Origin of the sequence: Pseudomonas germanica, from assembly GCF_019614655.1 — a bacterium.
GTDB classification, from domain to species: domain Bacteria; phylum Pseudomonadota; class Gammaproteobacteria; order Pseudomonadales; family Pseudomonadaceae; genus Aquipseudomonas; species Aquipseudomonas neuropathica.
Genome location: NZ_CP071586.1, coordinates 4388957 through 4504299, shown reverse-complemented (window position 1 = coordinate 4504299; position 115343 = coordinate 4388957). Strand labels below are relative to the sequence as shown.

Genomic DNA, 115343 nt, shown 5'->3' with positions numbered 1-115343 from the left:
ATCGCCCACGCCAGGATGCCAATGAAGTTGGCGTTCATCAGTGCGCTGACCGGATTATCGACCACGCTCAACAACAGGCTTTGCAGCACTTCGCCGATACCGCCCGGCGCCGTCACCGAAACGTTGTCGGTCGACAGCACAAGGTGCGATGGGAACGCCATGCTCGCAACCACGGCCACGACCGCCGCCGCAAAAGTGCCCAGCAAATAGAGGAACAGGATCGGGCGGATATGGGTTTCCTGGCCGTGCTTGTGGTTGGCAATCGAGGCCATCACCAGCACGAACACCAGAATCGGTGCGACGGCTTTCAACGCTGAAACAAACACTTTGCCGATGAACGCCGTGCCTTTCGCCGCTTCCGGGGCAAACAGCGCCAGGGCAATACCGGCGATCAGGCCGATGAGGATCTGCGTGACCAGGCTGAGGTTCTTGAGGCGTTGCAGTAGAGAAGGGGATGAAGCGGTCATAGCGGCATCTCTGATTTTTTATAGGGTGCAAGGTTGCGTAAAGCGATGGCAAAACAGGGGCAGACCACCGCCACGAACCGAAAGTGTTGACGCGACATCAACGCCAATAAACCGGTCGTTGAGCAGGTTGTACGTTTTTCAGGGCGCGGACTTTATCACAGCGTAGGCCTTATCCTTCAGGCATGTGACGATCTGCCACCGGATCAGGCAACAAAGTCGGCAGGTTTGTGCAAGTCAGCCCGGACACACTCTGTTAAGATTGCACATCCTTATTTTCAAATTTCGCCAGCGGGCCTTCGGGTCAACGCTGGTGTCGTCGTTTTGCTGGAGTTGCGCATGCTGTTGCCCATTCTTCTGTTGTCTGCCGCCGGGTTCACGGTGCTGACCACGGAATTCGTCATCGTCGGCCTGTTGCCGGCGATTGCCCGAGACCTCGAAGTCACCATCCCGCAGGCCGGGTTGCTGGTGACTTTATTCGCTTTTACCGTGGCGATGTTCGGGCCTTTCCTGACCGCGTATTTCGCCCGTTTCGAGCGGCGCAAGCTGTTTATCAGCATCTTGATCATGTTTGGCCTGGCCAATACCGTGGCGGCGCTGGCGCCGAACATCTGGGTGATGGCGATTGCCCGGTTGATCCCGGCGCTCGGTCTGCCGGTGTTCTGGGCCTTGGCCAGTGAGACCGCAGTGGACATCGTCGGCCCGGATTTCGCCGGTCGCGCGATCGCCAAGATCGGTTTCGGCATTGTCTGCGCCACGGTGTTCGGCATCCCGGTTGGCACGTTGATTTCCGATGCGTTCGGCTGGCGCAGTGCCTTTGGCATTCTGGCGGTGATCGCTTTTGCCAAAGCCTTGTTGCTGTTTGTTTATCTGCCGAAAACCAGCCTGCACCAACATCAGGTCAGCTTCCGCTCGCAGTTCAAGATTCTGCGCAGCCCGTTGATGATCGGCCACATCGTGCTGTCGATCCTGGTGTTCAGCGGCATGTTTACCGCTTACACGTATCTGGCCGACATTCTTGAGCGCCTCGCCGGGTTCAACGGCACCGTGGTCGGTTGGTGCCTGATGGCTTTCGGTGCGGTCGGTCTGATCGGCAACTCCCTGGGCGGTCGTGCGGTGGATCGCCATCCGCTGGGGGCGTCGGTGTTGTTCTGTGCGTTCATGATTGCCGGCATGGTCTCGCTGGTACCGAACATTCATTCGCCGCTGGGGCTGGCGGTGGCGATGGGGATCTGGGGCGTGACTCAGGCTGCGTTGTTCCTGGTCAGCCATGTGCGCCTGATGAAAGCCGCGCCGGAAGCGCCAGCGTTTGCTGCTTCGTTGAATATCGCCGGGGCCAATCTGGGGATCGGCCTGGGCGCCATCGTCGGTGGCCGGGTGATCGACAGCGCGGGTCTGGGCTTCCTCGGGTTTGCCGCCGCCGGGTTCATTTTGCTGTCGGTGTTCCTCGCCATGGTGCTGATGACGCTCAAGCCGCGCGAAATGTGCGCCGAGGCTTCATAACGCAGTAAATAGCTCGCGTCGGGCACCTTCGGTAATCGCAACGATGCCGGGGTGCTTGACCTTGCGCTCTACCGAGATGGCATAGAACGACTCGGTCACTGCGTCGGTCTGGCCAATCAGCTCGACGCCGCACTGGCGCTTCACTTCATCGGCAATCACGCTTGGACCGATAAAAATCCCGCTGCCGGATTGGCCGAACGCCTGCATCAACGCACTGTCATCAAACTCGCCGACGATTTGCGGCTGGATCTGCTGCTCGGCAAACCAGCGCTGCAAGCGGCTGCGCACCACGGTTTCCGGTCCGGGAATCAACAGAGGCGCACCGTGCAGGCTGCGCGGGAAATCCTGACCGTATCTGGCTGCCAGTTCCGGGGTGGCGAAGAAACTGATTCCGCACTCACCGAGCTTCTGGCTGTAGCCCTTGATGTCGAGGTGCGAGGGCATCGGGCTGTCTGAAATCACCAGATCCAGGCGCTGGATCGCCAGATCGGCGAGCAAACGTTCGAGTTTGTCTTCGCGGCAGGTAATGCGCAGGGGCTCGTTCAGCTCCATGGTTGGCGCGATCAGGCGATAGACAATTGATTTAGGCACCACGTCAGCCACGCCGACGCGGAATAGGATCTGCTGCTCGTTGGGCTGGGCACGCAGCATCAGTTCCAGTTCGCCGCCGAGCTGGAACATCTGCTCGGCGTAGGGCAGGGCTTGTCGCCCGGCTTCGGTCAATTCGAGTTGCCGGCCGACGCGTCTGAATAACTCGATGCCATACGTCTGTTCGAGCAGTGATATCTGCCCGCTGATGGTCTGTGGCGTCAGGTTCAGTTGCTCGCAGGCGCGCACGATGCTGCCGGTCTTGGCCACAACCCAGAAGTAATGCAGTTGGCGGTAGTTGAGCATGAGTGTCATCACTTCGTGAAAACCGAAGTATAGCCGCTAAAAATACGAATTTTCCTGAAGTGTTTGTCTCCCTAGAATGCCCAGCCATCGACGGCCGGTCTGTGAGCCTGTCTGTTCATTCGAAGGAAACCTTATGAAATACACAATCCCAGCATTGATGTTTACGTCTTTACTGCTTATGGCCGGTTGCGATCAGGCCGAGAAAAGCGCCCAGCAACTGATGGGCAAAGCGGCCGAAAGCGCCAAGCAAGCGATTGACGACACCCATAAAGCCGCTGAGCAGGCACTCAGTGATGCCACCGGCGGGTTGATCGAGAAAAAAGAAACACCGGAAAAAGACGCGGAAAACTCCGAATCTTCCTCCAAGACCATCTAATTCGTCTTACACAGAGTCAGGACTGACCCATGGAATATCTGTTACAGCTCGCCGCCAGCCCCACCGCTTGGGTTGCTTTGGCCACATTGGTGGTGATGGAAATCGTGCTCGGCATCGATAACTTGATCTTTATCTCGATCCTGACCAACAAATTGCCCAAGCAGTACCAGCAGAAAGCACGCCGTATCGGTATCGGCATGGCGTTGATCCTGCGTCTGGCACTGTTGAGCACCATCGCCTTCATCGTGCAGTTGACCGCACCTGTGATCGAGATCCTGGGCCAGGCCTTCTCCTGGAAGGACATGATCCTGATTGCCGGTGGTCTGTTTCTGGTCTGGAAGGCTACGACCGAGATCCATCACAGCATGGACCCGGCGCCGGAAGATCCGAAGTCGGCGACCTCGACAGTCACTTTGGGTTTTGCCGCGGCTATCGGCCAGATCCTGATGCTCGACATGGTGTTCTCGATCGACAGCATCATTACTGCGGTCGGTATGACCGAACACTTGCCGATCATGATCATCGCGGTGGTGGTGTCGGTGCTGGTGATGCTGTTTGCTGCTGAACCGCTAGCCAAGTTCATCAACGACAACCCGACGGTGGTGATGCTGGCTCTGGGCTTCCTGATCATGATCGGCATGACGCTGATCGCCGAAGGCTTCGGCGCCCACGTACCGAAAGGTTACGTGTATGCAGCGATGGCGTTCTCGGCAGCGATTGAAGTGCTGAACATGATGTCGCGCAGGGCTAGGCAGAAGAAGCTGGCTGAGCAGGCGTAACCGCTGAAAGTGAAAAGCCGCCTGAACTCTTTGGGGTCAGGCGGCTTTTTTTCGATTCGAGATTTTCAGTGTGGAATAGAGCCAGCCCCTCACCCCAGCCCTCTCCCGAGGGAGAGGGAGCCGATTTGTGGAGTGTTTTAGTCTTTAGTTCGGCTCGATATTTCAGGTCGGTGTAACTCGAGAAAACAACTCGATCAGTCCCCTCTCCCTCGGGGAGTGTATGTACCGGAGACATGGTGGACACATGTTCGGAGACATGGTGGACGGTTTTAGATCTTCTTACCTGCCGTCACGATCTGCAAGTTCAAGTCGATTCGGGCGATACGATGTCTACTCCAGTAGACATCGTGGATGCCGTCCTCCGTCGTTTCCCTGATAGCCACTGACCTCCCGTAAAATGCCTTTCCAACTGTGTATTCACGATTGCCCCAGTAGATCTCGCCCTTCACCTGAACCTTCCTGACCACATCCCCATCATCGTACTCAGGCGCCGCCGGTTGCTCCTGATATTCCCGCGGGCTACTGCTGTAGCGAGTAGCAGGAACCTGCATGCCCAGTGCTTGATGCGGGCGCTTCTGGTTGTAAATCTCACGCCAGATATCAAACGCCCGTTGCGCATCGTCCAGATCGATGAAGAGCTGGCCTTGCAGGACTTCCCTTTTCAGGCTGCGGTGGAAGCGCTCCAGCTTTCCCTGGGTTTGCGGGTGATAAGGTCGGGAGTGGCCGACCTTGATGCCCTGGCTCATCAGCCAGACCTCCAGTGCGGTATAAACACCTGTCTGATCACCCCATGGCGAACCGTTGTCCATCGTCATGCGTAAAGGCAGGCCGAAACGCCGAAAGGTCCTGATTAGATGCTCCTGAACGGTTTGGCGCTGCTCATTAATGCATGCCGCGATGCACAGCGAAAACCGTGAATGATCGTCCAATATCGTCAACGGATGGCAACGCCCCTGAGCCAGGCTGATATGTCCCTTGAAGTCCATCTGCCAAAGATCGTTGGGCGCTTCATGCTCGAACCGGATAAACGGTTTGATCTCAGCGGCCTTTGGATCAACGCGCGAATGACGCTGTAAAACCGCATGCACGGTACTGACCGAAGGCATCACTTTGCCGTCGTCTTCCAGCACACGCTTGAGCTTGCGAGCGCCCCAAGCGGCGTACTCCTGACTCACGGTCAGAATCTGCTGCTCAACATCGTCAGCGCAACGTTTGGGTGATGTCTTTGGTTGTCGAGACTGATCGATCAATCCCTCTGCACCTGAGGTCTCAAACCTGTTGAGCCATTTGTAGGCAGTGCTTGGGCTGATATTGAATCGACGGCAAAGCTGCCGAACATTGGCCCCTTCTTGCCGAGCCAACAGCACGAATTCTGAACGAAGCTGCACGGTGGACACCTCTTCCCAAGACACAGGCCATCTCCTTCGCGATGAGCAATGTGTCTATTAAAATGTGTCCACCATGTCTCCGAACACCTGTCCACCATGTCTCCGGTACATACAGGGAGAGGGCTAGGGTGAGGGGCTTTTGCCTTTGCTGTTCAATTTCAATGTGCGGCCGCGTGACGTACCCGCTGCTTCTCGGCTTTCTCAACCGCAGCAGGCTGAACCGGATGGTGATGATGGCGCCGCGAAACCCGCAGCACCCCCCACAACATGGCAGCGGCCACGGCCAGCCAGCCGGCAATCAACATTACGATGGTCATGGTCAGGCTCATCAGTGCCTCCTCTTCGCCCTGCATCGGGCCCACACTTTTTCAATTCGCTCTGTTTCAGTGACAGTCTAGACAATGGGGTGTTTCAGACTATTGACCAAAGGTCGATTGCGACCAATCAGTTTGCTCTATGCAATCGATGGGTCTGCCGCTTAAGGCTATACCGCAGCCGGGCGCGGCCCTATGATCGCAGGCGTTGCCGGAACACGATGACCGGCGTCTGAACAGAGAGTGATGATGGTGCAGGTATTTTCTCGAATTCGTGCGGCGCTAGTGGTGGCGGGTTGTGCGGCCGTGTTGGCCGGATGTGCAGGTACTGTGGCGCCTGAGGTCAAGCGTCTGCCGGAGCGGGTCGAACTCAGTGGCACGTTCTATCGCGGCGAAGCCAATCAGAGCGGCCCGCAAGTGTTGGCCAGCCTGTTGTCGCAGCAGGGCATCGTGATCACTCCGGGGTTGCTCGAGAAACCTCTGCACTTGCCGGGTGCCGAAGACAAATTGCAACGGAACCTGCAAAACCTCGCCCGCGAGTACGGCATGGTGGTTTACCCGCTGGACAGCAACCTGCCCGCACTGTTGACCCAAGTGGCGGCAGGCTATCCGGTGATGGTGCGCTTCAGCGAGGGGGCGGCATTCTGGGCCGAGCCGCGTTACGCAATCCTGTCCGGTTACGACCGCAACAAACAGAAGGTCTTGCTGCGTGCCGGCATGAACCGTCGCGAACTGATGAGTTTCAGCTCCTTTGAGTCGGCACTGGAAAAATCCGGTGGCTGGGCCGTGCTGATCCAGAAACCGTCGCAGATCCCGGCAGCCGTTGACCGTCAGCGCTGGCTCAAAGCAGCCGATGAACTGGCCCAGGCCGGTCAGGAAAACGAAGCGGCGCAGGCGCGCAAGGCGCTGGCAGCCCACTGAGTTCCCGTTCGTCATTTGCCGGGCACGACTGCGCCCGGCAAGCCTCCTACGAATAGAACCCGTTTTCTGCGGGTGAATCAGGAGGCGAACATGGCAGATTCCCCATCCCCGAAAGGGCCGCATTCGACCGAGCACTCGTCGGGTCATGATCTGGGTTTCGACCCGGACTCGCCGGACGTCGACGATCCGCAAGTCGATCCGGTTGGCCCGGCCAAGGCGCCGAAAGACGTGAAACCCGGTGAAGACCACAAGACACCGGCCAAACCTTATGACCCGTTAGCCAATCTGAAACCTTGATGAGAGGTGCGTATGAGTACTGACTCAAGCTTCGATGACCAAAAACCGGACAGCGTGCCCACGACGCCGGAGCCGGAGATTGATCCGGTGCTGGATCCGGACAGCCCGCTGCGCGATCCGATGGCCCGACCTAATGTCATGAAGCCGGAACATTCGCGGGATCCAAGTGCAGGCGATGGCATTCCTGATGACGACAAGATGCCGCTGCCCAATGACTGAAATGCAGGCGAAAAAAAGCCCCGAGGATTCGGGGCTTTTTCTTGCGCGCTCGGGTTACTTGGACGCTTCAACCACACCGCTCTGGCGTGACTTAAGGTTTTTCTCGGCCTTGTATTGTTGCGCCACCGCAGGAACGTTGGCGCTCTTACCGGTTTCCACCCAACTGCGAATACGGCTGGCATCGGCGAAGTGGGTGTATTTGCCGAAGGCGTCGAGAATGACCAGCGCGACCGGACGGTTACCCATCTTCGTCACCAGCACCAGGCAGTGACCGGCAGGATTGGTGAAACCGGTTTTGGTGATCTTGATGTCCCAGTCGGCCTTGTTCACCAGGTGGTCGGTATTGCGGAAACCCAGGGTGTAGTTAGGTTTGCGGAAAGACACGGTCTTTTCCTTGGTGGTGGTGAGTTCGCTGAGGAGCGGGTACTTATGCGCGGCCACCAGCAGCTTGCTCAGGTCGCGGGCGGTGGAAACGTTACGCTCCGACAGGCCTGTCGGTTCGACAAAGTGCGTACTGGTCATGCCCAGTGCCTTGGCTTTCGCGTTCATGGCCGCGATAAAGGCCGCGTAACCTCCCGGATAGTGGTGAGCGAGGCTGGCGGCCGCGCGGTTCTCCGAAGACATCAAGGCGATCAGCAGCATCTCGCGACGCGGCAGCTCACTCTTGAGTTTGACTCGAGAGAACACACCCCTCATTTCCGGTGTGTTGCTGATATCGACATTGATCCATTCGTCCATGTTCTGCCGGGCTTCAACCACTACCAATCCAGTCATGAGCTTGCTGACAGAAGCGATCGGCACGATCACGTCAGGGTTGCTGGAGTAGATGACTTTGTTGGTCTGCATATCCATGAGCAGTGCGCTGCCGGAGGCGATCTTCAGGCTCGAAGCGTCACGTGGGGCAGCGGTGGTTTCCGCAGCGTTGATCGTTGGCGTGATGAATGTGCCTGTAAAAGCAAAAAACAGGCTCAGAATCGAAAGACGAATTTTCACGCGGGCGAACTCATAAAGGTTGGATATTCCGTTAGTTTGTAACGGGTTATTTCTTCAAAGCGTCGCATTCTAGGAGTATGGCTGAAGATCTGTCGATGGTTGTTTGAATGACCTGAAAAACTCGTGAAAAGGCCTGTAAAAAGAGGGGTTTCCGGCGAACGGTTACAGTTTTTTCTCAGGCATGAAAAAACCCGCACGAGGCGGGTTTTTCTTAGTGCTGAAAGTACCACTCAGGCGTGCAGGGTTTCTGCCGCGTAGAGCGTGTTTTCCAGCAGGCAGGCGCGGGTCATCGGACCTACGCCACCCGGCACTGGAGTGATCCAGCCAGCGCGGGGCAGGGCGGTTTCGTAGACGACGTCGCCGACCAGTTTGCCGTCGTCCTGACGGTTGATGCCGACGTCGATCACGATCGCGCCTTCTTTGATCCACTCGCCTTTGACCAGGCCCGGCTTGCCGGCGGCCACCACCACCAGATCGGCACGACCAACGTGGCCGGCCAGATCCTTGGTGAAACGGTGAGTCACGGTCACGGTGCAGCCGGCCAACAACAACTCCATCGCCATCGGGCGACCGACGATGTTGGAGGCGCCGACGACCACTGCGTCCATGCCATAAAGGTCAGCGCCAGTGCTTTCCAGCAGCGTCATGATGCCTTTAGGTGTGCAGGGACGCAGCAGCGGAATGCGCTGGGCCAGGCGGCCGACGTTATAAGGATGGAAGCCGTCGACGTCTTTGTCCGGGCGAATGCGCTCCAGCAATTTGGAGGCATCCAGGTGCTCGGGCAGCGGCAGCTGAAGCAGGATGCCGTCGATTGCAGGGTCGTCGTTGAGGCGATCGATCAGATCGGTCAGCGCGTCTTGCGTGGTGTCGGAGGGCAGGTCGTAGGCTTGAGAGAGGAAGCCAACCTCTTCACAGTCTTTACGCTTGTGCGAGACATAAACCTGAGAGGCAGGATCGCTGCCGACCAGGATCACCGCGAGGCCGGGAGTGCGCAGGCCTTGCTGGCGACGCTCGGCAACTCGTTGGGCGATCTGCTGGCGCAGGCTGGCGGCGATCGATTTGCCGTCGATTAGTTGTGCAGTCATTGCGCGTGATTAACCATCGAGAGGGGAAAAAATGAGAACGCATTCTCGCATGTCGAGCGGTGAGGGCAAAGGCGCTTGGTCAGCAAATTCCTCTAACTCCTTTAATTAAATGAATTTTTTTCAAAAAGGATTTGACGACCTTCGGAGCGCTCTATACTATTCGTCGCACTTGTCGGGCACAGCCTAGCACTGGTTAAGAAGGTGAAGCGGAATCAAGGTTCTGCAACACTGGAAAGCACTTAGTTTGTAGTCCTTTAAGAGTACAGATTAATAAGGCGCCCGTAGCTCAGCTGGATAGAGCATCCGCCTTCTAAGCGGATGGTCGCAGGTTCGAGTCCTGCCGGGTGCGCCATTAGGCAGCTTTGGCACAAGTAACGCGATATGGTGGGCGTAGCTCAGTTGGTAGAGCACGGGATTGTGACTCCCGTTGTCGTGGGTTCGATCCCCATCGTCCACCCCATATTTCGAAAGGCGCCAGATGTAACAGTCTGGCGCCTTTGCTTTAAAAGCTTCATCGCGGATGTGGTGGAATTGGTAGACACACTGGATTTAGGTTCCAGCGCCGCGAGGCGTAAGAGTTCGAGTCTCTTCATCCGCACCAATTAAAGCTTCATTCATGTCTTCGGGCTGGTGAGGTTTCAACAAAGAAGTTGTTTGGCTTTTTTGTTACGCAATATGGTGGGCGTAGCTCAGTTGGTAGAGCACGGGATTGTGACTCCCGTTGTCGTGGGTTCGATCCCCATCGTCCACCCCATATTTCGAAAGGCGCCAGATTTAACAGTCTGGCGCCTTTTTTGTTTTAGCGGTTCTGAAAAGCGGCGATTGCCGGTTTCGGGGCGCAGGGGCAGGGCGCTTCGTCGTATTTATGTTGCTCGATGATGCTGTGCTGCTCGCCGGACTTGCTTGCAGGTTCGGCCGTCAGGGACTGATTGGCAGCCTCTTCTATATATAGAAGCGGTTGGCGCAGAGCCCTGGCGTGATTGGTTGTATTCGCCTGTGGGACGCGCTGCATCCGTGCATCGATCCCTATAAATTGCCTGCTGTTTTTTTACCCGTTTTCAGTAGGGTGACTTCTTGAGTTTGACCCACTAGAATGCATGCCCTTGATTCTGGGGTCGGAAACGGCCGGCTAACGTCTGTGCAACGAGGAATATCCATGCAAGTTTCTGTTGAAAATACTACTGCTCTTGAGCGCCGCATGAGCGTCACCGTGCCGGCTGAGCGCATTGAGAGCCAGGTCAACAAGCGTCTGCAGCAGACTGCCCAAAAGGCCAAGATTGCTGGCTTCCGTCCAGGCAAAGTGCCAATGAGCGAAATCAAGCGCCGTTTCGGTGCTGATGCTCGTCAGGAAGCCGTAGGCGACGTGATCCAGTCCTCCTTCTACGAAGCTGTGGTTGAGCAGAAGCTGAACCCGGCAGGTTCGCCATCGATCGAGCCTAAGTCGCTCGAAGCGGGCAAAGACCTGGAATACGTTGCTGTATTCGAAGTGTTCCCTGAGTTCACCGTTGCCGGTTTCGACGGCATCACCGTTGAGCGCCTGAGCGCTGACGTAGCTGACGCTGACCTGGACAAGATGCTCGACATCCTGCGCAAGCAGAACACCCGTTTTGAAGTGGCCGATCGCGCTGCCCAGAACGAAGACCAGCTGAACATCGATTTCGTTGGCAAGGTTGACGGCGAAGTGTTCGCTGGCGGTTCCGCCAAAGGCACTCAGCTGGTGCTGGGTTCCGGCCGCATGATCCCGGGCTTCGAAGAAGGTCTGGTTGGCGCTAAAGCTGGCGAAGAGCGCGTTCTGAACCTGACCTTCCCAGAGGACTATCAGAACCTGGACCTGGCTGGCAAAACCGCCGAGTTCACCGTTACTGTCAACACTGTTTCCGAGCCTAAGCTGCCAGAGCTGAACGAAGAGTTCTTCGCTCAATTCGGCATCAAGGAAAGCGGCATCGACGGTTTCCGCACCGAGGTTCGCAAGAACATGGAGCGTGAACTGCGTCAGGCGATCAAATCCAAGGTCAAGAATCAGGTAATGGACGGTCTGCTGGCCACCAACCCGATCGAAGTGCCTAAGGCGCTGCTGTCCAACGAAGTTGACCGTCTGCGTGTGCAGGCTGTTCAGCAGTTCGGTGGCAACATCAAGCCTGATCAACTGCCGGCCGAGCTGTTCGAAGAGCAAGCCAAGCGCCGCGTCGTGCTGGGTCTGATCGTTGCTGAAGTGGTCAAGCAATTCGACCTGAAGCCTGACGAAGCTCGCGTTCGCGAAATGATTCAGGAAATGGCTTCCGCTTACCAGGAGCCTGAGCAGGTTGTGTCGTGGTACTACAAAAACGAGCAGCAGCTGAACGAAGTGCGTTCGGTTGTGCTGGAAGAGCAAGTTGTGGATACTGTTCTGCAGAAAGCTAGTGTGACCGACAAAGCGGTCTCTTACGAAGAAGCAGTCAAGCCGGTAGAAGCTCCAAAAGCCGACTGATTGATTCCGCGTTAAGAAGTACACACCATAAGCCAGCTCTCGAGCTGGCTTATGCGTATTCAAGACATAACTATTTGGGAGCGACTGCAGAGCATGTTCCGTAATTCTTATATTCAGCAGAACTCTGATATCCAGGCCGCCGGCGGCCTGGTCCCGATGGTTGTCGAGCAATCTGCTCGTGGCGAACGCGCCTATGACATCTATTCGCGCCTGCTCAAGGAGCGAGTGATCTTTCTGGTTGGTCCGGTAGAGGACTACATGGCCAACCTGATCTGTGCGCAACTGCTGTTCCTTGAAGCCGAAAACCCGGACAAGGACATCCATCTCTACATCAACTCCCCGGGCGGTTCGGTGACTGCAGGCATGTCGATCTACGACACCATGCAGTTCATCAAACCGAACGTGTCGACCACCTGCATCGGCCAGGCCTGCAGCATGGGCGCATTCCTGCTGACCGCAGGTGCCCCGGGCAAGCGTTTCTGCCTGCCGAACTCGCGCGTGATGATTCACCAGCCACTGGGCGGTTTCCAGGGCCAGGCGTCGGACATCGAAATCCACGCCAAGGAAATCCTCTTCATTCGCGAGCGTCTGAACACGCTGATGGCCAAACACAGCGGGCGTACTCTGGAAGAAATCGAGCGTGATACCAATCGCGACAACTTCATGAGTGCAGAAGCTGCGAAGGAATATGGCCTGATCGACGAAGTGATCAACCAGCGCCCAGCTTAAAATAAGCAGCTCAAAATAGGCTTGGTCGGCTTGTCTGATCAGCGGCGGGCTTGAAAAAGCCCGCAATAGCCTTCATCTTGTGTTGCAAGCCTATCGGATTTGGATCGAACGAATGACTGACACCCGCAACGGCGAGGACAACGGCAAGCTGCTCTATTGCTCCTTCTGTGGCAAAAGCCAGCATGAAGTGCGCAAATTGATTGCCGGCCCCTCGGTCTTTATCTGCGACGAGTGCGTCGACCTGTGCAATGACATCATCCGCGAGGAGGTGCAGGAAGCCCAGGCCGAGAGCAGCGCGCATAAATTGCCTTCGCCTAAAGAAATCAGCGGCATCCTTGATCAGTACGTCATTGGTCAGGAGCGTGCGAAAAAGGTTTTGGCCGTAGCGGTGTACAACCACTACAAGCGCCTGAACCAGCGTGACAAGAAGGCTGATGACGTCGAACTCGGCAAGAGCAACATCCTGCTGATCGGCCCGACAGGCTCCGGTAAAACCCTGCTGGCCGAAACACTGGCCCGCTTGCTGAACGTTCCGTTCACCATTGCCGACGCAACCACCCTCACCGAGGCGGGTTACGTGGGTGAAGATGTCGAGAACATCATTCAGAAGCTGCTGCAGAAGTGCGATTACGACGTAGAGAAAGCCCAGATGGGTATTGTCTACATCGACGAAATCGACAAGATTTCCCGCAAGTCCGACAACCCGTCGATCACCCGGGACGTTTCCGGTGAAGGCGTGCAACAGGCCTTGCTGAAGTTGATCGAAGGCACGGTCGCTTCCGTACCGCCGCAAGGTGGTCGCAAGCACCCGCAGCAGGAATTCCTGCAGGTCGACACCCGTAACATCCTGTTCATCTGCGGTGGTGCGTTCTCTGGTCTGGAGAAGGTTATTCAAAACCGTTCCACCAAGGGCGGCATCGGCTTCAACGCAGAAGTACGCAGCAAGGAAGAAGGCAAGAAAGTCGGTGAATCCCTGCGTGAAGTCGAGCCTGACGATCTGGTCAAGTTCGGTCTGATCCCGGAATTCGTCGGTCGTCTGCCGGTCCTCGCGACGCTGGACGAGCTGGATGAGGCTGCGCTGATGCAGATCCTCACCGAGCCGAAAAATGCTCTGACCAAACAGTATGCCAAGCTGTTCGAGATGGAAGGCGTGGATCTGGAATTCCGGACCGACGCACTGAAATCGGTCGCCAAGCGTGCCCTGGAACGTAAAACCGGTGCTCGTGGTCTGCGCTCGATTCTCGAAGGTGTACTGCTCGACACGATGTATGAAATCCCCTCGCAGTCCGAGGTGAGCAAAGTCGTGATCGATGAAAGCGTGATCGAAGGCAAGTCCAAGCCACTGTATATCTACGAAAACAGTGAGCCGACGGCCAAGGCAGCGCCGGACGCTTAAGCGTCCAGTCTGCTGGAATAAAGAAGGGGCCTTCGGGCCTCTTTTTTTTTATGTCATTTTTTACATCCGCTTTGTGCTTGTTTTTTTTCAAGGCAGCCCCCATCTTGGTTTCAAGCTCAATTCCATCTGATTACGGCCATATGGCCGCCGTAGAGGCGAAATCATGAAGACAACCATCGAATTGCCTCTCCTGCCATTGCGTGATGTCGTGGTTTATCCGCACATGGTTATCCCGCTGTTCGTGGGGCGCGAGAAATCCATCGAAGCCCTCGAGGCCGCGATGACGGGCGACAAGCAGATCCTGCTGCTGGCCCAGAGAAACCCGGCTGACGACGATCCCGGTGAAGACGCTCTCTATCGCGTAGGTACCATCGCCACTGTTCTACAGCTTCTCAAGCTGCCTGACGGCACCGTCAAGGTTCTGGTCGAGGGTGAGCAGCGTGGCACCGTCGAACGCTTCAGCGAAGTCGACGGCCATTGCCGTGCCGAAGTCTCGCTGATCGAAGAAGTCGACGCTGCCGAGCGCGAATCCGAAGTGTTCGTGCGCACACTGCTGTCGCAGTTCGAACAATATGTACAGTTGGGCAAGAAGGTCCCGGCTGAAGTCCTGTCGTCGCTCAACAGCATCGATGAGCCGGGTCGCCTGGTCGACACCATGGCGGCGCACATGGCGCTGAAAATCGAGCAGAAGCAGGAAATCCTCGAAATCATCGATTTGTCGGCCCGGGTCGAGCACGTTCTGGCGTTGCTGGATGCCGAGATCGATCTGCTGCAAGTCGAAAAACGCATTCGTGGCCGCGTCAAAAAGCAAATGGAGCGCAGTCAGCGCGAGTACTACCTGAATGAGCAGATGAAGGCCATTCAGAAAGAGCTCGGCGACAGCGACGAAGGCCACAACGAAATCGAAGACCTCAAGAAGCGTATCGACGCTGCCGGTCTGCCGAAAGACGCGTTAGCCAAAGCCACTGCCGAGCTCAACAAGCTCAAGCAAATGTCGCCGATGTCCGCTGAGGCCACCGTGGTGCGCTCGTACATCGACTGGCTGGTGCAAGTGCCGTGGAAGGCGCAGAGCAAGGTACGCCTGGACCTGGCGCGCGCAGAAGACATTCTCGATGCCGATCACTACGGCCTCGAAGAGGTCAAGGAACGTATCCTTGAATACCTCGCCGTGCAAAAGCGCGTGAAGAAAATCCGTGGCCCGGTGTTGTGCCTGGTCGGTCCTCCGGGCGTGGGTAAAACCTCGCTGGCGGAGTCGATTGCCCATGCCACCAACCGCAAATTCGTGCGCATGGCCCTCGGTGGCGTGCGTGATGAAGCGGAAATCCGTGGTCACCGTCGGACTTACATCGGTTCGATGCCAGGAAGATTGATTCAAAAGATGACAAAAGTGGGTGTGCGCAACCCGCTGTTCTTGCTCGATGAAATCGACAAAATGGGCAGCGACATGCGTGGCGACCCGGCGTCGGCGTTGCTGGAAGTGCTCGATCCGGAGCAGAACCACAACTTCAACGACCATTATCTGGAAGTCGATTACGACCTCTCGGATGTGATGTTCCTGTGCACCTCGAACTCGATGAACATCCCGCCGGCGCTGCTCGACCGGATGGAAGTGATCCGTCTGCCGGGCTACACCGAAGACGAAAAGATCAACATCGCCGTCAAATACCTCTCGCCAAAGCAGATCGCCGCTAACGGTCTGAAAAAGGGCGAGCTGGAATTCGACGCTGAAGCGATCCGCGACATCATCCGTTACTACACCCGTGAAGCCGGTGTGCGTGGCCTCGAACGTCAGATCGCCAAGGTCTGCCGCAAGGCCGTTAAAGAGCACGCACTGGAAAAACGCTTCTCGGTGAAAGTGACAGCTGACTTGCTGGAACACTTCTTGGGTGTACGCAAATTCCGCTACGGTCTGGCCGAGCAACAGGATCAGATCGGTCAGGTCACCGGCCTTGCCTGGACTCAGGTTGGCGGTGAATTGCTGACCATCGAAGCCGCGGTTGTGCCGGGTAAGGGTCAGTTGATCAAAACCGGTTCGCTGGGCGATGTGATGGTCGAATCGATCACTGCCGCGCTCACTGTAGTGCGTAGCCGGGCCAAGAGCCTGGGCATTCCTCTGGACTTCCACGAGAAGCGCGACACGCACATCCACATGCCGGAAGGGGCGACGCCGAAAGACGGCCCTAGCGCTGGCGTAGGCATGTGTACGGCGCTGGTGTCGGCATTGACCGGCATTCCGGTGCGCGCTGATGTCGCCATGACCGGTGAAATCACGCTGCGTGGTCAAGTGCTGGCGATTGGCGGTCTGAAGGAAAAACTGCTGGCGGCTCACCGCGGCGGAATCAAGATCGTGATTATTCCGGAAGAGAACGTACGTGATCTGAAGGAGATTCCTGACAATATCAAGCAGGATCTGCAGATTAAACCGGTTAAATGGATTGACGAGGTCCTGCAAATTGCGCTGCAATACGCGCCGGAGCCCTTGCCGGATGTGGCTCCCGAGATAGTTGCCAAGGACGAAAAACGTGAGTCTGACTCTAAGGAAAGAATTAGCACGCATTAATACGCTTTTGCCTGGGGGGCTTCCTTGACAGTTTTTTAGAGCCCTTGTTATAAAGCGGCTCTTAAGTGTCTGTAGGCCATTCAGCACTCGTTTTTGCTTTCACCAAAAAACTTAGAATCATCTCAAAATAGATATAAGGGGACTTAGAGTGAACAAGTCGGAACTGATTGATGCTATCGCTGCATCCGCTGATATCCCGAAAGCTGCTGCTGGCCGTGCGCTGGACGCTGTAATCGAATCCGTCACTGGCGCTCTGAAGGCTGGCGACTCCGTTGTTCTGGTTGGTTTCGGTACTTTCTCCGTGACGGACCGTCCGGCTCGTACCGGTCGTAACCCTCAAACCGGCAAGACTCTGGAAATCCCGGCTGCCAAGAAGCCAGGTTTCAAAGCCGGTAAAGCACTGAAAGAAGCTGTTAACTAAGTTTTCAGGTTTTTACCCATCCGGGTCGGGGTCATGCCTGACTTGGCAGCGGAGCGGTAGAACAGGTAGCTGAAACAGTTGTCTGTAACGCCGGGATCGAGGGTTCGAGCCCTGTCCGCTCCGCCAGTTACGAGAAGGCGCATCCTCGGATGCGCCTTTCTTCTATCCGGATTCTACCCACGCTCCACGGTTGCCTAATTTTGAAGTTCAACCGTTTCTGGGGGACGCATGCTGCAGAATATCAGGGACAATTCACAAGGCTGGATTGCCAAGACCATTATCGGGGTCATCGTTGCACTGATGGCTCTGACCGGTTTCGACGCCATTTTCCAGGCCACGACTCACAAGAATGAGGCGGCCAAGGTCAACGGTGATGAAATCAGCCAGAACGAGCTGAGCCAGGCCGTTGATATGCAACGCCGTCAGCTGATGCAACAGCTGGGCAAGGACTTCGATGCTTCCTTGCTCGACGAAAAAATGCTGCGCGAATCGGCCCTCAAGGGTCTGATCGATCGCAAGCTGCTGCTGCAAGGTGCAGAGCAAGCGAAATTCGCTTTCTCCGAAGGCGCACTGGACCAAGTGATCCTGCAGACACCTGAATTCCAGGTGGACGGCAAGTTCAGCTCCGAGCGTTTCGACCAGGTGATCCGTCAACTGGGTTACAGCCGTATGCAATTCCGCCAGATGCTGGCTCAGGAAATGCTGATCGGCCAACTGCGCGCCGGTGTGGCGGGCAGTGGTTTCGTCACTGACGCCGAAGTGCTGGCATTTGCCCGTCTGGAAAAACAGACCCGCGATTTCGCGACCCTGAACGTCAAGGCTGACCCGGCGGCGGTCAAACTGACCGACGACGAGGTCAAGGCTTACTACGACGAGCACGCCAAGGAGTTCATGACTCCGGATCAAGTGATCATCGATTACGTAGAACTGAAGAAGTCTTCGTTCTTCGATCAGGTTGCCGTCAAGGACGAAGACCTGCAGGCGGCGTATCAGAAAGAGATCGCCAACCTGTCGGAACAGCGTCGTGCCGCGCACATTCTGATCGAAGTGAACGACAAGACCACCGAGGCTCAGGCCAAAGCGAAGATTGAAGACGTCCAGGCGCGTCTGGCCAAGGGCGAGAAGTTTGAAGCGCTGGCCAAAGAGTTCTCGCAGGATCCGGGTTCGGCCAACAATGGCGGCGACCTCGGTTATGCAGGCCCTGGCGTTTACGATCCGGCGTTTGAAAAAGCCTTGTACTCCTTGTCGAAAGACCAGGTGTCCGAGCCGATTCGTACCGACTTCGGTTATCACTTGATCAAGCTGTTGGGTGTGGAAGCGCCTGAAGTGCCGACCCTGGCCAGCCTGAAAGACAAGCTCACCCGCGAGCTGAAAGCCGCTCAGGTCGAGCAGCGTTTTGTCGAGGCGACCAAGCAACTGGAAGACTCCGCATTCGAAGCGTCTGACCTGGCTCAGCCAGCGGCAGATCTGAAGCTGACCGTGCACACCTCCAAGCCATTCGGCCGTGAAGGTGGCGAAAGTGTTGCGGCGAACCGCGCCGTGGTTACTGCTGCGTTCAGCACCGAAGTGATCGACGAAGGTGCCAATAGCACCGCCATCGAGCTGGATCCGGAAACCGTGATCGTGCTGCGTTCCAAGGAACACCTCAAGCCTGCGCAACTGCCGCTGGAAAACGTGAGTGCGGCGATCCGCACCCAGTTGACCAAAGAACACGCCAGCGCGGCTGCCAAGACCAAGGCCGAGAAGCTGATCGCGGATCTGCGCGATGGCAAGGCGCCGTTGGACAAGGCGGTTGATGGTCAGAACTGGAAAGCCACTGAAGCGGCCACCCGTGGTCAGGAAGGTGTTGATCCGGCGGTGCTGCAAGCGTTGTTCCGTATGCCGAAGCCGGCTGCGAAGGACAAGCCGACGTTCACCAGCGTGACGTTGCCGGATGGCAGTCTGATGATCGTGCGTCTGAATGGTGTTAACGAAGCGGCTGCGCCGACGGATGAAGAGAAGGTTCAGTACCGTCGTTTCCTTGCTTCGCGTGAGGGGCAGCAGGACTTTGCTGCTTATCGCAAGCAGTTGGAAGCTCAGGCTGACATCAAGCGGTTTTGATGGTTGACTGAGATGTGATGAGAGCCCCGGCCTGAATAGGTCGGGGCTTTTTTTTGGGCTTTGGGTAGTGGCGGCCTTTGGGCCGGCCATGTTCTTGGGGTTTTGGGTGAATATCCGTTGCTGCGGGTGTTGCCGCTGGCGGTTTCGCCCTTACGGCGAGTCCCTTTGGCAAACGCCCCAAAGGAACCAAAGGTCTTTGCCCTGACGTTCGGCCCACTCGCTAAAGCTCGGGGTTCCTTCGCTGCAGGATTGATCCGGGCGCAGCGTCTCCGGTTTGCTTCGCTGCACCTACTCCCGCTGTGTTTGGCTTCGCCAAACGGTCGCTGCGCTCCCACGCCCGGATCAAGCCCTCCACTCAGCCTGCCGACGGGCCTTCAGATCAGGATCAAAAGCTGCAGCCGAGCTAACGCTCATCCTGTGAGTGGTGAGGAGCAAAAGCCGCATGCGTTCTGCTGTTGCTCTTCTGTGTGCGAGCCTGCTCGCGAAGGCGGCCTGACAGCCGACCTGTTTTTTGCGGATGTACTCATTCCAATTGTAGGAGCGAGCCTGCTCGCGAAGGCGGCCTGACAGCCGACCTGTTTTTTGCGGATGTACTCATTCCAATTGTAGGAGTGAGCCTGCTCGCGAAGGCGGCCTGACAGCCGACCTGTTTTTTGCGGATGTACTCATTCCAATTGTAGGAGTGAGCCTGCTCGCGAAGGCGGCCTGACAGCCGACCTGTTTTTTGCGGATGTACTCATTCCAATTGTAGGAGTGAGCCTGCTCGCGAAGGCGGCCTGACAGCCGCCTGTTTTTTGCGGATGTACTCATTCCAATTGTAGGAGCGAGCCTGCTCGCGAAGGCGGCCTGACAGCCGACCTGTTTTTTGCGGATGTACTCATTCCAATTGTAGGAGCGAGCCTGCTCGCGAAGGCGGCCTGACAGCCGACCTGTTTTTTGCGGATGTACTCATTCCAATTGTAGGAGCGAGCCTGCTCGCGAAGGCGGCCTGACAGCCGACCTGTTTTTTGCGGATGTACTCATTCCAATTGTAGGAGCGAGCCTGCTCGCGAAGGCGGCCTGACAGCCGACCTGTTTTTTGCGGATGTACTCATTCCAATTGTAGGAGCGAGCCTGCTCGCGATAGCGGCCTGACAGCCGACCTGTTTTTTGCGGATGTACTCATTCCAATTGTAGGAGTGAGCCTGCTCGCGAAGGCGGCCTGACAGCCGACCTGTTTTTTGCGGATGTACTCATTCCAATTGTAGGAGCGAGCCTGCTCGCGAAGGCGGCCTGACAGCCGACCTGTTTTTTGCGGATGTACTCATTCCAATTGTAGGAGTGAGCCTGCTCGCGAAGGCGGCCTGACAGCCGACCTGTTTTTTGCGGATGTACTCATTCCAATTGTAGGAGCGAGCCTGCTCGCGAAGGCGGCCTGACAGCCGACCTGTTTTTTGCGGATGTACTCATTCCAATTGTAGGAGCGAGCCTGCTCGCGAAGGTGGCCTGAAAGCCGACCTGTTTTTTGCGGATGTACTCATTCCAATTGTAGGAGCGAGCCTGCTCGCGAAGGCGGCCTGCCAATCGACCCATTTCCCGCAGACCGGAGCTAATTCAGCCGGGCATCCGATCTCATCCGGCTCTTGGAAAACCATGATCCCGAGCTTTGACCGCCACATACAAAGTCAACACCAACAATCCAGCAACAATCCACGGGAATACCCCCACCCCGGGGTTTCCCAGCAACAAACCACCCACCAAGCCCCCACCAGCAATCCCGACATTCCACAGGGTAACCAGCATCGATTGCGCCGTATCGGCAGCCTCTTTCGCCGTTTTCGCCGAGGCGGTTTGCAGCAGCGATGGCATGGCGCCAAACGCCAGTCCCCAGATGGCGGTGGCTATGTAAATGACGTTGGGCGAGTCGCGCCACAGGCCCAGTGCTATCGCGGACAGCATGAACAACCCGGCACTGATCAACACCAGTTCGCGCAGCCAGCGGTCAATCAGGCTGCCGACGATCCATAAGCTCAACACTGAAGCGAGGCCGAATGCCAGCAGCACGCGGTCGACATTGGCGTCCAGCCCGGACGGTTGCAGGAACGGCGCGATGTAGGTGTACAACAAGTTGTGCGCGACGACGTAGGTGAGGGTGACCAATAACACGGATCGCACGCCAGGCAAGGTCAATACCTGACGCAGTGGCAGGCGGTTTCCCACGCGTTCGCCGGCGAAATCCGGTACTTGCCAGCGTACCCAGATCACCAGCACAACGGTCAGCGCGGTCATGATGGCGAAGCTCAGACGCCAGCCGACCAGGGTGCCGAGCAGGGTGCCTGCGGGTATTCCCAGCGACAGCGCAAGCGGCGCGCCGAGCATGGCCACGGTAATGGCGCGACCTTGCAGGTGTGGGGCGACCATGCGGCTCGCGTATCCCGCCAGCAGTGCCCAAAGCAAACCGGCAAATACCCCGGCGATAAAGCGTGCGATAAGGGTCAGCCAGTACCACTCCGACAGGGCGGTGATGCTGTTGGCGATGGCAAAGCCGCCGATAGCGGACAGCAAAAGTGGTCTGCGGCGCCAGCCGCGGGTGGCGATCGTCAGGGGAATTGCAGCGAGTATCGAACCGATCGCGTACAGCGTGACCAATTGGCCGATCAGCGCCTGGGAAACGTTCAGGCTGCTGCTCATCTGCGGCAACAGGCCGGCAGGCATGGCTTCAGTCATGACCGTGATGAATCCGGCGGTGGCCAGTGCCAGTAGCGCGCCGAGGGGGAGTCGCTCGCGGCGGTCGACGGGGCGTTCAAGTGTGGGGCAATCGAGTTGTGTGTCGTTCATGAGCCGGCATCCATGTGCAGAGTTGACGAGGAGCACAGGGTAGGGCGCTGCACATCGGCGAAAAACGGGTTAAGGTTCCGAACATATCGGACACGGATGTCAGCAATGGGAGATTGGTATGGATAGCCTGGGCGGTATTTCGGTGTTTGTTCAGGTCGCCGAGACTCGCAGTTTTACCGAAGCTGGTCGGCTGCAAGGGGTGTCATCGTCGGCGGTGGGCAAAAGTATTGCGCGACTGGAAGCGCGACTGGGTGTGCGGCTGTTTCAACGCACCACCCGCAGCGTCACGCTGACCAGTGAAGGTGCGCTGTTTCTTGAGCGGTGTCGCAAGATTCTCGCGGAAGTCGAGGCGGCGGAGTTTGAGTTGTGTGACGCCGCTGCCAAACCCCACGGCAAGTTACGCATCAGCCTGCCGCAGGTGCATGGCCTAGTGATGCCGGTGATGAACGAGTTCATGGCGTTGTACCCGCAGATTGAACTGGATCTGGACTTGACTGATCGCATGGTCGATGTGGTTGAAGAAGGCTTCGACGCGGTGATCCGCACCGGCAAACCACGAGACTCCCGACTGATGGCGCGAGCGTTGGGCGAGTTTCATATGGTGCTAGTGGCCAGTCCGGCGTATCTGGAGCAGCGCGGGGAGCCGCAAAAGCCCGGCGATCTAGCGGCTCACGCGTGCCTTCGGCATACGTTTCATGCCACTGGCAAACTGGAAACCTGGCCGCTGATCCGCGTGGAAGGCGCCGCAGAGGCGACGTTGCCGACACGGTTGGTCAGCACGTCGATTGAGGCGGTGAGCCACGCGGCGCTGGCCGGCATGGGCATTGCCTGTCTGCCGGATTTCATGACCCGGGAGGCCGAGGCTCAAGGCCGTTTGCGTCGCGTGCTTGATACGCATCTGGAACACACCGGACAGTTCTGGGTCCTATGGCCATCCAGTCGCCACGCCACGGCAAAGTTGCGCGTGTTCATCGATCATCTGGCATTGCGACTTTTTCCCGCAACTGAAGGTCGATAGAGTTGTAACTGCTTTAAGACACTAATCCATGCGCCGCCGGGGCGTGATCTGTTGCACAATACGCCCCGGACTGTTTTCTCTCAGGATGTTCAATGTTGATTTCCACTCCCATGCGTGTTGTCGGGTTGGCGCTGTTGTTGACCGCTGTTGCCGGCTGTTCGAAAGACAAGCCGATGTATGAGCATGAGAACTTCGATGACTCCGGTACGTTTTCGCGCAATTACCCGGTGACCGACGCGGTCAGCTGCGAAGCGGCGCGCCGTGCATTGCTCAGCCAGGGCTACATCATCACCAGCAGTGACCCGAAACTGGTCAGTGGCCACAAGAGCTTCCAGCAAACCGGCGACACCCACATGGAGATCAGCTTCAACGTGGTCTGCGCCGATGACGGCAGTGCCGGGCACCATGCGACGATGTTCGCCAACGCCCTGCAGGATCGCTACGCGCTGAAGAAGACCAACAACTCGGCCAGCCTCGGCGTGGGGGTGTTGGGCTCGGTGTCGATGCCGATCGGCTCGTCCGACGATTCGATGGTCAAGGTTGCCAGCGAGACGGTGACGTCGCAGAAGTTCTATGAGCGCTTCTTCACGTTGGTGGAGTTGTTCCTGCCGGCGGAAGCAAAAAAAGCCGCGCATATCGAAGAGAAGCCGAAGGCTGACCTCGGCGTGCCTGAGGCGAAGGCGGCTCCGGCAGCGTTGGTACCAACGCCAACGCCAACGCCTGCGCCCGCCGCAACCCCTGCTCCTGCAGTGGAGCCCGCTCCCGCACCTGCCGAGGTCGCGCCAGTGACGTCTGAACCGGTTGCGCCACCAGCAGAGGCCGCGCCGATCACTCCGGCCCCGAGCGCGGAACCGGCGCCAGCATCGACGACCGAAACCATCACGCCACCGGCCAACCCGGACATCCCGCCGCCCTCCGAGCCGATTCCGGCGATGCCAGCGTCCGGCCAATAAACCAGCCTCACCCCAAATCCCTGTGGGAGCGAGCCTGCTCGCGAAGACGGACCTTCAGTCACCTATGTGCTGAAGGGGCCGAGGCCTTCGCGAGCAGGCTCGCTCCCACAGTGGTTTTTGGTGCACTTAAAATCTAGTTACATTCCCCTGACAAAAATCCTGCGATAAATTCCTGACCACCTGCTACGTTTTATTCATGAAGGCCGGGTTTCACTTTTCCTTCATACGAGCACGTTAAGCTCGAGGCACTGGGCATTTGCTCAGGCCCATTCAAGAGAGCAGCAGGGGGATTACACGATGGATGAATATCAAGAAGAGCTGCTCGAATACCAGGCCTTTGAACTGGACCCACCCGAGCCAGCCGAAGACGCCACCGAGCTTTAACTTGCAGCTTGCAGCTGCGTTTATGCCGTCTTGCGGTGACTGCGGCGGAATTCGCCGGGCGTCTGACTGCTCCAGCGTTTGAAGGCGCGCTGGAACGCCTCGGCTGAAGCAAAACCCAGCAGGTAGGCGATTTCACCGAATGCCAGTTCGGTATCGCGGATGTAAGTCATCGCCAGGTCCCGGCGAGTGTCATTGAGGATTGCGCGAAACTGCGTGCCTTCCTCGGCCAGTTTGCGCCGCAACGTCCAGGTCGGCAGCTTCAGGCGTGCCGCCACTTCTTCCAGGTCGGGTTCCCGGCCACCATTGAGCAATGGCCCCAACAGTTGAGTGATGCGTTCGCGCAGGCTGCGGGTGCGAGTCAATTGCTCCAGCTCACGTTCACACAATTGCAGCAGATGCCGCCAGGTACTCGGGCAATGCTCGGGATTGCGCTGTGCGAGGCTGTTCAGGCTCAGGCGCAGTTGATTGCCCTCGGCACCGAACTGGATCGGGCAATCCCCCAGCAAGTCGTACGCCTCGCGGTAGTCCGGCTCATCGAATTCGATTTCAATGCGTTCGGCGCGCAGCGGTTCGCGGCTGACACTGGAGAGCTGATGCAGCCATCCGGCAATGATCGAGTCCACGACAAAACGGTTATAGGCGTTGTACGGGCTGATCGAATAGAAACGCAGCCACGCGCCATGGGCATCTTCGTGGAAACTGGACTGACCGCGATAGTTGGAACCGTACAACGCCTCGAAACGGATCAGACAGCGCGCGGCTTCGCGCACGGTTGGCGCCTGTGCGGCGGTAACGCCGGCCAGTCCGGCCTGGCTCAGGCGACTGAGCTGACCCATGCGCAAGCCCAGCGCCGGGTCACCGGTCAACTGAATCGCCGCGTGGCCCAGGCGCATATAGCGCGGAATCGACAAACGCGCCCCGGCCTCGGCCAGTCGCGCGGCGTCCAGACCATATTGCTCCAGCAACGGCTGCGGATCCGCCCCATGACTGCGCACGGCGTCGGCGAGGCTGTGAACGAAGCCCACCGACAGGTCCCCGAGGCGCATCGGCAGGGGCTTCATGGCTTACAACCAGATGTTCAACAAACGCGCGCCACGGGCATCGCCATCGGCGAACTGCTGACCGTTGCTGCTGAGGAAACTCTGACCGGCACTGGCCTTGTCCCAGAACTGCCCGCGCAGGAACACACTGATGCCGGCAATCGCTCGACTGCTCGGTGGTTGCGCGGTCAGTGTCAGCCGATGCCAGGCTTGTCCTTCGGTGACTTCACCGGGTTTGAGGCTGACCGACCCCGGTGTGCTTGAACCTTTGTAACCGCGCCATGGCTGATTCCACGCACCTTGACCGAATACCTGCGCCGGTACCGCGATCAATTGTGCGTTTTGCTCGTCGAGTTTGCGGTAATTGTCGGGGTACCAACTGTCGCTGCCAATCAATACGCCAAGGCGTCCGGCCGGGGTGTCGACCACGTTGAGCGCGTGTTTGTCTGCGCTTTCGAGCACTTCGCGCTGATCGAATACCGGGTGCATCTGCCGTTGCGGCTGGCCCAGCGGCACGCCATCGCGGCCGAACACCACGCTGCTGTTGAACAGGGCACCGCTACCGGGTTTGAGCTGGCCATCGCGAACGCTGGGTTCCGGTAATACGATCGAGCCGGCCACCAGGGTCACGTGAAATTCTTTGGCCAGACCACCGAACAGCGCCTGGTAATCCTTGGCCATCGCCTTGGCTTTCATCCGCAGGTACGCGTCGTTGAGGCGGTCGCTGCCGTTGGCGCTGAGCCAGGCGCGGGCGAACAGCAAGGGATTGCTCGCCGCCAGCCAGTTCATCGCCTCGGCGAGGGTCGGGGCCTGATACAGCTCGTCTTTCTCGCCGCTGAGCAGCAGCCAGGTGCCGACGTTCTCCGGCAACACCACGACGGTTTTGTCGTTCAGCAGGCCTTGATCCTGGGCTTGCTGCAGATAGGCTGCGAGTTTGCGGTGCAAGCGTTCGGTGCTTTGATAATCGGTGGGAAACAGCTCGGGCTGGATGCCCAGCAGATTGCCACGATCGGCGGGGATGCCCTGATCGATCGCCACTTTAATGCGTAAGTCCGACAGGTAATGGCCCGCCGGCCGGTCCGCCGCCCACATGGCGTAGGTGGTCAGGGCGGCGACGAGGGCCATGGAGAAGAACAGGTACAAAAGTTTGCGCATGAAAACCAACAGCTACCGGGTACAGGGTATGGCGACTAGGGTAGGGCCCATGGACCTGATTGCCAAGGGGTGCTGCGCATTTGGATCAATAAGTTGTCAGTTACGGTCATTGAGTGACAGCGATGCGCCTCTTAGTCTGTCGAACATGACTGACGGGAGCCGCAGAGCGCCCGCAACTTTTCCGTGATCGCTCGTTGTGGAGTTACCGATGACCGCCGCTCATTACCCGCACCTGTTGGCCCCGCTGGACCTGGGATTCACCACGCTGCGCAACCGCACCTTGATGGGTTCGATGCACACCGGTTTGGAAGAAAAACCGGGCGGTTTCGAGCGCATGGCGGCGTACTTCGCCGAACGTGCCCGTGGCGGCGTTGGCCTGATGGTCACTGGCGGTATCGGCCCGAACGACGAGGGCGGCGTGTACTCCGGGGCGGCCAAGCTGACCACCGAGGAAGAAGCGCTCAAGCACCGCATCGTCACCCGCGCAGTGCACGACGCGGGCGGCAAGATCTGCATGCAGATCCTCCACGCCGGGCGTTATGCCTACAGCCCGAAACAAGTCGCGCCGAGCGCGATTCAGGCACCAATCAACCCGTTCAAGCCCAAAGAGCTGGACGAGGAAGGCATCGAGAAGCAGATCAGCGATTTCGTCACCTGTTCGGTATTGGCGCAGACCGCCGAATACGACGGCGTCGAGATCATGGGCTCGGAAGGTTATTTCATTAACCAGTTCCTCGCCGCGCACACCAACCACCGCACCGACCGCTGGGGCGGCAGCTACGAAAACCGTATGCGCCTGCCGGTGGAAATCGTTCGTCGTGTGCGCGAGGCGGTAGGGCCGAACTTCATCATCATTTTCCGTCTTTCGATGCTCGATCTGGTCGAGGGCGGCAGCACCTGGGACGAGATCGTCACCCTGGCCAAAGCCATCGAGCAGGCCGGCGCAACCATCATCAACACCGGCATCGGCTGGCACGAAGCGCGGATCCCGACCATCGCCACCAAAGTGCCGCGTGCGGCATTCAGCAAGGTCACGGCCAAGCTGCGCGGTTCGGTGAAGATTCCGCTGATCACCACCAACCGCATCAACACCCCGGAAATCGCCGAGCAGATTCTGGCTGAAGGCGATGCCGATATGGTCTCGATGGCGCGGCCGTTCCTCGCCGATCCGGACTTCGTCAACAAGGCCGCTGAAGGCCGCGCTGACGAAATCAACACCTGCATCGGTTGCAATCAGGCGTGCCTCGATCACACCTTCGGCGGCAAGCTGACCAGTTGCCTGGTCAACCCGCGTGCCTGCCACGAAACCGAACTCAATTATCTGCCGGTGCAGCAGATCAAGAAAATCGCTGTGGTTGGCGCCGGCCCTGCCGGTTTGTCCGCCGCGACCGTGGCGGCTGAGCGTGGCCATCAGGTGACGTTGTTCGATTCGGCCAGCGAAATCGGCGGTCAGTTCAACATCGCCAAACGCGTGCCGGGCAAGGAAGAATTCTTCGAAACCCTGCGCTACTTCAAACGCAAGTTGCAGACCACGAATGTCGAGGTGTGCCTGAACACCCGCGTCGATGTCGCGAAACTGGTGGAAGGCGGTTACGACGAGATCATCCTCGCCACTGGCATTGCACCGCGCGTGCCGGCAATTCCGGGTGTCGAGAATGCCAAGGTGCTGAGCTACCTGGACGTGATCCTTGAGCGCAAGCCGGTCGGTAAACGCGTAGCGGTGATTGGCGCCGGTGGTATCGGTTTCGACGTCTCGGAATTCCTCGTTCACCAAGGCGTGGCCACCAGCCAGGATCGCGCCGCGTTCTGGAAAGAGTGGGGCATCGATACGCAACTGGAGGCCCGTGGGGGTGTGGCCGGGATCAAAGCCGCACCGCACGCGCCGGCCCGCGAAGTGTTTCTGTTGCAGCGCAAGAAAACCAAGGTCGGTGATGGTCTGGGTAAAACCACTGGCTGGATTCACCGTACCGGTCTGAAGAACAAGCAGGTGCAAATGCTCAACAGCGTTGAATACCTGAGCATCGATGACCAAGGCCTGCATATCCGCATCGGTGAAACCGGCGAGCCGCAAGTGCTGGCGGTGGACAACATCGTGATTTGCGCGGGGCAGGATCCGCTGCGTGAATTGCATGACGGTCTGGTGGAAGCGGGGCAGAACGTGCACCTGATCGGCGGTGCGGATGTCGCGGCTGAGCTGGATGCCAAACGCGCGATCAACCAAGGCTCGCGCCTCGCTGCTGAACTTTAAGCTCCACCGCTGAACCTGTGGGAGCGAGCCTGCTCGCGAAAACGGTGTGTCAACCGATGCAAATGTCGATTGATACGACGCCTTCGCGAGCAGGCTCGCTCCCACAGGTTTTGTGTCATTTACACATACAGTGAGCCTGCTCGCGATGGCGGCTTGTGAGCGACTAGAATGCCGGCTCTGTCCAGATCGAATCGTCGCCCATGCTTTTGCCTCCCACCGATTGGCTACCCCAAGCCCCTCTCGAACACCTTCACCTCGACTGGCTCGCAACCGCCGGCATTGAAATGGCCATCCTGCGCCTCGACCAGATCGACCCGCTGATCAGCGGCAACAAATGGTTCAAACTCGTCGAACACCTCAAAGCCGCCGACCGTATGGGTGCCGAGGGCATCATCAGTCTCGGTGGTGCGCATTCCAATCATCTGCACGCGTTGGCAGCGGCGGGGCAACGGCTCGGGTTCAAAACCGTGGGGCTGTTGCGCGGGCATGCGCAGGAAACTCCCACGGTGCTGGATCTGCAGGCGTGCGGCATGCAATCGCATTGGTTGGGTTATGACGGTTATCGCGCGCGCAACGAGCCGGGATTCTGGCAACCCTGGCACGAGCAATACCCCAATCTGCAAGCGGTTCCCGAGGGTGGAGGTGGACTTGCAGGGGCGCTCGGTTGTGCAGCTATCAAGGAACAGGCGCAAGCGCAATTGCCTACGCTGGGCTGGAGCGACTATCACGGTTGGTGGCTGGCCTGCGGCACCGGGACGACACTCGCCGGACTGGTTCTCGCCGAGGCGGGTGCGCACCGAGTCTATGGCGCGTTGGCAGTCCCTGAGGATCACGGCGTGGCGCCGCAGGTCGAGTCGATTATGCGGTCAGCTGGACTGGCCACTGCCGACTATGAGTTGATCGATGCCAGCCGTGGCGGTTTTGCCAAGGTTGATCCGCTGCTGCTCGCGTTCATTGACCAGACCGAGCAGGCCAGCGGCGTCCCACTGGAGCCGTTGTACACCGGCAAGGCGTTGCTGGCGCTCAAGCAACAGGTCGAGGCAGGCAGGTTCGCGCCCGGCACGCGGCTGATCTTCATCCACACCGGAGGCTTGCAGGGCCGGCGTGGGTTTAGCGCCAGCCGCTGATATTCAGCCGCGCTTGGGCATCATCCGCAGCAGCGTGTTATCGCCCACCACATAGTGGTGATAAATCCCCGCCAGTGCATGCAGGCCGATCAACCAGTAGCCGATCGTGGCAATCAGCACATGCCAGCCCTCAACCTGCTTGGCGAAATTTTTGTTTTCCGCGACCAACAGCGGCAGGTCAAAACCATAGAACATCACCTGATGTCCTTCGGCGCTGGTGATCAGCCAGCCCAGGATCGGCATGCTGATCATGAACAGGTACAACGCCCAGTGCATCAGCCGCGCCAGCACGGTTTGCCATTGCGGTGAGGCGGGGAAGATTTTTGGCGCCGGACCAATGCTGCGCGCGAGCAGGCGAAACCACACCAGCACAAACACGGTCAGGCCGAGCATGTAATGCACTTCGCGGATCAGCGTGCGCCCGCCACTGCCTTTGGGAAACAGACCGCGCAACTCCATGCTGGCGTACACCAGCACCAACAGGACCAGCATCAGCCAGTGCAACAGGACCGAGACGGTGCTGTAGCGGGATTCGGAACTTGTCCACGGCATACGGTGTTTCCTCACAGATCAGGGTTCAAACCTGCCGTTCTTGGCCGACGGCATGCTTTAACTGTAATCCGCTTTGGCGGATTTGCCTGAGGCTGATCGGACTTTCAATGCTCTGAGTCAGGGCTTGCCAATAAAAAACGCCAGCGTCGTGCAGACACTGGCGTTTTTCTTTGCAGCAAGCGGCAGGGATCAGCTCGATTGCGGCATTTCACCGTTGGCCAGACGCTTGTTGATGTCGGCGATGACTTCCGGCAAATCGGTAATGGTGTCGATCATGTAATGCGGGCGCGAGCCTTCGAACAGCGCGTGAATGCGTTTGCGCTCGCTGGCCAGTTCATCGCTGCCCAAGGCACGGAACCCTTCGTAGTCCAGACCCAACGCGTTGCCTGAGCAGATCAGCGCCACGGTCCACATTCCGGCGCGGCGGCCTTCGAGAATGCCCGGCACGGTGTCGTCGATCTTCACGCACGCTGCGACATCGTCGATGCCCAGCGCGATCACGTTGGCCAGCGCCTGAGCCGGCCACGGACGGCCATTTGGCACTTCGTCGGTGGCAACCACGTGGTCGGCGACGTAGCCGTTGGTGGCGGCCAGCTCGACGACCTTGTCCATCACCTGCTTCGGGTAGCCGGAACAGGAGCCGATCTTGATGCCTTGCTGACGCAGATTGGCGATGGTTTCCAGTGCGCCGGGAATCAGCGCCGAGTGTTCGGCGATCTTCTCGATCTGCAGCGGCATGAAGCGGTTGTAGATGGCGGTGACGTCATCGTCGGTCGGCGTGCGGCCGAACGCCTTGCGATAACGCTCGGCCACTTGCGGCTGATCGCAGAGGGTGCGGATGTGGTCCCACTTGCCCATGCCCATCGGGCCACGCGCTTCTTCGATGGAGACCTGCACGTCGAACTCGGCGAAGGCTTCGACGAAGATCTGCGTCGGCGCGAACGAGCCGAAATCGACCACGGTGCCGGCCCAGTCGAGGATCGCGGCTTGCAGCTTGTTTGGGTTGACGTAGTTCATGGCAATCAAATTCCTGAGTTGGCAATGCAATTCAAATGTAGGAGTGAGCCTGCTCGCGATAGCGGTTGATCATTCAACATCTTCGTCGACTGGCACGGCCTCATCGCGAGCAGGCTCACTCCTACAGGGGGATTTTTGGTGTGGCTTAGATTTCTAACACTTCCATCTCGCGCAGCACTTCGCCGATCGCTGCAACGGCCTGGCGCATTTCGCCCGGACTGACGTGACCGATGCAGCCGACGCGGAAGGTCTCGACCTGAGTCAATTTGCCCGGATAAAGGATGTAACCCTTGGCTTTCACGCGTTCGTAGAAATCCTTGAACTGGTAGCGCGGATCTTGCGGCGCATGGAACGTAGCAATGATCGGCGCCTGAATTGCCGCCGGCAGGAAGCTGCGCAAACCGAGTTTGCCCATCTCGTCCATCAGCGCCTGGCAGTTGGCGGCATAACGCGCATGGCGTGCCGCCAGGCCACCTTCTTCGTTGTATTGCAGCAGCGCTTCATGCAGCGCCGCGACCACGTGGGTCGGCGGGGTGAAGCGCCATTGACCGGTTTTCATCATGTAAGCGTGCTGGTCGTACAGGTCCATCGCCAGCGAGTGCGAATTGCCAGCGGCTGCGGCCAAAGACTCTTTGCGAGCGAAGACAAAACCCATCCCCGGCACGCCTTCCAGGCATTTGCCGGAAGCGGCGATCAGCGCGTCGAACGGCACTTTCTGCGCGTCCACCGGCAGAGCGCCAAAGGAACTCATGGCGTCGATGATCAGGCGTTTGCCGTGTTGCTCAACGACCTGGGCAATCTCCGGCAGCGGATTGAGAATCCCGGTGCTGGTTTCGCAGTGGATCAGGGCGACGTGGGTAATATTGCTGTCGGCGCGCAGCAAGCGGTCGACGTCGGCGGCGGTGGTCGGTTCATCTTCAGCGGTTTCGAAGGTGCTGAACGAGCGGCCGAGCACTTCGCAAATCTTCGCCAGACGCTTGCCGTAGGCGCCGTTGATCAGCACCAGGACTTTGCCGTCACGCGGCACCAATGTGCCGATTGCCGCTTCAACAGCGAAGGTGCCGCTGCCCTGTAAGGGTACGCAGTGGTGAGTGGCGGCGCCGTTGAGGATCGCCAGCAGTTGTTCGCAAAGGCTGGCAGTCAGTTGATTGAAGCGGTCATCCCATGACCCCCAGTCGACCATCATCGCCTGGCGGGTGCGGGCCGAAGTGGTCAACGGGCCGGGAGTGAGCAGGATGGGTTCGGCAATACTCATTCGTGTGTCCTCGGATAGCGCTGTGGGATGAAGCTACGGGGCATACGTTGCAATTCGCCGTTGCATCAATCAAATTGTTTGTTGTTATGCCAGCCATCAGTGAGAGTTATCCATGAACCTGTTCCAGCTCCGCGCCTTCGACGCCGTGGCCCGTGAAGGCAGCTTCACCCGTGCCGCCGCGCGCTTGTTCATCAGTCAGCCGGCGGTTACCGGGCACATCAAGGCGCTGGAAGAGCACTACCAGATCACCCTGTTGCGGCGCACCGCGCGACGGGTGGAACTGACCGAGGAGGGCACCAAACTCGCGGCGATCACCCGCGCGATGTTCGGCCTGGCGGAAGAGGCGCAGACGATGCTCGAGGCCAACCGGCAATTACTCACCGGGCGACTGGAAGTGGCGGCGGACGGGCCGCATATGGTCATGCCAATGTTGGCGAGCCTGCGCGCGCGGTATCCGGGAATTACGGTGAACCTGCGCTTGGGCAATGCCCAGGAAACCCTCGCTGCATTGTTGTCGGAACACGCCGATGTGGCGGTGTTGACCGAAGTGGAGCCGCGCAAAGGCCTGCACCTGCAGGCATTGAGCGAATCACGGATTTGCGCGTTGGTGCCGGCAGGGCACCCGTGGGCGATGCGCGCCGGGGAAGTGAAACTCAAGGATCTGGATCAGGTGATCATGGTGCTGCGCGAACCGAGTTCGATCACCCGGCGTACATTTGATGAGGCCTGTGCGCAGGCGTCGATCCATCCTCGCGTGTTGCTGGAACTGGACAGCCGTGAGGCGGTGACCGAAGCGGTGGCGGCCGAGTTGGGCGTTGGCGTGGTGTCATCGGTGGAGGTCAGCCATGATCCGCGGGTGGTGGCGATTCCGATTGTCGGGGACGGGCTGGTCAATCGGCACATGATCGGCTGCATGGAGCGGCGACGGGAGTTGCGCTTGATTCAGGCGTTCTTTGGCCTGGCGCCAACCGCCCCGTGATCGTTCCCACGCTCTGCGTGGGAATGCAGCCTGGGACGCTCTGCGTCCCATCCAAAGCCGAACGCGGAGCGTCCGTTGAGGCGTTTCCACGCAGAGCGTGGGAACGATCAGGAACCGGGGAGGCTGTCGCGGACCATATCGAGGAAGGTCGCCACCACCCGTCGATTGCTTTGCTCGCGCAAACACACCAGCGTCTCCGTCAACCGTCGGGTGCAGTCGACAATCGGCAACGCACACACCCGCGAGTCCGCACCAAACTCCGCGGCCGACACCACGCCAACGCCAATCCCGACCACCACCGCCTCACGCGCCGCTTCCCGGCCCTCGACCTGAATCGCCGGACGAATGCGAAATCCGGCCCGGGCCATTTCCTCTTCCAGCGTCTGCCGCGTTACCGAACCGTGTTCACGCAACACCAGCGGCGTGTCATCCAGGTCTGCCAGGCAGATCGATTCACGCTCGGCCCACGGATGATGGCGCGACACGAACGCGACCATCGGATCATTGCGCAGCGGCACACACAGCAAGCGTTCATCACTGACATCGCGGCCAAGCAACGCCAGATCGGCCTGATAGTTGAACAGGCGAAATAACGATTCATCGGTGTTGCCGGTCTCGATCTTCACGCTGATTCCCGGATAGCGCTCACAGAAGCGCGCGATCTGCGGCAGCACGTGGACCGGCGCATCCACTGCCAGAATCAGGCTGCCGGTCTGCAAGGCCTGGGATTCCTGCAACAGTTCCTGTGCTTCGGCTTCAATCACAAACAGGCGCTGGGTGATCGCCAGCAAGCGTTCGCCCAAGTCAGTCAGGCGTACGGAACGTTTATTGCGGTGAAACAGCAAAACGCCGAAACGCTCTTCGAGTTTGCGCACTTGGTCGGATATCGCCGGTTGCGTGAGAAAAAGGCGCTCGGCGGCTTTGGTGAAGCTTCCATGCACGGCCACGGCGTGGAAGGCTTTGAGTTGGGCGTGGGACACCGACATGAAGTCACCTGATCGCTTAGTCAGTAACAAGCTGAGCTTATGTGTGAAATACGATAAATCGATTTTATTTATTAAACAGTAATTGCTTTGATCGGCTCACGCCATCGCTGACTGCCCGCTCGGGCCGCACGGTAGCCATGAGCCTGTGCGTGCAACAACAGGACTCATCTGACCGATATCGCCACAGGGACGGGGTGATATCGCAGTGCTCAACAATAAAAACACAGGCGTTTTTCTTAACGATTCTGCCGGCACACTCACACCCTGAGGTCAGAACCACCATGAACAAGCACATCGGCACCATTGCGCGTTGGCGCGTGCAGATTTTCGCGATTACCTGGCTTGCGTACGCCGCTTTCTATTTCACCCGCAAAGCGTTTTCGGTGGCCAAACTGGGCATCGCCGAAGACCCTACCTTCATGCTCGACAAGATGGCCATGGCCAACCTCGATGCGATTTATCTGGCGGCTTATGCCCTCGGCCAGTTCACTTGGGGCATGCTCGCTGACCGCTTTGGCCCACGGGTCGTGGTGCTCGGCGGCTTGCTGATTTCCGCCGCAGCGGCGCTGGTGATGGGCAGTTACGCGACGTTGCCGATCTTCGCCACCTGCATGTTGATACAGGGGTTGGCGCAGTCCACTGGATGGTCGGGGCTGTGCAAAAACCTCGGCAGTTTTTTCCCTTCCCAACAACGCGGGCGAGTGCTCGGGTTATGGAGTTCCTGCTACGCGTTTGGTGGTCTGGTAGCGTCGCCGTTCGCCGGCTGGTGGGCGTATACGTTGATGGGCACCTGGCACGCGGCGTTCATTTCCAGTGCGGTGGTGGTTGCCGTCGTGGCGGTGTTGTTCTTTATCTTCCAGCGCAACAAGCCGGAAGACGTCGGCTTGCCGGCGGTCGAGCCGGAGCCTGAACTGACGGCGGAAGAAACCGAAGCCAACAGCAAACTCAGCGTCTGGGAGCCCTTGAAGGAAATCCTGCGTAACCGCACGGTGCTGGTATTGGGCCTGGCGTATTTCATGTTGAAACCGGCGCGTTACGCGATTCTGTTGTGGGGGCCGGTGATTGTCTTTGAACAGATGCCCAGTGTCGGCAAGGTCGGCGCGGCGATCATTCCCACCTCATTCGAACTGGCCGGGTTGCTCGGGCCGATCCTCATCGGTCTGGCTTCGGACAAACTCTTCGGCGCCCGTCGGATGCCGGCCTGCGTGTTGAGCCTGTTGGCGTTGACCGTGACGCTGGCGCTGTTTATGGCCGCGTTGCATACCGGCAGTGTGTTGCTGGTGGTCGCGCTGCTGTTCGTCATGGGCCTGACTTTGTATGGGCCGGACTCGATGATCAGCGGTGCCGCCGCGATCGACTTCGGCAAAGCCAAGGCCGGCGCCACGGCGGCCGGTTTCGTCAACGGCTGCGGCTCGGTTGGCGCGGTACTTGGCGGTTTGCTGCCGGGTTACTTCGACTCGGTGACGGTGTTTATCGTCTTCGCCGGTTGCGCGCTGTTCTCGGCGCTGGTGCTGATTCCGCACTGGAACAGCCGCCCGGTTGGCGTGATGGAACCGCGCGCCTCTATCCCCAATTGCCCGCTGACGATCAAACCCCTGCGTTCCTGAAACCCTTGCCTCGTGGCCTGCTGCGACGCTCGCGGCAGGCTGGGTCGTGGCCATCTGACTTGGAGAAACCCCATGAGACCGTTTTGGCTGGAGCAGGCCTTGCAGGCCGACACCTCGCAAACCTGCCCGCCGTTGCAAGGCGAAGTCCGCGCCGATGTGTGCATCGTCGGCGGCGGGTATACCGGGTTGTGGACGGCGATCATGCTCAAGCAACAAAACCCCGAACTCGATGTCTTGCTGATCGAAGCGGACATCTGCGGCGCCGGTGCCAGTGGGCGCAATGGCGGGTGTGCACTGTCGTGGTCGGCGAAGTATTTCACCCTTGAACGCTTGTTTGGCGTCGAGGAAGCGGTGCGCCTGGTCAAGGAATCGGAGCGCAGTATCCACGCGATCGGCGAGTTCTGTGAGCAGTACGGCGTCGATGCAGATTACCGTCTCGACGGCACGCTATATACCGCGACCAACCGCGCGCAGGTCGGTTCGACCGATGCAGTGATTGCCGCACTCGAGCGCAACGGTATCAACTCGTTCACCCAGAGTCCGCTGGCCGATGTGCAGCGCATGGCCGGTTCGAGCAAGCATCTGGAAGGCTGGTTCTCGCCGGCGGCGGCCAGTGTGCAACCGGGCAAACTGGTGCGTGGCTTGCGTCGCGTGGCGTTGCAGTTGGGTGTGAATATTTACGAAAGCACGGCGATGACCGGGCTGGAAGAAGGGCGCCCGGCGCGCCTGCAAACACCGAACGGCAGTATTGTTGCCGATCGCGTAGTGCTGGCGATGAATGCGTGGATGGCCCGTGCCTTTCCACAGTTCGAACGCAGCGTGGCGATTGTTTCCAGCGACATGCTGATCACCGAGCCGCGCCCGGATCTGTTACAGCAGATCGGCCTGACCAGCGGGGTCACTGTGCTCGATTCGCGGATTTTCGTGCACTACTACCACAACACCCCGGACGGCCGAATCATGCTCGGCAAGGGCGGTAACACCTTCGCGTTTGGCGGACGAATGCTGCCGGTCTTCGATCAGCCATCGCCTTATGCCGGCCTGCTGAAAAATAGCCTCGCCGACTTCTTCCCGGCGTTTGCCGATGTCAAAGTCGATGCCACCTGGAACGGCCCGTCGGATCGCTCGGTCACCGGTTTGCCGTTCTTCGGCCAGATGAGCAGCGCCGGCAATGTGTTTTACGGCTTCGGCTATTCCGGCAGCGGCGTCGGCCCGTGCCACATGGGCGGGCAGATTCTTGCTTCGTTGGTGCAGGGCCTGGACAACCCGTGGACCCGTTCGCCGCTGGTCAACGGGCCGCTGGGTTATTTCCCGCCGGAGCCAATCCGCTACCTCGGTTCGTTGATGGTGCGCAACGCCATCCGCCGCAAGGAGCGCGCCGAGGATCACGGGCGGCGTCCTCGGCATTTGGATGTGCGCCTGGCGAAATTCGCTGCGGCGGCAGGCAAGGCTGACAAAGCCTGAAGCACGGCGTGTTGATGTAGGAGCTGCCGCAGGCTGCGATCTTTCGATCTTGTTTTTAAGATCAAAATCAAAAGATCGCAGCCTGCGGCAACTCTTACAAAGGGATCAGCGTGCGCCGCTGTCGAGTAGCCAGTCGAGTAATAGGCTGTCACGTGCGGGTGGTTCGCGAGGTGTGGGCTTACGTGAGTTGCCCAGACACAGAATCGGCCGGTCGGGGTCGCTGTCAAGGAAACTCACCCACACTTCGCTGCCGGCGCAGGGCAGTTCCTCCCGTGCCACTCGGCCATTGGCGCGAGTCATGGCGATGGGCAGCCAGATCGCCTCGTCATCAAGGGTTTGCAGATGTTCAGAGGGCCACAGCCTGACGGCGACCCGACCCTGTTCATCGAGCTGCGCCGGTTGCCCGGCAGGTCCCAGCACCAGCGCCAGGTGATAACCGGCAATGCCTGGACGCGGTTGGTTGAGCGCCGGGCGAAAATCGCTTGACCAGGGCTGGGCGGTAAAATCGTTTTCGTAGCGGTACAGGGGTGGGGTCGGGTCAAGAATCGACGGATGTTGCCCGTGATGACGTATCGAGGTGAGCCGCCATTGTTCGTTGAAGTGGCTGATCGGATGCGCCGACACTTGCAGCAGTTGTCCACTGAGCAAGCCGATCCGGTCGCTGCGGCCATTGATCGTGCGATGCTGGCAGCGTTGCCGTTCCAGATGTCGACGGCTGCGTTGTTCGTGGTGTCGTTGTTCGAGGGAAGATGCCTGCGGCAAGGGATTTGCCGTGATGTGGTTGGCGGCCTCGTCGCTGATCGCCCGCTGCCCTCGGTTACGCACGGCATGCAGCGTGGCGACGGGCGCGGCGTGATGATGCTGGTACAGCGAAGCGATGCAGGGTGAAGGCGTTTGCTCACAGGCCTTGAACGGAACCAGTACCGGCGTTTGCGGCAGACTGAGGCTGTCATCGGCAAACACGACAACGTGTCCGTCCATCCGGTGTTCGAAGTGGTAGTGAATGCCTTCCTCCTCGCAAAGCCTGTGCAGCAGCGCCAGATCGCTTTCTTCGTACTGGATGCAAAAAGGCCGGATCGGGTAGCGGCCGACAGTCATTTCAATCCGGTAGCCGTCGGCGGGCAGGGCGTTTTCCGTGAGCAACTGCTGGAGAATCTGCGGCACACTCTGTTGCACGAACACTCGCCGTTTGCTCGGCTGAGCCAGCCTGTGCAAGCGCGGCACGACCGTCACGCGATAGCCGATCCGGTGCGTACCGCGATGTTCGCAACTGGCACTGTCGATCACGCCGTGGATTCCATGATGGTCGTCCAGACGCAGAAAGGCCCGTTGGTGCAGGAATGTGCCCGGCGCCACGGCGGGGGCCAAACCGATCAGTTCGATATCGAAACGGTAGGGCTGGTTGAGCGCTTCCTCGCCGTGAAAGCGCACCACTGGCAGGCACAGACCGCTGTCGTTCAGGGTCAGGGTAAAAGGACTTTCCTTGTCATTGAGCATTCGAACGGGCTCTGTCAGGCAATACGGGCCTGAGAGGGTACGAAACCGCAGCGTTGAATGGTCATGTCAAAGGCGTTTTTCAGAATTCCCCTACAAGCTCTGGTGAAGATGTCGATTCCACATTGCGTTTTTTTGGTCGATTGCCGACTTTAGGCCGTATAAACTTGGCGCCACGCGTCGGCCAATAGATGTCTCGGCGCCACAGATCAAGAGAGTGAGTAATGGGCGCACAGTGGAAGGTTAAACACAAAGAAGCGGCATCCAACGCCAAGGGCAAGATCTTCGGCAAACTGGTGAAGGAAATCACCATCGCTGCCCGCAACGGTGCCGATACCGCCACCAACGCACACCTGCGTCTGGTGGTCGAACAGGCCAAGAAAGCCTCGATGCCAAAAGAAACCCTCGATCGCGCGATCAAGAAAGGCGCCGGTCTGCTGGGTGAAACCGTGCAATACCATCGTGTGACCTACGAAGGGTTCGCCCCGCACCAGGTGCCGCTGATCGTCGAGTGCGTGACCGACAACATCAACCGTACCGTCGCCGAAATCCGCGTGGCGTTCCGTAAAGGCCAACTGGGGGCTTCCGGCTCCGTGGCCTGGGACTTCAACCACGTCGGCATGATCGAAGCCTCGCCGGACACCCCGGACGCCGATCCGGAAATGGCCGCGATCGAAGCCGGTGCTCAGGATTTCGAGCCGGGCGAAGACGGCGCAACGCTGTTCCTGACCGACCCTACCGACCTGGATTCGGTGCAGAAAGCGTTGCCAGAGCAGGGTTTCACCGTGCTGTCGGCCAAGCTCGGCTACCAGCCGAAGAACCCGGTCAGCGGCTTGAGTGACGAGCAGATGGCTGAAGTTGAAGCGTTCCTCGAAGGCCTCGACAACCATGATGACGTGCAGGACATGTTTGTTGGCCTGGCGGGCTGATCTGTTTCGTCAGTGATGGCCTCATCGCGGGCAAGCCCGCTCCCACAGGTTCAGAGGTGTCCACACATTTTGTGAACGACCCGGACACTGTGGGAGCGGGCTTGCCCGCGATTGACTGCGCAGCAGTCAGCTTTCCTGCAACACCGTAATAACTTCAGCAAACCCCGGCCGCGCCAGCACATCCGCCTGACAGCAACGCCGCTCCAGCTCTTCAAGCACCGCACGCTGCTCATCACTCAACCCCGAGTCGATGCGCGCCAGCAATTCCCCCAGCAAAACCCCGAACGCACGCACTTCGATGCGTTGCAACGCGCGCGTTTCCGCCGTATCGGCAATAGCATGGAACGACGCCCCGCCAAAATCCCCGAGCAGGCAATCGCCGCGCTCGTTCAACAGAATGTTGTGCCCGTACAGATCGCCGTGGGTGATGCCTTGCCGGTGCAAGTGTTCGGCTGCCGAAGCGATGCCTTTGGCAATGTTCAGCGCGACCTCGGCACTGAACCGGCAGTCATCGGCGTACACATCCCGCGAGCAGGACGCCAGGCTCGGCAGATCAGCGAGGTTGCGGAAAGACGGATCGATCAACTGCATCACCAATCCTTGCTGGCCGTCGGGATGGCCACTGATGCGTCCCTCGACGCGGATCAGATTGGGATGCAGGCCAGCAGTGATGCAGGCATTCATTTCGTGCAGTGGCGAACCGTCGCTGGTCATTTCACCTTTGTACAGTTTCACCGCGACCGGCGTCACTGCGCCATCGGCGCGTTGCCAGTTCGCCCGGGAAATCACCCCCGAGGCGCCTTCACCCAGCCGTTGTTCCAGACGCAGCGCCGACCAAGGGATTTGCGGCGTTGCCTCGAGTGCGGCGGCGTCGGCCTCGGTTTCCAGCGGGTTACCGGCATAAGCCAGCCAGGTCAGGCTCGGCAGGCTGAGCAGCCATTGCGGCAGTTCGCTCAGGCGGTTGGCGGAGACGCGCAGCAACTCCAGTCGATGGCAGTTGCTCAGCGAGGGGGGCAGCGTTTGCAGACGGTTGCCCGAGAGCATGAGTTTTTGCAGGGCAGGGCGCTCGCCAAGTTCGCTCGGCAGGCTTTCGATGCAGTTGTCGGTCAGGATCAGCCAGCGCAGCTGAGGCGGCAGGGCGGCACCGGGTACGTTGACGATGCGATTGGCCCTGAAGCCGACCATCGTCAGGGCCGCGCACTGGCCGAGGCAGGCGGGCAGTTCGGTGAAGGTGTTATCGGAGCAGAACAACACGCGCAGGCGAGTCAGGCGATGCAAGTCGTCCGGCAGGCTGCTCAATTGGTTGCCGCTGAGGTTGAGGATTTCCAGGGTGTCGGCCAGATCGAAAATCTCGCGCGGGAATTCGGTCAGGCCACAAGACAGATCCAGTCGAGTGATGCCCGACAACTCGCCGGCGCGCAATTGAGCAAGGGTGTGCATGTTTGGTGTTCGCTATTGATCAGGGGCGCGCCGCTGGGGCGCCGGGAATGGCCGACATGATAACGGCAATACCCTGATTTGAAATTGGCTAGGTGGCGAAACTTCAGATGCCCTTGGTGGGAGCGAGCCTGCTCGCGAAGGCGGAGTGTCAGAAGCTGATGTTTTGACTGATAGGGCGCTTTCGCGAGCAGGCTCGCTCCCACAGGGGAGTGGCGTGCTCAGATCGTCCCGTGCACTTCCTGCAACTGCCCCAACCGACTGCGTGTGCGCGCCAGGTCAATGGCATTGCCATCCAGGCTAGCGCACAAGGGCAAACGACCGAGTAGCGTCAGGTGCTTGTCCTGGTCGTACAGCACGTCGATCAGGTTGATGAAGCGTTGTTGCGCGGCGATCGAGCACTCCGCCAGTTCCGGCAGATCATCGATGATCCAGCGGTCGAAACGGCGACACAGTTCCAGGTAATCCATCACCGCCGTTGGCTGTTCGCACAGATCGTTGAAGGTAAAACCGACCCGCCGCTTCTCAAAAAACCGCGCCTGAAACTGCCGGGTGCCGACCGTTAGCGCAACGGCCGGTGCCTCTGCAGGCGGGAGATCCAGGGCCGTGCGTTGTGCTGGCGTGGCCGGCCACACGTAATGTCCCTGGGTGAATATCTGGTGTGCAGAGTGACGCGTCTGGCTGCGGTAATCGTGCGGGCCGCCGACTTCCATCACCTGCATGTGCGTATTGATCAGTTCGATCACCGGTTTGAAGCGGGCGTGATAAAGCGGATTGGGCAGCAAACCTTCAGGCGCATAGTTGGAGGTCACCAGCAGCAGAATCCGTCGTTTGAACAACGCCTTGAACAGCCGGGTGATAAGCATGGCATCGCCGATGTCATGCACATGAAACTCGTCGAAACACAGCACCCGACAATCTTGCAGCAGTTCGTCGAGAGTCACTTCGAGGGCATCGTCCTGCAGGCGATGGCTGAACATGCCCTGATGCAATTGCGCGAAAAACTGATGGAAATGCAGGCGTCGTTTCTGGGTGATCGGCAGCGCCTGAAAGAAGCCGTCGAGCAGCCAGCTCTTGCCACGCCCGACGGCGCCGAACAGATACAGGCTTGGCGCGGTTCGGCCACTGGCGGCCAACAGCAGACTGGCCTGCTGCGCCATGCACTCGATGACGCGCTGCTGGCTGTGGCTGAGGGTGTAGCCCTGACCGCTGGCCTTGTGTCGGAAGTAATCGCGGATCGACTGGGCACTGGCGTCATGCCCGGCGCCGGCCGGCAAACCCTTGCCGAACCAGCGGTGCAACGCCGGCCAGCGCTGGATCAGTCGCGATCGTTTCGGCGGGTGGGCAGGCACTGTCGGCGTCTCCGTGTTCGTCAAAACCGGCTCCCGGGAGCGCGGCGATGTAGTGTAACCAGACGCCGAGATGACCAGCCACCGCGACGTGTCGACAGTGGGCGGTTATTGAACAAATTTGTGCGGCACGTACAGCCTTTTTTAGCGACATGGCTCGCCCCGTTGCCAATCTTTCGAAACATATCCCGGCCGATCCATGGATCCAATCGACTGGCGGAATCGTCGACCGTTGCTAACCTCAATCACAGAAACGACGTCGCAAGCGATCACTGACAAGGAATGGCGCAGTGAATGTACATGGGGTTATGGGGCTGTTGGGTGTGCTCGCTGCACCTGTCTATTCGGCGGATCTTCAGGTTGAAGTGCGCGTCGATGTGCAACGCGGCTGCCAGTTGATCGGCCAGCAGCGCAACGCTGGCATTGAGCAACTGGGCGTGCTTGATTTCGGCAGCACTGCACGTCTCGATGACCCGGCCGGGCCTTTGGCAGCGGCGCTGACCAATCAACGCCTGCCACGGCTGGAGTGCAATCCGGACACGCCGTACCAGATGCGTGTCGACGGCGGCTTGCATGGTGGTGTCGGGGAAGTTCGCTATATGGTCGGTTCAACAGGCAGTAAACCGATTCCGTACCGCTTGTATCAGGACGCGGCGCGCCGGGTGCCGCTGGTGGTGGATGTTCCGGTCAGTGGGCGGGTGCCGGACAGCGGCACGGTGGAGTTGCCACTTTACGCGCGGATCGAGCGCCTGGCTGAGGTGCCGCAGGTCAGCCGTTATTCGGATCTGGTCAAGGTGACGGTCACCTGGTGAGTGTGGTTTCAAGGCAGCCGCTGGACGCGGGTGCGCAAGGAAGGCGTTCGATGATGAGCGCGGTGATCGAGTCAGCGTAAAGGAGCAGGGACGGGCGCAATGACAGGCAAACACTGGATGGTGGTGGCGGCAGGTACGCTGGCATTGCTCGCAGACGAGGCGCAAGCGGCGGTCAGCGGGCAGATCAATGCGCGGCTGATCCTGATTGCCGGCTGCGAAGTCACCAATACCAGCACACCCGACAGTCCGCTCAGCGCCCTCGGCACCCTCGACTTCGGCCTTCAGGGGCCCACCTGGAACGCGCCGATCAAGGCCAGTCTGGACGGCGACAGCAGCGGCAAACTCAACGTCGCCTGCAACCCCTCGGTCACCGGTTTCACCGTCACCATCGACGGCGGCACCCACGGTGACGGCAATACCCGGCGCCTGAGCAACGGTCGCCAGACCCTTCCTTATCAGCTGTTTGTCGATCCCTCCGGCGTCCGGAGTTACAGCATCGGCCAGCAACACAATTTCGCTGTCACCAGCGGTGCGCAGATACCCATTCCGGTATTTGGCACGGTGGTGGCGAATACCCGTGCGGTACCGGCAGGGGTCTATACCGACACCCTGACGGTGACGCTCGACTGGTAACCCCGTAGAGGACGGACACCATGCGTATGTTTGCATCAAGGATAGGTTTGTCGTTGCTTGGCCTGGCGCTGGCTTCCGGTGCCAACGCCGCCACCACGGTCACTGGCCAGATCACCTCCAGCCTGATTCTGATTAGCAGCTGTCAGGTCAACGGCGCTGGCGGTTCCACCGGGCTGAACTTCGGTGCGTTGAACTTCGGCACTGCCAACAGCCTGTTCACTACCGCCACCGGGCAGGTGTTGGGCGGCGGCGGCGGGGCGTTGTCGATTCTCTGCTCCAGCGGCACCACGCCGACGGTCAAGGTACGCGCGGGCTCCCACGACGGAATGTCACCGGGTGGCACGCGGGCGCTGTACGACGGCGTTGCCAATTACGTGCCGTACGACTTGTACACCGATGCCGGGCACTCGCAACTGCTGGCGATTGACGGGACGATCAACCTCGCCGCCAGTACCGGTGTCGCGCAGACAGTGAACATCTACGGTCAGGCAGTGGGCAAGGCCGGTTTGCCGGCGGGGACGTACACCGACACTGTCGCCGTAGAACTGACGTTCTGATGCCATGCGCCGCCATGGCTGTGCCGCGCTGCTCCTGCTCTGCGCAGGCAGTGCGCCGCTGCCGCTGACCGCAGCAACGAGCCAAAGCTTTCAGGTCAGTGCCACGGTCACTGCCGGGTGTCTGGTGGTGGGCGGGGTGTCGAACTATGGCGGGCTGAATTTCGGTTCGCGTTCGGCACTGGCCACCGGCACCGTGCAGGTCGCGCTGACGGGTGGGGTGCAATTGCAATGCACGCCGGGCGTGACGCTGAACATGAGCGTTGATGGCGGCCAGTACAACAACAGCGGCCGGCACATGCAGGTCAACAGCGGCACTGCGCGGGTGGCGTATGCGCTGTTTAGCGATGCGGCATACAGCCAGAGCCTGGGCATCGGCCAGAGTGTGGCGGTGGCCTACAGCGATGCGAACAACATCAGCCTGCCGATTTACGGTCAGGTGCAATTGCCGGGCAATCAGCCTGGGGGGACGTACAGCGACGTGTTGCAGGTGCAACTGTCGTGGTAAGGCGAAGTTGAATGGCCGACAAGGAGCAGGTTTATGGGGTCAGTTACGTCACTGCATTCGTTCGTGCGCTGTGCGATGTGGACGCTGGTTATGCTTGGGGCAAGTCAGGCACACGCGGCGAGTTCGGTGCTGATCTGGCCGATCGATCCGGTGCTGGAGGCTGATCAGCAGGCCAGTGCGCTGTGGCTGGAGAATCGCGGTAGCGAAACCGCCAATCTGCAGATCCGCGTGTTCGGCTGGAGCCAGAGTGGTTTCGCCGAGCAATACCAGAACCAGCGCGACGTGATCGGCAGCCCGCCGGTGGCGAAAATCGAGCCGGGACAGAAACAATTGGTGCGTCTGACCCGAACCAAGGAAGTGCCACCGGGGCAGGAACTGGCCTATCGGATCATCATTGACGAAATTCCTTCCGCACAACCCGCGACCGCTGATGGAGGCAAAACCGCCGCAGCGATCCGCTTCCAGATGCGTTATTCGGTGCCGCTGTTTGCCTATGGCGCCGGGCTGTGGAGCAAGGAAGACAGCAGCCGCGCGCGTGATCCCAAGGGTGTCGGCCTGCCGCAATTGAGCTGGCGCACGGTGGCCGTGGACGGCCGGCCCTATGTGGAAGTGCGTAATCAGGGCGCGGTGCATGCGCGACTGACTGACGTGGCAATCAAACAGGCGGGGCAGAGCAGACCGCTTGCCGAAGGGCTGCTGGGGTACGTGCTGCCGGGGGCGGTAATGCGGTGGCCGGCACCGGGGCCGTTGGCCGGTGATTCGGCGTTGCAGGTGCGGGTGAACGGCGCGCCGCAGGTGCAGAGCATTACACCTGCCAAGTGAGTGAGTCGTAGCGCAGTTATCTGACGTCGGCTAAAGCGGTATCAGGGAGGATTCAGTCCATTGACGGACGTAAAACGGGTATGAGCCCAGGACGGGTTCGTCGTATTCAGCGTCCGTTGTGGCTCATCACTGGCGCGTGTTGCCTGATGTTTGTTCAACCATCCGGGGCCGGCGATCTGCCGCCGCCACCGAGCGGCATGGAGGCCGTGAGTGATGCACAGTTGTTTCTGGAACTGGTGGTCAACCAGATGAATACCGGTCGCGTGGTGGCGGTGCAGCAGCGCGACGGGCGCCTGTTCGTGCCAGTGACGGCGTTGCGTGAGACCGGCATGAAACTGCCCGACAGCCTTGGCGCCGAGGTCGATCTCGACAGCCTGGCGGGGCTGCACAGCGATTACGACAGTGTCGGTCAGCGCCTGCTGCTGGACGTGCCGCCGGACTGGTTGCCGGAACAGTTCATCGGCAATCGCCAGGCTTACCCGCGCACCCCGGCGCTGAGCAGTTTCGGCGCACTGTTCAACTACGATCTGTACCTCAACGACACCGACGATGCCGGCACTTACCTGGCGGCGTGGAACGAAGTGCGGCTGTTCGACAGCTGGGGCACGCTGTCCAACACCGGGCAATACCGGCGTACGTTGTCTGGTGACTCGCTTAACACGCTGGACAACGGTTACCTGCGTTACGACACCACGTGGCGTTACTCCGATGACGAGCGAATGCTCACCTACGAGGCCGGTGACGTGATTAGCGGTGCGTTGCCGTGGAGCAGTTCGGTGCGTCTGGGCGGCGTGCAGTTCTCGCGGGACTTTGCCGTACGCCCGGATCTGGTGACTTATCCGTTGCCGCAATTTGCCGGTGAAGCAGCAGTGCCGTCCTCGGTGGACCTGTTCATCAATGGCTACAAGTCGAGCAGCGCAGATTTGCAACCTGGGCCTTATACGCTGACCAATATTCCATTCATCAACGGCGCTGGCGAAGCGGTGGTGGTGACCACCGATGCACTGGGTCGGCAGGTGTCGACCACGGTGCCGTTCTATGTCACCAGCACGTTGTTGCAAAAAGGCTTAAGCGATTTTTCCGTGGCGGCCGGTACGTTGCGCCGCGACTACGGCTTGAAGGACTTCAGTTACGGCTCGGGTGTCACCTCTGGCAGCCTGCGTTACGGCGTCAGCGACAGTTTTACCCTGGAAAGCCATGCCGAAGCGGCCGATTCGCTGACACTGGGCGGCCTCGGCGGCAACCTGCGGCTGGGTAATTTCGGTGTACTCAATAGTGCCCTGAGTCAAAGCCGCTTCGACGGCGAGGGCGGTCAGCAATTGAGCCTGGGCTACCAGTACAGCAATCAGCGCTTCAGCTTTTCCTACCAGCGCCTGCAACGTCACGATCAATATGCCGACCTGACCGTGGTCGACAGCTCCTACATCAGCCTGAGTCGACGCAGCGAACAGGCGACCTTAAGCCTTAACCTTGAGCGTTGGGGCAGCCTCGGGGCCGGTTATTTCGATGTTCGTGCGGCGGACGACTCGCGCACGCGGCTGCTCAACCTCAGCTGGAGCAAACCGCTGTGGCGCAACAGCAGTTTTTACCTGTCGGCCAACCGCGAAATCGGCGACAGCAACTGGGCAGTGCAGGCGCAACTGGTGATTCCGTTCGATCTGCGTGGCAGCCTGGCGATCAGCAGCGATCGCAGTAAAACCGGGCAGAGCCAGCAACGGGTCAACTACAGTCGTGCGGTGCCGACTGAGGGCGGCGTGGGTTTCAACCTCGGCTACGCCAAGGGTGATGGCGCCGATTATCGCCAGGCCGACGTCACCTGGCGGCTGCAATCGGTGCAGTTGCAGGCTGGTGTCTACGGCACTTCCGAGGCTGAAACCCGTTGGGCCGATGCCAGTGGTTCGTTGGTGTGGATGGACCGTCAGGTGTTCGCCGCCAACCGCATCGACGATGCGTTTGTAGTGGTCAGCACCGATGGTTTCGCCGACATTCCGGTGCGCTACGAAAACCAGCAGGTCGGTCAGACCGACAAGAACGGTCATCTGCTGGTGCCGTGGAGCAGCGCCTATTACCGGGGCAAGTATGAAATCGACCCACTGAATCTGCCGGCCAATGTGCGCAGTCCCAATGTCGAACAACGCATCGCTGTAAGGCGCGGCAGCGGTTATCTGCTGGAGTTTCCGCTGGCCCGAGTGATTGCCGCGAGCATCGTGCTGGTCGACGCGCAACAGCGCGAACTGCCGCTGGGCGCGGGTGTGTTGCATGAGCAGAGCGGCACACGGACGGTGGTCGGTTGGGACGGGCTGGTCTATCTGGAAAACCTGCAGGCGCAGAACTCGCTGCAGGTCACGCTGGCCGACGGCAAGACCTGTCAGGCGCAGTTCAGCGTCGATATGAATCAGGACCAGGTGCCGCTGATTGGCCCGTTGGTGTGCCAATGATCTACGCACGCTTGCTTTTGTTGCTGGCGCTGATGCTGCCGGGCGCGGCGCAGGCCGCGTGCTCGGTGGTCAGCACCACGCCGGCAGCGTTCGGTACGCTCAGTTCGATCGCCGTGCGCACCACTTCACAACCCAGTTCAACACTGAATGCAGGTTTGAGCTGTACCGGTTCGCTGCTGTCCCTGCTGACCAGCAACGACCACTTCTGGGGCACCGTTTCTTCGACTCAAAGTGGTCTGGTCGGGCCGACCGGCGATGTCATCAACTACACGGTCTACGCCAACAACAGCACCAGCTACCCGCTGACTCGTGGCACGGCCTACGACTTTGCGCGCAACGGCATCATCGATGCCTTGGGCCTGCTCAACGGTACAACGCCGAAAACCGTGCCGCTGTATCTCGGCACAACCATTGGCAGCAACGTCGCCGCCGGGGTGTACACCGAGACCCTGAGTATTTTCTGGAACTGGAATTACTGCTCGGGGATTGGTATTGGTTCTATCTGTCTTGGGCGCGACATCGCCAGTGGCACGACCTCGTTGACGGTGAATATGACGGTGTCCAACGACTGCACGATTACTGCGCCGAACATTGCGTTCGGCAGCGCTCCGGTGATCAGCGCGTTCACCCCGGTGACCGGGCAAACCATCAATCTGGCCTGCACCAAGGGCAGTGCCTATACCGTGGGGCTGAGCGACGGGCAGAACGCGGTGAGTGTCGGCGGCCGGCGACGGATGATTTCCGGGAGCAATTATCTGGCCTACGACATTTTCAAAAGTGCCGGCACCACGCGCTGGGGCAGCGTCGGCGCGGCGCGGCGGGCGAGTACCGATGCCGAGGTCAATCCGGGTAACGGCTTGGGCACGGGCAGCCAGATCTTCAACTACAACGCGAAGATCTACACCGACCAGACCACGCCGCCGGCGGGCACTTATCTGGATAATGTGGTTTTGGACGTAGGTTTCTGAGCTGACACGATCCTTTGTAGGAGCTGTCGAGTGAAACGAGGCTGCGATCTTTTGATCTTGCCCTTAAGAACAAGGTCAAAAGATCGCAGCGTGCCGCAGCTCCTACATAGAACAGCGGTGTTTTCAGAATTGCAGTGATTGCTTGAGCTGTTGCGCCGCCGGTGTATCGACCGGGCTGACCATCGCGTAGTTGTACCCGCCGCCCGACCAGTACTCGGCCTGCAAGTCGCCATCACTGCGGCTGCCACGGGGCAAAAAGGTGTTCTTCGGCCCCGGCGGGCGCACGTAGAAACTCACTTTGTGGCCGCTGCCATCCTCATACACCACCATCGCCGCCGGACCTTCATCAGTGCTGAGCAAGCGTCCGCTGACCGGTTCAAACCCGGCCGCCTTCAGGTCGGGCAAGCGACTGGCCCGGGTGAAATAGCGGTCGAGCCAGCGCTGCATGTCGTCGGCACTCTCGACCTGGTAATCGGCGGGCAACATGCCTTGCTGGGCAATCAAGCGATAGGCCTGCAAGGCGTCGGTCATCGGCAACATGGCCGGGCGCACGAGGGTCATTTCCCGGGCCTGCCAGCCACTGAAACCGCCGAGGCTGACCGCGATCAGCAACACCGCAGCACTGGCCAGATGACGACGCGACTGGCGCTGACGGCGCTGGCGAATCATCGCTGGGTCAAGCGCTGGGTTGGCCGGTTGCTGCAACGCGCCGCTGAGTGCCGCGCGTAGTTGCTGGGCATCCTGTTGCCAGGCGCGAACCTGCGCCGCTTCGTCCGGGTGACTGGCCAGCCAGGTTTCCAGCACACGCCGGTCGGTGTCGCTGAGTTGGTGGTCGACATAGGCGTGCAGGTCACGCTCGTTGGGAGGCAGGCTGATCATTTAAGTATCCGCAAAGAAGGGCTGCTGATTTCGCCGTCGCTGAGTTGGCGCAAGGCCTGGCGGGCGCGGGACAGGCGCGACATCACGGTGCCGATCGGGGCGCCGAGAATCTCGGCGACCTCTTTATAGGAAAGGCCTTCCACTGAAACCATGAGCAACAGCGCGCGCTGTTCGCTGGGCAGTCGGTCGAAGGCTTGCAGGGTCGACTGAGCAATAACGGTACGCTCCACCGACGGTTCGGCATCGTCGCGACCGGTGAAGAATTCGAGCATTCGCGCATAACGCCGGGAGCGCCGGTGGGCGTCGAGAAACTGCCGATAGAGGATCGCGAACAGCCAGGCACGCAAGTCGCCGTCGGCGCGTTTGTCGCCCCAACTCGACAGGGCACGCTCCAGACAGGCCTGCACCAGATCGTCAGCACTACTGCTGTTGCGCGTCAACGACACGGCAAAGCGGCGCAATCTGGGAATGATTTCTCTCAACTGTTCGTCGAATTCGCTCATGAAATTCTGCTAGTCACTACGCTGTGGACTAGGGAGACGCCCGCCGTTGGAGGTTATTCCACGTTCGGAAAAATAAATACCGTTGTGTGGAATAAACCCGGACGAGGCGCGTCTTGCTGATTCTTCCTACTTGTGGCCATTGGCCCTGGAGTCCTTCATGGTTGATCGCACCTCACCCAACGCTTCACCGCCCGGCGGGCCGCAGCGCCCGCCACTGAGTGCCGCGAGCCTGATATTGCGTCTGGGCGGCATTGCCGTGGTAGTCGCCGCGGTGGCCGGGGTGTTTGCCTACGTTCACGGTAACTTCGACCCACAACGCCTGACGCCAAAGGCGCTGGTCGATGTGCTGGAGAAGAACAATGGCGTGCATCCTGGGTTTCGTCGTAATCACGCCAAAGGCGTGTGCGTGATCGGGCATTTCGAAAGCAGTGGTGAGGCACGGGTATTCTCCACCGCGCAGGTGTTCAACGAGCCGCAGACTCCAGTGGTCGGGCGTTTTGCGCTGCCGGCGGGCAATCCCTATGCACCGGACAGCAGCGTGCCGATTCGCAGTCTGGCGTTGCGGTTCACCCAGGCTAACGGGCAGCAGTGGCGCACCGGGATGAACAGCATGCCGGTGTTCCCGGTCGGTACGCCTGAGGCGTTTTATCAATTGCAACAGGCGCAATCGCCAGATCCGGCCACCGGTAAACCTGATCCGGCGAAGGTTCCGGCGTTCTTCGCCGCGCACCCGGAAACCGTGCCGTTTTTGACCTGGGTGAAGACGGCCAAACCGTCGGCCAGTTATGCCACCGAAACCTATAACAGCGTCAACGCGTTTTATCTGGTCGACGCCAGCGGTAAAAAACAGGCCGTGCGCTGGAGCATGACACCGTTGGCGCGCGATGCTGCGGGCGCCAGTGCGCCTGAGGGCGGCGATTTTCTCGAGAAAGATCTGGTGCAACGGTTGTCGTCTGCACCGCTGCGTTTTCAGTTGAATATCACTCTGGCCAATCCCGAGGATCCGGTGAACGACGCCAGCAAGACTTGGCCGGCCGGGCGCAAAGTATTGAACGCGGGCACACTGGTGCTGGAAAAGACCCAGCCGCAATTGAGCGGCGAATGCCGGGACATCAACTATGACCCGCTGGTGCTGCCGGCCGGGATTCAAGGTTCCGACGACCCGTTGCTCGCCGCCCGTTCCGCCGGTTACGCCAATTCCTACTTGCGTCGCACCAGCGAAGTCAGTCAGTTGCCCGCCGCCAAACAGGAGGCTCGTCCATGAGCACTCAACCGACGCATTTCGCCCTGTTGGCGCGGCTGCTGCACTGGCTGATGGCGCTGATGATCATCGCCATGCTGTTCATCGGCGCCGGCATGGTCACCTCGGTGTCCGAGCGGCATGAATGGCTGATCCATCTGCACAAACCGTTGGGCATTGCGATTCTGGCGCTGGTGATCGTGCGTTTGCTGGTACGGCTCACCACGCGCCAGCCACCGTTGCCCGCCGATCTGCCGGGCTGGCAAGTACTGGCGGCCAAGGCGTCCCATCTGCTGCTTTACGCGTTGATGCTGGTGTTGCCGTTGCTCGGTTGGGCGATGATCAGCGCTTCTGGTGAACCGGTGATGCTCAGCACAACGTTGCAGTTGCCAGCGATCGTTCCGGCCGACGCGCAGTTGTTCGCGTTTCTGCGCAAGGCTCACGGGTATCTGGCCTATCTGCTGTTCCTGACGGTGCTGCTGCACCTGGCGGCGGCGCTGTTTCATGGCTGGGTCCGCCGCGACGAGGTGCTCGACAGCATGTTGCGTGGTCGCGATCGCAGCTAACCCGTTTGTCTGGCGCATCGTAGCGATGCGCCACGTTTCAGGGTCAGCCACCAGTACGCCAGCTCCACGGCGTTGATGCCGGCGCCGAGCAGGCACACGCCGATCCAGCCGGCCCACGCGTACATCGCGGTCGAGCCGATGGAACCGAGCGCGCTGCCGATCGAGTAGAACAGCATGTAACCGGCAGTGAGACGGCTTTGCGCTTCGGGGCGCACGCTGTAGATCATGCTCTGGCTGGTGACGTGCACGGCTTGCAGAGCCAAATCGAGGGTGATCACACCCAGCAGTAATGCCCACAACGAGGATTGGGTGAGGGCGATCGGCAGCCAGGAGGCGAGCATCAGCAACAGCGAAAGTCCGCTGACCCATTGGCCGAGGCCGCGATCAGCCAAGTGTCCGGCCCGTGCGGCGGCCAGCGCACCTGCTGCGCCGGCCAGACCGAACAGACCGATTTCACTGTGCGACAGGGACAGTGGCGGCGCGGCCAGTGGCAACACCATCGGCGTCCACAGCACCATTGCGCTGGCGAAGGTCAGCAGTGCGAGGATCGCGCGTTGGCGCAGTACCGGTTCTTCTTTGAACAGACTGAAAACCGAAGCGATCAGTGCAATGTAGCCAGTCGCCGGTTGTGGGGATTCATGCTTGGGTAGAACTCGAAACAGCAGCAACGCCATCAATAGTGTCAGCCCTGCCGACAGAAAGTAGATTGCACGCCAGCCGGCCAGATCGGCCATGCCGCCGGCGACCGTGCGTGCCAGCAAGATGCCCACGACGATGCCGCTGGTCACCACACCGACCACGCGCCCGCGTTGTGTCGGGATCGCCAGTGTGGCGGCGTAAGCCACCAGCACCTGCGTCACCACGGCGAGCAGCCCCGTCAACGTCATGCCGAGCAGCAGCCAGACACTGCTGGGCGCCAGCGCGATCATCAACAACGCCGCTGCCGACAGCAGGGTTTGAGTGACGATCAATCGGCGTCGATTGAGCAGATCGCCGAGGGGCACCACTAGCACCAGACCGATGCCGTAACCGATTTGCGTCAGGGTGATGACGATGCCGATAGTCGCCGGCGACATCGCAAACGCTTCAGCCATGGCGTCCAGCAATGGCTGGGCGTAATACACGTTGCCCACGGCCAGACCGCAGGCCACAGAGAAAAGCAAAACGGCGCTGCTGTTGAGAGGTTTCATATCCCGCATCCTTTTAGGTTTCAAAATAAAACCTTGGTCACGGTATTGATTCAGGTTTTATTTTGCAACCTGTTTGCACGAAAGTACGAATGGCAGAAAGCAAAAGATCGCAGACAAGCTGCGATCTTTTGAGGGACGGAGGAGGGGATCAGCGCAAGGTATCAACCATGTCGGCGATGGTGGTCAGCACGTCTTTGCCCAACTGTTTGGAGCGTTTGCCCGACCAGCCGGTTACCTTGTCGGGATGGTCGTCGTGATCCTTGAACGGCATTTCCAGGGTCAGTGACAGGCAGTCGTATTTCTGTCCGACGCTGTTGCACGCCAGGGTCATGTTGGCTTGGCCCGGTTCGTCGCGGGTGTAGCCGTACTTGGTCTGGAAGTCTTTGGTGGTGTGTTTCAGGTGGCTGCGGAAGTGTTCTTCGAGCTTCTCGATGCGCGGCGTGAAGCCCGGATTGCCTTCGCAACCGGCAGTGAATACGTGGGGAATTTCTTCGTCGCCATGTACGTCGAGGAACAGATCGACGCCATACTTTTCCATTTGCTGCTGTACGAAAAGTACCTCGGGGCTGACGTCCTGACTGGCGTTCTGCCAAGCGCGGTTCAAGTCCTGGCCCATCGCATTGGTGCGCAGGTGACCGTGGAAGGCACCGTCCGGATTCATGTTCGGCACCAGGTACAAATCAGCGCTGGCCAGCAGTTTGTTCAGCACGGGATCGTCGTGTCTTTCCAGGCGTTCGATGACGCCTTCCATGAACCACTCGGCCATGTGCTCACCCGGATGCTGTTGAGCAATGATCCAGATTTTGCGCTGGCCTTCGGCGCCGGTGCCTTTGCGCAGCAGTTGAATATCGCGACCTTCGACGCTCTTGCCGGTGGCCAGCAGTTCGGTGCCGGCCTTGCTCAGGGCCTGATCGATCAGCCAGTCGTGACGGCCACGGCTGTAGGGTTCGAAATACGCAAACCATGCATGGGTTTGCTCCGCCTCAAGGCAAAAACGCAGGCTGTCACCTTCAAAACTGGTTGGAATGCGGAACCAGTTGACGTGGTCGTAGGAGGCGACTGCCTGATAGCCGGTCCAGGCTTTGTTATAGGAGGACTGGCTGGCGTTGACCAGGCGAAACCAGTGTTCCTGATGAACATGCAGGCCGCTGGCCTTGAAGTGAAACCACTGGAAATGCGCGCTGCGAGTATCCGGACGAATGGCCAGAACCGGATTGAGCGGATTGCTGATGTCGATGACTTGGATGTTGCCGCTGTCGAAGTTGGCACTGATGTCGAACGAAGATTTGGCCACGGTCATAATCGATTCCTGAATATGATTTTTATGGCCGTTACTGTACACGCAGGCAGGGCTGAAACCGAGGGGAATTGCGGTGTGTGGCGGGGGGCGTCCTCCATGACGCGCAAGCAGCTTAGAGACTGTGCGATTGATTCTCAAGTGCTAATTGGCATTAGTTTGCCCCAATGTGGCCGGGCTTCGCTTGCCAACCAATATTCTTTTGATATTATCCGCGCCATCGAATTTGCAGCACCTAAAGACTTCATTAGCCTGAAGCCATAAGCCTGAAAAACGGGCAAAAAAAAGACCCGGCAAAAAGCCGGGTCAAAAACCGTGATTAGCCTGATGAGGAGATAGTCCAGAAGACCGACCTAAGGTCTCTGGTCCATCGACTGATCTCGCGACCAGCTGCTTGCAATAATAATCATTATCATTTGCAAGTCAAATGTTTTTACCTGCGCGATTGGAAAATTCTTTCCCGTCCGCCTGCACTTCCGTTTCTCAGGCTTCATCGCCATCGAGTGAATGGTCGACCATCGCCCGCGCCATATCCACCATATGCACCACTGAAAATGCCAGATCGCGACTCGCGCCTTGCAGGTTTTCGGCTGCCTTGAACGCCGTGGCTGCTGCGCAGCGCAACAGGTCCGAGGCATGCACCAGGGCTTCCTCGCCACTGAGATGGCGCCTGACATCGAAAAAACGCTCGTCGACCTCAGGTTCTGACACAGCTGGTTTCAAGTAATAGTCCAGCGCGCGTTGCGCCGCCGCATTGCTTTGGGGCGAGGTGAAGGTGGTGTCCATTTGCAGATCGGGCAAGTCTTTGCTGCTGATATTCATGATGAGGGGGCACTCCTTGGTCGATTGAAAATCCGTGCCTTCAGAATAGTACTCTGTGTAGTTGTGACGAGAATTTAAATACTACAATATGTGTTTTGCTGGCCGAAGGCGTCCACGTAAGGTGCTGCACATGGATAAATGGATTGAGTTGGTCAAGGCCAAGATGAGTGAACTCAAAATCACTCAAACAGAGCTCGGAGAGCGCGTCGGCATGTCCCAAGGCGGGATCGGCCATTGGCTGAACAAGCGTCGCGAACCCGGTATCACTGAAATGAACCGGGTGCTGCAAGCGCTGGGCATGGATTTCCTCGAAGTGGTGCTGGTGATCCGTGAACCGCAACCCACGTCCGAAGACGAGATGCCGCTGGCGCAGAAGTACAACCCGTACTTCCGTTACCCGGTCAGCGATTGGCAGACGACGTGCGAAGTGCGTGAAAGCGATCCGGCGTCCTACGGCAAGGCGTCCGGCAAACAGCGCTTCGAGCTGACGGATTACCACGCGCGCGGCCCGGCGTTCTGGTTGACGGTGACGGGAGATTCAATGACCGCACCGAGTGGCCAGAGCATTGCCGAAGGCATGCTGATTCTGGTCGACCCGGCCGCCGAAGCGCTGCCCGGTAAACTGGTGATCGCCCAGTGGCCCGACAGTACGGAGGCGATTTTTCGCAAACTCGACGAAGAGGGCGGCCAGCGTTACCTGGTGCCGCTCAATCCGACGTGGCCGAAAGCCCTGCTGACCGATGAGTGTCGAATCATCGGTGTTGTGGTGCAGGCAACGGCGCGTTACTAGTCAGATCGATCCTCGCCAGGCGTAGGATCGATCCTCCCGTTCATACTTCTTCCAGCTCAACCAAAGCGCTGCCTTCGCCAACCATTTCACCTTCCTGGCAATACAGCGCTTTGATCACCCCGGCATGCGGCGCACGGATGCTGTGTTCCATCTTCATCGCTTCCAGCACCACCAGTTGCGCACCGGCCTCAACCGATTGCCCGGCCTCGACCAGCACACGGACAATGCTGCCGTTCATCGGCGCGGTCAGGCCGCCCTGATGGCTGTGGCGGGCTTCGACGGCGCTGATCGGATCGTACGTCTCGATACGGCGCAACTCGCCTTCCCATTGCAGGTACAACGCATCGTCCTGGCGAATCGCACGCAACGTACGACGAACGCCCTCGTGCTCGACGATAAGTGCTTCGCCGAACAGTCTGGCGTGGTCGGCAGCATTCAGCGTCAAGGCGCGATCCTGCCCCTCGCAACTCAAATGCAGGGTGATTTCCGGCGGCAGCCCCGCACGCAAACCGCTATTGAGTGACCAAGGCGAAGCAGGGTCATCCTGGCGTGCGAGTTGTGGCAGGCTCTGCGCCACCGCTTGAGCCGCCGCCGCCCAGAACGCATCGCTCAGCGTGCCCGGTGCAGGCAGCAATTGCTCCTGGTAACGCGGAATAAACCCGGTATCCAGTTCCGCCGCCGCGAACGCCGGGTGCGCAATGATCCGCCGCAAGAAGTTGATGTTGGTTTTCAAACCGCCAATCGCAAACTCGTCGAGCATGCTCAACAAGCGCAACCGAGCCTGTTCGCGATCCTCGCCCCAGGCAATCAGCTTGCCGAGCATCGGGTCGTAGAACGGCGAAATTTCATCACCTTCTTCAACCCCGCTATCCACCCGGCGCCCTGGCCCTTCGGCCGATTCGCGATACAACGCCAGACGTCCGGTCGCCGGCAGGAAGTCATTTGCAGGATCCTCGGCGTACAAGCGAACTTCAATCGCATGGCCGTTCAACGGCACTTGTTCCTGAGTGATCGGCAGTGCTTCACCACGGGCAACGCGGATTTGCCAGGCGACCAGATCAAGACCGGTAATCGCTTCCGTCACCGGGTGCTCGACCTGCAACCGCGTGTTCATCTCCATAAAGAAGAATTCACCGCGCGCATCCAGCAGGAACTCCACCGTACCGGCGCCGACGTAACCGATCGCCTGTGCCGAACGCACCGCTGCTTCACCCATCGCCCGCCGCAGTTGCGTGGACAGACCGGGTGCCGGCGCTTCTTCGACGACTTTCTGATGGCGGCGTTGAATCGAGCAATCCCGTTCATTGAGGTACAGGCAGTTGCCATGCTGATCGGCGAACACCTGGATTTCCACATGACGTGGCTTGAGCAGGTATTTCTCCACCAGCATGCGCGAATCGCCGAACGACGACTGCGCTTCACGCTGAGCCGAGGCGAGGGCTTCGGCCAACTGGCTGACGTCCTCGACCACTTTCATGCCTTTGCCACCACCGCCGGCCGTGGCTTTGAGCAGCACTGGATAACCGATGCGTTCGCAGGCATCGCGGAAGGTGTCGAGATCCTGCGCTTCGCCGTGATAACCCGGCACCAGTGGCACACCGGCGGTTTCCATCAGTGCTTTGGCGGCGGATTTGCTGCCCATGGCATCGATGGCCGAGGCGGGCGGGCCGAGGAAAATCAGCCCGGCCGCTTCGATGGCACGAGCGAACCCGGCGTTTTCCGAGAGAAACCCGTAACCCGGATGAATCGCCTGCGCGCCACTGGCCTTGGCCGCTGCGATCAGCTTGTCGATCTGCAGATAACTGTCGGCGGCTTTGCTGCCGCCCAGGTCCACGCGAATATCCGCTTTCCGGCTGTGCCTCGCCTCACGGTCGGTGGCGCTGTGCACGGCAACCGTGGTCAGGCCCAAGGCTTTGGCAGTGCGCATCACGCGGCAGGCGATTTCGCCACGGTTGGCCACCAGCAGGGTGGTGAGAACAGGTACGCTCATCAACGCGGCTCCTTGGTGGTGGTTGCGGCTTGCCAGCTCGGCGGACGTTTTTGCAGAAAGGCGCGCAAGCCTTCCTGACCTTCAGGGCTGACGCGGATACGGGCGATGGCATTTTCGGTGTAGCGGCGCAGCGCCGGGGTCAGCGCGCCGTTACCGACTTCACGCAACAGATCCTTGCTGGCGCGCATGGCGGCGGGGCTGTTGAGCAGTAAATTGTTGATCCACTGTTCGACTTGCTGATCAAGTTCGGCAGCAGGATAGCTCTCGGACAACAAACCGATTTCCCGTGCACGTTGTCCGCCGAAACGCTCGGCGGTCAGGGCATATCGACGCGCAGCGCGTTCGCCGATGGCCTGCACCACGAACGGACTGATCACCGCCGGCGCCAGACCGATGCGCACTTCCGACAGGCAGAACTGCGCGTCATCGGCGCCAATCGCCATGTCACAGCAACTGATCAGCCCCAGCGCGCCACCGAACGCCGCGCCTTGCACCACGGCCACTGTGGGGATCTTCAGCTTGGCGAGGTTGTACATCAGCTCCGCCAATTCGCGAGCGTCGTCGAGATTGGTGTGGTAATCGAGCTCGGCCGATTGCTGCATCCACGCCAGATCAGCGCCGGCACTGAAGTGCTTGCCACGACCACGCACCAGCAGGAAACGCAGGCTGGCGTCGCTGGCGACTTTGTCCAGCGCGAGGATCAGCTCGCGGATCATCTCGGCATTGAAGGCGTTGTTCTTTTCCGCGCGGTTAAGCCACAGCGTCGCGAAACCCCGTGGGTCGCTTTGCAGTTCGAGGGTGTTGAAATCGCTCATGTTCATCCGTCTCCACGGTTCCTGTGGGAGCGAGCTTGCTCGCGAACGCGTTGTATCAGTCGACATTTCCACTACCTGACAAAGCGTATTCGCGAGCAGGCTCGCTCCCACAAAAAATCACATCCGGAACACGCCGAAGCGGCTCGGTTCGATTGGCGCGTTCAGCGACGCGGACAAGGCCAGGGCCAGCACATCGCGGGTCTGCGCCGGGTCGATGACGCCGTCGTCCCACAGCCGGGCACTGGAATAGTAGGGGTGACCCTGTTCTTCGTACTGGTCGAGGATCGGTTGCTTGATCTCGGCTTCCTGCTCGGCACTGAAGGCCTGGCCGCTGCGCTCGGCCTGTTCGCGCTTGACCTGCACCAGTACGCCGGCGGCCTGTTCGGCGCCCATTACGCCAATGCGCGCGTTCGGCCACATCCACAAGAAGCGCGGGTCGTAAGCGCGACCGCACATGCCGTAGTTACCGGCGCCGAAGCTGCCACCGATGATCACAGTAAATTTCGGCACCTTGGCGCACGCCACCGCTGTCACCAGTTTTGCGCCGTGCTTGGCGATGCCGCCGGCCTCGTATTTCTGGCCGACCATGAAGCCGGTGATGTTCTGCAAAAAAAGCAGCGGAATGCCGCGCTGGCAGGCCAGTTCGATGAAGTGCGCGCCTTTCTGCGCGGCTTCGGCGAAAAGGATGCCGTTGTTCGCCAGAATCGCGATCGGGTAACCGTGCAGATGCGCAAAGCCACACACCAGCGTGGTGCCGAACAAAGCCTTGAATTCATCGAACACCGAACCGTCGACCAGTCGCGCAATCACTTCGCGCACGTCGAACGGCTGCTTGGCGTCAGCCGAGACCACGCCGTACAACTCATCGCTGGCGTACAGCGGCGCAATCGGCGCGCGTTGCTGCACGTCACCGAGTTTGCGCCAGTTAAGGTTGGCAACGCTGCGGCGGGCGAGGGCGAGGGCGTGTTCGTCGCTCTCGGCGTAATGGTCGGCGACCCCGGAAATCTTGCAGTGCACATCGGCACCGCCCAAGTCTTCGGCGCTGACCACTTCACCGGTCGCGGCCTTCACCAGTGGCGGGCCGGCGAGGAAAATCGTCGCCTGATTGCGCACCATGATCGCTTCGTCCGCCATCGCCGGCACATAGGCGCCGCCGGCAGTGCACGAGCCCATGACCACGGCGATCTGCGGAATGCCCATCGCGCTCATGTTGGCCTGGTTGAAGAAGATCCGCCCGAAGTGCTCACGATCCGGAAACACTTCGTCCTGACGCGGCAGATTGGCGCCGCCCGAATCGACCAGATAGATACACGGCAGACGATTCTGTTGCGCGATGGTTTGTGCGCGTAGATGTTTTTTCACGGTCAGCGGGTAGTACGAACCGCCCTTCACCGTCGCATCGTTGGCGACGATCATGCATTCGACGCCTTCAACCCGGCCGATCCCGGCAATCACACCAGCGGCCGGCACGTCTTCGCCATACACAGCGTGGGCGGCCAGTTGGCTGATCTCCAGAAATGGCGAACCCGGATCAAGCAAGCGGTTGATGCGCTCACGCGGCAGCAGTTTGCCGCGTGAGGTGTGGCGTTCCTGGGCTTTCGCGCCGCCGCCCTGCGCCACTTGGGCGAGCAGGGTGTGCAGGGCGTCGACCTGTTTGAGCATCGCCGCGCTGTTGGCGGCGAACTCCGGCGAGCGGGGGTTGAGCTGAGTGTGCAGGGTAGCCATGGTCAGCTCCGTTAGCGGGTTTCGTTGAACAGTTCGCGGCCGATCAGCATGCGACGGATCTCACTGGTGCCGGCGCCGATTTCGTACAGCTTGGCGTCACGCAGCAAGCGGCCCGCCGGGAATTCGTTGATGTAACCGTTACCGCCGAGAATCTGGATCGCGTCGAGGGCCATTTGCGTGGCGCGTTCGGCGGTGTAGAGGATCACGCCAGCGGCGTCCTTGCGGGTGGTCTCGCCACGTTCGCAGGCCTGAGCGACTGCATAGAGATAGGCGCGGCTGGCGTTAAGTTGGGTGTACATGTCGGCGACTTTGCCCTGGATCAGCTGGAATTCGCCGATGCTCTGGCCGAACTGCTTGCGGTCGTGGATGTACGGCACGATCAGGTCCATGCACGACTGCATGATCCCGGTCGGGCCGCCGGACAGCACGACGCGCTCGTAATCGAGGCCGCTCATCAACACTTTCACGCCGCCGTTGAGTACGCCGAGAATGTTTTCTTCCGGCACTTCGACGTCATCGAAGAACAGCTCGCAGGTGTTGGAGCCGCGCATGCCGAGCTTGTCGAATTTATTGCTGCGGCTGAAGCCTTTCCAGTCGCGTTCGACGATGAACGCGGTGATGCCGTGTGGGCCTTTTTCCAGATCGGTCTTGGCGTAGATCACGTAGGTGTTGGCGTCAGGGCCGTTGGTGATCCAGGTTTTGCTGCCGTTGAGGACGAAGCGGTCGCCGCGTTTGTCGGCGCGCAGTTTCATCGAGACCACGTCGGAACCGGCATTCGGCTCGCTCATGGCGAGGGCGCCGACGTGTTCGCCGCTGATCAGCTTCGGCAGGTATTGGGTTTTTTGTTCGTGGTTGCCGTTGCGGTTGATCTGGTTGACGCAAAGGTTGGAGTGCGCACCGTAGGACAGCGCTACAGAGGCCGAACCACGGCTGATTTCTTCCATCGCCACCACATGCGCCAGGTAACCCAGGCCAGCGCCGCCGTACTCTTCCGGCACGGTGATGCCGAGCAGGCCCATGTCACCGAATTTGCGCCACATGTCGGCGGGGAACAGGTTGTCGCTGTCGATCTGCGCCGCGCGCGGGGCGATCTCTTTAGCGACAAAGGACTGAACCTGATCGCGCAACATGTCGATGGTTTCACCGAGGGCGAAGTTCAGGGATGGATAGCTCATGGGTCACCTTTTGGCTTTTTTGTAGGGTGGGGAGGGCGGTCACTCAGCTCTCACCTTTACGTTAACGTAAGCCTGCGATGGATGGCTGTCAATCACCCTTTACGTTAACGTCAACTTGAGCGAGAGTAAGGGCAGTTCAAGATTGAAAGCTGATTGGTTTTTGTAGGAGTGAGCCTGCTCGCGATGGCGTCGTGTCAGTCGACGTAAATGTTGACAGTAGGATCGAGATCGCGAGCAGGCTCACTCCTACAAGTGACCGTCGGCAACCCATAAATAAAGACAATAGGGGTCGTCATGGATCAACCCAGTGCAAACCCGCAGCGCAGCTATACCCGTGGATCTCAGGACAAAGCCTTGCTGGCGATGACCATCGGGCAGAAGTTCGATCACACCGCCGCGCAATACCCTGACGGCGAAGCGCTCGTCGTGCGCCATCAGCAGCTGCGTTACTCCTGGCGACAACTGGCCGATGCGGTGGACCTGCACGCCAGAGCGCTGCTCGCCCTGGGTTTGCAGGCCGGCGATCGCCTCGGTATCTGGGCGCCGAACTGCGCGCAGTGGTGCGTCACCCAAGTTGCTACGGCAAAAATCGGCGTGATCCTGGTCAACATCAACCCGGCCTATCGCAGCTCCGAACTCGAATACGTGCTCAAGCAATCCGGCTGCCAATGGCTGGTCTGCGCCGGGGCGTTCAAGTCCTCCAACTACCACGCCATGTTGCAAGGGTTGGTGCCGGAACTGGCCGAGCAACCCATCGGCCAATGGCGCAGCGAACGCCTCCCCGCACTGCGTGGGGTAATCAGCCTTGACGCGCAACCACCGTCAGGTTTTCTGCCGTGGTCGCAACTGGCCGATCTGGCCACCAGCATCTCTCCCGATCAACTGCGCGAACGCAGCGACAGCCTGCACTTTGATCAACCGGTGAACATCCAGTACACCTCCGGCACTACCGGTTTCCCCAAAGGCGCAACCCTCAGCCACTACAACATCCTCAATAACGGCTACATGGTCGGTGAAAGCATCGGCCTGACCCCGCGCGATCGTCTGGTGATCCCGGTGCCGCTCTACCACTGCTTCGGCATGGTCATGGGCAATCTTGGCTGCATCACCCACGGCAGCACGATGATTTACCCCAGCGATGCCTTCGATCCGTTGCTGACCCTGCAAACCGTCGCCGAAGAAAAAGCCACCGGTCTTTATGGCGTACCGACCATGTTCATCGCCATGCTCGACCAGCCGCAACGCGGCGAATTCGATCTGTCGAGCCTGCGCACCGGAATCATGGCGGGCGCGACGTGCCCGATCGAAGTGATGCGTCGGGTGATCAGCGAGATGCACATGAGCGAAGTGCAGATCGCTTACGGCATGACCGAAACCAGCCCGGTGTCGCTGCAAACCGGCCCGACCGATGAGCTGGAATTGCGCGTGACCACCGTCGGCCGCACCCAGCCACAGCTGGAGAGCAAGATCATCGACGAAGCCGGCAACCTCGTGACGCGCGGCACCATCGGCGAACTGTGCACCCGTGGCTACAGCGTGATGCTCGGTTACTGGAACAATCCGCAAGCCACCGCCGAAGCCATCGATGACGCGGGCTGGATGCACACCGGCGACCTGGCGAGCATGAACGAGGAGGGCTACGTCAACATTGCCGGGCGCAACAAGGACATGATCATTCGTGGCGGCGAGAATATTTACCCGCGTGAGCTTGAGGAGTTTTTCTTCACCCATCCGGCCGTGGCGGATGTGCAGGTGATCGGCATTCCGTGCTCGCGTTACGGTGAGGAGATTGTTGCCTGGATCAAATTCCACCCCGGCCACAGCGCCTCGGAGCTGGAGCTGCAAACCTGGTGCAAGGAGCGTATCGCGCATTTCAAGACGCCACGGCATTTCAAGTTCGTTGAAGAGTTTCCGATGACGGTGACGGGCAAGATCCAGAAATTCAGGATGCGTGAGATCAGTATCGAAGAACTGAAAACAATCGAGCGTTAACCACCACCCCTGTGGGAGCTGGCTTGCCAGCGATTGCGGTGGATCATTCAATATTGATGCTGGCTGACCTGACGCCATCGCTGGCAAGCCAGCTCCCACATGGATTTGCGGTGAAAACACAAATCACAGAAAGCACAAAGGGGAGCCGAAGCTCCCCTTTAATTTTGTCGTCGCGTGCTCTTTTTTATTATTGAGGGTCGGTCTGTTGTTGTTTTTGGCAACCGTGGCCCTTTACCGCTGTTTTTGGCGACCCCCATCCGGGGTCAAGAGCAAACGTATTTTTTTGAGCGCTGATCTACTTTCTCGCTAAGCGATCCAACCGATTCGGGAGCTACCTGAAGGTAGTTTTATTGTTCTCTGCCCGGTTGCGGGTCACTCCTGAGAGCACCCTGAAAAGCACACCTTCTCCAAAAAAATCTGTTAGCTGCGTCTCTGCCGTGTTGTTTTTGTTATGTCAGAGTCGGTACGTCTTATTTTTATTGGTTTGCTGCTTTTTATTCTTGTTATGCCATAGAGATAGCAGAAGCCGTGCCAACTTTTAAAAATCCTTATAAATCAATAGTTTGAAAATTTCAGAGATTTTTCACTCCGACGAAACCAGACAATTTGTTTCCGTGTTACTCGCTTGAACCCACATTCCGGACACAGCGGTAACACCTTCCCCCTCACTGCGCGCTACGAGCCTTGGCCACGCGCGAACCGCTCGGGCGGCCGAGCACCGCGCTGATCTGCTGACCCGCAGCAATCAAGGCGTCCAGGTCGATACCGGTCTCGATACCCAAGCCGTTGAGCAGGTACACCACGTCTTCGGTAGCAACGTTACCGCTCGCGCCTTTGGCGTACGGGCAGCCGCCGAGGCCCGCGATAGAGCTGTCGAACACCGAGATGCCCTCGAGCAGGCTGGCATAGATATTGGCCATGGCCTGGCCGTAGGTGTCGTGGAAATGCCCGGCCAGTTTTTCTCGTGGCACTTGCGCTGAAACCACTTCGAACAGACGGCGAGTCGCGCCAGCGGTGCCGGTGCCAATGGTGTCGCCCAGCGAAACTTCGTAGCAGCCCATCGCATACAGCTCGCGCGCGACCATCGCCACTTGTTCCGGCGCGACCGTGCCTTCGTACGGGCAACCGAGCACGCAGGACACGTAACCGCGCACGGTAACGCCGTGCTGTTGCGCCGCTTCCATGATCGGTGCGAAGCGCGCCAGGCTTTCGCTGATCGAGCAGTTGATGTTGCGCTGCGAGAACGCCTCAGACGCGGCCGCGAACACGGCGACTTCCTTGACCCCTGCGGCGATGGCATCTTCGAAGCCACGCAGGTTCGGCGCCAGTGCGCCGTAGGTCACGCCCGGCTTGCGCTGGATCTGTGCAAACACTTCGGCCGAACCCGCCATCTGCGGGACCCATTTCGGTGAAACGAAACTTCCGACTTCTATATAGCCAAGGCCGGCAGCGCTGAGTGCATCGACCAGTTGCACCTTGTCGGCCACGCTGATCGGTTGGGCTTCATTCTGTAGGCCATCGCGCGGGCCGACTTCGATCAGGCGTACTTGGGAGGGGAGGGACATGACGGTTGACCTGTTGTAGTTATCTGAAGTCTGCGGATATCCCCCTGTGGGAGCGAGCCTGCTCGCGAATGCGCCGGGTCAATCACCATAGATGTCGAATGACAAATTGCATTCGCGAGCAGGCTCGCTCCCACAGGGAATGGGGTTGTTACTGAATGGCCTGCTGGCTCTTCAGCGTCTGCTCCAGTGCCTGCACGCAGCGCTCTTCGGCGGTATCGAGCTCCAGCTTCATCTGCTCAATGTCGAGCAACTGCTGCTCCAATTGTTCCCGGCGCTCGCTGATTTTCGCCAGCATGCTGTTGAGTTGTTTGGTGTTACCGCTGGAAGGGTCGTAAAGCTCTATCAGTTCACGGCATTCGGCCAGCGAGAAACCGATGCGCTTGCCGCGCAGGATCAGCTTCAGGCTGACCTTGTCGCGTGGCGAATAGATACGTTCTTGGCCACGGCGCTCAGGGCTGAGCAGGCCTTGCTCTTCGTAAAAGCGGATCGCCCGGGTGGTGATGTCCAGCTCGCGGGCGAGGTCGGAGATGCTGTAAGTCTGGCTGCTCATGGAAGCGCTCGGAAAAAGGTCTTGGCGCTAAGCTAATGGCAGGTTGACGTTTACGTCAAGAAGGATGATCTGTGGTGTTCATGCTGGCCTCATCGCGAGCAGGCTCACTCCTACAGTTGACCGTGTTTCATCTGAAGAGATGCAACCAATTGTAGGAGTGAGCCTGCTCGCGATGGCAGCGCCGCGGTAAAAAGCCCTACACCTTATCCAGCTTCTTCTCCTGCGCCGTCACCTGCTGGCACAACTCGATCATCTGCTCGCGCATCCAGCGATTCGCCGGATCCTGGTCAGTGCTTTCATGCCAATACAGATGCGTCTCCACTGGCGGCACATCATTCACCGGCAGATTAAACGCCTGCAGTTCATGCCGACGGGCAAAGCGCTCCGGCACCGTCATGACCATGTCGGTCTGCTGCATCACTTGCGACGCCATCAGATAGTGCTGCGAGCGCAGGGCAATTTTGCGCTGAATGCCCATTTTGCCCAGCGCCAGATCGACATAACCCAGACCACTGCGACGGCTGGAAATATGGATATGGGTCAGCGACAGGTAATCATCCAGCGAGAGCTTTTCCTTGCCTGCCATCGGATGCCCCTTGCGCATCGCACAGACGTAACGGTCTTCCATCAGCTTGACGTGGCGCACCTGCGGGTCGGTGTTGAGCGGCGCATCCACGGCGAAATCCAGACGCCCGGCGGCCAGTTCCTTGGTGGTCTCGCGGCGCTTGGACAGAAAGCTTTCGATAATCACGGTCGGCGCCAGACGGCGCAGGCGCTGGAACAGCGGCGGCAGAATTACCGCTTCGGTGAGGTCGGTCATGCTGATGCGGTAGGTCTTGACCGCCTGCGCCGGGTTGAAAATGCGGCTTTCCTGAACCGACACACGCAGCAGCGACAAAGCGTTGCGCACCGGGCCGATGATGTTCTGCGCCATCGGCGTCGGCACCATGCCCTGAGCCGTGCGCACGAACAGCGGATCGTTGAAGGTTTCGCGCAACCGCGCCAAGGCGTTGGACACCGCCGGCTGGGTGATACCGACAATCTGCCCGGCGCGGGTCAGGTTGGCTTCGGTATAGATCGCGTCGAAGACGATGAAAAGGTTGAGGTCGACCTTACTCAGATTCATAACGCGGCTTCTCTTGTTATTAAGGGCGGTGATTTAGGGGCTGGTAATCAGCCGATCATATATCGGTGATGAATGTTTATACACGCCGAGAATAGGCTAGGTAAATTATCAGCGCTGTTCTAGCATCGATTGCATGACTTAAACAACCTCTGCCCAAGAAGGTAATTGATCATGGATTTCGCTTATTCGCCCAAGGTGCAAGAACTGCGTGAGCGCGTGACCGCGTTCATGGACACTTACGTTTACCCGGCCGAGGCGGTGTTCGAACGCCAGGTTGCCGAAGGCGATCGCTGGCAGCCGACGGCGATCATGGAAGAGCTCAAAGCCAAGGCCAAGGCCGAGGGTCTGTGGAATTTGTTTCTGCCTGAGTCGGAACTCGGTGCCGGCCTGACCAACCTCGAATACGCACCATTGGCGGAAATCATGGGCCGTTCGCTGCTCGGGCCGGAACCGTTCAACTGCTCGGCACCGGACACCGGCAACATGGAAGTGCTGGTGCGCTACGCCAACGAAGAACAGAAACAGCGCTGGCTCGAACCGCTGTTGCGCGGTGAAATCCGCTCGGCATTCGCCATGACCGAACCGGACGTTGCCTCTTCGGACGCGACCAACATGGCTGCCCGCGCCGTGCGTGATGGTGACGAGTGGGTGATCAACGGCAAAAAATGGTGGACCTCCGGCGCCTGCGACCCGCGCTGCAAGATCCTGATCTTCATGGGCCTGAGCAATCCCGATGCGCCGCGCCATGCGCAGCACTCGATGATCCTCGTGCCGGTCGACACCCCCGGGGTGAAAATCGTCCGTCCGTTGCCGGTGTTTGGCTACGACGACGCTCCGCACGGCCACGCCGAAGTGCTGTTCGACAACGTGCGTGTGCCGTTCGAAAACGTTTTGCTCGGTGAAGGCCGCGGCTTTGAAATTGCGCAAGGTCGCCTTGGCCCAGGCCGGATTCACCACTGCATGCGCTCGATCGGCATGGCTGAACGGGCTCTGGAATTGATGTGCAAACGTGCGGTAAGCCGCACTGCATTCGGCAAACCGCTGGCGCGTCTGGGCGGTAACGTCGACAAGATCGCCGACTCGCGAATGGAAATCGACATGGCACGTCTGCTGACGCTGAAGGCGGCGTACATGATGGACACCGTCGGTAACAAAGTGGCGAAAAGCGAGATCGCGCAGATCAAAGTCGTTGCGCCGAACGTTGCACTGCGGGTGATCGACCGAGCGATTCAGATGCATGGTGGGGCCGGGGTATCGAACGATTTCCCGCTGGCCTACATGTACGCCATGCAACGCACCCTGCGCCTGGCCGACGGCCCGGACGAAGTGCACCGTGCGGCGATCGGCAAGTTCGAGATCGGCAAGTATGTGCCGAAGGAAATGTTGCGTAGCGAACGCTGATCCACCTGATCATTCCCACGCTCTGCGTGGGAATGCATCCCGTGACGCTCTGCGTCACAGTGGACGCGGAGCGTCCATGGTGGCGTTACCACGCGGAGCGTGGGAACGATCTGGTGATATCAATACACCCAAACCTCAACCCGCCGATTCTTGATCCTTCCCTCATCCGCATTGTTCGCCGCCACCGGCATCAACGCGCCAAACCCGCGAACCTCGCGCAACACCACGCCGTTCTTCACCAATTCCCGCCGCACCGCCATTGCCCGTAGCTTCGAAAGCAAATCGGCCCGCGCCGGATCATCCTTGGCATCACCAAAGCCGACCAAGGTCACCGCGCGTTCGGTTTTGTCACGCCGCTTTATATAGTCGATCACCCGCGCCAGATCCTGCCGCGCCTTGTTATCCAGACTCGCGCTGCCTTCTTCAAAACGGAAATTCACCGTCAGACGCTGGGCGTGACGGCTGAGGGATTGATAACCCTCGGGCATCAACGCGTTCGGTGCGACGCTCATGGCGTGCACGGTCTGGCTGATAAAACCGTTTGCCGCGACAATCGCCTGGCCCTGACGGCTCTGCGCAAACGTCACCAAGGCTTTCGCCCAAGGATTGTTGCTTTCGGGCGGTAGATAGAAGAACAACCGCCGCGACAGTGGATAGTCTTCGGTAGCGATCAGGCTGTTGAGCGGCAGCATCGACTGCGATGCGCCATCAGCAATGGCCACGGCTTTGGCCTGACGCACGTAGGGCAAACCGATGAAACCGATGCCTTGCGGATCGCTACTCACCGCGTCGGACAACTGTTCGCTGGACTCAAACCTTTTCGCCGCGTTGCTCAGACTTTTCCCACGACGACTCAGGACCAACTCCTTAAACGTGTCGTAAGTGCCGGACTGATCATCGCGCGCATATAAATGAATAGCACCACCACGCCCGCCGAGGTCTTCCCATGTTTTCACATCGCCGGCGAAGATCCGCGCCAGTTGCTCAGTGTCCAGTTGTTGGAGGGGATTGTCGGGATGAAGGATGATCGCCAGGCCGTCGATGGCGATGACTTGTTCAGCGGCGGGGCTTTTCAGGTCGCCCAGTGATTGCAGGGTCTGTAACTCACTGTCCTTGATCTCGCGGGAAGACGCGGCGAGGTCGGCGCTGGCATTTTTCAACGCGGTGAAACCGGTGCTGGAACCGTGGGCGGCGACTTCAACGACCACGCGTTTACCTTCGCTGGTCTGGCCGACGATGCGTAGTTCGTTGGCGGTGTCCGGGGTTTCGCGGTGGATTTTCAGCAGGCCTTGCTCTTGCAGCAGGCCCTCAACGAGTGCGGGGCCGAGTTCGGCGCCGATGGTGTTGGAACCTTGAATGCGCAGCGCGGGGCCGTTTTCAGGAAGGGGCAGGGCGGCGGCAGAAACCGTCAGCCACGCACTCAAGAGAAACACGCACAGAACACGCAGGGTCATGCCGGCACCGAATCAAGCCAAGGGGATTGCCGGGGAGATTAAGTCAGGCGCATGACCAAAAGATGACAGATCAAAAGATCGCAGCCTTCGGCAGCTCCTACAGGGGGAACGCATTCCAAATGTAGGAGCTGCCGAAGGCTGCGATCTTTTGATCTTGGCTGAGATCAGCTGAGTTCAAGCCAGATCGGCGCATGATCGGACGGTTTTTCCATCCCGCGCAATTCATAGTCGACACCTGCTGCCTTCACCCGCGGCAACAAACCATGGGACGCCAGAATCACATCGATGCGCAGCCCGCGCTTCGGCTCATCCTCAAATCCACGGCTGCGGTAGTCGAACCAACTGAACATGTCGGTCACATCCGGGTTCAAGTGGCGATAGCTGTCGGTTAAACCCCAATTTTTCAGGCGTGCCATCCACTCGCGCTCTTCCGGCAGGAAGCTGCATTTACCGGTTTTCAGCCAGCGCTTCATGTTGTCCGGGCCGATGCCGATGTCGCAGTCTTCCGGGGAAATATTCACATCGCCCATCACCACCAGCGGCTGCTCGTTGTGGAACTGGCTTTCCAGTAGCGCTTGCAGATCGCTGTAGAAACGCTGCTTGGCGGGGAATTTGGTTGGGTGGTCGCGGCTTTCACCCTGAGGGAAATAGCCGTTCATGATGGTCACCGGTACGCCATTGGCGTCGGCGAACGTGCCCCAGATAAAGCGACGCTGAGCGTCTTCTTCGTCGGTGGCGAAACCTTTGTGGATGGCGATCGGCTCCTTGCGCGAGAGCATCGCCACACCGTAATGGCCTTTCTGGCCGTGGAAATACACGTGGTAGCCGAGGGCGCGGACTTCTTCGAGCGGGAACTGGTCGTCGTGGACCTTGGTTTCCTGCAGGCCGATCACGTCCGGCTGGTGTTTTTCGATCAGCGCTGCCAGCTGATGCGGACGGGCACGCAGTCCGTTGATGTTGAAGGAAACGATCTTCATGGTCGGCAGTCCTGGCAAAAGGGCGATGCTAGCTGACATGGGGGAGATGGGCCAGTGTGGGAGAAATCATTTTGGCCTGTGGGACATGTGTTGTCCCGGAGGGCCCCATCGCTGGCAAGCCAGCTCCCACAATGTCGGCGTCGTTCATAACATTCATGTACACCAGAGAAACCTGTGGGAGCTGGCTTGCCAGCGATGAGGCCCCACCGGTCGATGAAGATCCCGAGTTGGTCTATACCTGTGGGGAACTGTGTCACCACCACAAGGTTCGTACCAACAAGAGCGCCGCCATTTGCACGCGCCCCGGGGAGATTCACCGTCATGCCTGAAACCCAGACCGCCATCGCCGACATACATATGCTCGACCGCGGTTATTCCCGCGAAGCCCGCTCGCTGCTTTATCAGGCCTATCGCCACGAACCGACCTTCGGCTACCTGTTCGAAGCCGAGCGCCCCGGCTACGAGCAACGGGTGCGGGCGACGGTGCGTGAACTGGTCAAACAACACTTTCTGCAGGACCTGCCCGCCATCGGCCTGTTGGTCAACGACCGCCTGATCGGCATCGCCCTGATCGCGCCACCGCAACGGCGTTTGGGCATCACCGAGAGTTGGGCGTGGCGCCTGCGCATGGTGCTCAGCACCGGTTTTCGTTGCACCCGACGCTATCTGGAATACCACGACGCCGTCGCCGCGTGTGTGCCCAGCGATTCCGTGCACATGCTTCCCTTGTTGGGCATTCACCCGCAGTTCCAGGGCAAACACTTCGGCGAACAATTGCTGACCGCCGTACACAACTGGTGCGCCGTTGACGAAACCTCGCAAGGCGTAGTGCTCGACACTGGCAACCCACGATATCTGGAATTCTATAAAAGGCAGGGTTACGAAGAGATCGGCGAAGTTGCCGTCGGCCCGGTGCGCGAACACGTATTTTTCCACGCCAATCCGCAGGTGTTACAAACTGCAACAGCATGACAATCGAACTTCTTGGGAAATTTCCTGTTCTATCACGCTCCCAAGCCCGTGATAGCATCCGCGCCTATGAAGTTTCCAGGAAGATTTACCAGTGGCGTGCTCCTGCTGTTAACCAGCTGCACGGCGCTGGCGCAAAGTGAATTGGATGTGCGGATCAAACCGTCCAACGATGAACTCAAGGCCAATATAGAAGGCTATATCGGCAGCCTCGGCGATCGTGACGAAGAAGCCCTGCAGCGCTTCAGTCGCGGTGCCGAAGAGCAGGCGCGCAAAGCGGCTCAGGCGTTGGGCTACTACCAGCCGCAGATTGAAAGTGACGTCAAGGGCGGCGACAAGCCGCGCCTGGTGTTGAACATCGATCCCGGCGAGCCTATTCACCTGCGCAACGTCACCATTCGTGTCGACGGCCCGGCTGCCTCCCTCAAATCCTTTCGTGTACCGAAAAGCGACGCGCTCAAGTCCGGTGCGGTGCTCAACCATGGGCGTTATGAAGACGCCAAAAGACTTATTCAGAATCAGGCCTCGCGCTTCGGTTTTTTCAGTGGCCATTTCACCCGTCAAAAACTTATGGTCGACCCGCGCGCCGGGGTGGCCGACATCGAACTGATCTACGACAGCGGCCCGCGTTATGCGCTGGGCAAGGTCAAATTCGAAGGCGACACGCCGTTCGACGAAGACCTGCTGCAACGCATGGTGCCGTTCAAGGAGGGTGAGCCGTACGACTCCGAGCTGATCGCCGAACTCAATCGCGACCTGCAATCGAGCGGCTATTTCGAAGGCGTGCGCGTCGATGCCGCACCGACGACCGCGAAAAATGACGTGATCCCGGTCGACGTCAAACTCGACACGCGCAAGCCACGGACCATGGGCCTGGGCCTCGGTTATTCGACCGACGTCGGCCCGCGCATCAAAGCCAACTGGACGCGCCATTGGGTCAACCCGCAAGGCGACAGCTATGGCTGGGAAGCCGAGCTGTCGGCGCCACGGCAAAACGTCGGGCTGTTCTACGACATCCCGCTTGACCCGCCGCTGACCGACAAACTGCGTTGGGCCGGCGGTTATCAGTTCGAAGACATCGACGGTTCCGACACGCTCAGCAAGCTGCTGACCTTCGGCCCGGAATGGCACAGCAAATTGCCGAGCGGCTGGCAGCGGGTGATCTCGCTGAAATGGCAGCGTGAAGAATATGAACTCGGCGATGACTCCGGCCTGAGCACCTTGCTGATGCCCGGCATCAGTTACTCGTATCTGAAAAGCGACAACCGCATCGACCCGCACAACGGCTATCGCCTGAGCTTCGAAAGCAAAGTGGCGAAGGAAGGCCTCGGCTCGGACAACAACCTTCTGTATGGCACCGCGCTGGTCAAAGGCCTGACCACGGTGTTCGACAAACATCGCTTGCTCGGTCGCGTGCAGGTCGGCGGTAGCGCCACCAACGGCTACAACTCGGTGCCGCCGTCGCTGCGCTTCTTTGCCGGTGGCGATCAGAGCGTGCGCGGTTACGACTATCAGAGTCTGTCGCCGAAAAACTCCGATGGCGACCGAATCGGCGGCCGTTACATGGTCGCTGGCAGCGTCGAGTATCAATACTCGATCGCCGAAAAATGGCGCGTGGCGACCTTCGTCGACCAAGGCAACTCCTTCAATAAACTCGAACTGCCGAACCTCAAGACCGGGGTCGGCATTGGTGTGCGCTGGGTCTCGCCGGTGGGGCCGATCCGCCTCGACCTGGCCCACGCACTCGACGACGATGGCGGCATCCGGCTGCACTTTTCCATGGGGCCTGAGCTGTGAAGCGTGGTTTGAAAATTACGGCGCTGACGCTGCTGGCGCTGGTGTTGTTGATTGTATTGAGCGTCACCGCCGTACTCGGCACGGCGGCTGGCAGCCGTTGGGTACTGGGCCTTGTGCCGGGGCTCAGCGTCGAGAATTTCCAGGGGCGCCTTGGCGGGCAATGGAGCGCCGATCATCTGTTGTGGCAGCAGGACAGCAGTCGCGTCGAACTGAACCAGGCAATCTTCGCCTGGTCGCCGCTGTGCCTGACGCGCATGACTCTGTGCATCGAACAGCTCAAGGCAGATCAGGTCATTCTGCAATTCCCGCCGAGCGAAGAAACTACCGAAAGCGGCCCGATCAAACTGCCGGATCTGCAATTGCCGGTGGCCATCGAACTGGGCGACGTGCAGGTTGGCAGCCTGTTATTCAACGGCAGCGAGCAGCTCAAGGGTTTGCAACTGGCGGCGCACTGGACCGCCCAGGGCATGCAGATCGACAGCGTGAAATTGCAGCGCGACGAGCTCAGCCTCAACCTGTCCGGCACACTCACGCCGACCGGCAACTGGCCGCTGAACATCGCCGGTGACCTGACATTGCCGTCGCCGGGCACGGGGCCTTGGACGCTGGCGTTGAAGATCGACGGCGACCTGTTGAAAACCCTCAATCTGCACGCCGACAGCCGTGGTTACCTTGATGGCCAGTTGAGCGGCGAGTTGCAACCGCTGGCGGAAAATCTGCCAGCCAAAGTGCGCATCACCAGCGACGCGTTCAAACCGAGCGCTGACCTGCCCGACACCCTGCAACTCAATCAATTGCTGTTGACGGGTGAAGGCGACCTGAAAAACGGCTACCAGCTCAACGGCAACGCCACGCTACCCGCCGATAAAGGCCCGGTGGCGCTGCTGCTTCAAGGCAAGGTCGACGCCAGCGGCGCGCAGATCGCCGGCCTTGATCTGACAGCCAACGACAAACAAAGCCTGAAACTCACCGGTAGCGTCGACTGGAGTAAAGGCCTCAGCGCCCAAGCCAAAATCAACTGGCAGGACTTTCCGTGGCATCGGCTCTACAACGAAATCGACGAACCTGAGGTCGCTTTGCGCACCTTCACGGGCGAAGTCTCCTACACCGATGGTCAATACCTCGGCAACTTCGCCGCCGCTCTGGATGGTCCGGCCGGCGCGTTTACCCTGAGCAGTCCGTTCAGCGGCAGCCTGAAACAGGTCGCCTTGCCGCAACTGAAAATGGAAGCCGGGCAGGGCAAGGCTGAAGGCCATGTGAATGTGCAGTTCGCCGACGGTATCGCCTGGGACACCGCGCTGGAACTGTCGGCGCTCAACCCGGCGTACTGGGTCGCCGAATTGCCGGGCACGTTAGCTGGACCGCTGAAAAGCCAAGGCGAAATGAAAAACGAACGCCTGAGCCTCACCGCCGACCTCGACTTGAAAGGCAAATTGCGTGGGCAACCGGCGATCCTCCAGGCCAAGGCTGATGGCGCTGGCGAACAGTGGAATCTGAATGCCCTGCAAATCCGTCTCGGCGACAACAGCATCAGCGGCAAGGGCAGTCTGCAACAGAAACTCACCGGGCAGATTGATATCAAGCTGTCGCGTCTGGCTCAGCTCTGGCCGCAACTGCGCGGGCAGGTCAACGGGCAGGTCAATGTCGCCGGCACGTTGAAAGCACCGCAGGGCAAACTCGACCTGCAAGGTTCGCAACTGGCCTTCCAGGACAATCGCCTGCAAAGCATCAACCTCGACGCCACCCTCGACAGTGCGCAGCGGGCAAAGATCGATCTGAAGGGCAGCGGCATTCAGGCCGGCGACACCAATCTGGGTGTGTTGACCGCCAGCGCCCAAGGCGACATCAAGAACCAGAAACTCAACCTCGACCTGATCGGGCCGAAGCTGAAACTAGCCCTCGGTCTGGATGGCAATCTGGACAAGGGCAACTGGCGTGGTCGTCTGGCCAGTGGCGATATTCAGGCGGGTGGCCAGGACTGGAAACTGCAAAGCCCGGCCAAGCTCGAACGTCTGGCAGACGGTAAAATCAACTTTGGCGCTCATTGCTGGATGTCCGGCGACGCCAGCCTGTGCGGTGAAGATCAACGCCTGATGCCGGAGCCGAAACTGCGCTACCACCTCAAGCAGTTCCCGATCGAAAGCCTCGCGCAATGGCTGCCAAAAGATTTCGCCTGGAAGGGTAAGCTCAATGCCGATCTGCAACTGGATCTGCCGGCCAGCGGCCCGAACGGCGTGGTCAGCATCGACGCCAGCGGCGGCACCTTGCGCATGAAGGAAAAGGATCAGTGGCTGGACTTCCCGTACCAGACCCTGAAACTCACTAGCAAACTCACACCGAAGCGCGTCGACACTGAACTCAACTTCGTCGGCGGTAAACTCGGCGAGTTGCTGGTGCAAGCGCAGCTCAATCCACTGCCGAAAAACAAACCGTTGAGCGGCTCGTTCCGTCTCTCCGGGCTGGACTTGTCGGTGGCGCGGCCGTTTGTGCCGATGGTTGAAAAACTCACCGGGCGCCTGAATGGCAGCGGCACGATTTCCGGTGGATTGCTCGCGCCGCTGGTCAACGGCACCGTGCAACTCAGCGACGGCGAAGTGTCCGGCGCCGAGTTGCCGATGGAGCTGCAGAACCTGCAACTCACCGCGCTGATTGCCGGCGAATCGGTACGCCTCGACGGCGGCTGGAAAAGTGGCAAGAGCGGGCAGGGCAGCTTGAACGGTAACATCGCCTGGGGTCAGGCACTGATGGTCGATCTGGCGCTCAAAGGCACGCAATTGCCGGTCACCGTCGAGCCCTATGCCAAGCTCGAAGTGGCGCCGGACCTGAAGATGTCCATGGCCGGCGACGAGCTGAAAATCGCTGGCAAAGTGCAGGTGCCCAAAGGCGAAATCACCGTGCGCGAATTGCCGCCATCAACGGTGAAAGTCTCCGATGACACGATCATCGTCGGCGCGCAGACCGAAGAGGGCAAACCGCCGATGGCGATGAAAATGGACATCGACGTGGTGGTCGGCGAAGACAAACTGGCCTTCGCTGGATTTGGCCTGACTGCCAACGTGAAAGGCCATGTGCACATCGGCGACAACATGGACACCCGTGGCGAACTGTGGCTCAACGACGGCCGCTACAGTGCCTACGGCCAGCGCCTGCAAGTGCGTCGTGCGCGTCTGTTGTTCGCCGGCCCCCTCGATCAGCCGTATCTGGACATCGAAGCGATCCGCCAGACCGACGACGTGATCGCCGGTATTCGCCTCAGTGGCAGCGCCGAGCAGCCGACCACACAGATCTTCTCCGAGCCGGCGATGAGCCAGGAGCAGGCGTTGTCCTATCTGGTCCTCGGTCGTCCGCTGAGCACCAACGGCGAAGACAACAACATGCTCGCGCAAGCGGCATTGGGTCTGGGTCTGATGGGCAGCTCCGGGGTCACCAGCAGCCTGGCCAAGGATCTGGGTATTCAGGACTTCCAGCTCGACACGGCAGGCAGCGGCGATGCCACCAGTGTGGTGGCCAGCGGCAATATTACCGAGAAGCTCAGTTTGCGTTATGGCGTTGGCGTGTTTGAACCGGCCAGCACCATTGCGCTGCGCTATAAGCTGAGCAAGAAGGTTTATGTCGAAGCGGCCAGTGGCGTGGCCAGTTCGCTGGATATTTTCTACAAGCGCGATTTCTAGATCGCGCTTTCTCCTGAACCGAGTCGCTTCAATCGCTGGCAAGCCAGCTCCCACAAGCTTCTGTGGCGTACATGATTGTTGTGTGCGCCAAGGACTTTGTGGGAGCTGGCTTGCCAGCGATGGCGTCTTCTCAGTCAGCCACTGGCGCGCGGCACACCAGGGAGGCCCGCTCGTAGTTCAACGCCTTGTCCCGCTCGGGCAGTGCATACGACGCCTCGCAGCGCTGGCCTTGCCAATTGATGGTCAGGGTGCCGGCGTCGTCCGCGACCAGCGCCAGTGCCTTGCCGCTCGGGTCGGAGATTGCCAGTTGCTTACCCGCGCCATCTTCAAGCGACGCGCCGAAGGGAATCGGCTGGTGCTGCGCATCGAACAAGGCAAATTGCACACGGCGACCGGTCTTGCTCGCATAGCGCGCCAGCACCACCGCACCGCGGCGCGGCACCACTTGCCGGGTCGCATTGTCGATCTCGATATCGCCGCCCAGATCGCGGGTATCGAGGTTGATCCAGTTGACCCGATAGGGTTGCGCGTTGGGCACCACGGCATAGCCGTTACGCCCGGTTTTCGCTCCGGAGAAACTGCCGATTTTCACCCCGGAAACGCCTTCGACCTGCGCCAACGCAAACGTCTCACCCACGGTTTGCCCGAGGTTGATCCCGCCGCCGTGGCCGACGATCGAGCCGGCCAGATTGAGATTCTGCGAGTTGTAGCCGCGGCCCTGGCTGTAACCGGCGCTGATGTCCATCACAGAGGTGCGGGTGCTCAGGTTGGCTGAACCGCTGCTGCCTCCGGTGCTGCTGTTGCCGCCTTGCACCGAGTAATAAGTGTCGCTGTCTTCCGTCAGGTAACCGTTGATCCCGACCTGGGTGCTGTCGGTGGCTTTCTGCGTGCTCGCGGAAACGAACGCCCTCGGCGCGCGCGGTTTTGAACCCAGCGGGAACGACAGTGACAGGTTGACCAGGGTGTCGTTGTTCGCCGGCCCATAGTTGCCGACGTCCTTGGTGTAAGTCGCGCCGAGGTTGTAGCTGACATCGCCCCAATAGTTGCTGTAACCCGCCGACAGGCTTTGCGATCCGCCGCGCCCCCAATAACGCTGGTCACTGGCGTTGAGGTAAACGCTGCCATATTGCTGGTTAGTCCCCAGGCTCTGGTTGATGGTCAGGTCGGTACGGGTTTTCGAGTTGCCCGTGCGTTTTTCGCCCTCGTGGCTCAGTTCCTCGACGTGGTCGGTGAGGGTGCGATAGCCCTCGGTCGAATAGCGATAGGCGGCGAGGGTGAAGCTGGTGTCGGTGCCGGTAAATGTCTTGGCGTACAGCGCGCGCAAACTGTTGCCTTTGACCACTTGGCCAAAGGTGCGGCTGGCGGAATGGGTCACGTCCAGTGACACGGCGCCGATCGGCGTATTGCGCCCGGCGCCCACGGACAACGCCTGGAAATTCTCGGTCGCCTGTACGCCGACGATGCCGGACAAGTTGCTGCTGATGCCATAGGCCAGCGTGCTGCTGACGAACTGCGGCGATTGCTGATCATCGCTGTTGCTGTTGTAGCGGCCGGCCGAGACGCTGTACTTCAACTGCCCCTGGCGCACCATGATCGGCAGGCTGGAAAATGCCTGCACTGTCACCCGGCGCTGACCGTCGGCCTCGATAATCGTGATTTCGAGATCGCCGTTGGAACCGCTGGGATAGATATCGCTGATCTCGAAGGGGCCCGGCGGCACGTTGGTGGTGTAGAGGATGTAGTTGTTCTGACGAATTTCCACCGTGGCGCTGGACTGGGCAATCCCGCGAATGACCGGTGCATAACCGCGCTCGCTGTCGGCGCGCATGCCGTCATCGGAGGCCAGTTTCAAGCCGCGATAGCGCACGCTGTCAAACAGGTCGGCGTCGGAGAAAATATCCCCGGCACTGAACTGGCCTTTCAACGCGGTCAGGTCATGTTGCAGATAGCTGCGGTTGCTTTTGAAGGTGCTCGGCTGGCCCGTGCTGCTGTTGAAGTTGGACTCGTTGCGCAAGCGCCAGCCACCGAGGTTGATGCCGTTGCGCAAGCCGACGTTATTGGAAAGCGTGTTGGCGGTCTGCGTGCTGTTACGGTTGCTGCTCAGTTGATAGTTGATAAACGCCGCAGGCACGCCTTCGTCCCACAGGGCCGGGTCAACGTAACCACGCCGGCCACGTTCCATGGCGCTTTGCGGCACGCTGACCAGCAGGCGCAGGCGCGGCACGTCGTAACGCACGCTGGCATGTTCGATCAATGCCGGCAGGTCGAGGCAGGCGTTCGGGTCGTCAGCGTTGAGTTTGCCGCTGGCATGCAACTTGGCGATGTCGACGCCCAATTGCTGGACCATTTCCAGGGTCAGGCAGGCCTGGATCTTGCCGTTGCCGGGGTGGCGACGGAAGTCGATGTCGCGACGACCGACCAGCGTGTCGTTGCTGTAGAGGTCAACCCGGTAGTTGCCGGGCAGTACGCTGTTGCTGGCGAGCAGCGATTGCACATCGACAGTCGACGCGGCACCTTGCAGAAACGACGTGTTGAACTGTTCTTCGCCGTCAGCCTGGCACGCCGAGCTGATAGCCGAGGCGATCAACAACGACGTCAAACCGTCGCGTTTGAGTAAAAACATGCAGGAACCCTATATCACCTCCGATACGAACTAACGGAGCGAAGAGAAATACAGTGAAAGTGTGCGATCAGAGCGATTCGCGAGTTATGGCGTTTCTTTCTTTGGACTGGCGCTGGTGTCAGCGCTGTTGGAAAGTTGCGCGGTATAACGATCTTGGGCGCCATAGTCGTTAATGCTGCTGAACAACAAATTTGCCGCATTAGTTGAATGAAGTTGTTTGAGGTCGAACTCTTTGCGTTCGCCGGGGGCAATCATCATCGAATCAAACGGGTGCTCGCTGAGTGCGCCGGATTGCAAGGTGATATCGGCAATCGACACGTGATACAGGCCGGGATTGTTCACCACCAGCACGCTTTTGCCGGCACGCTCGGCCAAGCGCCAGGTCAATTCGCCCGGTGCTAGATAGGCGTTGTTTTTCAGGCCGGCCGGGCGGAAGAACACCTTGATGCGCTGGCGCACAGCGAGCTGCAAAGTGTTCTGGGTCTTCGCGTTCTGGGGGATTTCCTGCACGTTGAGCCAGACCACCGATTCGCGGTCGCTCGGCATGCCGGTGCCTTCGTAGATGACCCGCAGTATTTGCTGTTCGTCGCCGCTGACGCGCACCAACGGCGGCGTAACCGCAAACGGCACGGACGCGGATTCGCTGGCGTCGGTGTCGATCCACGACTGGACCAGGACATCTGCACCGCTGTTACGTACGGTGATGCCGGCTTCCTTGTGCTGGCCGTCGAAGACCAGACGGGTGCTGCTCAAGGAAATGCCGGCCGTGGCCTGATTGACCACGAACAGGCCCAGCAGGCCTGCGCAAAAGGACAATGAGTGACGATAAAACATGATGGTTACCGCGCAAGTGATTGAAAGCGCGGAGCCGCGTGGCCCCGCACCGGGCTCGAGCATTCGCGCGGGTTATTCGTATTGCAGGGTGAACGGCAGGGTGGCATCGCCGCGACCGGCAACGGCAGTTGCCACATCGGCGGTGGTGACGTAGGCGGCCGAGAATTTCAGCGTGGTGTTGCTGTCTTGCAGGGTGTTTTCGATCTTCGCGGTGGATGGCGAGCTCAGGTCGATCAACGCGCCGTTGGAGTCGAGTAAGGCGATACCGATGTTCTTCGCAGCGCCCAGGCCGTCGATCAGCTTCAGCACTTTGGTCCCGGCAACGATGCCCGAGCCTGCGCCCTTGGTTGGTTCGAAGATCATCGCCACTTTTGTGCCGGCGTTGCAGTTGATCTTCATGTCGAAGTTTTCGGCGCTCAGGGTGCCGTTGCCTTTAGGTGCAGTGGCGGTGCCCATGTCCTTGATCGACACTTCGCCCATGTTGACCGAAATGGTTTTGTTGCTTCCGGCGCCTTCAACCGAGCAGGCATCGTTGTTGATGGTGCCGGTGAAGTTGATGGTGCCGCTACCAGCCTTAGTCGGGGTTGGGGCCGGTGGATCTTCTGCCAGAGCGTTGCCGGCAGCGGCAATGATCGAAAGGGCGAGAAGTGCGCGAGTCAGCTTTTTCATGTTGTTTTCCAATGGTTGGGGTTAAAACAACAACACGATATAGCGCGCACTTTTGCTGGAACATCAGACGATTCCTAGAAGTCGTCTTTAACTAGAGTGTCATTACCTGTTAGTTAAACAAGTTGCGCTCTATGCAATAAGCCAATAAGTCCTGATCACTGCAGACTTCAAGTTTGCGCATTGCCGATATTTTTTGCGTACTGATGGTTTTAGCACTTCTGTTCAAGTGACGGGCAATGTCGTTGACGCCCTGGCCCTGAACGAATAAACGCAGAATTTCATGCTCCTTGGGCGACAAGCGGGAAAACCGTTCATCCAGATCAGCGCCGTCGTTCACTACGGATATCGGCGCGGGTGCCTGCCAGCGCACCGGGTTGCCTTTGGCGATGGCTTTGAGTGCGGTCTGGATTTCGTCGTGCAACTGGTTTTTCTGAATGACTGCCAGCACACCCAGTTCCTGCAGGCGCGTCAGGATCAATGGATTGGAAATCATGGTCAGTACCAGCACTCGAACCTTGGGAAAGTGCCTTATCAGGTACTCCACCAGTTTCAGGCCGTCACCATAGGTCGAATCGGCAGGCATGTTGAAGTCGGTGATCAACAGATCTACAGGCTTGGTCTCCAGCAGCTTGATCAGCTCATCGGAGCCTACGGCTTCGCCCACCACGCGAAAGCGTTGGTCACGCTCGACCAGTTCCCTTACCCCCAGGAGCACGATGGGATGATCATCGGCAATGACAACGTTGAAGGTTTCCATGAGTGATTTATCCAGAGTGAAGTTATTCGAGGGAGTCGAGCAGATCTTGCAGCCGCGTCAGATTCTGTCGCACCGCCACGGCCAGAGCGGGCGTCACGGCCATGCCGGTCAAGCGACATTCCAGCTCGACAAACGCGCTGGCCATGGCGTTGATCTGCACCGCCCCCAGCGCTCCGGCCATGCTGTGTAGTTGCTGCGCCACGCTGTTGGCGTCGGCGGCATCCAGTGCCGTCAGGGTGGTCTGAATGTCCTGGCGCAGGGTAGTGACAAACAACTCGCGCATTTTTGCAGATAGCGGCGGCGGGGCATCGATAACGGGGGCCACAGCGATTTTGCAATGTTGCTCGAGTTGCGTGCGCAGGGTAGCGAGGTTCAGCGGCTTGACCATCCATGCGTTCATGCCGACGGCGGCACAGCGTTCGCCTTCTTCGCGCAGGGCGTTGGCGGTGACGCCGATGATCGGCAGCGTCGAGTCCTGCTGGCGTACAGCCTCGGCGAGTCGGTAACCATTCATGACCGGCATGTTGACGTCAGTCAGCAGCAGATCGAAGCGGCCGGGCGCCCACTGCGCCAAGGCTTGTTCGCCATTTGCGGCGACGACCACCGCGCAGCCCAGTGCTTCCAGTTGCTCTTTGATGATTGCCGCGTTGATCACGTTGTCTTCGGCCACCAGCACTTGCAGATTCAACGGTCGGGTCTTCGCCTGCGACGAGGCCGGGCGCTGCGCATTGGCGCCGTGTTGTGCCAGATAAATCGCCCAGGCAATTGCGCGCACATCGTCGGCGTCGACCGCCCAGTCTGCACCGCTTGGCTGCGCCGGATTGGGGCCGCCCGCAATGGCGACGATCCGTGGCCCGCTCCAGTGCGGAGCGTTGTCGAGAGGCGTGAGGTCCACCAGCAGCGCCGAGGATGGTGGCATCTCGGTCGTCACCAAGCGGCAATCCAGACCAAAACGCTTGAGCCAGGCAATGAGGTGCAGTGCCAGTTCGCTGATCGGTGCACGTACATAAACGGCGGGGCTTCCGGCCACGAAAGCGGGGCAGTCGGCCAATGCGCCCGGCTTGTTCTCCAGCGTGAGTTGCAGGGTAAAACTGCTGCCCAGTCCCGGTTCGCTGACCACGCTCAACTTCCCTAGCATCAACTCGCACAGCCATTTGCAGATGGCCAGGCCCAGACCCGCGCCGGCCTGACTGTCGGCGTCGTTGACCTGATAGAACGGGTCGAACAATTGCTGGTGCTGCGCCGGGGAAATCCCCACCCCCGAGTCGCTGACCTGCCATTGCACTTCGGCGCTGCCAGCAATGTTTTGCACCACGCGCACGCGCAGTACCACGCGACCGTTGTCGGTGAACTTGATCGCGTTGCTCAGCAGGTTGTTGAGGATCTGGCGGATGCGCAACGGATCACCGCGCAGTTGATCCGGCAAGCCCGAATCGATGCAGGCATACAGTTGCAGGCCTTTAGCGCGGGCAAATGCGCTGTAAGTACGCACGACATCTTCAGTCAGCTCCAGCGGGCAGAAGTCCTGAAGCTCAAGGGTCATTTGCCCGGCCTCGATCTTCGACACATCGAGCACATCGCTGATCAGCTTGAACAGGCTGGCGGAGGAACGCTGGATGGTGTCCAGATAATCCTGCTGGCGCGGGGCGAGCGGAGTCAGCCCGAGCAATTCGAGGGTGCCCAGCACGCCGTAGAGCGGGGTACGAATTTCATGGCTCATGGTGGCGAGGAAGCGGCTCTTGGCCTGGTTGGCCGAGTCGGCCGCATGACGGGCTTCTTCCAGGGCGGCGGCGTCTTCGATATGCCGGGTCACGTCATGCAACGCACACAACCAGGCATCCTGGCCTTGATAGCGCGTCGAGACGAAAGCCAGATGCAGATGACGCCCGTCGATCTCGAGATCGGCATGGCCGGACTCGCTGTGTGACTTGAGCAGGCTCATCAAACGGCTGCTGTCGTGCCATTGCTGGGCGCGCTGGTTTTCCAGGAGCACGTGGTGATCGCTGCGGCGAATCACACAGAGGCCGGTCGGTGCGGTGTCGATCACCGCACGGCTGAACGCCTCGCTTTCGGCGATGCTCGCGTGCGCACTTTGCGCGGGGATGATCACGCGCGCGGTGTACCAGCGATTGATGACCCGACCGCAACCAAGCAACGCCAGCACCACTGCCACGAGGCACAGCAATGGCCACAGCGCATAGCTGAGAAAACTGCGCAGGCTGATGACGTAGATCGCGGTCCAGTGCTGTGCGCCGGGGCTGCTCAGTTTGAACACCAGGCCGTCACGGTCGAAATTTATCCCCTCATCCAGTTCCTGGTCGGATCTCTGTGCGCCGGTCAAGACCACGCCGGCCGGGGTGATCAAGGTGAAGTCATCGTAAATCGACCACTCCATCAAGCGCTCGATGTTGTTGATCTGGGAAAGTTTCAGCAACGTGCCGAGCACCACCCAGGAATCGGCGCCCTCGATGGCCTGCATAGGCTGGAGCAGATTGATCCTGACGTAGGCCAGCAGCGTCGGTGTTGCCTCGCTGTCCTGAGTGGGCGGGTAGGGCACCCAATGCACTTGATGATCAGCGACTGATGACGGCTGCTCGCGTGCATGCTGATTCACCTGGCTCATCACTTGAGCAAACGCGCCGATCTGCATCGGGCCGGCACCGCGCAAGCGTCCGGCGGAGGGCACGGCCACGTCGAAATTGTCGGGGCCATTGAGCAGGATCACTTGCGGCGACTGATAGTGCGACGCCGCCCAGAACGCGCTGTAGTAGGCGGCCAGATAACTGCCCAGCGCGAAAACCTTGGGGTATTGGTCGGCGGCGATTCTCTGCGGATCGATCTTTACACTGAACGGCAGTGAAAACGGCAAGCCACGGCCCTCATAGACATTCGGGCCTTCTTCGGGCAGCAGTTTTTGCGAATAGGTGGGCAACACCACTAAAGGGAAATATTGACCCTTGGCACTGGCCTGGGAGATATCGCGCAGGAACACTTCCTGCTCATGGATATTTTCCATCAACCGGGCGAAGTGAAATTGCAGGGTGTCGCGCTGCTCTTCGAGCATGCGCTGCACCCCCAGATAGCTGATGCCCAAGAGCAGCAACACCAGGGCGCCGAGCAGCAGTAGACTTTTGTTCAAACGAAGCGAACTGCTGGCCAGTTTGTCCAGAAATGCATTGGTATGCGGCATTACAGCGCCTGACCAGCGGTGATGGGGCAGCCTTGGGACACAGTGACCTCGGTAGCGAGCGACGTTCAATAACAGCCACTTGCCGCTCACCAGGCGTTCGCCGGCCCGTCGTGGGTCAGCAAGTGCTGGAACTGATCGGCTGAAACGGCGTGGGAGATCAGGAAACCCTGAACCTGAGTGCAGTCGATTTTACGCAACAGAGCAAGTTCTTGTGCGGTTTCTACGCCTTCGGCCACCACCGTCAGACCCAGCTGGCGACCGAGGCTGACAATGCTGGTCAGCGCCTGCGCGAGTTCGGCGTTGGCGTTGCAGCCTTGCACCAGCGCGCGGTCGATTTTCAGTTCGGTGAACGGCGCCGACACCAGGTTCATGTACGAGCTGTAGCCCTTGCCGAAATCATCCTGCGACAGACCGAAACCCTTGATCCGCAGACGGCACGCGCCAGCGTAGAAATTGCTGATGTCATCGGGCACCGAGCACTCCATCAACTCGAAACAGATCCGCGCGGGCAAGCCTTGATGGGCAAGCACGAAAGCGAGGATGCGGTCGGGCAGGTCGTGGCTGTTGAGCAGGTGCGTGGGCAGGTTGACCGAAACCGGAATGTCATAGCCCTGTTCGCGCCAGGTCGCTTGGGCGGCGATCGCCTGTTTCAGCACGCACCAGAGCAACGGCTCTTCGAGACCGAACGCAATCAACGCCGGCAAAAATACCCCGGGCAGCAGCGTGCCATGTTCAGGATGATTCCAGCGTACCAGCGCTTCGGCGGCGACGATCCGGCCATTGTTCAAAGCCTTCTTCGGTTGAAACCAGGCTTGCAGTTCACCGTTGTCGAGGGCGTTGCAAATACTCTGGCGATCGATGCCGGGATGGATCGCCGCCGGGACGCTCTGGCGCAGCGCCTGCAATTGATCGATCAGGCAGCGCAGGGCGGCGGCATTCACCGGTTTCGAAATCAGCCCGATGACTTTCACTTGCAGGTTGCTCGCCACCAGGCTCGCGCCCATCAGCATGCGTCGTGAGGCGGCGCTCATGATCGCCAATGCCGGGCGCGAACGTTGCGCGGCGAGGCCCTGAATAAACTGCACACCGTCCATGCCCGGCATCAGCAGATCGGTGAGCACCAGATCGAAGTCGCGTTGTTTCAGGCAGTCCAATGCTTCTTCGCCGTCCTTGGCGCACGCCAGATCGAAGTCGCCCAACTCGCTGAACAGGTTCTGCAAATACAGGTGCTGGAAGGGGTGATCTTCGACAATCAGAATGCTACAGGGCTTCATGGACGACTCGTTCGTAGGGAGCCAGGACAGCGAACAAGGCTCGTAGCGTAAAAGGTTTGACCAGGCAGTGATTCATGCCCGCAGCCAGGCACAGCGCATCCTCACCGCGCAGGGCGTTGGCGGTCGCGCCGATGATCGGGATGCTGCAACCGAGGCGCCGCAGGGCTTTGGCCAGTTCGTAGCCGTTGAGTCGGGGCATGTTGACGTCAGTCAGGACGATGTCGAACGCAGCGTCGGGCCACAGCGACAAGGCCTCTTCGCCATCGCTGGCCAGCGCTACGGTGCAGCCCAGTTCTTCGAGCTGATCGCGCAGGATCAACTGATTGATGACGTTGTCTTCGGCCACCAGAATGTGCAGGCGCAACGGACGCAGGGCATGGGGTTCACTGTCTTGCGGGCGGTGAACGATCTGGCCGCTCTGGGCCTGGCGAACGGCGCGTTGGATCGCCAACAGATCATTCAGATTGACCTGCCAACCGTCGCCGCTGAACTGCGGCTCATGGGCGCCGTCACCGCTGGCGAGTACGCGCGGGCCACGCCATGCCAGGTTCGGGCGCTGTCCGAAGGCTGCGGGGTACAGTTCCAGCAGCACCGCCGTCGCATCAGGCTCGATGCCGTCCGGTGCGCCGATATGCGCGCGGGCGCCCCAGCGGCGCAACCAGCCACTGATGCTGTCGGCCAGTTCGCGCACGGGCGAAACGACATAGATGAGGTCCGCGGCCAAGGGCGGCAAAGCAGTAGAGGGTGCGTTGCCGCAGCGTTGCTCCAGCGGCACGCTGAGGGAAAAACTGCTGCCCAGGCCCGGCTCGCTGACCATGCGCAGAGTGCCGTTCATCAAGTGCGTCAGACGTTGGCAAATGGGCAGACCGAGGCCCGTGCCGGCGACCACATTGGTGTTGCCGGCGGTCTGGTAGAACGGCTCGAAAATGAACGCCTGATCGTCATGGGCGATGCCTTTGCCGGTGTCGGAAACCTGCCATTGCAGGCACACGCGTTCGCCTTCGCGAGCGAGCAGTCTGACCCGCAATACCACGCGCCCGGAATCGGTGAACTTGACCGCGTTGCTCAGCAGATTATTGAGGATCTGCCGTACGCGGCTGACATCGCCCAGCAGGCAATCGGGCAGTTGCGGATCGAGGCAGGCATAGAGTTGCAGACCTTTGCTTTGCGCGGCGGCGGCATAGCCTTGCACCACTTCGTGCACCAGTCCCGGGACGGAAAACTCGCTCAGCTCCAGAGCCAGTTGCCCGGCCTCGATCTTCGACACATCGAGCACGTCGCAAATCAACTGCAGCAACGTAGCCGATGATCCTTCGATTGCCCGCAGGTAACTTTTCTGCTGAGTGTCCAGTTGCGTGCGCGCGAGCAACTCCAGGGTGCCCAGCACGCCGTAGAGCGGGGTGCGTATTTCGTGGCTCATGGTCGCCAGAAACAAGGTCTTGGCTTCGTTGGCGGCATCGGCCGATTGGCGCGCCTGTTCCAGCGCTGCTTCGATCTGTCGCCGAGCGCTGATGTCACTGAACGCACAGAGCAAGACGTCTTCACCTTTGTAGCGGGTCGGCGCACAGCTCAGGTACAGGTGACGACCGTCGGAAGTCTCGAAGTAATCGGTCAGGCACGGCGAGTGTTGGTCGAACGCATCGCGGATCCAGCCGGCGCCCAGTTGCTCGCTGCACGGGCCGAGCCATTGCCGAGCGAGGGTGTTATCCAGCACCACTTGGCCGTCACTGCGGCGCAGCACGCACAGCGCCACCGGCGCGGTCTGAATCACGTCGCGGCTGAACAGTTCGCTTTCCACCAGCGCCTGAATGCGCTGGATCGCCGGGGTGATGAAACGATGCTCCAGACGACGGACCAACAGGCACACCAGGCTGATACTCAACACGCAGAACAGCAGCGCGCCGAGCATTTGTGGCCACAGGGCGCGCAGCACCGCCAGCAAGTCGATGGAGTAAGTCAGCTGCCAGTCCGAGGATTTCAGCTGCTTGCGCAACACCAATTGCTCGGGCAGCCAGCCATCGCCGACGAAGCCGAAGAAATCCTGTTGTCGCAGCAACGGCAGGTGCTGTTCTGGCGGTGGTTTGTGGCTGTTGCTGAACAGCGGTTTGCCTTGGGAGTTGAACATGGTGAACTCGCCGGCACTGTGGTCGTTCAGGGCGCTGGAGACTTCGCGGTCGTCCATTTCCAGGCCGAGCCAGCCGGAGTTGATATCGCGCGCGTCTAGACGAATGAAGATGTATAGCTGCGAGTGGCCGTCGGCGGCATGGGTCAGCCAGAGTTCTTTGACGTTGCCGCTGTTGTGGTGCTTGAGGGTCTGCAGTTGTTCGAGCATGGTCTCGGGGACACGGCCGATCACCGCGGTTGCGTTGTACAGCCGCAACACTTGGGTCCGGGGGCCGCTGCTGACGTAGACCAGGTTGAGCTGCCGGGCCTTGAGGTAATCGCGCATGCGTCGGGTCAGCCAGATGCTCCATTGCTGCCCCGGCGCTTGCCCGAGCAGCAGGCGGATCTCTTCCTCGGAGACCGGCAAATCCATGTTGGCCATGTGCGTAGCCGACAGGCTCAGGCTTTCCAGCAGTGCTTCGCGGGTGGTGAAAAAGGTATGCGCTTCGGCGATGGCGCTGCTCATGTAGCTGCGCCGTTGGGAAATCTCATTGTTGAAGGTAAACAGCAGAAAGCTGTAGACGCCGCCGAGAATGCCCACCAGCAGCACCAGGGCAAAAATGCGCAGCAGACGCCGCGCCGCATCGGGCGAGGACAGGATCGGGCTGATCTGGTGGAGGTAGTTCTTCAATCGCATCCCGGCACAGTAGAAGCGGCCGGGCATGATGAAAATCAGACGATTCTTAAAGAGAGCTGCGCAAACAATTGGCTATAGCAACGCATCAATGGATTCAAAGGTAACTCATGACAAATGCAATCGTTGCGTTGGCTGTTCCGGCGCGCATGCCCTTGTCAAACCCACCATTGCCACCTGTTTCAGCGACGCGAAAGTAACGAGCGCTCAGGGGGATCTTCAAGTTGCCTCCCACAGAGGGATAGTCTGCGAATACATAGCTTTGATTTAAAACCAAGGGGTTTCCATCGCTATTGAGTACTTGCAAAGCCACACCCTGAGCAGTCGAATCTGCACTCAGCTGTACGATACCCCTCGTGGAATTTTGCGAGGGAGAAGTTGGGGTAGGCTTGAGTGTATAAGTTACTTTTTTTATGCCTGGCGGACAATTGTTAAGGCTGATGTCAAATTTGACCAGCTCAGAATATGCTCCGTTGTGGGCAAAGCTACTCATGTCATGCGACCCCATGTCTACTTTGATGTCAGGCGTTTCACAGGATTGAGGCACAATCGTTGTGCCATTGGTCGCCATTGCTAGTGGTGATACACCATCTGCATGGAAAGTCCCCAGTGTTCCTGCCGGGATTTTCTGTACATCGATTACATCCGCTATTTTGAATAGTCGTAGCACGTGTCTTGTGGTGTCCCATCCGTACCCGCCCGCTGCTCGGCGAATAGCCGGATAAATGGGTATGGTTATACCTTCTCTGAAGGACCACTGCCATGCGAGCCCGGTGTTTCCGATTGCGTAAACAAGGTCACCCGATTTAGACACACCGACGTTGTTCTGAACACCATATGAAAACTCGTTAGTACATCTATACGAGCTGGGCGTAGGTCCAAGTGTTAATGAAGGACTTTCATATATTACGGTGCCGTTAGGTGTATCACGAGGAATCGAAAGTGTAGTGGGTAATTGCATAGTGAGAGTTGTTTGATGATGGCCCGGGAAGAACGAGCAATTAGCCGCGCCTGCGTAGCTGGGCGCGAAAAGTAACGACAGACATAGCGTGTGAATCATTTTCGTTAGCTGGAGCAGGCGCTGGAGTTTGAAACGCTTCATGAAGGGGTTTACGTAATTGGCCAAAGAGCGGCGTACGTTAAACACGCCGTTTGCCGATGGACATCAGGCGATTCTTAGAACACGCTCCCGCGCCTGCGCAAACGCGGCGATGTATTAGACTCACCACAGCCTGAAAACCGTGCAGGTTGTGCGGCCCCCGGTTCACCAGAGAGGTCATATGGTCCGCTTGAGTATGGTCTTGCTCGGTCACGAATTCGTCCGCAAGCGTTGGTCCGCGCTGGCGTTGACGGGCATTGTCTGGGGCGCGGCCGGAGTGGGCATCTTCATTGATGCGCTGGACGGCGTTCTGTATTTTCCGCTGCATCTCTTCGGCTATCTGTTGCTGCTCGAAGCGCTGATCCTGCTGCTGGTGCCGGCACCGCAAGCCGGGACCGCTGCGGCCCTGCGCAGAGCGCGCGGACTGGCTTTTCTCTTGCTGGGACTGCTGATCGTCGACCGGCAACACGCTGCCGGGCTGATTCTGGCGGTGCTGTTTGGCGGGGCTTTTTTGCTCGATGGCGGTTTTCGGTTGGCGGCGGCGCTGGTGGTGCGCTTTGTCGGTTGGCAAGTGTCGTTGCTGGCGGGGTTGTTCGAAATCGGCTTTGGCGTGTTTATCCTTGAGCCGTATCCGACGCTGTATAAGGGCACGGTGCCGTTTTGCATTGGCATGAGCCTTTTCCTCACCGGTTGCGCCTTGTTGCGGCAAGCCGTGCGCTTCAAAAACCAGCTGCCGCTGACCAGTCCTGCTGCAGTGAGTGCGCCGGCCAGCAGCGACGCGTTGGTGATTCACGTCTGGACCCCCAGTGGCACCGTGGATGACACCCTGGTGCGCAATCGGCTGCTCAACCGCTACATCGCGGCGGTCGACATCAACGGCGTGATTTCCGCCGGCCATGCGGCGCTGGAATGCGGGCCGGACATTTACATCAGCCATTACCCGCAGGACGACATTGATCGTTCGGCGGGGGATTTCGTGCGCTTGCTGCGGGCGACGCCGAACAACGATGTTGCCGGTAGGTTTTTGCCGGACTATGCCGGCGAGGTGGCTGACTGGTGTCCGTCTTCGGTGCAGGTCAGTTTTGCTCATTACGACGCCCGGCGCCTGCATGCGTTCTGGACGGAGTATCGGCAGAACAGCACGTACAACCTGACCAGTCGCAATTGTTCCAGCGCCGTCGCCCATAGCCTCGAAGCGGCCTTGGAAGGGGCGATGAACCGGGGCCATTCGAGCATGCTGGATTTCACCCGAGTCATCTTCAGCCCCGAGTTCTGGGTTGCCGCGCAAGTGCGCAAACGCGCCGAGGCGATGGCGTGGACGCCCGGACTGGTGCTTGATTATGCGCGAGCGTTGCATGCTGCAATCGAGCCGGCACCGCCGGGCTGGCACAGCATTTATGCGGTGAGCAAGCGGGCCTTTGGTTATGTGGGCACTGCGTTGCGCGGGCGTGAGGTGCATCCGGTGCAACCGCCACCTGTGCATCCTTCTGACGAATCCTGACCGACTTCACACCGAGTCGCTCCAATCGCGAGCAGGCGAAGGCCTACATTTGAAATGCGTTCCCTTGTAGGAGTGAGCCTGCTCGCGATGGCGTCCGCCTGTGCAACACAAAAACCCAGTCCACTGGTCAACTAATTACCAAGCCTCCTAACTATTCCATTGACATTCGCTGCCTAGGCAGTAACATCTCGACATACATTCACTGCCTAGGCAGTTATTAGGTGAGCAAATGAAGCATTTCACCCCGGACGAATTCAAACATTGCCATCTCGGCCTGTTGCTGGGCCGTGCGGCGCTGCTCAAGGACCGGATCATCGACACCCACATGGAACCCCACGGCATCACCGCCGCGCAGTTCAAGGTGTTGATCATCATGGCCCAGTTCGGCGTCGATACCCCGGCCGAACTATGCCGGCACCTGTCGCTCGACAGCGGCTCGATGACGCGCATGCTCGATCGTCTGGAGCAGAAAGGCTTTCTGGCTCGCCGGCGCAGCGAAGGCGATCGCCGTCAGGTGCAACTCAAGCTGACCGAGCAAGGCCAGCAACTGGCCGATCGTCTGCCGCATATCGGCGCCGATGCGATGAATGAACTGGCCGGCGCCGTCACTCCGGACGAGTTGAAGACCCTGGAATACATCCTCAAGAAAATCCTGCTGGCAGCCGGTGACCCGATCACCATCCAGCGGTTAGGTGAACACAATGAGCGGTAAAACCTTGCGCGGCAGCCTGACGCTGGTGCTGTCGGCGATGATTCTCGCCGGTTGCGCCAACTACAGCGGCCTCGACACTTCAGGCGCGAGCCTCGATGCGAAAAATCTGAAAGTCGGCCAGTCTCTCAACGGCGTGACCCTGTCGCCGGCCGCCTGGCCGAAAAGCGACTGGTGGACCAGCCTCGGTGATCCGCAGCTCGACGGTCTGATCCGCGAAGCGCTGCACGACAGCCCGGACATACAAATCGCCGCAGCGCGCGCCCATCAGGCCAGCGCCGCCGCGTATGCCGCCGACGCCGAACGCTATCCGACCCTCGACGCCAGCGCCGGCATCAGCCGTTCGCGTCTGGCCAAGGATCAGGACCCGCGAGGGCAGGGCGATGCCTACGCCACCGTGCGTAACGTCAGCGCCGGTTTCAATTACAACTTCGACCTCTGGGGCGGCCAGCGTGATGCGTGGGAAGCCGCACTGGGCCAGGCTCGCGCCGCTGAGGTCGATCGTCAGGCTGCACAACTGACCCTCGCCGCCGACGTCGCTCGCGCTTACAGCGATCTCGGTCAGGCGCACATCGTTTATGACCTGGCCAACGAAGACCTCAAACGCACCAAGCAGATGCTCGACCTGAGCCAGCGTCGCCTGAGTTCCGGGATCGACAGCCAGTACCAGTTCCAGCAAACCCAGAGTCTGGAAGCCAGTTCCGAAGCCAGCCTGATCGACGCAGAAAAACGCCTGAACAGCGCCAAGATCGCCTTGGCCGTACTGCTCGGCAAAGGCCCGGATCGCGGCAACGAAATTGCCCGACCGAAAGTCCTGCAAGCCAGCGCTGTCGCCGTGCCGTCGGTGCTGCCGGCGGAACTGCTCGGTCGTCGCCCGGATCTGGTCGCTGCGCGCTGGCGCGTTGAAGCGGCGAGCAAGGATATCGACTCGGCGAAAACCCGCTTCTATCCCAACTTGAACCTGTCGGCCTCGGCCGGTGCCGAGTCCTTGTTGGGTGATGCGATGTTCGGTTCGGCCAGTCGCTTCTTCAACATTGCCCCGACCATCTCGGTGCCGATCTTCGACGGCGGACGCCTGCGCGCCAACCTCGATGCGCGCGACGCCGATTACGACCTAGCGGTGGCGCAGTACAACAAAAGTCTGGTGAAGGCACTGGGCGATGTCAGCGACACGCTCAACCAGTTGCGTGACATCGGCCGGCAGATCGGTGCGCAGCAACACGCCACCGACATTGCTCAGGATTCTTACAACACCGTCGTCCAGCGTTACGGTTCCGGCATCGGCAACTACCTGGACGTGCTCAGCATTGAGCAGCAATTGCTGCAGGCCCAGCGTCAACTGGCCAACCTCAATGCCGAGCAGATCGACCTGTCGATTCAACTGATGCAAGCGCTGGGCGGCGGCTTCCAGGGTGACACCCTGACCGCAGCCAACGCCAGCCCAGCCACGCCGCACAACTAATTCAAGGTACTTGTCATGGCCACTGCCGAAAACACCCAAGCTCAAGGCAACACCCCGGACACCGGTAACCCGCGCAAACGCAAAGTGATGCTGCTGGTGCTGGCCGTTGTCGTCGCGCTCGCCTGCGCCGGCGTCTGGGCGTATCACGAATTCATCGGGCGCTTTAACGAAAGCACTGACGACGCCTACGTCAACGGCAACGTTGTCGAAATCACCCCCCTGGTGACCGGCACCGTGGTCAGCATTGGTGCTGACGATGGTGATCTGGTTCACGAAGGTCAGGTGCTGATCAACTTCGACCCGAACGACGCTGAAGTCGGTCTGCTAAGTGCCCAGGCGAAACTGGCGCGCACCGTGCGTCAGGTACGCGGCCTCTACAGCAACGTTGACGGCATGAAAGCCCAGGTCAATGCGCAACAGGCCGAAGTACAGAAGGCGCAGGACAACTACAACCGCCGGAAAAACCTAGCGCAGGGCGGGGCGATTTCTCAGGAAGAACTGTCCCACGCTCGCGACGACCTGACCTCGGCGCAGAACGCCCTGGCCAACGCCAAGCAGCAGCTGAAAACCACCAGCGCGCTGGTCGATGACACCGTGGTGTCGTCGCATCCGGACGTGATGTCGGCGGCTGCAGATCTGCGTCAGGCCTACCTGACCAATGCTCGTAGCACTTTGATCGCGCCGGTCACCGGTTACGTCGCCAAGCGCACCGTGCAACTCGGTCAGCGTGTGCAGCCGGGCACGGCGTTGATGGCGGTGATTCCGCTGGATCAGCTGTGGATTGACGCCAACTTCAAAGAAACCCAACTGCGTGACATGCGCATCGGCCAGCCGGTCGACATCGAATCCGATATCTACGGCAGCGACGTGAAATACAGCGGCACCGTCGACAGCCTTGGCGCCGGTACCGGTAGCGCGTTTGCTCTGCTGCCGGCGCAGAACGCTACCGGTAACTGGATCAAGATCGTTCAGCGTGTGCCGGTGCGGATTCACATCAACGCTGAAGAACTGGCCAAGCATCCGCTGCGCGTTGGCCTGTCGACCAATGTTGAAGTGAACCTGCACGACCAGAGCGGCCCGGTATTGGCACAGCAGCCTCCACAAAAGGCTTCGTTCAGCACCAACGTCTACGATCGCCAGCTGGCCGAAGCCGACGCGATGATTGCGCAACTGATCCACGACAACAGCGCCGCGGTGAGCAAAACCGCGCAACGCTGATCCCTCACCCTGTGGGAGCGAGCCTGCTCGCGAAAGCGGTGGGTCATTCAGCATTTATTTGTCTGAAAGGCCGCCTTCGCGAGCAGGCTCACTCCTACAGAGAGCCCGGCGCTAATCAGGTTTCATAGGATTCACAATGAGCAATAACGCCTCTTTCACGCCGCCCAGCCTGTTGCTCAGCACCATCGGCCTGTCGCTGGCGACGTTCATGCAAGTGCTCGACACCACCATCGCCAACGTGGCGCTGCCGACGATATCCGGCAACCTTGGGGTGAGTTCGGAGCAGGGCACCTGGGTGATCACCTCGTTCGCCGTGAGCAACGCGATTGCGCTGCCGCTGACCGGTTGGCTCAGCCGCCGTTTCGGCGAGGTGAAGCTGTTTCTCTGGGCCACCATTCTGTTTGTGCTGGCCTCGTTTCTCTGCGGTATCTCAACATCGATGCCGGAACTGATCGGCTTCCGCGTGCTGCAAGGTCTGGTCGCCGGGCCGCTGTACCCGATGACGCAAACCCTGCTGATCGCGGTCTATCCGCCCGCGAAGCGAGGCATGGCCCTGGCGTTACTGGCGATGGTCACGGTGGTTGCGCCAATTGCCGGGCCGATCCTCGGTGGCTGGATTACCGACAGTTACAGCTGGCCGTGGATCTTCTTCATCAACGTGCCGATCGGCATCTTTGCGGTGATGGTAGTGCGCTCGCAACTGGCCAAACGTCCGGTGGAAACCAGCCGTCAGCCGATGGATTACGTCGGCCTGATCACGCTGATCATTGGTGTTGGCGCGTTGCAGGTGATTCTCGACAAGGGCAATGACCTGGATTGGTTCGAGTCGAACTTCATCATCATCGGCGCGGCGATTTCGGTGATCGCGCTGGCGGTGTTCGTAATCTGGGAAATGACCGACCAGCATCCGGTGGTCAACCTGCGGCTGTTCGCCTACCGCAACTTCCGCATCGGCACGCTAGTGTTGGTGCTCGGTTACGCCGGGTTCTTCGGCATCAACCTGATCCTGCCGCAGTGGTTGCAGACACAAATGGGCTACACCGCGACCTGGGCCGGTCTGGCCGTAGCGCCGATCGGCATTCTGCCGGTGCTGCTGTCGCCGTTTGTCGGCAAGTACGCTAACAAGTTCGACCTGCGTTTGCTGGCCGGACTGGCGTTTCTGGCGATTGGCTTGAGTTGCTTTATGCGCGCCGGATTTACCAATGAAGTGGATTTCCAGCACATTGCGCTGGTGCAGTTGTTCATGGGCATTGGTGTGGCGCTGTTCTTTATGCCGACCTTGAGCATTCTGATGTCGGACCTGCCGCCGAGCCAGATTGCCGATGGTGCTGGTCTTGCGACTTTTCTGCGGACGTTGGGCGGTAGCTTTGCGGCGTCGCTGACCACGTGGATCTGGATTCGCCGCGCGGATCAGCATCATGCGTATATGAGTGAGAGCATCAGCACTTTCGAACCGGCGACTCGCGAGACCTTGAATCATTTGGGCGGGGCGAGCCAGTCGGCTTATGCGCAGATGGATCAGATTTTGACGAGCCAGGCGTACATGCTCTCCACCGTGGATTACTTCACGCTGCTGGGCTGGGGGTTTATGGGGTTGATTCTGATTGTGTGGCTGGCGAAGCCGCCGTTTGCTGCGAAGGCGGGGCCTGCGGCTTCAGGGCACTAAGGTCAAAAGCCCCTCACCCTAACCCTCTCCCTGGGGGAGAGGGGACTGACCGTGGTGTGCATTCGAGGTACGCCGACCTGAGTCACCGATTTGAACTCCGGTTTGGGGAAAGCGTGATTTGAGGTCGGGAGTCGAGCGCGGGTTTTGAGCTGCACTCGGTCGGCTCCCTTTCCCCCTCGCCCCCTGGGGGAGAGGGCTGGGGTGAGGGGGTAGCGATCTTCAGCCGTGCGGCAAAGCCAGCGGCGGGGCGAAGTCGAACGGCGCCAATGCGTAACCGCTTTCATCCACCTGCAACGCCCACCCCTGACGATCCCAATCCCCCAACACAATCCGCTTCGCCGCTTGTTCACCAAGCTGCAACTTGTGAATCGCCGGGCGGTGGGTGTGGCCATGAATCAAGGTTTTCACGCCAAACGCCTGCATGATCCGCGGAATCTCTTCAGGCGTGACATCGACAATGTCATTGGCCTTCATCCGCGTCTGTGCACGGCTTTCACTGCGCAGCTTGCGCGCCAGTTTATGGCGGCTGCTCAAGGGCAGGTTACGCAGGATGAACAGCGTGATCGGATTACGCAGATAACGCCGCAGCTTCATGTAGCCGACGTCGCGGGTGCAGAGGCTATCGCCGTGCATCAACAGCACCGGCTCGCCGTAAAACTGCACGACACTCGGGTCCTTCAACAACGTACAGCCGGCCTGCTTGCAGAAGGCCTTGCCGAGCATGAAGTCGCGATTGCCGTGCATCAGAAAAATTGCCGTGCCGCTGTCGCTCAGTTCGCGCAGGGCCTGGCAGATGGAACGCTGGAAGGGCGTCATGGCGTCGTCGCCAATCCACGCCTCGAAGAAGTCGCCGAGGATGTACAGCGCACTCGCCGAGCGGGCGCGTCCGGCGAGTAAATCCAGAAACGCCCGGGTAATGTCCGGGCGCTCCTCTTCCAGATGCAAGTCTGAAATCAGCAATATCACGCTTCGATGATCTCGGCTTTCTCGATGATCACGTCGTCTGCTGGTACGTCCTGATGGCCGGCCTTGGAGGTAGTCGCCACGCCTTCGATCTTGTCGACAACGTCAGTGCCTGCAACGACTTTACCGAACACTGCATAACCCCAGCCCTGAGCGGTTTTGGCGGTGTGGTTGAGGAAACTGTTGTTGGTGGCGTTGATGAAGAATTGCGCCGATGCCGAATGCGGGTCCATGGTGCGAGCCATGGCCAGGGTGTACTTCTCGTTCTTCAGGCCGTTGTCGGCTTCGTTCTGGATGCTTGGACGCTTGTCTTTCTTTTCCTGCATGCCAGGCTGGAAACCACCACCCTGGATCATGAAACCCTTGATCACACGGTGGAAAACCACGTTCTCGTAGTGACCGGCTTTAACATATTCGAGAAAGTTGGCAACGGTGATTGGCGCTTTTTCCGCGTCCAGTTCGATGACGATGTCGCCGAAGTTGGTGGTCAGTTTGACTTGAGTCATGATCGGTGCTCTTTTTCAATGAAGCGTTTTATAAGGAATTCGTGGGTAATGGGACATTTCGCCCCGTTACCGGTTCAGCCCGTGGGCCAAGGTGCGCAGTTTAGCGTGACAGGCGCGAATTTCGAGGCTGTTTTTCCAAATCCCCGCGATTAAATGCGCTCCTTTATAGGCCGTGCTCTGTCAGCCCCTTGACAGCATCGGCTATGATAGCGGCTTTGTTTTGTCTGGCCCCCTCTGCGGCCGCGCACATGTAAGTCAAGGATCCTATGAGCAAGCCCACTGTCGACCCTACCTCGAATGCCAAGTCCGGCCCTGCCGTGCCGGTCAATTTCCTGCGGCCGATCATCCAGGCAGACCTGGACTCGGGCAAGCACACCCAGATCGTCACCCGTTTCCCGCCGGAGCCCAACGGCTACCTGCACATCGGCCACGCCAAGTCGATCTGCGTGAACTTCGGCCTGGCCCAGGAGTTCGGCGGCGTCACGCACCTGCGTTTCGACGACACCAACCCGGCCAAGGAAGACCAGGAATACATCGACGCGATCGAAAGCGACGTCAAATGGCTGGGCTTCGAGTGGTCCGGTGAAGTGCGCTACGCCTCGCAGTATTTTGACCAGTTGCACGATTGGGCCGTCGAGCTGATCAAGGCCGGCAAGGCTTACGTCGACGACCTGACCCCTGAGCAGGCCAAGGAATACCGTGGCAGCCTGACCGAGCCGGGCAAGAACAGCCCGTTCCGCGACCGTTCGGTAGAAGAGAACCTCGACTGGTTTGCGCGTATGCGTGCCGGTGAGTTCCCGGACGGCGCCCGCGTGCTGCGTGCCAAAATCGACATGGCCTCGCCGAACATGAACCTGCGCGACCCGATCATGTATCGCATCCGTCACGCGCATCACCACCAGACCGGTGACAAGTGGTGCATCTACCCGAACTACGACTTCACCCACGGTCAGTCGGACGCCATCGAAGGCATCACCCACTCGATCTGCACCCTGGAATTCGAAAGCCATCGTCCGCTGTACGAGTGGTTCCTCGACGCATTGCCAGTGCCGGCGCACCCGCGTCAGTACGAGTTCAGCCGTCTGAACCTCAACTACACCATCACCAGCAAGCGCAAGCTCAAGCAACTGGTCGATGAAAAGCACGTCAATGGCTGGGACGATCCGCGCATGTCCACGCTGTCGGGCTTCCGCCGCCGTGGCTATACGCCGAAATCGATCCGCAACTTCTGCGAAATGATCGGCACCAACCGTTCCGACGGCGTGGTCGACTTCGGCATGCTCGAATTCAGCATCCGTGACGACCTCGACCAGACCGCGCCACGCGCCATGTGCGTACTGCGTCCGCTGAAAGTCGTCATCACCAATTACCCGGAAGGCCAGGTCGAGAACCTCGAACTGCCGCGCCACCCGAAAGAAGACATGGGCGTACGCGCGCTGCCATTCGCCCGGGAAATCTACATCGACCGTGACGACTTCATGGAAGAGCCGCCGAAGGGCTACAAGCGCCTGGAACCGGCCGGTGAAGTGCGTCTGCGCGGCAGCTACGTGATCCGTGCCGACGAAGCGATCAAGGACGCCGATGGCAACATCGTCGAACTGCGTTGCTCGTACGACCCGGAAACCCTCGGCAAGAACCCTGAAGGCCGCAAGGTCAAAGGCGTGATCCACTGGGTGCCGGCCGCGGCCAGCGTCGAGTGCGAAGTGCGTCTGTACGATCGTCTGTTCCGTTCGGCCAACCCTGAGAAGGCTGAAGACAGCGCGAGCTTCCTCGACAACATCAACCCTGATTCGCTGCAGGTACTCACCGGTTGTCGTGCTGAGCCATCGCTTGGCAATGCACAGCCGGAAGACCGTTTCCAGTTCGAGCGCGAAGGTTACTTCGTTGCGGATTTGAAGGACTCGAAACCAGGTCAGCCGGTATTCAACCGTACCGTGACCCTGCGTGATTCGTGGGGCCAGTGATTCAGCGTCAAGGGAAATAACGTGCTAACGATCTACAACACGCTCACCAAGAGCAAAGAAGTCTTCAAGCCGCTGGATGGCAACAAGGTGCGCATGTACGTCTGCGGGATGACCGTGTACGACTACTGCCACCTTGGCCACGGCCGCAGCATGGTCGCGTTCGACCTGGTGACCCGCTGGTTGCGGTTCAGCGGTTACGACCTGACCTACGTGCGCAACATCACCGACATCGACGACAAGATCATCAACCGGGCCAACGAGAACGGTGAATCGTTCGAAGCGTTGACCGAGCGTATGATCGCGGCGATGCACGAAGATGAAGCGCGCCTGAACATCAAGAAGCCGGACATGGAACCGCGCGCTACGGATCACATTCCGGGCATGCACGCGATGATCCAGACCTTGATCGACATAGGTTACGCCTACGCCCCGGGCAACGGTGACGTGTACTACCGCGTCGCCAAGTTCATGGGCTACGGCAAGCTGTCGCGCAAGAAAATCGAAGACCTGCGCATCGGCGCGCGCATCGAAGTCGACGAGTCGAAACAGGACCCGCTGGATTTCGTGCTGTGGAAAGCCGCCAAGCCGGGCGAGCCAAGCTGGGAATCGCCGTGGGGCGCCGGGCGTCCGGGCTGGCACATCGAGTGCTCGGTGATGTCCACCTGCTGCCTCGGCGAGACGTTCGACATTCATGGCGGCGGCAGCGACCTCGAGTTCCCGCACCACGAAAACGAAATCGCCCAGAGCGAAGCGGCCACCGGCAAGACCTACGCCAACGCGTGGATGCATTGCGGCATGATCCGCATCAATGGCGAGAAGATGTCCAAGTCCTTGAACAACTTCTTCACCATTCGCGACGTGCTGGAAAAGTATCACCCGGAAGTCGTGCGTTACTTGCTGGTGTCGAGCCACTACCGCAGCGCGATCAACTACTCGGAAGACAACCTCAAGGACGCCAAAGGCGCCCTCGAGCGTTTCTACCACGCGTTGAAAGGCCTGCCGACTGTGGCGCCGGCGGGCGGCGAAGCCTTCGTCGAGCGTTTCACCACGGTGATGAACGACGACTTCGGCACGCCGGAAGCCTGCGCCGTGCTGTTTGAGATGGTGCGTGAGATCAACCGTCTGCGTGAGAGCGATCTTGATGCAGCGGCAGGTCTGGCGGCGCGTCTGAAAGAGCTGGCGAGCGTGTTGGGTGTGTTGCAGTTGGAGGCGGATGACTTCCTGCAGGCGGGCGCTGAAGGGCGTGTCGATGCGGCAGAGGTTGATGCACTGATTGCGGCGCGTCTGGCGGCGCGGGCCGGGAAGGATTGGGCTGAGTCGGATCGGATTCGTGATCAGCTGACGGCGATGGGTGTTGTGCTGGAAGACGGCAAGGGTGGGACTACCTGGCGTCTGGCTGACTGAGATCAGGGACGCGGAGCGTCCCAGGCTGCATTCCCACGCGGAGCGTGGGAACGATCAACAAAACCCGCCTTGTGCGGGTTTTTGTTTGGCCGCCAGAAAAGCCCCTCACCCTAACCCTCTCCCAGAGGGAGAGGGGACTAAATGGGGGATGCTCAAGAAATACATCGACCTGAGCGATTTTTGCCGAATCCATAATCAACTCGGTTTTTCAGGTCGATGCACAACGCCAGACACTTCGGTCAGCTCCCTCTCCCCCTGGGAGAGGGCTGGGGTGAGGGTTGCTTTTGACGTTCGCGTAGGTCTTGATGTCGGCAACGCGTTCAGCCGGATGCTGAGCGGCGACGAATATCGAATGGAGACACCATGGCCAATCACTACCGCGAACTGCTAACCACCCCCGGCGCCACCGGGCTAGTGCTCGCGAGTTCCATTGCACGCTTGCCGCAGGCAATGATCGGCATCGGCATCATCACCATGCTGGTGCAGCAAACCGGGGTGTACTGGCTGGCCGGCGCAGTCGCCGGTACTTTCACCCTGGCCAATGCGTTGCTCGGCCCGCACATCTCCAGACTGGTTGATCAGCATGGCCAGAGCCGCGTGCTACCTGTCGTCACGGCGTTCAGCATTGCCATGTTGCTGGCCCTGATCATCGCTGTTTATTGGCGCGCACCTGCCGGCTTGCTGTTTGTTCTGGCAGCATTGGCGGGGACGATGCCGAGCATGCCATCGATGATCCGCGCGCGATGGTCGCAGTTGTTCCGGGGCAAGCCGCAGTTGCACACGGCGTTCTCGCTGGACACCGTATTGACCGAACTCGCCTACATCATCGGCCCGCCACTGGCGATTGGTTTGAGTGTGAGCTTTTTCGCCGAAGCCGGGCCGCTGGTTGCGGTCGGGCTGTTGGCTGTCGGGGTCACGGCGTTTCTGCTGCAACGCCAGACAGAGCCGAAGGTTGTCGTCGGTCACGCCAGCCATAGCGGCTCAACCTTGCTGATCCCCGGCGTGCGCACCATTGTCCTCGCGTTGTTAGCGATGGGGGTCATTGGCGGAGCAATCGATGTCGCTGTTGTCGCCTTCGCCAATGCGCAAGGCTGGCCGGGGGCGGCGACCTTCATCCTCGCGGCCTATGCGTTCGGCTCACTGGTGGCGGGCCTGACGTTTGGCGCGATGAGGGTTTCCCTGGCGATCGAAAAACAGTTCCTGATCGGGATATTGGTCACGGCGTTCACTGGCGTGCTGCCCATTTTTGCCACGGACGTTTATGTCCTTTCAGCGACGCTGTTTATTGCCGGCATCTCGTTTGCGCCGACGATGGTGGTGGTCATGAAGCTGGGGACGATCATCATCCCGCCGTCGCGGATCACCGAAGGGCTGACGTGGATGACCACCGGTATCAGCATTGGCGTTGCGCTGGGCGGCATGCTGGCGGGGCTGGTGATTGATGCGTGGGGCGCGCGGGCGGGGTTTGGCGTGGCCATTGGCGCTGGGATCATGATGGTGGTTGTTGTGATGGTGGGATTGCGCACATTGGAGGCGGCTTCGGTTGCGCATGTTGAGCCGGAATTTTCGCCCTCACCCTAGCCCTCTCCCCCAGGAGAGGGGACTGAATGGGGGATGTTCAGGAAATACACCGACCTGAGCGATTTGCGCCGAATCCATAATCGCCACGATCTTTCAGGTCGATGTCCGGCGCCATACACCTCGGTCAGCTCCCTCTCCCTCCGGGAGAGGGATGGGCGGGCGGCGTTCCGATGAGGGAAAGGGCGGTTCACTCAACCTTCAATCTGCCGCAACCGCTTGTAAAGCGTATTCCGACTCACCCCCAACCGTCGCGCCAGGTGCGAAATATTCCCCCCGGCCGCTTTCAACTCCCGGTTCAACGCTTCCACATCATTCAAATCAACCCCCAGCGGCGCCGCGCTCTCCACCGGCTCCATCTCCAGATCAACAAAAAAATCATCCGGCAAATGCTCCAGCCTCACCGGCTGCTCCTCAGCCATCGCCAACGCCACCTGCATCACGCTACTGACCTGACGTAAATTCCCCGGCCACGGATGACGGCTGAACAACTCCAGCACCTCCTGACTCAATCCCGCCCACTGCGTCGGCTCGCGATGCTGTTCCCACAACCGTTTAAACAACGCCTCTTTATCACTGCGCTCTCGCAATGGCGGCAGCTCCAGCGTCAATCCACCAATGCGGTAATACAAATCCTCACGAAACCGCCCCAACTGCACTTGTTCACGCAAAGAGCGGTTAGTCGCCGAAATGATCCGCAAATCCACCGCAAACAACTCGCTGCTGCCCACCGGTTGCACGCAACGTTCCTGCAGCACCCGCAACAACCGCGCCTGCGTCGGCAACGGCATATCGCCGATTTCATCGAGGAATAACGTGCCTCTGTCAGCCTTGCGAATCAGTCCGATGCTGCCTTTCTGATTCGCGCCAGTGAACGCGCCTTTCTCGTAACCGAATAATTCGGATTCCACCAGTTCGGCGGGGATCGCCGCGCAGTTGACGGCGATAAACGCCTGTTTGCTGCGCGAGCTGGCCTGATGCAGAGCTTTGACGAAGACCTCTTTGCCGACACCGGTTTCGCCATGGATCAGCAGCGGAATGTCTTTCTCCAGCAAACGCTCAGCCTGGCGCACAGCTTTCTCCACGCGACTGTCGCCGAAGTGCAGGGTGCTGAGGCTGATAGCGCCCGCGGGTGGTTTTAATGGCACTTCAATGCTTTTCGGTTCGGCAAACACCCGAGGCTGAATTGGCGCCTGTTTCGGCCGCTTCAACAAACATTGAAAACGGTTACGCCCGGACGTCTGCAAGGCAAACGGCAACCCATCGGGCTGATTGATCAACTCCAGCAGTGACACCTTGAACAGGCTTTCAACGCTGACCCGCGACAAGCGCACGCCGAGCAAATTGTCCGCCCGGCGATTGGCCGACAGCACCTGACCGCTCTCATCAAAGATCAACAACCCGGCCCACTGACTGTCGAGGTTGTTCAACCCGGTGTTGAAGGTCAGTTGAAAGTGCTGGCCATGGAACAGGTTGAGGATCAGCCGGTTCTCCACTGTCTGGCTCATCATCTTGACCATGCCCAAAGTGTGCGAGGGCGGCAGGTAGCTGTCGCTGGACACATCGAGCACCGCGATCACCTTGCGCTCAGCGTCAAAAATCGGCGCAGCGGAACCAGTCATGAAACGGTTGGCTTTCAGAAAGTGTTCATCGTGCTCGATATGCACCGCTTGCTCGCAAGCCAGCGCCGTGCCGATCGCATTGGTGCCGCTGCAGCGCTCCATCCAGCTCGCCCCAGCCTGAAACCCCCGGGCCAGATTCGGCTCGATAAAGCGTTGCGTGCCCCACGAGGTCAGCACCTGGCCCTGATTGTCGGCAAGCATGATCAGGCAGTTGGAATTGCTGAGGATGTTTTCGTAATAGGGCAGGACTTCCTGGTGCGTGGTCTGCACCAGTGAATGGTGGCTGTCGAGCAACTGCGCGATGCCGGCGGCGGGCAGTTGATCGAAGGCTGGCGTGCTTTGGTGGTCGAGACCGAACGCGCGGCAACGTTGCCAGGAAGTCTGGACGATCGCGTCGTGGGACAGCGGCGGGGCAGGTGCGGCCATGGCAGTGGGCCTCTGATGCAGCGATTTTTATTGTTGTTATGAACCCGATCTTCGAAACCTGCACAGATCCCTGTAGGAGTGAGCCTGCTCGCGATAGCGGTCTATCAGACGGATTTGCATTGACTGACACACCGCTATCGCGAGCAGGCTCACTCCTACAGGGATCTTCCGTGTTTACGAGATCGGGCAAAAAGCGTTCATAGAGTGTTGTTCACTATTGTTCATTGTCAATCGGCCAACTGTTCAAATGTGTTCAGCAATGAACGCCTGTTCTCCGCGCTTTCAACGATTTTCGCGACAAATCAATCACTTGCCATTTCTGGCACGAAACTCGCTCCCGTGCACAGGTCGCTTGACTCCAATAATAAAAAGGCCGAGCCATGTCACTCACCCTGGAGCACGTCAGCCGTACCGTCGAGGGCCAGATCTGGATCGACGATGCGTGCCTGAAATTCGAACCTGGTTCTTTCAACGTTTTGCTCGGCCGCACGCTGTCCGGCAAAACCAGCCTCATGCGTTTAATGGCCGGTCTGGACAAACCGGACAGCGGCCGCATCCTGATGAACGGCGTCGACGTTACCCAACGTCCGGTGCGTCTGCGCAACGTGTCGATGGTCTATCAGCAGTTCATCAACTACCCGACGATGACCGTGTTCGAAAACATCGCCTCGCCGCTGCGTCAGGCCGGTGTGTCGAAAGAGATCATCCACAGCAAAGTGCAGGAAACCGCGAAGATGCTGCGCATCGAGAAGTTTCTGCAGCGCTATCCGCTGGAGCTGTCCGGCGGTCAACAGCAACGCACCGCCATGGCCCGTGCGCTGGTCAAGGATGCCGAGCTGATCCTGTTCGATGAGCCGCTGGTCAACCTCGACTACAAACTGCGCGAAGAGCTGCGCCAGGAAATGCGCGAGCTGTTCAAGGCGCGCCACACCATCGCGATCTACGCCACTACCGAACCCAACGAAGCGCTGGCACTCGGCGGCACCACGACCATTCTTCACGAGGGCCGGGTGATTCAGAGCGGCCCGTCGACTTCGGTCTATCACCAGCCGCAAACCGTGCTCGCCGCCGAATTGTTCTCCGAGCCACCGATCAACCTGATGCCCGGTCGTATCGCTGGCAACGAAGTCAGTTTCGCCAATTTTGTGCACTTCCCGTTGAACGTCGATCTGCGCCCGGTGGGTGAGGGCGAGTTTCGTTTTGGCGTGCGCCCCAGCCATATCTCGCTGGTGCCGAGCAACGATGACGATCTGGAATTGGCAGTGACCGTCGAAGTCGCCGAGATCAGCGGTTCGGAAACCTTCCTGCACGTGCGCAACGAGCATTTCCTGCTGGTGCTGCACCTGCCCGGCGTTCACGAATACGACGTCGATGCGCCGATCCGCATTTACATCCCGACCCACAAACTGTTTGTTTTCGATGCGCAGGGCCGGCTGGTGCAAGCACCGGGCCGGCGTGTCGCGAGGGTTGCCTGATGGCCGAAATCCGTTTGCAGCACCTCGCCCACAGTTACAGCAAAACCCCCAGCGGCGCGGAGGATTACGCGATCCGCGAGATGGATCACGTCTGGGAGCAGGGCGGTGCCTACGCCTTGCTCGGGCCGTCGGGTTGCGGCAAGTCGACCTTGCTCAACATCATTTCCGGCCTGCTCAGCCCCTCGCAGGGCCACGTGTTGTTCGACGGCAAAGCGGTCAACGACCTGACGCCGGAGAAGCGCAACATCGCCCAGGTTTTCCAGTTCCCGGTGGTCTACGACACCATGACCGTGTTCGATAACCTCGCTTTTCCCCTGCGCAATCAGGGCATGGCCGAGGCGAAAGTGCACAGCAAGGTGCAGGAAATCGCCGAAGTCCTCGACCTGCAAAACCTCCTGAGCAAGAAGGCGCGCAACCTCACCGCTGACGAAAAACAGAAAGTCTCGATGGGCCGGGGTCTGGTCCGCGACGACGTTTCGGCGATCCTCTTCGACGAACCGCTGACGGTGATCGACCCGCACCTGAAATGGAAATTGCGACGCAAGCTCAAGCAGATCCACGAGCAGTTCAACATCACCATGGTCTACGTCACCCACGATCAGCTGGAGGCCTCGACCTTCGCCGATAAGATTGCGGTGATGTACGGCGGCCAGATCGTCCAGTTCGGCACGCCTCGGGAACTGTTTGAGCGGCCGAGCCATACTTTTGTCGGTTATTTCATCGGCAGCCCCGGGATGAACCTGATCGACGTGCAGCCACAACCCGGCGGCGTCGGTTTCGCCTCGACGCATCTGCCGCTGTCTGACGCGATGCAGCGACATATCGAACACGGCCAGTGGAAAAATCTGAAGGTCGGCATCCGCCCCGAGTTTATTCACGTGTGGGACGAGCCGTTTGATGACGCGATGCAGGCAAAGGTCGTACACGTCGAAGACCTCGGCACCTACAAGATCATGACCCTCGACCTCGACGGTGCACCGCTGAAAGTGCGTCTGGCCGAAGACAAACCGGTGCCCCAGGGTACGGCGTACATCAGTTTTCCGGCGCAGTGGCTGATGGTCTATGCCGATGAGTTTCTGCTTGAAGCCGATGAAGAGGTGCAGCCATGAACAAGGTGCAGAACAACAAGGCCTGGTGGCTGGTATTGCCGGTGTTCCTGCTGGTGGCATTCAGTGCGGTGATCCCGATGATGACCGTGGTCAACTATTCGGTGCAGGACATCTTCGACCAGTCCAGCCGCTACTTCGTCGGCGCCGACTGGTACAAACAAGTGCTGCTCGATCCGCGTTTGCACGACTCGCTGCTGCGTCAGTTCATCTATTCGGCGTGCGTGTTGCTGATTGAAATTCCGCTGGGTATTGCCGTTGCGCTGACGATGCCAACCAAGGGCCGCTGGTCGTCGGTGGTGCTGATCATTCTGGCGATTCCGCTGCTGATCCCGTGGAACGTGGTCGGCACCATCTGGCAGATTTTCGGCCGTGCCGACATCGGTCTACTGGGTTCGAGCCTCAACGCGATGGGCATCAGCTACAACTACGCGGCAAACACCATGGACGCCTGGGTGACGGTGCTGGTGATGGACGTCTGGCACTGGACTTCATTGGTGGCGCTGCTGTGTTTCTCCGGTTTGCGCGCAATTCCCGACGTGTATTACCAGGCCGCGCGGATCGACCGCGCCTCGGCCTGGGCGGTGTTCAGGCACATTCAGTTGCCCAAGTTGAAGAGCGTACTGCTGATCGCGGTGATGCTGCGCTTCATGGACAGCTTCATGATTTACACCGAGCCGTTCGTGCTCACCGGCGGCGGGCCGGGCAACGCCACGACTTTCTTGAGTCAGACGCTGACCCAGATGGCCGTAGGGCAATTCGACCTCGGTCCGGCAGCGGCGTTTTCGCTGGTGTACTTCCTGATCATCCTGTTGGTGTCCTGGCTGTTCTACACCGCCATGACGCACTCCGACGCCAACCGCTGAGGCCCGGCCATGAGCAAAAGAAAGCTTATTCCGTTGCTGGTGTACATCCTGTTCCTGCTGGTGCCCATCTACTGGCTGCTGAACATGTCGTTCAAGAGCAACACCGAAATCCTTGGCGGCCTTACGCTTTTCCCACAGGACTTCACGCTGGCGAACTACAAGGTGATCTTTACCGATCCGAGCTGGTACACCGGTTATCTGAACTCGCTGTATTACGTCAGCCTGAACACGGTGATCTCGCTGAGCGTGGCGTTGCCGGCGGCCTATGCGTTTTCGCGCTACCGTTTTCTCGGCGACAAGCACCTGTTCTTCTGGCTGCTGACCAACCGCATGGCGCCGCCGGCGGTGTTTCTACTGCCGTTCTTCCAGTTGTATTCGTCGATTGGTCTGTTCGACACGCACATCGCCGTAGCCTTGGCGCATTGCCTGTTCAACGTGCCGCTGGCGGTGTGGATTCTGGAGGGCTTCATGTCCGGCGTGCCGAAGGAAATCGACGAAACCGCCTACATCGACGGCTACAGTTTTCCCAAGTTCTTCGTAAAGATTTTCATCCCGCTGATCGGTTCCGGCATTGGCGTCACGGCGTTTTTCTGCTTCATGTTTTCCTGGGTCGAACTGCTGCTCGCGCGCACGTTGACCTCGGTAAACGCCAAGCCGATTGCGGCGGTGATGACGCGCACGGTGTCGGCCTCGGGTATCGATTGGGGCGTGCTGGCAGCGGCGGGGGTGTTGACCATCCTGCCGGGCATGCTGGTGATCTGGTTTGTTCGCAACCACGTGGCCAAGGGCTTTGCCCTCGGTCGGGTCTGAGGAGCTGATGATGGAATGGATGAGCTGGACCACGCCTACCGCAGCATTCTTCATCGTCATCGGCCTGATTCTGGTCGGCATGACGACGTGGGAATTGCGCTCGCCGAGCATCCTGCGGCGAGGTTTTCTGCCGATTGCCACCACCCGTGGCGATCGTTTGTTTATCGGTCTTCTCGGCAGCGCCTACCTGCATTTGCTGGTGATCGGCGCCACCGACTGGAGCATCTGGGTAGCGTCCGCGTTGTCCCTGGTGTGGCTGTTGGCTGTGATGCGTTGGGGCTAGTCGAGTCGTTCGGCAACGCGGCTCCACAACTTAAACAGGAGGTCTCTATGTTCGACAAAAACAATAAGCTGCGACATAGCATTTCATTGGCAGCCATGCTGGCACTCAGCGGTTTGAGCGCCGCCGCGTGGGCGGATGCCTACGAAGACGCGGCGAAAAAATGGATCGGCAGTGAATTCAAACCGTCGACCCTGACGGCCGAGCAGCAACTCGAAGAGTTGAAGTGGTTCATCAAAGCGGCCGAGCCGTTTCGCGGCATGGACATCAAGGTCGTTTCCGAGACCCTGACCACCCACGAATACGAGTCGAAAGTGCTCGCCAAGGCGTTCAGCGAAATTACCGGGATCAAGCTCACCCACGACCTGCTGCAAGAAGGCGACGTGGTCGAGAAAATGCAGACGGTGATGCAGTCGGACAAGAATATCTATGACGGCTGGGTCAACGACTCGGACCTGATCGGTACGCACTTTCGCTACGGCAAGACCGAATCGATCACCGACCTGATGGCCAACGAAGGCAAGAACTTCACCTCGCCAACCCTCGACATCAAGGACTTCATCGGCATCTCGTTCACCACCGCGCCGGACGGCAAGATCTATCAACTTCCCGACCAGCAATTCGCCAACCTCTATTGGTTCCGCGCCGACTGGTTCGAACGCGCCGATCTGAAAGCCAAGTTCAAGGAAAAGTACGGCTACGAATTGGGCGTGCCGGTGAACTGGTCGGCTTATGAAGACATCGCCAAATTCTTCAGCGAAGACGTCAAGGAGATCGACGGTAAACGCGTTTACGGGCACATGGACTACGGCAAGAAAGACCCGTCGCTGGGCTGGCGCTTCACCGATGCCTGGTTCTCCATGGCCGGTGGCGGCGACAAAGGGTTGCCCAACGGTTTGCCGGTGGACGAGTGGGGGATTCGCGTCGAGGACTGCCACCCGGTCGGCTCCAGCGTGACCCGTGGCGGCGACACCAACGGCCCGGCGGCGGTGTTCGCCACCACCAAGTATGTCGACTGGCTGAAGAAGTACGCGCCACCGGAAGCGGCGGGCATGACCTTCTCCGAATCCGGTCCGGTGCCGTCGCAGGGCAACATTGCGCAGCAAATCTTCTGGTACACCGCGTTCACCGCCGACATGACCAAGCTGGGCCTGCCGGTGGTCAACGCCGACGGCACGCCGAAATGGCGGATGGCGCCGTCGCCACGCGGGCCGTATTGGGAAGAGGGCATGAAGCTTGGTTATCAGGACGTGGGCTCGTGGACGTTCATGAAGTCCACACCTGAGAAACAGAAGCTCGCGGCGTGGCTGTATGCGCAGTTCGTCACCTCGAAAACCGTGTCGCTGAAGAAAACCATCGTCGGCCTGACGCCGATTCGTGAGTCGGACATCAACTCGCAAGCGATGACTGACCTGGCGCCGAAACTTGGCGGTCTGGTCGAGTTCTATCGCAGCCCGGCCCGCGTGCAATGGACCCCGACCGGCACCAACGTGCCGGACTATCCGCGTCTGGCGCAATTGTGGTGGAGCCACATCGCCGAAGCGGCCAGCGGCGAGAAGACTCCGCAGCAAGCGCTGGATGGGTTGGCGAAAGATCAGGACGCGATCATGACGCGTCTGGAACGCTCAAAGGCTCAGGCCACTTGCGCACCGAAGATGAATCCGGAGCGCGATGCTCAGTACTGGTTCGATCAACCGGGCGCACCGAAGCCGAAACTGGCGAACGAGAAGCCGAAGGGCGAGACCGTGAGCTACAACGAACTGCTGAAATCATGGGCGGATGCTCGGAAGTAAAAGCTGAACTGTGAAAGGCGAACGGCACCGCAAGGTGCCGTTTTTTTTGCTGCCTTTGCCATTGCTATCGCGAGCAGGCGAAGGCCTACAGTTTTTTGCATCGTTCACAGATGCGGTGTACGCCGCAAACCTCTGTAGGCCTTCGCCTGCTCGCGATAGCGGTGTGTCATACGAAAAAGATATCGACTGACCCGCCGCCGTCGTCAGCAGGCTGGTTCCCACAGGTTCAGGGGAGGTGATTAGACTAAAACAGCCAGATCGGTGTACCGAGCAACCAAAGCATCGGCTGTGAGCAACTTCATCGGTTCGGTCATTGCTGTGGCCACGATAATGCGGTCAAACGGATCGCGATGATGGTGCTCAAGATCCTTCACGGCGATGGCGTGCTCTGCAGTCACTGGCAGTTCGATAAAGCCACTGTCGAGACAATATTGGCGGACTTCTTCCAGATCAACATTCAGCTTGCCGAGCCCGACCTTGATCGCCATTTCCCAGAAGGTGGCGGCGCTGATGTAGATTTCGGCGGCGTTCTCAATCAGTTTTCTGGCTTTGCCGGACAGTCTGGCGTCATCACTGAGCGTCCAGAGCAAAATGTGCGTGTCGAGCAGAAGCCTCATGCTTGAGTGCCCTCAAATGCATCAAGCATGTCATCGGGCAATGGTGAGTCGAAATCGTCCGGTAACACCAGTTTGCCTTTCATTGCGCCAATACGTTGAGCGCTGGGTTTTCCTACGGGAACGAGGCGAGCCATCGGCCGGCCATGCTTGGCAATCGTGATGACCTGGCCAGCAGCGGCATCATCGACGAGTTTGGATAAATTATTTTTGGCTTCAGCCAGCGGAACGATGATCATCAGCTCACTCCTGTATTCTGGACAAATATAGCCAGAATATTTCAGCGCTGCCAATTCATACACCTCTTCAGCCCATTCGCAAACGATATCCCTGTTCATTTTTTGCCTCTCGTCGGTATTCCATCTGCCAAGGCCTCCACCATAGAGCCATCTGCTCAAAACTGGCTGTAGGACAAAACGGAGGTTGCGGCGAGAGCTTTCGGCGTTTGTGTGGGGACGGGAGCAAATCGGTAAAAAATCGTACAAAAATATCGACTGACCCGCCGCCATCGCTGGCAAGCCAGGCTCCCACAGGTTTTTTTAGTGTTCACAAGATTCGGGTACCCCGCAAATCACTGTGGGAGCTTGCCTGCAAGCGATGGGGCCGTTGATGGCACCGCAGGGAAACCGAGGCGGAACACCGTCATCGCCCCCGGCAAACTCTTAACCTCCGCCACACCCTGATGCAGGCTCATGATCGAGCGCACGATTGCGAGCCCCAATCCGGTGCTGCCCTGCGAGCGCGAGCGGCTGCTGTCGACGCGGTAGAAGCGGTCGAACAGATGTGGCAGGTGTTGCGCTTCAATCCCGGCGCCGGGGTTGCTGACCAGCAGGGATGCCTGCGTCGCACTCTGTTCGATCAGCAGCGTCACGGTTTTCCCGTTCGGGCAATGACGAAGCGCGTTGGACAGCAGATTGGAAATAGCCCGCTGAATCATTAACCGATCGCCCATCACCTGTGCGCTGCCAATGACATTCAAATGAATATCCTTATCCTGCGCCGACAACGAAAACATCTCCGCGACCTTCGCCGCCTCAACCTCCAGCGCCACCGCTTCAAACGGCGCCAGCGCCGACGGATGACTGACCTGCGCGAGAAACAACATGTCCGAGACAATCCGCGCCACGCGCTCCAGTTCCTCGGTGCACGACACCAGCACGTCCTTGTATTCCTCGGTCGTGCGCTCGCGGGACAAGGTCACCTGCGCCTTGCCCATCAGGTTATTGATTGGCGTACGCAGCTCATGCGCCAAGTCATCAGAGAACTGCGACAACTGCTGCACCCCGGCATCGAGCCGATGCAGCATGAAGTTGATGCCCTGCGCCAGTTCACTCAGTTCCTGCGGCATGTTCACCACGGACAGCCGGTGTTCCAGATCCTGGGTCGAGACCATCGCCGCCACTTTGCGAAACTCGCGCAGCGGCGCCAAACCACGCTGCACCGCGCCCCAAGCGGTCAGACCGATAAACACCAGCAACAACGGCAAGGCAATCAGCGTCGAGCGCAGATAGGCGCTTAGCAGCGCCTCATCGTGGGCGTTATCCACTGACAGCAGCACCGGCACGCTGCTGCTGTCCTTGAGGCGAATCAGTTTCGAGGCGGTGAGGAATTTCTTGCCATCAGCGTCGGTGCTGTCGCTGTAGGTCAGTTGATCGGTGGTGGCGCGCACCGCTTTCAATTCGACGCGCGGATCGCTCAATCCCGAGCCGGACTTGAGCAGCGGCGAGCGCCGATTGAGGCGGTCATAAATGGTCAGCGTCAGGTTGTCATGCCCCATCACCTGATCGAGCAGAATATGCGGCTTGCCGGTGATTTCATTGGCATCGACGTACAACGACAGGCTGTGTTCGACCTGCGCCATCTTCTTTTCCAGGCTGTCTCTGGCAAGCGAATTCAGCTCATGGGTCAACGCGAAATAGGCAAGGATCGCCAGAAACACCACCAATAGCGCGCCGAGAATACTCACCGTCAAACCGAGGCGCATCGACAGGCTGGAGGGTTTCATTCCCGCGCCTCCAGCACATAGCCGACACCGCGCAGGGTGTGGATCAACTTGCTGTCGAAAGGGTCGTCGATCTTCGCCCGCAAGCGGCGGATCGACACTTCGACCACGTTGGTGTCGCAGTCGAAATTCATGTCCCACACCAACGAGATGATTTGTGTGCGCGTCAGCACTTCGCCGGACTGGCGC

95 protein-coding genes and 4 tRNA genes (2 of these 99 running past the window's edge) are annotated in these 115343 nt (G+C 59.5%); 54 read left to right on the top strand and 45 right to left on the bottom strand.

Translation table 11 applies throughout. From position 1 onward, the window contains the following. A protein-coding gene (gene sstT / locus J0G10_RS19795; protein ID WP_095050828.1) for a serine/threonine transporter SstT crosses the window boundary here: on the bottom strand, positions 1-467 show its beginning. The gene continues 766 nt to the left of window position 1, outside the view; the window shows 467 of its 1233 coding nt (coding positions 1-467); it begins with the start codon at positions 465-467; its stop codon lies off the left edge, out of view. Between the two features lie 336 nt (positions 468-803). Between sstT and J0G10_RS19790 the strand changes: the two genes are divergently transcribed. After that, positions 804-1967 (top strand): MFS transporter, encoded by a 1164-nt coding sequence (locus J0G10_RS19790; protein WP_102901657.1) that lies wholly within the window; start codon positions 804-806, stop codon positions 1965-1967. Here J0G10_RS19790 and nhaR read toward each other — a convergent pair. Beyond that, positions 1962-2861, bottom strand: coding sequence for a transcriptional activator NhaR (gene nhaR, locus J0G10_RS19785; RefSeq protein ID WP_095050826.1), 900 nt, complete (start codon positions 2859-2861; stop codon positions 1962-1964). The genes J0G10_RS19790 and nhaR overlap by 6 nt on opposite strands. Before the next feature lie 133 nt (positions 2862-2994). Between nhaR and J0G10_RS19780 the strand changes: the two genes are divergently transcribed. Both J0G10_RS19780 and J0G10_RS19775 read left to right on the top strand, forming a co-directional pair. Next, a complete protein-coding gene (locus J0G10_RS19780; RefSeq protein WP_095050825.1) occupies positions 2995-3237 on the top strand; it encodes a hypothetical protein in 243 nt (80 codons plus the stop codon). A 29-nt stretch (positions 3238-3266) separates the two neighbouring features. Next, positions 3267-4016, top strand: a complete 750-nt coding sequence (locus J0G10_RS19775) for a TerC family protein (RefSeq protein WP_007917342.1) — start codon at positions 3267-3269, stop codon at positions 4014-4016. A 269-nt stretch (positions 4017-4285) separates the two neighbouring features. Here J0G10_RS19775 and J0G10_RS19770 read toward each other — a convergent pair whose 3' ends face one another. Both J0G10_RS19770 and J0G10_RS19765 read right to left on the bottom strand, forming a co-directional pair. Further along, complete coding sequence (locus J0G10_RS19770) at positions 4286-5428, bottom strand: IS481 family transposase (RefSeq protein ID WP_220556126.1); 1143 nt, start codon at positions 5426-5428, stop codon at positions 4286-4288. A 134-nt stretch (positions 5429-5562) separates the two neighbouring features. Further along, entirely contained in the window at positions 5563-5757 is a 195-nt protein-coding gene (locus tag J0G10_RS19765; RefSeq protein ID WP_220558901.1) for a hypothetical protein, read from the bottom strand. Positions 5758-5967: 210 nt separating this feature from the next. Here J0G10_RS19765 and J0G10_RS19760 point away from each other — a divergent pair, with 210 nt between their 5' ends. The 3 genes from J0G10_RS19760 (at position 5968) to J0G10_RS19750 (ending at position 7155) form a co-directional block, all read left to right on the top strand. Continuing rightward, positions 5968-6639, top strand: a complete 672-nt coding sequence (locus J0G10_RS19760; protein WP_095050823.1) for a peptidase C39 family protein — start codon at positions 5968-5970, stop codon at positions 6637-6639. Positions 6640-6729: 90 nt separating this feature from the next. After that, entirely contained in the window at positions 6730-6936 is a 207-nt protein-coding gene (locus tag J0G10_RS19755) for a DUF6021 family protein (protein WP_095050822.1), read from the top strand. A gap of 12 nt (positions 6937-6948) precedes the next feature. Then, complete coding sequence (locus J0G10_RS19750; protein ID WP_220556524.1) at positions 6949-7155, top strand: hypothetical protein; 207 nt, start codon at positions 6949-6951, stop codon at positions 7153-7155. 54 nt (positions 7156-7209) lie between these two features. Here J0G10_RS19750 and pbpG read toward each other — a convergent pair whose 3' ends face one another. After that, complete coding sequence (pbpG, locus tag J0G10_RS19745; RefSeq protein WP_095050820.1) at positions 7210-8148, bottom strand: D-alanyl-D-alanine endopeptidase; 939 nt, start codon at positions 8146-8148, stop codon at positions 7210-7212. A 230-nt stretch (positions 8149-8378) separates the two neighbouring features. Beyond that, a complete protein-coding gene (gene folD, locus J0G10_RS19740) occupies positions 8379-9233 on the bottom strand; it encodes a bifunctional methylenetetrahydrofolate dehydrogenase/methenyltetrahydrofolate cyclohydrolase FolD (protein ID WP_038362797.1) in 855 nt (284 codons plus the stop codon). A 275-nt stretch (positions 9234-9508) separates the two neighbouring features. On the opposite strand from folD, the gene J0G10_RS19735 reads away from it, so the two are divergent. From J0G10_RS19735 to J0G10_RS19690, 10 genes are all read left to right on the top strand, one after another. Continuing rightward, a tRNA-Arg gene (locus tag J0G10_RS19735) sits at positions 9509-9585 on the top strand. Between the two features lie 32 nt (positions 9586-9617). After that, positions 9618-9693 (top strand) — tRNA-His (locus tag J0G10_RS19730). 56 nt (positions 9694-9749) lie between these two features. Then, positions 9750-9834: transfer RNA gene (locus J0G10_RS19725), tRNA-Leu, on the top strand. Between the two features lie 77 nt (positions 9835-9911). After that, positions 9912-9987 (top strand) — tRNA-His (locus J0G10_RS19720). A gap of 402 nt (positions 9988-10389) precedes the next feature. Then, complete coding sequence (gene tig / locus J0G10_RS19715; protein WP_095050817.1) at positions 10390-11700, top strand: trigger factor; 1311 nt, start codon at positions 10390-10392, stop codon at positions 11698-11700. 93 nt (positions 11701-11793) lie between these two features. Then, a complete protein-coding gene (clpP, locus tag J0G10_RS19710) occupies positions 11794-12429 on the top strand; it encodes an ATP-dependent Clp endopeptidase proteolytic subunit ClpP (RefSeq protein ID WP_007951559.1) in 636 nt (211 codons plus the stop codon). Between the two features lie 112 nt (positions 12430-12541). Beyond that, positions 12542-13825 (top strand): ATP-dependent Clp protease ATP-binding subunit ClpX, encoded by a 1284-nt coding sequence (gene clpX, locus J0G10_RS19705; protein ID WP_003223632.1) that lies wholly within the window; start codon positions 12542-12544, stop codon positions 13823-13825. A gap of 163 nt (positions 13826-13988) precedes the next feature. Beyond that, positions 13989-16385, top strand: a complete 2397-nt coding sequence (gene lon, locus J0G10_RS19700; RefSeq protein ID WP_007917325.1) for an endopeptidase La — start codon at positions 13989-13991, stop codon at positions 16383-16385. A 148-nt stretch (positions 16386-16533) separates the two neighbouring features. Beyond that, the gene (locus tag J0G10_RS19695) at positions 16534-16806 is read left to right on the top strand and encodes an HU family DNA-binding protein (RefSeq protein WP_003183171.1); all 273 of its coding nucleotides are present in this window, start codon (positions 16534-16536) and stop codon (positions 16804-16806) included. A gap of 228 nt (positions 16807-17034) precedes the next feature. Next, positions 17035-18906, top strand: a complete 1872-nt coding sequence (locus J0G10_RS19690) for a SurA N-terminal domain-containing protein (protein ID WP_220556523.1) — start codon at positions 17035-17037, stop codon at positions 18904-18906. A 1611-nt stretch (positions 18907-20517) separates the two neighbouring features. Here the strand turns inward: J0G10_RS19690 and J0G10_RS19685 are convergent. After that, positions 20518-21723 carry an MFS transporter gene (locus J0G10_RS19685; protein ID WP_220556522.1) on the bottom strand — a complete coding sequence of 402 codons (1206 nt, stop codon included), beginning with the start codon at positions 21721-21723 and terminating at the stop codon, positions 20518-20520. Between the two features lie 118 nt (positions 21724-21841). Here J0G10_RS19685 and J0G10_RS19680 point away from each other — a divergent pair, with 118 nt between their 5' ends. Both J0G10_RS19680 and J0G10_RS19675 read left to right on the top strand, forming a co-directional pair. After that, on the top strand, positions 21842-22741 hold the full coding sequence (locus tag J0G10_RS19680; RefSeq protein WP_095050813.1) for a LysR family transcriptional regulator: 900 nt from the start codon (positions 21842-21844) through the stop codon (positions 22739-22741). 92 nt (positions 22742-22833) lie between these two features. Continuing rightward, on the top strand, positions 22834-23694 hold the full coding sequence (locus J0G10_RS19675; protein ID WP_220556521.1) for a DUF2242 domain-containing protein: 861 nt from the start codon (positions 22834-22836) through the stop codon (positions 23692-23694). A 404-nt stretch (positions 23695-24098) separates the two neighbouring features. Here J0G10_RS19675 and J0G10_RS19670 read toward each other — a convergent pair whose 3' ends face one another. Both J0G10_RS19670 and J0G10_RS19665 read right to left on the bottom strand, forming a co-directional pair. Continuing rightward, the gene (locus J0G10_RS19670; protein ID WP_095050811.1) at positions 24099-25139 is read right to left on the bottom strand and encodes an AraC family transcriptional regulator; all 1041 of its coding nucleotides are present in this window, start codon (positions 25137-25139) and stop codon (positions 24099-24101) included. A gap of 3 nt (positions 25140-25142) precedes the next feature. Then, positions 25143-26273, bottom strand: coding sequence for a carbon-nitrogen hydrolase family protein (locus J0G10_RS19665; protein WP_220556520.1), 1131 nt, complete (start codon positions 26271-26273; stop codon positions 25143-25145). 208 nt (positions 26274-26481) lie between these two features. On the opposite strand from J0G10_RS19665, the gene J0G10_RS19660 reads away from it, so the two are divergent. Beyond that, positions 26482-28521 (top strand): NADPH-dependent 2,4-dienoyl-CoA reductase, encoded by a 2040-nt coding sequence (locus J0G10_RS19660; protein ID WP_093434064.1) that lies wholly within the window; start codon positions 26482-26484, stop codon positions 28519-28521. 200 nt (positions 28522-28721) lie between these two features. Further along, complete coding sequence (locus J0G10_RS19655; protein WP_220556519.1) at positions 28722-29648, top strand: 1-aminocyclopropane-1-carboxylate deaminase/D-cysteine desulfhydrase; 927 nt, start codon at positions 28722-28724, stop codon at positions 29646-29648. Positions 29649-29651: 3 nt separating this feature from the next. Here the strand turns inward: J0G10_RS19655 and J0G10_RS19650 are convergent, their stop codons facing one another. The 3 genes from J0G10_RS19650 to J0G10_RS19640 all read right to left on the bottom strand — a co-directional run bounded on the left by J0G10_RS19650 (position 29652) and on the right by J0G10_RS19640 (position 32472). After that, positions 29652-30200, bottom strand: coding sequence for a cytochrome b (locus J0G10_RS19650; RefSeq protein ID WP_220556518.1), 549 nt, complete (start codon positions 30198-30200; stop codon positions 29652-29654). 189 nt (positions 30201-30389) lie between these two features. Then, the gene (phnX, locus tag J0G10_RS19645) at positions 30390-31217 is read right to left on the bottom strand and encodes a phosphonoacetaldehyde hydrolase (protein ID WP_095050807.1); all 828 of its coding nucleotides are present in this window, start codon (positions 31215-31217) and stop codon (positions 30390-30392) included. 145 nt (positions 31218-31362) lie between these two features. After that, positions 31363-32472, bottom strand: a complete 1110-nt coding sequence (locus tag J0G10_RS19640) for a 2-aminoethylphosphonate--pyruvate transaminase (protein WP_220556517.1) — start codon at positions 32470-32472, stop codon at positions 31363-31365. 112 nt (positions 32473-32584) lie between these two features. On the opposite strand from J0G10_RS19640, the gene J0G10_RS19635 reads away from it, so the two are divergent. After that, positions 32585-33451 (top strand): LysR substrate-binding domain-containing protein, encoded by an 867-nt coding sequence (locus J0G10_RS19635; protein ID WP_095050805.1) that lies wholly within the window; start codon positions 32585-32587, stop codon positions 33449-33451. 107 nt (positions 33452-33558) lie between these two features. Here the strand turns inward: J0G10_RS19635 and J0G10_RS19630 are convergent, their stop codons facing one another. Beyond that, positions 33559-34437 carry a LysR family transcriptional regulator gene (locus J0G10_RS19630; protein WP_095050804.1) on the bottom strand — a complete coding sequence of 293 codons (879 nt, stop codon included), beginning with the start codon at positions 34435-34437 and terminating at the stop codon, positions 33559-33561. Between the two features lie 281 nt (positions 34438-34718). Between J0G10_RS19630 and J0G10_RS19625 the strand changes: the two genes are divergently transcribed. Together J0G10_RS19625 and J0G10_RS19620 are read left to right on the top strand one after the other, a co-directional pair. Then, complete coding sequence (locus tag J0G10_RS19625; protein WP_095050803.1) at positions 34719-36044, top strand: MFS transporter; 1326 nt, start codon at positions 34719-34721, stop codon at positions 36042-36044. Between the two features lie 72 nt (positions 36045-36116). Next, a complete protein-coding gene (locus J0G10_RS19620; protein WP_220556516.1) occupies positions 36117-37508 on the top strand; it encodes an FAD-dependent oxidoreductase in 1392 nt (463 codons plus the stop codon). Positions 37509-37613: 105 nt separating this feature from the next. Here the strand turns inward: J0G10_RS19620 and J0G10_RS19615 are convergent, their stop codons facing one another. Then, positions 37614-39005: a type VI secretion system Vgr family protein gene (locus tag J0G10_RS19615; RefSeq protein WP_220556515.1), complete on the bottom strand. Its 1392-nt coding sequence runs from the start codon at positions 39003-39005 to the stop codon at positions 37614-37616. A 221-nt stretch (positions 39006-39226) separates the two neighbouring features. On the opposite strand from J0G10_RS19615, the gene J0G10_RS19610 reads away from it, so the two are divergent. Beyond that, positions 39227-39931 carry a YebC/PmpR family DNA-binding transcriptional regulator gene (locus tag J0G10_RS19610; RefSeq protein ID WP_016983911.1) on the top strand — a complete coding sequence of 235 codons (705 nt, stop codon included), beginning with the start codon at positions 39227-39229 and terminating at the stop codon, positions 39929-39931. A gap of 126 nt (positions 39932-40057) precedes the next feature. On the opposite strand, the gene J0G10_RS19605 is transcribed toward J0G10_RS19610, so the two are convergent. Together J0G10_RS19605 and zapE are read right to left on the bottom strand one after the other, a co-directional pair. Further along, positions 40058-41371 carry a leucine-rich repeat-containing protein kinase family protein gene (locus J0G10_RS19605; protein ID WP_220556514.1) on the bottom strand — a complete coding sequence of 438 codons (1314 nt, stop codon included), beginning with the start codon at positions 41369-41371 and terminating at the stop codon, positions 40058-40060. 218 nt (positions 41372-41589) lie between these two features. After that, entirely contained in the window at positions 41590-42720 is a 1131-nt protein-coding gene (zapE, locus tag J0G10_RS19600; protein WP_220556513.1) for a cell division protein ZapE, read from the bottom strand. A 305-nt stretch (positions 42721-43025) separates the two neighbouring features. Here zapE and J0G10_RS19595 point away from each other — a divergent pair, with 305 nt between their 5' ends. From J0G10_RS19595 to J0G10_RS19565, 7 genes are all read left to right on the top strand, one after another. Next, positions 43026-43529, top strand: coding sequence for a Csu type fimbrial protein (locus tag J0G10_RS19595; protein WP_093434104.1), 504 nt, complete (start codon positions 43026-43028; stop codon positions 43527-43529). Between the two features lie 99 nt (positions 43530-43628). Next, positions 43629-44162: a Csu type fimbrial protein gene (locus J0G10_RS19590; protein ID WP_093434107.1), complete on the top strand. Its 534-nt coding sequence runs from the start codon at positions 43629-43631 to the stop codon at positions 44160-44162. A 20-nt stretch (positions 44163-44182) separates the two neighbouring features. Continuing rightward, positions 44183-44719: a Csu type fimbrial protein gene (locus J0G10_RS19585; RefSeq protein ID WP_095124457.1), complete on the top strand. Its 537-nt coding sequence runs from the start codon at positions 44183-44185 to the stop codon at positions 44717-44719. Between the two features lie 4 nt (positions 44720-44723). Then, positions 44724-45224: a Csu type fimbrial protein gene (locus tag J0G10_RS19580; RefSeq protein ID WP_099756683.1), complete on the top strand. Its 501-nt coding sequence runs from the start codon at positions 44724-44726 to the stop codon at positions 45222-45224. A gap of 33 nt (positions 45225-45257) precedes the next feature. Further along, positions 45258-46046, top strand: coding sequence for a fimbrial biogenesis chaperone (locus J0G10_RS19575; protein WP_220556512.1), 789 nt, complete (start codon positions 45258-45260; stop codon positions 46044-46046). A gap of 80 nt (positions 46047-46126) precedes the next feature. Further along, entirely contained in the window at positions 46127-48484 is a 2358-nt protein-coding gene (locus J0G10_RS19570; RefSeq protein ID WP_220556511.1) for a fimbria/pilus outer membrane usher protein, read from the top strand. Beyond that, positions 48481-49452: a Csu type fimbrial protein gene (locus J0G10_RS19565; RefSeq protein ID WP_095050792.1), complete on the top strand. Its 972-nt coding sequence runs from the start codon at positions 48481-48483 to the stop codon at positions 49450-49452. Before J0G10_RS19570 ends, J0G10_RS19565 begins: the two co-directional genes overlap by 4 nt. 123 nt (positions 49453-49575) lie before the next feature. Here J0G10_RS19565 and J0G10_RS19560 read toward each other — a convergent pair whose 3' ends face one another. Next, complete coding sequence (locus J0G10_RS19560) at positions 49576-50331, bottom strand: anti-sigma factor family protein (protein ID WP_095050791.1); 756 nt, start codon at positions 50329-50331, stop codon at positions 49576-49578. Beyond that, positions 50328-50834 (bottom strand): sigma-70 family RNA polymerase sigma factor, encoded by a 507-nt coding sequence (locus J0G10_RS19555; protein WP_007917263.1) that lies wholly within the window; start codon positions 50832-50834, stop codon positions 50328-50330. The genes J0G10_RS19560 and J0G10_RS19555 overlap by 4 nt, the downstream gene beginning before the upstream one ends. Before the next feature lie 157 nt (positions 50835-50991). Between J0G10_RS19555 and J0G10_RS19550 the strand changes: the two genes are divergently transcribed. Together J0G10_RS19550 and J0G10_RS19545 are read left to right on the top strand one after the other, a co-directional pair. Then, positions 50992-52098, top strand: coding sequence for a catalase family peroxidase (locus tag J0G10_RS19550; RefSeq protein WP_220556510.1), 1107 nt, complete (start codon positions 50992-50994; stop codon positions 52096-52098). Further along, on the top strand, positions 52095-52640 hold the full coding sequence (locus tag J0G10_RS19545) for a cytochrome b (protein ID WP_093434126.1): 546 nt from the start codon (positions 52095-52097) through the stop codon (positions 52638-52640). The genes J0G10_RS19550 and J0G10_RS19545 overlap by 4 nt, the downstream gene beginning before the upstream one ends. On the opposite strand, the gene J0G10_RS19540 is transcribed toward J0G10_RS19545, so the two are convergent. Then, positions 52637-53830 (bottom strand): MFS transporter, encoded by a 1194-nt coding sequence (locus J0G10_RS19540; protein WP_220556509.1) that lies wholly within the window; start codon positions 53828-53830, stop codon positions 52637-52639. The genes J0G10_RS19545 and J0G10_RS19540 overlap by 4 nt on opposite strands. A gap of 148 nt (positions 53831-53978) precedes the next feature. Continuing rightward, on the bottom strand, positions 53979-55130 hold the full coding sequence (locus tag J0G10_RS19535; RefSeq protein WP_220556508.1) for a M14 family metallopeptidase: 1152 nt from the start codon (positions 55128-55130) through the stop codon (positions 53979-53981). 96 nt (positions 55131-55226) lie between these two features. On the opposite strand from J0G10_RS19535, the gene J0G10_RS19530 reads away from it, so the two are divergent. Continuing rightward, complete coding sequence (locus tag J0G10_RS19530) at positions 55227-55391, top strand: hypothetical protein (RefSeq protein WP_156685516.1); 165 nt, start codon at positions 55227-55229, stop codon at positions 55389-55391. A 219-nt stretch (positions 55392-55610) separates the two neighbouring features. On the opposite strand, the gene J0G10_RS19525 is transcribed toward J0G10_RS19530, so the two are convergent. Beyond that, positions 55611-55949, bottom strand: a complete 339-nt coding sequence (locus tag J0G10_RS19525; protein ID WP_220556507.1) for a DUF6124 family protein — start codon at positions 55947-55949, stop codon at positions 55611-55613. A gap of 130 nt (positions 55950-56079) precedes the next feature. Here J0G10_RS19525 and J0G10_RS19520 point away from each other — a divergent pair, with 130 nt between their 5' ends. Continuing rightward, a complete protein-coding gene (locus J0G10_RS19520) occupies positions 56080-56739 on the top strand; it encodes a LexA family protein (protein ID WP_095050787.1) in 660 nt (219 codons plus the stop codon). Between the two features lie 40 nt (positions 56740-56779). Here the strand turns inward: J0G10_RS19520 and J0G10_RS19515 are convergent, their stop codons facing one another. The 4 genes from J0G10_RS19515 to J0G10_RS19500 form a co-directional block, all read right to left on the bottom strand. Beyond that, positions 56780-58729 (bottom strand): acetyl/propionyl/methylcrotonyl-CoA carboxylase subunit alpha, encoded by a 1950-nt coding sequence (locus tag J0G10_RS19515; RefSeq protein ID WP_220556506.1) that lies wholly within the window; start codon positions 58727-58729, stop codon positions 56780-56782. Then, complete coding sequence (locus J0G10_RS19510) at positions 58729-59544, bottom strand: gamma-carboxygeranoyl-CoA hydratase (protein ID WP_099756674.1); 816 nt, start codon at positions 59542-59544, stop codon at positions 58729-58731. Before J0G10_RS19510 ends, J0G10_RS19515 begins: the two co-directional genes overlap by 1 nt. Positions 59545-59661: 117 nt before the next feature. Then, positions 59662-61269, bottom strand: coding sequence for a carboxyl transferase domain-containing protein (locus J0G10_RS19505; protein ID WP_220556505.1), 1608 nt, complete (start codon positions 61267-61269; stop codon positions 59662-59664). Between the two features lie 11 nt (positions 61270-61280). Beyond that, the gene (locus J0G10_RS19500) at positions 61281-62444 is read right to left on the bottom strand and encodes an isovaleryl-CoA dehydrogenase (protein ID WP_095050784.1); all 1164 of its coding nucleotides are present in this window, start codon (positions 62442-62444) and stop codon (positions 61281-61283) included. Between the two features lie 294 nt (positions 62445-62738). Between J0G10_RS19500 and J0G10_RS19495 the strand changes: the two genes are divergently transcribed. Next, on the top strand, positions 62739-64436 hold the full coding sequence (locus J0G10_RS19495) for an AMP-binding protein (RefSeq protein ID WP_220556504.1): 1698 nt from the start codon (positions 62739-62741) through the stop codon (positions 64434-64436). A gap of 665 nt (positions 64437-65101) precedes the next feature. On the opposite strand, the gene J0G10_RS19490 is transcribed toward J0G10_RS19495, so the two are convergent. The 3 genes from J0G10_RS19490 to J0G10_RS19480 all read right to left on the bottom strand — a co-directional run bounded on the left by J0G10_RS19490 (position 65102) and on the right by J0G10_RS19480 (position 67677). Then, positions 65102-66001 (bottom strand): hydroxymethylglutaryl-CoA lyase, encoded by a 900-nt coding sequence (locus J0G10_RS19490; RefSeq protein ID WP_123376218.1) that lies wholly within the window; start codon positions 65999-66001, stop codon positions 65102-65104. A gap of 148 nt (positions 66002-66149) precedes the next feature. Further along, positions 66150-66551 carry a MerR family transcriptional regulator gene (locus J0G10_RS19485; protein ID WP_038362702.1) on the bottom strand — a complete coding sequence of 134 codons (402 nt, stop codon included), beginning with the start codon at positions 66549-66551 and terminating at the stop codon, positions 66150-66152. Between the two features lie 196 nt (positions 66552-66747). Beyond that, on the bottom strand, positions 66748-67677 hold the full coding sequence (locus J0G10_RS19480) for a LysR family transcriptional regulator (protein WP_016986544.1): 930 nt from the start codon (positions 67675-67677) through the stop codon (positions 66748-66750). Positions 67678-67848: 171 nt separating this feature from the next. On the opposite strand from J0G10_RS19480, the gene J0G10_RS19475 reads away from it, so the two are divergent. After that, positions 67849-69078, top strand: coding sequence for an acyl-CoA dehydrogenase (locus J0G10_RS19475; protein WP_095050781.1), 1230 nt, complete (start codon positions 67849-67851; stop codon positions 69076-69078). 119 nt (positions 69079-69197) lie between these two features. Here J0G10_RS19475 and J0G10_RS19470 read toward each other — a convergent pair whose 3' ends face one another. Both J0G10_RS19470 and xthA read right to left on the bottom strand, forming a co-directional pair. Then, positions 69198-70532, bottom strand: a complete 1335-nt coding sequence (locus J0G10_RS19470) for a substrate-binding domain-containing protein (RefSeq protein WP_220556503.1) — start codon at positions 70530-70532, stop codon at positions 69198-69200. Between the two features lie 164 nt (positions 70533-70696). Beyond that, positions 70697-71509, bottom strand: coding sequence for an exodeoxyribonuclease III (gene xthA / locus J0G10_RS19465; protein ID WP_064389273.1), 813 nt, complete (start codon positions 71507-71509; stop codon positions 70697-70699). A 321-nt stretch (positions 71510-71830) separates the two neighbouring features. Here xthA and J0G10_RS19460 point away from each other — a divergent pair, with 321 nt between their 5' ends. The 3 genes from J0G10_RS19460 to J0G10_RS19450 all read left to right on the top strand — a co-directional run bounded on the left by J0G10_RS19460 (position 71831) and on the right by J0G10_RS19450 (position 77946). Next, entirely contained in the window at positions 71831-72481 is a 651-nt protein-coding gene (locus tag J0G10_RS19460; protein WP_007912451.1) for a GNAT family N-acetyltransferase, read from the top strand. A gap of 66 nt (positions 72482-72547) precedes the next feature. Further along, a complete protein-coding gene (locus J0G10_RS19455) occupies positions 72548-74275 on the top strand; it encodes an autotransporter assembly complex protein TamA (RefSeq protein WP_220556502.1) in 1728 nt (575 codons plus the stop codon). Continuing rightward, positions 74272-77946, top strand: coding sequence for a translocation/assembly module TamB domain-containing protein (locus J0G10_RS19450; protein WP_220556501.1), 3675 nt, complete (start codon positions 74272-74274; stop codon positions 77944-77946). The genes J0G10_RS19455 and J0G10_RS19450 overlap by 4 nt, the downstream gene beginning before the upstream one ends. Positions 77947-78076: 130 nt before the next feature. On the opposite strand, the gene J0G10_RS19445 is transcribed toward J0G10_RS19450, so the two are convergent. The 8 genes from J0G10_RS19445 to J0G10_RS19410 all read right to left on the bottom strand — a co-directional run bounded on the left by J0G10_RS19445 (position 78077) and on the right by J0G10_RS19410 (position 91192). Then, positions 78077-80569 (bottom strand): fimbria/pilus outer membrane usher protein, encoded by a 2493-nt coding sequence (locus tag J0G10_RS19445; protein ID WP_220556500.1) that lies wholly within the window; start codon positions 80567-80569, stop codon positions 78077-78079. 84 nt (positions 80570-80653) lie between these two features. Next, entirely contained in the window at positions 80654-81403 is a 750-nt protein-coding gene (locus J0G10_RS19440) for a fimbrial biogenesis chaperone (RefSeq protein WP_099756667.1), read from the bottom strand. 72 nt (positions 81404-81475) lie between these two features. After that, a complete protein-coding gene (locus tag J0G10_RS19435) occupies positions 81476-82072 on the bottom strand; it encodes a fimbrial protein (RefSeq protein ID WP_099756666.1) in 597 nt (198 codons plus the stop codon). A gap of 109 nt (positions 82073-82181) precedes the next feature. Continuing rightward, entirely contained in the window at positions 82182-82829 is a 648-nt protein-coding gene (locus J0G10_RS19430; RefSeq protein WP_220556499.1) for a response regulator, read from the bottom strand. A 22-nt stretch (positions 82830-82851) separates the two neighbouring features. Continuing rightward, the gene (locus J0G10_RS19425) at positions 82852-86019 is read right to left on the bottom strand and encodes a hybrid sensor histidine kinase/response regulator (protein ID WP_220556498.1); all 3168 of its coding nucleotides are present in this window, start codon (positions 86017-86019) and stop codon (positions 82852-82854) included. Positions 86020-86105: 86 nt separating this feature from the next. Beyond that, positions 86106-87293, bottom strand: a complete 1188-nt coding sequence (gene pvrR, locus J0G10_RS19420; RefSeq protein WP_220556497.1) for a response regulator cyclic di-GMP phosphodiesterase PvrR — start codon at positions 87291-87293, stop codon at positions 86106-86108. Continuing rightward, on the bottom strand, positions 87280-90093 hold the full coding sequence (locus J0G10_RS19415; RefSeq protein ID WP_220558878.1) for an ATP-binding protein: 2814 nt from the start codon (positions 90091-90093) through the stop codon (positions 87280-87282). Before J0G10_RS19415 ends, pvrR begins: the two co-directional genes overlap by 14 nt. A gap of 94 nt (positions 90094-90187) precedes the next feature. Then, positions 90188-91192, bottom strand: coding sequence for a fimbrial protein (locus tag J0G10_RS19410; protein ID WP_150693896.1), 1005 nt, complete (start codon positions 91190-91192; stop codon positions 90188-90190). A 178-nt stretch (positions 91193-91370) separates the two neighbouring features. Here J0G10_RS19410 and J0G10_RS19405 point away from each other — a divergent pair, with 178 nt between their 5' ends. The 5 genes from J0G10_RS19405 to J0G10_RS19385 all read left to right on the top strand — a co-directional run bounded on the left by J0G10_RS19405 (position 91371) and on the right by J0G10_RS19385 (position 97745). Continuing rightward, on the top strand, positions 91371-92690 hold the full coding sequence (locus tag J0G10_RS19405; RefSeq protein WP_220556496.1) for a hypothetical protein: 1320 nt from the start codon (positions 91371-91373) through the stop codon (positions 92688-92690). A gap of 229 nt (positions 92691-92919) precedes the next feature. Continuing rightward, positions 92920-93402, top strand: coding sequence for a MarR family winged helix-turn-helix transcriptional regulator (locus J0G10_RS19400; RefSeq protein ID WP_220556495.1), 483 nt, complete (start codon positions 92920-92922; stop codon positions 93400-93402). Then, positions 93392-94861, top strand: a complete 1470-nt coding sequence (locus J0G10_RS19395) for an efflux transporter outer membrane subunit (RefSeq protein WP_220556494.1) — start codon at positions 93392-93394, stop codon at positions 94859-94861. The genes J0G10_RS19400 and J0G10_RS19395 overlap by 11 nt, the downstream gene beginning before the upstream one ends. 15 nt (positions 94862-94876) lie before the next feature. Continuing rightward, on the top strand, positions 94877-96079 hold the full coding sequence (locus J0G10_RS19390) for an HlyD family secretion protein (RefSeq protein ID WP_220556493.1): 1203 nt from the start codon (positions 94877-94879) through the stop codon (positions 96077-96079). Positions 96080-96215: 136 nt separating this feature from the next. Continuing rightward, a complete protein-coding gene (locus J0G10_RS19385) occupies positions 96216-97745 on the top strand; it encodes a DHA2 family efflux MFS transporter permease subunit (protein WP_095050765.1) in 1530 nt (509 codons plus the stop codon). Positions 97746-97964: 219 nt separating this feature from the next. Here J0G10_RS19385 and lpxH read toward each other — a convergent pair whose 3' ends face one another. Continuing rightward, a complete protein-coding gene (gene lpxH, locus J0G10_RS19380; RefSeq protein ID WP_095050764.1) occupies positions 97965-98711 on the bottom strand; it encodes a UDP-2,3-diacylglucosamine diphosphatase in 747 nt (248 codons plus the stop codon). Beyond that, complete coding sequence (locus tag J0G10_RS19375; protein ID WP_095050763.1) at positions 98708-99214, bottom strand: peptidylprolyl isomerase; 507 nt, start codon at positions 99212-99214, stop codon at positions 98708-98710. The genes lpxH and J0G10_RS19375 overlap by 4 nt, the downstream gene beginning before the upstream one ends. Before the next feature lie 266 nt (positions 99215-99480). On the opposite strand from J0G10_RS19375, the gene J0G10_RS19370 reads away from it, so the two are divergent. From J0G10_RS19370 to J0G10_RS19360, 3 genes are all read left to right on the top strand, one after another. After that, positions 99481-101178, top strand: a complete 1698-nt coding sequence (locus J0G10_RS19370) for a glutamine--tRNA ligase/YqeY domain fusion protein (protein WP_016986557.1) — start codon at positions 99481-99483, stop codon at positions 101176-101178. Positions 101179-101199: 21 nt separating this feature from the next. Next, a complete protein-coding gene (cysS, locus tag J0G10_RS19365) occupies positions 101200-102582 on the top strand; it encodes a cysteine--tRNA ligase (protein ID WP_220556492.1) in 1383 nt (460 codons plus the stop codon). Between the two features lie 363 nt (positions 102583-102945). Continuing rightward, positions 102946-104163, top strand: a complete 1218-nt coding sequence (locus J0G10_RS19360; protein WP_220556491.1) for an MFS transporter — start codon at positions 102946-102948, stop codon at positions 104161-104163. Positions 104164-104354: 191 nt separating this feature from the next. Here the strand turns inward: J0G10_RS19360 and J0G10_RS19355 are convergent, their stop codons facing one another. Continuing rightward, positions 104355-106208 (bottom strand): sigma-54-dependent Fis family transcriptional regulator, encoded by a 1854-nt coding sequence (locus J0G10_RS19355; protein WP_095048093.1) that lies wholly within the window; start codon positions 106206-106208, stop codon positions 104355-104357. A gap of 380 nt (positions 106209-106588) precedes the next feature. Here J0G10_RS19355 and J0G10_RS19350 point away from each other — a divergent pair, with 380 nt between their 5' ends. From J0G10_RS19350 to J0G10_RS19325, 6 genes are read left to right on the top strand one after another with little or no spacing between them, the layout of a single operon-like run. Further along, positions 106589-107683 (top strand): ABC transporter ATP-binding protein, encoded by a 1095-nt coding sequence (locus J0G10_RS19350; RefSeq protein WP_093434228.1) that lies wholly within the window; start codon positions 106589-106591, stop codon positions 107681-107683. Continuing rightward, the gene (locus J0G10_RS19345; protein WP_095124483.1) at positions 107683-108792 is read left to right on the top strand and encodes an ABC transporter ATP-binding protein; all 1110 of its coding nucleotides are present in this window, start codon (positions 107683-107685) and stop codon (positions 108790-108792) included. Before J0G10_RS19350 ends, J0G10_RS19345 begins: the two co-directional genes overlap by 1 nt. Next, entirely contained in the window at positions 108789-109655 is an 867-nt protein-coding gene (locus J0G10_RS19340; protein WP_007912484.1) for a carbohydrate ABC transporter permease, read from the top strand. Before J0G10_RS19345 ends, J0G10_RS19340 begins: the two co-directional genes overlap by 4 nt. Positions 109656-109664: 9 nt before the next feature. Next, the gene (locus J0G10_RS19335; protein ID WP_003192012.1) at positions 109665-110465 is read left to right on the top strand and encodes a carbohydrate ABC transporter permease; all 801 of its coding nucleotides are present in this window, start codon (positions 109665-109667) and stop codon (positions 110463-110465) included. A 10-nt stretch (positions 110466-110475) separates the two neighbouring features. Next, positions 110476-110748: a DUF2160 domain-containing protein gene (locus tag J0G10_RS19330; RefSeq protein WP_007912485.1), complete on the top strand. Its 273-nt coding sequence runs from the start codon at positions 110476-110478 to the stop codon at positions 110746-110748. Positions 110749-110795: 47 nt separating this feature from the next. Then, entirely contained in the window at positions 110796-112538 is a 1743-nt protein-coding gene (locus J0G10_RS19325; RefSeq protein ID WP_220556490.1) for an ABC transporter substrate-binding protein, read from the top strand. Positions 112539-112777: 239 nt separating this feature from the next. Here J0G10_RS19325 and J0G10_RS19320 read toward each other — a convergent pair whose 3' ends face one another. From J0G10_RS19320 to J0G10_RS19305, 4 genes are all read right to left on the bottom strand, one after another. Next, a complete protein-coding gene (locus J0G10_RS19320) occupies positions 112778-113155 on the bottom strand; it encodes a type II toxin-antitoxin system VapC family toxin (protein WP_008083738.1) in 378 nt (125 codons plus the stop codon). Continuing rightward, positions 113152-113490 carry a type II toxin-antitoxin system Phd/YefM family antitoxin gene (locus J0G10_RS19315; RefSeq protein ID WP_245397987.1) on the bottom strand — a complete coding sequence of 113 codons (339 nt, stop codon included), beginning with the start codon at positions 113488-113490 and terminating at the stop codon, positions 113152-113154. Before J0G10_RS19315 ends, J0G10_RS19320 begins: the two co-directional genes overlap by 4 nt. 233 nt (positions 113491-113723) lie before the next feature. After that, the gene (locus J0G10_RS19310; RefSeq protein ID WP_220556489.1) at positions 113724-115157 is read right to left on the bottom strand and encodes a heavy metal sensor histidine kinase; all 1434 of its coding nucleotides are present in this window, start codon (positions 115155-115157) and stop codon (positions 113724-113726) included. Beyond that, on the bottom strand, positions 115154-115343 hold the 3' portion of the coding sequence (locus J0G10_RS19305; RefSeq protein ID WP_095048087.1) for a heavy metal response regulator transcription factor. It continues 485 nt past the right edge of the window; only the last 190 of its 675 coding nucleotides appear in the window; its start codon lies off the right edge, out of view; the stop codon is at positions 115154-115156. Before J0G10_RS19305 ends, J0G10_RS19310 begins: the two co-directional genes overlap by 4 nt.

What these genes read in the sequence shown, in the direction of transcription:
- J0G10_RS19790 (WP_102901657.1), top strand. Translation starts at nt 804, where the DNA reads ATGCTGTTGCCCATTCTTCTGTTGTCTGCCGCCGGGTTCACGGTGCTG.
- nhaR (WP_095050826.1), bottom strand. Translation starts at nt 2,861, where the DNA reads ATGCTCAACTACCGCCAACTGCATTACTTCTGGGTTGTGGCCAAGACC.
- J0G10_RS19780 (WP_095050825.1), top strand. Translation starts at nt 2,995, where the DNA reads ATGAAATACACAATCCCAGCATTGATGTTTACGTCTTTACTGCTTATG.
- J0G10_RS19775 (WP_007917342.1), top strand. Translation starts at nt 3,267, where the DNA reads ATGGAATATCTGTTACAGCTCGCCGCCAGCCCCACCGCTTGGGTTGCT.
- J0G10_RS19765 (WP_220558901.1), bottom strand. Translation starts at nt 5,757, where the DNA reads ATGCAGGGCGAAGAGGAGGCACTGATGAGCCTGACCATGACCATCGTA.
- J0G10_RS19760 (WP_095050823.1), top strand. Translation starts at nt 5,968, where the DNA reads ATGGTGCAGGTATTTTCTCGAATTCGTGCGGCGCTAGTGGTGGCGGGT.
- J0G10_RS19755 (WP_095050822.1), top strand. Translation starts at nt 6,730, where the DNA reads ATGGCAGATTCCCCATCCCCGAAAGGGCCGCATTCGACCGAGCACTCG.
- J0G10_RS19750 (WP_220556524.1), top strand. Translation starts at nt 6,949, where the DNA reads ATGAGTACTGACTCAAGCTTCGATGACCAAAAACCGGACAGCGTGCCC.
- folD (WP_038362797.1), bottom strand. Translation starts at nt 9,233, where the DNA reads ATGACTGCACAACTAATCGACGGCAAATCGATCGCCGCCAGCCTGCGC.
- tig (WP_095050817.1), top strand. Translation starts at nt 10,390, where the DNA reads ATGCAAGTTTCTGTTGAAAATACTACTGCTCTTGAGCGCCGCATGAGC.
- clpP (WP_007951559.1), top strand. Translation starts at nt 11,794, where the DNA reads ATGTTCCGTAATTCTTATATTCAGCAGAACTCTGATATCCAGGCCGCC.
- clpX (WP_003223632.1), top strand. Translation starts at nt 12,542, where the DNA reads ATGACTGACACCCGCAACGGCGAGGACAACGGCAAGCTGCTCTATTGC.
- lon (WP_007917325.1), top strand. Translation starts at nt 13,989, where the DNA reads ATGAAGACAACCATCGAATTGCCTCTCCTGCCATTGCGTGATGTCGTG.
- J0G10_RS19690 (WP_220556523.1), top strand. Translation starts at nt 17,035, where the DNA reads ATGCTGCAGAATATCAGGGACAATTCACAAGGCTGGATTGCCAAGACC.
- J0G10_RS19685 (WP_220556522.1), bottom strand. Translation starts at nt 21,723, where the DNA reads ATGAACGACACACAACTCGATTGCCCCACACTTGAACGCCCCGTCGAC.
- J0G10_RS19680 (WP_095050813.1), top strand. Translation starts at nt 21,842, where the DNA reads ATGGATAGCCTGGGCGGTATTTCGGTGTTTGTTCAGGTCGCCGAGACT.
- J0G10_RS19675 (WP_220556521.1), top strand. Translation starts at nt 22,834, where the DNA reads ATGTTGATTTCCACTCCCATGCGTGTTGTCGGGTTGGCGCTGTTGTTG.
- J0G10_RS19670 (WP_095050811.1), bottom strand. Translation starts at nt 25,139, where the DNA reads ATGAAGCCCCTGCCGATGCGCCTCGGGGACCTGTCGGTGGGCTTCGTT.
- J0G10_RS19665 (WP_220556520.1), bottom strand. Translation starts at nt 26,273, where the DNA reads ATGCGCAAACTTTTGTACCTGTTCTTCTCCATGGCCCTCGTCGCCGCC.
- J0G10_RS19660 (WP_093434064.1), top strand. Translation starts at nt 26,482, where the DNA reads ATGACCGCCGCTCATTACCCGCACCTGTTGGCCCCGCTGGACCTGGGA.
- J0G10_RS19655 (WP_220556519.1), top strand. Translation starts at nt 28,722, where the DNA reads ATGCTTTTGCCTCCCACCGATTGGCTACCCCAAGCCCCTCTCGAACAC.
- J0G10_RS19650 (WP_220556518.1), bottom strand. Translation starts at nt 30,200, where the DNA reads ATGCCGTGGACAAGTTCCGAATCCCGCTACAGCACCGTCTCGGTCCTG.
- phnX (WP_095050807.1), bottom strand. Translation starts at nt 31,217, where the DNA reads ATGAACTACGTCAACCCAAACAAGCTGCAAGCCGCGATCCTCGACTGG.
- J0G10_RS19640 (WP_220556517.1), bottom strand. Translation starts at nt 32,472, where the DNA reads ATGAGTATTGCCGAACCCATCCTGCTCACTCCCGGCCCGTTGACCACT.
- J0G10_RS19635 (WP_095050805.1), top strand. Translation starts at nt 32,585, where the DNA reads ATGAACCTGTTCCAGCTCCGCGCCTTCGACGCCGTGGCCCGTGAAGGC.
- J0G10_RS19630 (WP_095050804.1), bottom strand. Translation starts at nt 34,437, where the DNA reads ATGTCGGTGTCCCACGCCCAACTCAAAGCCTTCCACGCCGTGGCCGTG.
- J0G10_RS19625 (WP_095050803.1), top strand. Translation starts at nt 34,719, where the DNA reads ATGAACAAGCACATCGGCACCATTGCGCGTTGGCGCGTGCAGATTTTC.
- J0G10_RS19620 (WP_220556516.1), top strand. Translation starts at nt 36,117, where the DNA reads ATGAGACCGTTTTGGCTGGAGCAGGCCTTGCAGGCCGACACCTCGCAA.
- J0G10_RS19615 (WP_220556515.1), bottom strand. Translation starts at nt 39,005, where the DNA reads ATGCTCAATGACAAGGAAAGTCCTTTTACCCTGACCCTGAACGACAGC.
- J0G10_RS19610 (WP_016983911.1), top strand. Translation starts at nt 39,227, where the DNA reads ATGGGCGCACAGTGGAAGGTTAAACACAAAGAAGCGGCATCCAACGCC.
- J0G10_RS19605 (WP_220556514.1), bottom strand. Translation starts at nt 41,371, where the DNA reads ATGCACACCCTTGCTCAATTGCGCGCCGGCGAGTTGTCGGGCATCACT.
- J0G10_RS19595 (WP_093434104.1), top strand. Translation starts at nt 43,026, where the DNA reads ATGGGGCTGTTGGGTGTGCTCGCTGCACCTGTCTATTCGGCGGATCTT.
- J0G10_RS19590 (WP_093434107.1), top strand. Translation starts at nt 43,629, where the DNA reads ATGACAGGCAAACACTGGATGGTGGTGGCGGCAGGTACGCTGGCATTG.
- J0G10_RS19585 (WP_095124457.1), top strand. Translation starts at nt 44,183, where the DNA reads ATGCGTATGTTTGCATCAAGGATAGGTTTGTCGTTGCTTGGCCTGGCG.
- J0G10_RS19580 (WP_099756683.1), top strand. Translation starts at nt 44,724, where the DNA reads ATGCGCCGCCATGGCTGTGCCGCGCTGCTCCTGCTCTGCGCAGGCAGT.
- J0G10_RS19575 (WP_220556512.1), top strand. Translation starts at nt 45,258, where the DNA reads ATGGGGTCAGTTACGTCACTGCATTCGTTCGTGCGCTGTGCGATGTGG.
- J0G10_RS19570 (WP_220556511.1), top strand. Translation starts at nt 46,127, where the DNA reads ATGAGCCCAGGACGGGTTCGTCGTATTCAGCGTCCGTTGTGGCTCATC.
- J0G10_RS19565 (WP_095050792.1), top strand. Translation starts at nt 48,481, where the DNA reads ATGATCTACGCACGCTTGCTTTTGTTGCTGGCGCTGATGCTGCCGGGC.
- J0G10_RS19560 (WP_095050791.1), bottom strand. Translation starts at nt 50,331, where the DNA reads ATGATCAGCCTGCCTCCCAACGAGCGTGACCTGCACGCCTATGTCGAC.
- J0G10_RS19555 (WP_007917263.1), bottom strand. Translation starts at nt 50,834, where the DNA reads ATGAGCGAATTCGACGAACAGTTGAGAGAAATCATTCCCAGATTGCGC.
- J0G10_RS19550 (WP_220556510.1), top strand. Translation starts at nt 50,992, where the DNA reads ATGGTTGATCGCACCTCACCCAACGCTTCACCGCCCGGCGGGCCGCAG.
- J0G10_RS19545 (WP_093434126.1), top strand. Translation starts at nt 52,095, where the DNA reads ATGAGCACTCAACCGACGCATTTCGCCCTGTTGGCGCGGCTGCTGCAC.
- J0G10_RS19540 (WP_220556509.1), bottom strand. Translation starts at nt 53,830, where the DNA reads ATGAAACCTCTCAACAGCAGCGCCGTTTTGCTTTTCTCTGTGGCCTGC.
- J0G10_RS19535 (WP_220556508.1), bottom strand. Translation starts at nt 55,130, where the DNA reads ATGACCGTGGCCAAATCTTCGTTCGACATCAGTGCCAACTTCGACAGC.
- J0G10_RS19530 (WP_156685516.1), top strand. Translation starts at nt 55,227, where the DNA reads ATGACGCGCAAGCAGCTTAGAGACTGTGCGATTGATTCTCAAGTGCTA.
- J0G10_RS19525 (WP_220556507.1), bottom strand. Translation starts at nt 55,949, where the DNA reads ATGAATATCAGCAGCAAAGACTTGCCCGATCTGCAAATGGACACCACC.
- J0G10_RS19520 (WP_095050787.1), top strand. Translation starts at nt 56,080, where the DNA reads ATGGATAAATGGATTGAGTTGGTCAAGGCCAAGATGAGTGAACTCAAA.
- J0G10_RS19515 (WP_220556506.1), bottom strand. Translation starts at nt 58,729, where the DNA reads ATGAGCGTACCTGTTCTCACCACCCTGCTGGTGGCCAACCGTGGCGAA.
- J0G10_RS19510 (WP_099756674.1), bottom strand. Translation starts at nt 59,544, where the DNA reads ATGAGCGATTTCAACACCCTCGAACTGCAAAGCGACCCACGGGGTTTC.
- J0G10_RS19505 (WP_220556505.1), bottom strand. Translation starts at nt 61,269, where the DNA reads ATGGCTACCCTGCACACTCAGCTCAACCCCCGCTCGCCGGAGTTCGCC.
- J0G10_RS19500 (WP_095050784.1), bottom strand. Translation starts at nt 62,444, where the DNA reads ATGAGCTATCCATCCCTGAACTTCGCCCTCGGTGAAACCATCGACATG.
- J0G10_RS19495 (WP_220556504.1), top strand. Translation starts at nt 62,739, where the DNA reads ATGGATCAACCCAGTGCAAACCCGCAGCGCAGCTATACCCGTGGATCT.
- J0G10_RS19490 (WP_123376218.1), bottom strand. Translation starts at nt 66,001, where the DNA reads ATGTCCCTCCCCTCCCAAGTACGCCTGATCGAAGTCGGCCCGCGCGAT.
- J0G10_RS19485 (WP_038362702.1), bottom strand. Translation starts at nt 66,551, where the DNA reads ATGAGCAGCCAGACTTACAGCATCTCCGACCTCGCCCGCGAGCTGGAC.
- J0G10_RS19480 (WP_016986544.1), bottom strand. Translation starts at nt 67,677, where the DNA reads ATGAATCTGAGTAAGGTCGACCTCAACCTTTTCATCGTCTTCGACGCG.
- J0G10_RS19475 (WP_095050781.1), top strand. Translation starts at nt 67,849, where the DNA reads ATGGATTTCGCTTATTCGCCCAAGGTGCAAGAACTGCGTGAGCGCGTG.
- J0G10_RS19470 (WP_220556503.1), bottom strand. Translation starts at nt 70,532, where the DNA reads ATGACCCTGCGTGTTCTGTGCGTGTTTCTCTTGAGTGCGTGGCTGACG.
- xthA (WP_064389273.1), bottom strand. Translation starts at nt 71,509, where the DNA reads ATGAAGATCGTTTCCTTCAACATCAACGGACTGCGTGCCCGTCCGCAT.
- J0G10_RS19460 (WP_007912451.1), top strand. Translation starts at nt 71,831, where the DNA reads ATGCCTGAAACCCAGACCGCCATCGCCGACATACATATGCTCGACCGC.
- J0G10_RS19455 (WP_220556502.1), top strand. Translation starts at nt 72,548, where the DNA reads ATGAAGTTTCCAGGAAGATTTACCAGTGGCGTGCTCCTGCTGTTAACC.
- J0G10_RS19445 (WP_220556500.1), bottom strand. Translation starts at nt 80,569, where the DNA reads ATGTTTTTACTCAAACGCGACGGTTTGACGTCGTTGTTGATCGCCTCG.
- J0G10_RS19440 (WP_099756667.1), bottom strand. Translation starts at nt 81,403, where the DNA reads ATGTTTTATCGTCACTCATTGTCCTTTTGCGCAGGCCTGCTGGGCCTG.
- J0G10_RS19435 (WP_099756666.1), bottom strand. Translation starts at nt 82,072, where the DNA reads ATGAAAAAGCTGACTCGCGCACTTCTCGCCCTTTCGATCATTGCCGCT.
- J0G10_RS19430 (WP_220556499.1), bottom strand. Translation starts at nt 82,829, where the DNA reads ATGGAAACCTTCAACGTTGTCATTGCCGATGATCATCCCATCGTGCTC.
- J0G10_RS19425 (WP_220556498.1), bottom strand. Translation starts at nt 86,019, where the DNA reads ATGCCGCATACCAATGCATTTCTGGACAAACTGGCCAGCAGTTCGCTT.
- pvrR (WP_220556497.1), bottom strand. Translation starts at nt 87,293, where the DNA reads ATGAAGCCCTGTAGCATTCTGATTGTCGAAGATCACCCCTTCCAGCAC.
- J0G10_RS19415 (WP_220558878.1), bottom strand. Translation starts at nt 90,093, where the DNA reads ATGCGATTGAAGAACTACCTCCACCAGATCAGCCCGATCCTGTCCTCG.
- J0G10_RS19410 (WP_150693896.1), bottom strand. Translation starts at nt 91,192, where the DNA reads ATGAAGCGTTTCAAACTCCAGCGCCTGCTCCAGCTAACGAAAATGATT.
- J0G10_RS19405 (WP_220556496.1), top strand. Translation starts at nt 91,371, where the DNA reads ATGGTCCGCTTGAGTATGGTCTTGCTCGGTCACGAATTCGTCCGCAAG.
- J0G10_RS19400 (WP_220556495.1), top strand. Translation starts at nt 92,920, where the DNA reads ATGAAGCATTTCACCCCGGACGAATTCAAACATTGCCATCTCGGCCTG.
- J0G10_RS19395 (WP_220556494.1), top strand. Translation starts at nt 93,392, where the DNA reads ATGAGCGGTAAAACCTTGCGCGGCAGCCTGACGCTGGTGCTGTCGGCG.
- J0G10_RS19390 (WP_220556493.1), top strand. Translation starts at nt 94,877, where the DNA reads ATGGCCACTGCCGAAAACACCCAAGCTCAAGGCAACACCCCGGACACC.
- J0G10_RS19385 (WP_095050765.1), top strand. Translation starts at nt 96,216, where the DNA reads ATGAGCAATAACGCCTCTTTCACGCCGCCCAGCCTGTTGCTCAGCACC.
- J0G10_RS19375 (WP_095050763.1), bottom strand. Translation starts at nt 99,214, where the DNA reads ATGACTCAAGTCAAACTGACCACCAACTTCGGCGACATCGTCATCGAA.
- J0G10_RS19370 (WP_016986557.1), top strand. Translation starts at nt 99,481, where the DNA reads ATGAGCAAGCCCACTGTCGACCCTACCTCGAATGCCAAGTCCGGCCCT.
- J0G10_RS19360 (WP_220556491.1), top strand. Translation starts at nt 102,946, where the DNA reads ATGGCCAATCACTACCGCGAACTGCTAACCACCCCCGGCGCCACCGGG.
- J0G10_RS19355 (WP_095048093.1), bottom strand. Translation starts at nt 106,208, where the DNA reads ATGGCCGCACCTGCCCCGCCGCTGTCCCACGACGCGATCGTCCAGACT.
- J0G10_RS19350 (WP_093434228.1), top strand. Translation starts at nt 106,589, where the DNA reads ATGTCACTCACCCTGGAGCACGTCAGCCGTACCGTCGAGGGCCAGATC.
- J0G10_RS19345 (WP_095124483.1), top strand. Translation starts at nt 107,683, where the DNA reads ATGGCCGAAATCCGTTTGCAGCACCTCGCCCACAGTTACAGCAAAACC.
- J0G10_RS19340 (WP_007912484.1), top strand. Translation starts at nt 108,789, where the DNA reads ATGAACAAGGTGCAGAACAACAAGGCCTGGTGGCTGGTATTGCCGGTG.
- J0G10_RS19335 (WP_003192012.1), top strand. Translation starts at nt 109,665, where the DNA reads ATGAGCAAAAGAAAGCTTATTCCGTTGCTGGTGTACATCCTGTTCCTG.
- J0G10_RS19330 (WP_007912485.1), top strand. Translation starts at nt 110,476, where the DNA reads ATGGAATGGATGAGCTGGACCACGCCTACCGCAGCATTCTTCATCGTC.
- J0G10_RS19325 (WP_220556490.1), top strand. Translation starts at nt 110,796, where the DNA reads ATGTTCGACAAAAACAATAAGCTGCGACATAGCATTTCATTGGCAGCC.
- J0G10_RS19320 (WP_008083738.1), bottom strand. Translation starts at nt 113,155, where the DNA reads ATGAGGCTTCTGCTCGACACGCACATTTTGCTCTGGACGCTCAGTGAT.
- J0G10_RS19315 (WP_245397987.1), bottom strand. Translation starts at nt 113,490, where the DNA reads ATGAACAGGGATATCGTTTGCGAATGGGCTGAAGAGGTGTATGAATTG.
- J0G10_RS19310 (WP_220556489.1), bottom strand. Translation starts at nt 115,157, where the DNA reads ATGAAACCCTCCAGCCTGTCGATGCGCCTCGGTTTGACGGTGAGTATT.